The sequence below is a fragment of the Variovorax sp. SRS16 genome, assembly GCF_901827165.1.
GTDB lineage: Bacteria > Pseudomonadota > Gammaproteobacteria > Burkholderiales > Burkholderiaceae_C > Variovorax.
Map to the genome: position 1 here is coordinate 56,523 of NZ_LR594669.1, position 113,529 is coordinate 170,051.

At 66.3% G+C, this 113,529-nt stretch carries 103 protein-coding genes and 4 pseudogenes (2 of these 107 running past the window's edge); 81 read left to right on the forward strand and 26 right to left on the reverse strand.

Translation table 11 applies throughout. The annotated features are described in order from the left end of the window. The 6 genes in view from E5P2_RS35210 to E5P2_RS35235 are tightly spaced (at most 40 nt apart) and all read left to right on the forward strand, a layout consistent with a single transcriptional unit that may run on beyond the window. Positions 1–161 carry the 3' end of a serine hydrolase domain-containing protein gene (locus tag E5P2_RS35210; protein WP_162571709.1) on the forward strand. Its footprint begins 1,000 nt before the window's first position, so only the last 161 of its 1,161 coding nucleotides appear in the window; its start codon lies off the left edge, out of view; its stop codon occupies positions 159–161. Between the two features lie 33 nt (positions 162–194). Then, positions 195–1,163 carry a tripartite tricarboxylate transporter substrate-binding protein gene (locus E5P2_RS35215; protein ID WP_162571710.1) on the forward strand — a complete coding sequence of 323 codons (969 nt, stop codon included), beginning with the start codon at positions 195–197 and terminating at the stop codon, positions 1,161–1,163. Positions 1,164–1,203: 40 nt separating this feature from the next. Next, positions 1,204–2,142: an SDR family NAD(P)-dependent oxidoreductase gene (locus E5P2_RS35220; RefSeq protein ID WP_162571711.1), complete on the forward strand. Its 939-nt coding sequence runs from the start codon at positions 1,204–1,206 to the stop codon at positions 2,140–2,142. 11 nt (positions 2,143–2,153) lie between these two features. Beyond that, entirely contained in the window at positions 2,154–3,053 is a 900-nt protein-coding gene (locus E5P2_RS35225) for an NAD(P)-dependent oxidoreductase (protein WP_162571712.1), read from the forward strand. A gap of 4 nt (positions 3,054–3,057) precedes the next feature. Further along, on the forward strand, positions 3,058–3,447 hold the full coding sequence (locus tag E5P2_RS35230; RefSeq protein ID WP_162571713.1) for a carboxymuconolactone decarboxylase family protein: 390 nt from the start codon (positions 3,058–3,060) through the stop codon (positions 3,445–3,447). A gap of 5 nt (positions 3,448–3,452) precedes the next feature. Then, complete coding sequence (locus E5P2_RS35235; RefSeq protein WP_232081028.1) at positions 3,453–4,274, forward strand: N-acyl homoserine lactonase family protein; 822 nt, start codon at positions 3,453–3,455, stop codon at positions 4,272–4,274. 148 nt (positions 4,275–4,422) lie between these two features. Here the strand turns inward: E5P2_RS35235 and E5P2_RS35240 are convergent, their stop codons facing one another. Further along, on the reverse strand, positions 4,423–4,830 hold the full coding sequence (locus tag E5P2_RS35240; RefSeq protein WP_332107582.1) for an ATP-binding protein: 408 nt from the start codon (positions 4,828–4,830) through the stop codon (positions 4,423–4,425). Here E5P2_RS35240 and E5P2_RS35245 point away from each other — a divergent pair. From E5P2_RS35245 to E5P2_RS35260, 5 genes and pseudogenes are all read left to right on the forward strand, one after another. Continuing rightward, positions 4,787–5,398 (forward strand): annotated as a pseudogene (locus E5P2_RS35245) (thiolase C-terminal domain-containing protein); the annotation flags it as partial. The gene E5P2_RS35240 and the pseudogene E5P2_RS35245 sit on opposite strands and share 44 nt — an antisense overlap. Positions 5,399–5,444: 46 nt before the next feature. After that, complete coding sequence (locus E5P2_RS35250) at positions 5,445–5,720, forward strand: Zn-ribbon domain-containing OB-fold protein (protein ID WP_162571714.1); 276 nt, start codon at positions 5,445–5,447, stop codon at positions 5,718–5,720. A 65-nt stretch (positions 5,721–5,785) separates the two neighbouring features. Next, on the forward strand, positions 5,786–5,932 hold the full coding sequence (locus E5P2_RS35255; protein ID WP_162571715.1) for a hypothetical protein: 147 nt from the start codon (positions 5,786–5,788) through the stop codon (positions 5,930–5,932). Between the two features lie 34 nt (positions 5,933–5,966). Further along, positions 5,967–6,068 (forward strand): annotated as a pseudogene (locus tag E5P2_RS38070) (IS6 family transposase); the annotation flags it as partial. A gap of 124 nt (positions 6,069–6,192) precedes the next feature. Next, a complete protein-coding gene (locus E5P2_RS35260; protein ID WP_162571716.1) occupies positions 6,193–6,909 on the forward strand; it encodes a TetR/AcrR family transcriptional regulator in 717 nt (238 codons plus the stop codon). Positions 6,910–7,088: 179 nt separating this feature from the next. Here the strand turns inward: E5P2_RS35260 and E5P2_RS35265 are convergent, their stop codons facing one another. Continuing rightward, a complete protein-coding gene (locus E5P2_RS35265) occupies positions 7,089–7,652 on the reverse strand; it encodes a nuclear transport factor 2 family protein (RefSeq protein ID WP_162571717.1) in 564 nt (187 codons plus the stop codon). 79 nt (positions 7,653–7,731) lie between these two features. On the opposite strand from E5P2_RS35265, the gene E5P2_RS35270 reads away from it, so the two are divergent. From E5P2_RS35270 to E5P2_RS35340, 15 genes are read left to right on the forward strand one after another with little or no spacing between them, the layout of a single operon-like run. Beyond that, the gene (locus E5P2_RS35270) at positions 7,732–8,490 is read left to right on the forward strand and encodes an SDR family NAD(P)-dependent oxidoreductase (RefSeq protein WP_162571718.1); all 759 of its coding nucleotides are present in this window, start codon (positions 7,732–7,734) and stop codon (positions 8,488–8,490) included. 10 nt (positions 8,491–8,500) lie between these two features. Continuing rightward, on the forward strand, positions 8,501–10,606 hold the full coding sequence (locus tag E5P2_RS35275) for an acetate--CoA ligase family protein (RefSeq protein WP_162571719.1): 2,106 nt from the start codon (positions 8,501–8,503) through the stop codon (positions 10,604–10,606). A gap of 15 nt (positions 10,607–10,621) precedes the next feature. Continuing rightward, complete coding sequence (locus E5P2_RS35280) at positions 10,622–11,398, forward strand: enoyl-CoA hydratase/isomerase family protein (RefSeq protein WP_162571720.1); 777 nt, start codon at positions 10,622–10,624, stop codon at positions 11,396–11,398. 48 nt (positions 11,399–11,446) lie between these two features. Beyond that, complete coding sequence (locus E5P2_RS35285; protein ID WP_232081029.1) at positions 11,447–12,154, forward strand: TetR/AcrR family transcriptional regulator; 708 nt, start codon at positions 11,447–11,449, stop codon at positions 12,152–12,154. Positions 12,155–12,157: 3 nt separating this feature from the next. Then, entirely contained in the window at positions 12,158–13,216 is a 1,059-nt protein-coding gene (locus E5P2_RS35290; RefSeq protein ID WP_162571722.1) for a tripartite tricarboxylate transporter substrate-binding protein, read from the forward strand. An 11-nt stretch (positions 13,217–13,227) separates the two neighbouring features. After that, entirely contained in the window at positions 13,228–13,986 is a 759-nt protein-coding gene (locus tag E5P2_RS35295) for an SDR family NAD(P)-dependent oxidoreductase (protein WP_162571723.1), read from the forward strand. A 24-nt stretch (positions 13,987–14,010) separates the two neighbouring features. Further along, positions 14,011–15,672 (forward strand): 3-(methylthio)propionyl-CoA ligase, encoded by a 1,662-nt coding sequence (locus tag E5P2_RS35300; protein ID WP_162571724.1) that lies wholly within the window; start codon positions 14,011–14,013, stop codon positions 15,670–15,672. Between the two features lie 19 nt (positions 15,673–15,691). Next, positions 15,692–18,022, forward strand: a complete 2,331-nt coding sequence (locus E5P2_RS35305) for an acyl-CoA dehydrogenase (protein WP_162571725.1) — start codon at positions 15,692–15,694, stop codon at positions 18,020–18,022. 36 nt (positions 18,023–18,058) lie between these two features. Beyond that, complete coding sequence (locus E5P2_RS35310) at positions 18,059–19,288, forward strand: ABC transporter substrate-binding protein (RefSeq protein ID WP_162571726.1); 1,230 nt, start codon at positions 18,059–18,061, stop codon at positions 19,286–19,288. Between the two features lie 16 nt (positions 19,289–19,304). Continuing rightward, positions 19,305–20,186 (forward strand): SMP-30/gluconolactonase/LRE family protein, encoded by an 882-nt coding sequence (locus tag E5P2_RS35315; protein ID WP_232081030.1) that lies wholly within the window; start codon positions 19,305–19,307, stop codon positions 20,184–20,186. Further along, the gene (locus E5P2_RS35320; RefSeq protein ID WP_162571727.1) at positions 20,183–20,944 is read left to right on the forward strand and encodes an ABC transporter ATP-binding protein; all 762 of its coding nucleotides are present in this window, start codon (positions 20,183–20,185) and stop codon (positions 20,942–20,944) included. The genes E5P2_RS35315 and E5P2_RS35320 overlap by 4 nt, the downstream gene beginning before the upstream one ends. Continuing rightward, complete coding sequence (locus E5P2_RS35325; RefSeq protein ID WP_162571728.1) at positions 20,937–21,641, forward strand: ABC transporter ATP-binding protein; 705 nt, start codon at positions 20,937–20,939, stop codon at positions 21,639–21,641. Before E5P2_RS35320 ends, E5P2_RS35325 begins: the two co-directional genes overlap by 8 nt. A 15-nt stretch (positions 21,642–21,656) precedes the next feature. Continuing rightward, positions 21,657–22,541 carry a branched-chain amino acid ABC transporter permease gene (locus tag E5P2_RS35330; protein ID WP_162571729.1) on the forward strand — a complete coding sequence of 295 codons (885 nt, stop codon included), beginning with the start codon at positions 21,657–21,659 and terminating at the stop codon, positions 22,539–22,541. A gap of 24 nt (positions 22,542–22,565) precedes the next feature. Next, positions 22,566–23,582: a branched-chain amino acid ABC transporter permease gene (locus tag E5P2_RS35335; RefSeq protein ID WP_162571730.1), complete on the forward strand. Its 1,017-nt coding sequence runs from the start codon at positions 22,566–22,568 to the stop codon at positions 23,580–23,582. Between the two features lie 22 nt (positions 23,583–23,604). After that, positions 23,605–25,311 (forward strand): flavin-containing monooxygenase, encoded by a 1,707-nt coding sequence (locus E5P2_RS35340; protein ID WP_162571731.1) that lies wholly within the window; start codon positions 23,605–23,607, stop codon positions 25,309–25,311. Positions 25,312–25,421: 110 nt separating this feature from the next. Here E5P2_RS35340 and E5P2_RS35345 read toward each other — a convergent pair whose 3' ends face one another. Next, positions 25,422–26,057, reverse strand: coding sequence for a TetR/AcrR family transcriptional regulator (locus tag E5P2_RS35345; protein ID WP_162571732.1), 636 nt, complete (start codon positions 26,055–26,057; stop codon positions 25,422–25,424). Positions 26,058–26,256: 199 nt separating this feature from the next. Between E5P2_RS35345 and E5P2_RS35350 the strand changes: the two genes are divergently transcribed. The 8 genes and pseudogenes from E5P2_RS35350 to E5P2_RS35385 all read left to right on the forward strand — a co-directional run bounded on the left by E5P2_RS35350 (position 26,257) and on the right by E5P2_RS35385 (position 34,052). After that, the gene (locus E5P2_RS35350; RefSeq protein ID WP_162571733.1) at positions 26,257–28,167 is read left to right on the forward strand and encodes an ABC transporter permease; all 1,911 of its coding nucleotides are present in this window, start codon (positions 26,257–26,259) and stop codon (positions 28,165–28,167) included. Then, the gene (locus tag E5P2_RS35355; protein ID WP_162571734.1) at positions 28,164–28,973 is read left to right on the forward strand and encodes an ABC transporter ATP-binding protein; all 810 of its coding nucleotides are present in this window, start codon (positions 28,164–28,166) and stop codon (positions 28,971–28,973) included. The genes E5P2_RS35350 and E5P2_RS35355 overlap by 4 nt, the downstream gene beginning before the upstream one ends. Beyond that, positions 28,960–29,661: pseudogene (locus tag E5P2_RS35360) on the forward strand (ABC transporter ATP-binding protein). The gene E5P2_RS35355 and the pseudogene E5P2_RS35360 overlap by 14 nt, the downstream one beginning before the upstream one ends. Before the next feature lie 41 nt (positions 29,662–29,702). After that, on the forward strand, positions 29,703–30,884 hold the full coding sequence (locus E5P2_RS35365; RefSeq protein ID WP_162571735.1) for an ABC transporter substrate-binding protein: 1,182 nt from the start codon (positions 29,703–29,705) through the stop codon (positions 30,882–30,884). 52 nt (positions 30,885–30,936) lie between these two features. Beyond that, positions 30,937–31,746 (forward strand): acetoacetate decarboxylase family protein, encoded by an 810-nt coding sequence (locus E5P2_RS35370; RefSeq protein WP_162571736.1) that lies wholly within the window; start codon positions 30,937–30,939, stop codon positions 31,744–31,746. Next, positions 31,739–32,533 carry an SDR family NAD(P)-dependent oxidoreductase gene (locus E5P2_RS35375; protein WP_232081031.1) on the forward strand — a complete coding sequence of 265 codons (795 nt, stop codon included), beginning with the start codon at positions 31,739–31,741 and terminating at the stop codon, positions 32,531–32,533. Before E5P2_RS35370 ends, E5P2_RS35375 begins: the two co-directional genes overlap by 8 nt. Positions 32,534–32,553: 20 nt before the next feature. After that, positions 32,554–33,240 (forward strand): EthD domain-containing protein, encoded by a 687-nt coding sequence (locus E5P2_RS35380; RefSeq protein WP_232081032.1) that lies wholly within the window; start codon positions 32,554–32,556, stop codon positions 33,238–33,240. Further along, on the forward strand, positions 33,237–34,052 hold the full coding sequence (locus E5P2_RS35385; protein ID WP_162571738.1) for an SDR family oxidoreductase: 816 nt from the start codon (positions 33,237–33,239) through the stop codon (positions 34,050–34,052). The genes E5P2_RS35380 and E5P2_RS35385 overlap by 4 nt, the downstream gene beginning before the upstream one ends. Before the next feature lie 72 nt (positions 34,053–34,124). On the opposite strand, the gene E5P2_RS35390 is transcribed toward E5P2_RS35385, so the two are convergent. The 5 genes from E5P2_RS35390 to E5P2_RS38330 all read right to left on the reverse strand — a co-directional run bounded on the left by E5P2_RS35390 (position 34,125) and on the right by E5P2_RS38330 (position 38,133). Then, positions 34,125–34,814 (reverse strand): ankyrin repeat domain-containing protein, encoded by a 690-nt coding sequence (locus tag E5P2_RS35390; protein WP_162571739.1) that lies wholly within the window; start codon positions 34,812–34,814, stop codon positions 34,125–34,127. A 2-nt stretch (positions 34,815–34,816) separates the two neighbouring features. Continuing rightward, positions 34,817–35,311 carry a GlcG/HbpS family heme-binding protein gene (locus E5P2_RS35395; protein WP_162571740.1) on the reverse strand — a complete coding sequence of 165 codons (495 nt, stop codon included), beginning with the start codon at positions 35,309–35,311 and terminating at the stop codon, positions 34,817–34,819. Between the two features lie 113 nt (positions 35,312–35,424). Further along, positions 35,425–36,051, reverse strand: a complete 627-nt coding sequence (locus E5P2_RS35400) for a response regulator transcription factor (RefSeq protein ID WP_162571741.1) — start codon at positions 36,049–36,051, stop codon at positions 35,425–35,427. Then, positions 36,048–37,508 (reverse strand): sensor histidine kinase, encoded by a 1,461-nt coding sequence (locus tag E5P2_RS35405; protein WP_162571742.1) that lies wholly within the window; start codon positions 37,506–37,508, stop codon positions 36,048–36,050. The genes E5P2_RS35400 and E5P2_RS35405 overlap by 4 nt, the downstream gene beginning before the upstream one ends. Before the next feature lie 235 nt (positions 37,509–37,743). After that, a complete protein-coding gene (locus E5P2_RS38330) occupies positions 37,744–38,133 on the reverse strand; it encodes a BrnA antitoxin family protein (RefSeq protein ID WP_332107583.1) in 390 nt (129 codons plus the stop codon). A 55-nt stretch (positions 38,134–38,188) separates the two neighbouring features. On the opposite strand from E5P2_RS38330, the gene E5P2_RS35415 reads away from it, so the two are divergent. The 4 genes from E5P2_RS35415 to E5P2_RS35430 are packed head-to-tail and all read left to right on the forward strand — an operon-like array spanning position 38,189 to position 43,356. Further along, entirely contained in the window at positions 38,189–39,841 is a 1,653-nt protein-coding gene (locus E5P2_RS35415) for a ShlB/FhaC/HecB family hemolysin secretion/activation protein (protein ID WP_232081033.1), read from the forward strand. Between the two features lie 23 nt (positions 39,842–39,864). Continuing rightward, positions 39,865–42,525, forward strand: a complete 2,661-nt coding sequence (locus tag E5P2_RS35420; RefSeq protein ID WP_162571744.1) for a two-partner secretion domain-containing protein — start codon at positions 39,865–39,867, stop codon at positions 42,523–42,525. A gap of 10 nt (positions 42,526–42,535) precedes the next feature. Next, positions 42,536–43,006 carry a FecR domain-containing protein gene (locus E5P2_RS35425; protein ID WP_162571745.1) on the forward strand — a complete coding sequence of 157 codons (471 nt, stop codon included), beginning with the start codon at positions 42,536–42,538 and terminating at the stop codon, positions 43,004–43,006. Between the two features lie 23 nt (positions 43,007–43,029). After that, positions 43,030–43,356, forward strand: coding sequence for a hypothetical protein (locus tag E5P2_RS35430; protein ID WP_162571746.1), 327 nt, complete (start codon positions 43,030–43,032; stop codon positions 43,354–43,356). 10 nt (positions 43,357–43,366) lie between these two features. Here the strand turns inward: E5P2_RS35430 and E5P2_RS35435 are convergent, their stop codons facing one another. Next, complete coding sequence (locus E5P2_RS35435) at positions 43,367–44,302, reverse strand: LysR family transcriptional regulator (RefSeq protein WP_162571747.1); 936 nt, start codon at positions 44,300–44,302, stop codon at positions 43,367–43,369. Between the two features lie 112 nt (positions 44,303–44,414). Here E5P2_RS35435 and E5P2_RS35440 point away from each other — a divergent pair, with 112 nt between their 5' ends. The 13 genes and pseudogenes from E5P2_RS35440 to E5P2_RS35500 all read left to right on the forward strand — a co-directional run bounded on the left by E5P2_RS35440 (position 44,415) and on the right by E5P2_RS35500 (position 57,495). After that, positions 44,415–45,380, forward strand: a complete 966-nt coding sequence (locus E5P2_RS35440) for a Bug family tripartite tricarboxylate transporter substrate binding protein (protein WP_162571748.1) — start codon at positions 44,415–44,417, stop codon at positions 45,378–45,380. A 4-nt stretch (positions 45,381–45,384) separates the two neighbouring features. Further along, positions 45,385–46,431: a 4-hydroxythreonine-4-phosphate dehydrogenase PdxA gene (locus E5P2_RS35445; RefSeq protein WP_162571749.1), complete on the forward strand. Its 1,047-nt coding sequence runs from the start codon at positions 45,385–45,387 to the stop codon at positions 46,429–46,431. 26 nt (positions 46,432–46,457) lie between these two features. Beyond that, positions 46,458–47,630 (forward strand): L-rhamnonate dehydratase, encoded by a 1,173-nt coding sequence (locus E5P2_RS35450; protein ID WP_162571750.1) that lies wholly within the window; start codon positions 46,458–46,460, stop codon positions 47,628–47,630. A 13-nt stretch (positions 47,631–47,643) separates the two neighbouring features. After that, on the forward strand, positions 47,644–48,564 hold the full coding sequence (locus E5P2_RS35455; protein ID WP_162571751.1) for a dihydrodipicolinate synthase family protein: 921 nt from the start codon (positions 47,644–47,646) through the stop codon (positions 48,562–48,564). Between the two features lie 278 nt (positions 48,565–48,842). Beyond that, positions 48,843–49,211: pseudogene (locus E5P2_RS35460) on the forward strand (aldehyde dehydrogenase family protein); the annotation flags it as partial. Positions 49,212–49,216: 5 nt separating this feature from the next. Then, the gene (locus E5P2_RS35465) at positions 49,217–49,990 is read left to right on the forward strand and encodes a cytochrome b561 domain-containing protein (protein WP_232081034.1); all 774 of its coding nucleotides are present in this window, start codon (positions 49,217–49,219) and stop codon (positions 49,988–49,990) included. Positions 49,991–50,000: 10 nt separating this feature from the next. Then, positions 50,001–51,092: an ABC transporter ATP-binding protein gene (locus E5P2_RS35470; protein ID WP_162571752.1), complete on the forward strand. Its 1,092-nt coding sequence runs from the start codon at positions 50,001–50,003 to the stop codon at positions 51,090–51,092. 31 nt (positions 51,093–51,123) lie between these two features. Further along, on the forward strand, positions 51,124–52,455 hold the full coding sequence (locus E5P2_RS35475) for an extracellular solute-binding protein (RefSeq protein WP_162571753.1): 1,332 nt from the start codon (positions 51,124–51,126) through the stop codon (positions 52,453–52,455). Positions 52,456–52,504: 49 nt separating this feature from the next. Next, positions 52,505–53,377, forward strand: coding sequence for a carbohydrate ABC transporter permease (locus E5P2_RS35480; protein ID WP_162571754.1), 873 nt, complete (start codon positions 52,505–52,507; stop codon positions 53,375–53,377). 12 nt (positions 53,378–53,389) lie between these two features. Next, positions 53,390–54,214, forward strand: a complete 825-nt coding sequence (locus E5P2_RS35485) for a carbohydrate ABC transporter permease (protein WP_162571755.1) — start codon at positions 53,390–53,392, stop codon at positions 54,212–54,214. A gap of 4 nt (positions 54,215–54,218) precedes the next feature. Continuing rightward, on the forward strand, positions 54,219–55,622 hold the full coding sequence (locus tag E5P2_RS35490) for an ABC transporter substrate-binding protein (protein ID WP_232081035.1): 1,404 nt from the start codon (positions 54,219–54,221) through the stop codon (positions 55,620–55,622). Beyond that, on the forward strand, positions 55,619–56,569 hold the full coding sequence (locus E5P2_RS35495) for an SMP-30/gluconolactonase/LRE family protein (protein WP_232081036.1): 951 nt from the start codon (positions 55,619–55,621) through the stop codon (positions 56,567–56,569). Before E5P2_RS35490 ends, E5P2_RS35495 begins: the two co-directional genes overlap by 4 nt. Beyond that, a complete protein-coding gene (locus E5P2_RS35500) occupies positions 56,566–57,495 on the forward strand; it encodes a YncE family protein (RefSeq protein ID WP_162571756.1) in 930 nt (309 codons plus the stop codon). The genes E5P2_RS35495 and E5P2_RS35500 overlap by 4 nt, the downstream gene beginning before the upstream one ends. Before the next feature lie 67 nt (positions 57,496–57,562). Here the strand turns inward: E5P2_RS35500 and E5P2_RS35505 are convergent, their stop codons facing one another. Further along, positions 57,563–57,865: an ATP-binding protein gene (locus tag E5P2_RS35505; RefSeq protein ID WP_162571757.1), complete on the reverse strand. Its 303-nt coding sequence runs from the start codon at positions 57,863–57,865 to the stop codon at positions 57,563–57,565. A gap of 47 nt (positions 57,866–57,912) precedes the next feature. Further along, positions 57,913–58,131, reverse strand: coding sequence for a hypothetical protein (locus tag E5P2_RS35510; RefSeq protein ID WP_162571758.1), 219 nt, complete (start codon positions 58,129–58,131; stop codon positions 57,913–57,915). Positions 58,132–58,256: 125 nt separating this feature from the next. On the opposite strand from E5P2_RS35510, the gene E5P2_RS35515 reads away from it, so the two are divergent. Next, a complete protein-coding gene (locus E5P2_RS35515) occupies positions 58,257–59,390 on the forward strand; it encodes a 3-deoxy-7-phosphoheptulonate synthase (protein WP_162571759.1) in 1,134 nt (377 codons plus the stop codon). A gap of 31 nt (positions 59,391–59,421) precedes the next feature. On the opposite strand, the gene E5P2_RS35520 is transcribed toward E5P2_RS35515, so the two are convergent. Next, entirely contained in the window at positions 59,422–61,344 is a 1,923-nt protein-coding gene (locus E5P2_RS35520; protein WP_162571760.1) for a hypothetical protein, read from the reverse strand. A gap of 190 nt (positions 61,345–61,534) precedes the next feature. Here E5P2_RS35520 and E5P2_RS35525 point away from each other — a divergent pair, with 190 nt between their 5' ends. The 3 genes from E5P2_RS35525 (at position 61,535) to E5P2_RS35535 (ending at position 66,635) form a co-directional block, all read left to right on the forward strand. After that, complete coding sequence (locus tag E5P2_RS35525) at positions 61,535–62,203, forward strand: response regulator transcription factor (RefSeq protein WP_162571761.1); 669 nt, start codon at positions 61,535–61,537, stop codon at positions 62,201–62,203. A gap of 35 nt (positions 62,204–62,238) precedes the next feature. Further along, positions 62,239–64,110: a sensor histidine kinase gene (locus E5P2_RS35530; protein WP_232081037.1), complete on the forward strand. Its 1,872-nt coding sequence runs from the start codon at positions 62,239–62,241 to the stop codon at positions 64,108–64,110. Between the two features lie 95 nt (positions 64,111–64,205). Then, positions 64,206–66,635 (forward strand): ATP-binding protein, encoded by a 2,430-nt coding sequence (locus tag E5P2_RS35535; RefSeq protein WP_162571763.1) that lies wholly within the window; start codon positions 64,206–64,208, stop codon positions 66,633–66,635. A gap of 13 nt (positions 66,636–66,648) precedes the next feature. Here the strand turns inward: E5P2_RS35535 and E5P2_RS35540 are convergent, their stop codons facing one another. Then, a complete protein-coding gene (locus tag E5P2_RS35540; RefSeq protein WP_162571764.1) occupies positions 66,649–67,518 on the reverse strand; it encodes an aldo/keto reductase in 870 nt (289 codons plus the stop codon). Between the two features lie 389 nt (positions 67,519–67,907). Here E5P2_RS35540 and E5P2_RS35545 point away from each other — a divergent pair, with 389 nt between their 5' ends. The 7 genes from E5P2_RS35545 (at position 67,908) to E5P2_RS35575 (ending at position 73,562) form a co-directional block, all read left to right on the forward strand. After that, positions 67,908–68,843 (forward strand): substrate-binding periplasmic protein, encoded by a 936-nt coding sequence (locus tag E5P2_RS35545; protein WP_162571765.1) that lies wholly within the window; start codon positions 67,908–67,910, stop codon positions 68,841–68,843. Positions 68,844–68,882: 39 nt separating this feature from the next. Further along, a complete protein-coding gene (locus tag E5P2_RS35550; RefSeq protein WP_162571766.1) occupies positions 68,883–69,548 on the forward strand; it encodes an amino acid ABC transporter permease in 666 nt (221 codons plus the stop codon). After that, positions 69,545–70,222: an amino acid ABC transporter permease gene (locus E5P2_RS35555; RefSeq protein WP_162571767.1), complete on the forward strand. Its 678-nt coding sequence runs from the start codon at positions 69,545–69,547 to the stop codon at positions 70,220–70,222. The genes E5P2_RS35550 and E5P2_RS35555 overlap by 4 nt, the downstream gene beginning before the upstream one ends. Next, positions 70,219–71,079: an amino acid ABC transporter ATP-binding protein gene (locus E5P2_RS35560; protein ID WP_232081038.1), complete on the forward strand. Its 861-nt coding sequence runs from the start codon at positions 70,219–70,221 to the stop codon at positions 71,077–71,079. The genes E5P2_RS35555 and E5P2_RS35560 overlap by 4 nt, the downstream gene beginning before the upstream one ends. 38 nt (positions 71,080–71,117) lie before the next feature. Continuing rightward, the gene (locus E5P2_RS35565) at positions 71,118–72,218 is read left to right on the forward strand and encodes a mandelate racemase/muconate lactonizing enzyme family protein (RefSeq protein ID WP_162571768.1); all 1,101 of its coding nucleotides are present in this window, start codon (positions 71,118–71,120) and stop codon (positions 72,216–72,218) included. A 60-nt stretch (positions 72,219–72,278) separates the two neighbouring features. Continuing rightward, positions 72,279–72,761, forward strand: a complete 483-nt coding sequence (locus E5P2_RS35570; protein WP_162571769.1) for an Lrp/AsnC family transcriptional regulator — start codon at positions 72,279–72,281, stop codon at positions 72,759–72,761. Positions 72,762–73,118: 357 nt separating this feature from the next. Further along, positions 73,119–73,562 (forward strand): hypothetical protein, encoded by a 444-nt coding sequence (locus E5P2_RS35575; RefSeq protein ID WP_162571770.1) that lies wholly within the window; start codon positions 73,119–73,121, stop codon positions 73,560–73,562. A gap of 31 nt (positions 73,563–73,593) precedes the next feature. Here the strand turns inward: E5P2_RS35575 and E5P2_RS35580 are convergent, their stop codons facing one another. Continuing rightward, complete coding sequence (locus tag E5P2_RS35580; protein WP_162571771.1) at positions 73,594–74,244, reverse strand: TetR/AcrR family transcriptional regulator; 651 nt, start codon at positions 74,242–74,244, stop codon at positions 73,594–73,596. A 161-nt stretch (positions 74,245–74,405) separates the two neighbouring features. Here E5P2_RS35580 and E5P2_RS35585 point away from each other — a divergent pair, with 161 nt between their 5' ends. From E5P2_RS35585 to E5P2_RS35600, 4 genes are read left to right on the forward strand one after another with little or no spacing between them, the layout of a single operon-like run. Next, positions 74,406–75,209 (forward strand): SDR family NAD(P)-dependent oxidoreductase, encoded by an 804-nt coding sequence (locus tag E5P2_RS35585; protein ID WP_162571772.1) that lies wholly within the window; start codon positions 74,406–74,408, stop codon positions 75,207–75,209. Between the two features lie 40 nt (positions 75,210–75,249). Beyond that, positions 75,250–76,383, forward strand: a complete 1,134-nt coding sequence (locus E5P2_RS35590; protein WP_162571773.1) for a DUF5938 domain-containing protein — start codon at positions 75,250–75,252, stop codon at positions 76,381–76,383. A 13-nt stretch (positions 76,384–76,396) separates the two neighbouring features. Further along, positions 76,397–77,947, forward strand: coding sequence for an AMP-binding protein (locus E5P2_RS35595; protein ID WP_162571774.1), 1,551 nt, complete (start codon positions 76,397–76,399; stop codon positions 77,945–77,947). Positions 77,948–77,954: 7 nt separating this feature from the next. Then, positions 77,955–79,145 carry a lipid-transfer protein gene (locus E5P2_RS35600; RefSeq protein WP_162571775.1) on the forward strand — a complete coding sequence of 397 codons (1,191 nt, stop codon included), beginning with the start codon at positions 77,955–77,957 and terminating at the stop codon, positions 79,143–79,145. Positions 79,146–79,195: 50 nt separating this feature from the next. On the opposite strand, the gene E5P2_RS35605 is transcribed toward E5P2_RS35600, so the two are convergent. Next, positions 79,196–80,071, reverse strand: coding sequence for a LysR family transcriptional regulator (locus E5P2_RS35605; RefSeq protein WP_162571776.1), 876 nt, complete (start codon positions 80,069–80,071; stop codon positions 79,196–79,198). 95 nt (positions 80,072–80,166) lie between these two features. Here E5P2_RS35605 and E5P2_RS35610 point away from each other — a divergent pair, with 95 nt between their 5' ends. Genes E5P2_RS35610 through E5P2_RS35635 form a run of 6 tightly spaced genes read left to right on the forward strand, consistent with a single transcriptional unit; the run spans position 80,167 to position 85,570 of the window. After that, positions 80,167–81,144 (forward strand): Bug family tripartite tricarboxylate transporter substrate binding protein, encoded by a 978-nt coding sequence (locus tag E5P2_RS35610; protein WP_162571777.1) that lies wholly within the window; start codon positions 80,167–80,169, stop codon positions 81,142–81,144. Beyond that, the gene (locus tag E5P2_RS35615; protein ID WP_174262745.1) at positions 81,141–82,325 is read left to right on the forward strand and encodes a CaiB/BaiF CoA transferase family protein; all 1,185 of its coding nucleotides are present in this window, start codon (positions 81,141–81,143) and stop codon (positions 82,323–82,325) included. The genes E5P2_RS35610 and E5P2_RS35615 overlap by 4 nt, the downstream gene beginning before the upstream one ends. Beyond that, complete coding sequence (locus E5P2_RS35620) at positions 82,322–82,588, forward strand: hypothetical protein (protein ID WP_162571779.1); 267 nt, start codon at positions 82,322–82,324, stop codon at positions 82,586–82,588. The genes E5P2_RS35615 and E5P2_RS35620 overlap by 4 nt, the downstream gene beginning before the upstream one ends. After that, positions 82,585–84,030 carry an amidase gene (locus E5P2_RS35625; RefSeq protein WP_162571780.1) on the forward strand — a complete coding sequence of 482 codons (1,446 nt, stop codon included), beginning with the start codon at positions 82,585–82,587 and terminating at the stop codon, positions 84,028–84,030. The genes E5P2_RS35620 and E5P2_RS35625 overlap by 4 nt, the downstream gene beginning before the upstream one ends. Continuing rightward, positions 84,027–84,707 carry a cysteine hydrolase family protein gene (locus E5P2_RS35630; protein ID WP_162571781.1) on the forward strand — a complete coding sequence of 227 codons (681 nt, stop codon included), beginning with the start codon at positions 84,027–84,029 and terminating at the stop codon, positions 84,705–84,707. The genes E5P2_RS35625 and E5P2_RS35630 overlap by 4 nt, the downstream gene beginning before the upstream one ends. Then, positions 84,704–85,570, forward strand: coding sequence for an HpcH/HpaI aldolase/citrate lyase family protein (locus tag E5P2_RS35635; RefSeq protein WP_162571782.1), 867 nt, complete (start codon positions 84,704–84,706; stop codon positions 85,568–85,570). Before E5P2_RS35630 ends, E5P2_RS35635 begins: the two co-directional genes overlap by 4 nt. A gap of 16 nt (positions 85,571–85,586) precedes the next feature. Here E5P2_RS35635 and E5P2_RS35640 read toward each other — a convergent pair whose 3' ends face one another. From E5P2_RS35640 to E5P2_RS35655, 4 genes are read right to left on the reverse strand one after another with little or no spacing between them, the layout of a single operon-like run. After that, positions 85,587–86,771, reverse strand: coding sequence for an acetyl-CoA C-acyltransferase family protein (locus E5P2_RS35640; protein WP_162571783.1), 1,185 nt, complete (start codon positions 86,769–86,771; stop codon positions 85,587–85,589). Between the two features lie 50 nt (positions 86,772–86,821). Then, positions 86,822–87,808, reverse strand: coding sequence for an oxidoreductase (locus E5P2_RS35645; RefSeq protein WP_162571784.1), 987 nt, complete (start codon positions 87,806–87,808; stop codon positions 86,822–86,824). Between the two features lie 4 nt (positions 87,809–87,812). After that, complete coding sequence (locus tag E5P2_RS35650; protein ID WP_162571785.1) at positions 87,813–88,781, reverse strand: tripartite tricarboxylate transporter substrate binding protein; 969 nt, start codon at positions 88,779–88,781, stop codon at positions 87,813–87,815. Between the two features lie 24 nt (positions 88,782–88,805). Continuing rightward, complete coding sequence (locus E5P2_RS35655) at positions 88,806–89,972, reverse strand: acyl-CoA dehydrogenase family protein (protein ID WP_162571786.1); 1,167 nt, start codon at positions 89,970–89,972, stop codon at positions 88,806–88,808. 168 nt (positions 89,973–90,140) lie between these two features. Between E5P2_RS35655 and E5P2_RS35660 the strand changes: the two genes are divergently transcribed. Further along, positions 90,141–90,944, forward strand: a complete 804-nt coding sequence (locus E5P2_RS35660) for an IclR family transcriptional regulator (protein WP_162571787.1) — start codon at positions 90,141–90,143, stop codon at positions 90,942–90,944. Between the two features lie 12 nt (positions 90,945–90,956). Next, complete coding sequence (locus E5P2_RS35665; protein WP_162571788.1) at positions 90,957–91,745, forward strand: IclR family transcriptional regulator; 789 nt, start codon at positions 90,957–90,959, stop codon at positions 91,743–91,745. On the opposite strand, the gene E5P2_RS35670 is transcribed toward E5P2_RS35665, so the two are convergent. Together E5P2_RS35670 and E5P2_RS35675 are read right to left on the reverse strand one after the other, a co-directional pair. After that, a complete protein-coding gene (locus E5P2_RS35670; protein ID WP_162571789.1) occupies positions 91,742–92,611 on the reverse strand; it encodes an enoyl-CoA hydratase/isomerase family protein in 870 nt (289 codons plus the stop codon). The genes E5P2_RS35665 and E5P2_RS35670 overlap by 4 nt on opposite strands. Positions 92,612–92,654: 43 nt before the next feature. Next, positions 92,655–93,887: a CaiB/BaiF CoA transferase family protein gene (locus tag E5P2_RS35675; protein ID WP_162571790.1), complete on the reverse strand. Its 1,233-nt coding sequence runs from the start codon at positions 93,885–93,887 to the stop codon at positions 92,655–92,657. A 413-nt stretch (positions 93,888–94,300) separates the two neighbouring features. Here E5P2_RS35675 and E5P2_RS35680 point away from each other — a divergent pair, with 413 nt between their 5' ends. After that, entirely contained in the window at positions 94,301–95,845 is a 1,545-nt protein-coding gene (locus E5P2_RS35680; protein ID WP_232077660.1) for an MFS transporter, read from the forward strand. Positions 95,846–95,889: 44 nt separating this feature from the next. Here the strand turns inward: E5P2_RS35680 and E5P2_RS35685 are convergent, their stop codons facing one another. The 3 genes from E5P2_RS35685 to E5P2_RS35695 form a co-directional block, all read right to left on the reverse strand. Continuing rightward, entirely contained in the window at positions 95,890–96,915 is a 1,026-nt protein-coding gene (locus tag E5P2_RS35685; protein ID WP_162571792.1) for a tyrosine-type recombinase/integrase, read from the reverse strand. Between the two features lie 132 nt (positions 96,916–97,047). Then, positions 97,048–98,061, reverse strand: a complete 1,014-nt coding sequence (locus tag E5P2_RS35690) for an electron transfer flavoprotein subunit alpha/FixB family protein (RefSeq protein ID WP_162571793.1) — start codon at positions 98,059–98,061, stop codon at positions 97,048–97,050. Next, positions 98,058–99,032, reverse strand: coding sequence for an electron transfer flavoprotein subunit beta/FixA family protein (locus E5P2_RS35695; RefSeq protein ID WP_232081040.1), 975 nt, complete (start codon positions 99,030–99,032; stop codon positions 98,058–98,060). The genes E5P2_RS35690 and E5P2_RS35695 overlap by 4 nt, the downstream gene beginning before the upstream one ends. On the opposite strand from E5P2_RS35695, the gene E5P2_RS35700 reads away from it, so the two are divergent. From E5P2_RS35700 to E5P2_RS35715, 4 genes are all read left to right on the forward strand, one after another. Beyond that, a complete protein-coding gene (locus E5P2_RS35700; RefSeq protein ID WP_232077664.1) occupies positions 99,031–99,951 on the forward strand; it encodes a LysR family transcriptional regulator in 921 nt (306 codons plus the stop codon). The genes E5P2_RS35695 and E5P2_RS35700 overlap by 2 nt on opposite strands. 330 nt (positions 99,952–100,281) lie before the next feature. Continuing rightward, positions 100,282–109,260, forward strand: a complete 8,979-nt coding sequence (locus E5P2_RS35705; RefSeq protein ID WP_162571795.1) for a two-partner secretion domain-containing protein — start codon at positions 100,282–100,284, stop codon at positions 109,258–109,260. Continuing rightward, on the forward strand, positions 109,261–109,644 hold the full coding sequence (locus E5P2_RS35710) for a hypothetical protein (RefSeq protein WP_162571796.1): 384 nt from the start codon (positions 109,261–109,263) through the stop codon (positions 109,642–109,644). It begins immediately after the preceding gene. A 71-nt stretch (positions 109,645–109,715) separates the two neighbouring features. Beyond that, positions 109,716–109,973 carry a hypothetical protein gene (locus E5P2_RS35715; RefSeq protein WP_162571797.1) on the forward strand — a complete coding sequence of 86 codons (258 nt, stop codon included), beginning with the start codon at positions 109,716–109,718 and terminating at the stop codon, positions 109,971–109,973. A 169-nt stretch (positions 109,974–110,142) separates the two neighbouring features. Here the strand turns inward: E5P2_RS35715 and E5P2_RS35720 are convergent, their stop codons facing one another. After that, positions 110,143–110,358: a hypothetical protein gene (locus E5P2_RS35720; RefSeq protein WP_162571798.1), complete on the reverse strand. Its 216-nt coding sequence runs from the start codon at positions 110,356–110,358 to the stop codon at positions 110,143–110,145. Between the two features lie 645 nt (positions 110,359–111,003). Between E5P2_RS35720 and E5P2_RS35725 the strand changes: the two genes are divergently transcribed. Next, positions 111,004–112,623, forward strand: coding sequence for a ShlB/FhaC/HecB family hemolysin secretion/activation protein (locus tag E5P2_RS35725; protein WP_332107584.1), 1,620 nt, complete (start codon positions 111,004–111,006; stop codon positions 112,621–112,623). Between the two features lie 93 nt (positions 112,624–112,716). Further along, positions 112,717–112,848: a hypothetical protein gene (locus E5P2_RS38255; protein WP_269475724.1), complete on the forward strand. Its 132-nt coding sequence runs from the start codon at positions 112,717–112,719 to the stop codon at positions 112,846–112,848. Here E5P2_RS38255 and E5P2_RS35730 read toward each other — a convergent pair. Further along, positions 112,845–113,529: the 3' end of an FAD-dependent oxidoreductase gene (locus tag E5P2_RS35730; RefSeq protein WP_162571799.1), read on the reverse strand. It continues 707 nt past the right edge of the window; 685 of the gene's 1,392 nt are visible here — the last part of the coding sequence; the start codon falls outside the window, past its right edge; the stop codon is at positions 112,845–112,847. The two genes, E5P2_RS38255 and E5P2_RS35730, sit on opposite strands and share 4 nt — an antisense overlap.

Below are 113,529 nucleotides of genomic sequence, written 5' to 3' on the forward strand. Positions count from 1 at the left end.
CGGAGACCTTCGGCAACTACGGCGCCGGGTCTTCCATGTTCTGGGTCGACCCCGCGCTGGACCTGAGCTTCGTGTGCTGTACCACGGGCCTCTTGCCGCAGGCACCGAATATCGAGCGCTTCCAGCGCCTGTCCGACATGGTGGTCGGCGCCGCGCGATGAACCCATGACAACCCGGAGACGACAACCATGAGCATGAACCGAAGATCCTTTGCCCTGAGCAGCGCCGCGATGACGGCCGCGCTGGCCTTGCCCGCCGCCGCGCAGTTGCAGCGCACCACGCGGCTGATCGTGGGGTTTCCGCCCGGGGGTGCGGCGGACGTGCTCGCGCGCGCGTTGCTCGAACCCATGAAGACATCGCTCGGCGTGCCGTTGATCGTGGAGAACCGGCCGGGTGCCGGCGGGCGCATCGCGGTCGACGTGGTGGGTCATGCGCCTGCCGATGGCAGCGTGTTGCTGGTCTCGCCAGGTTCGGTCCTCACGCTGGCACCGCATCTGTACAAGAGCGTGCGCTATGACCTCGCGCGCGATTTCATGCCGATTGCGCCGATCGCACGACTGGATCTCGGCGTGTATGCCGGACCTGGGACGCCCGAGAACCTGCGTACGCTGCCGGAAGTCGTCAAGTGGCTCAAGAGCGAACCCAGCAAGCGCAGCTGCGGAATCACGGGCCTCGGGTCCACGCCGCATCTCGCGGCATTGCTGCTGGGCCGCGCGAGCGGGGCGGAATGGCAGACCGTGCCCTATCAAGGAGATGCGCCGGCTTTCATCGCGCTGCTCGGCGGCGAGATTCCGGTGTGCGTCGCGTCGCTGGCAGGTGGCATGGAGCACGTGCGCGCCGGCAAGCTGCGGCTGCTGGCGCTCACCGGCAACGAGCGCTCCACGTTCATGCCGGACGTTCCGACCTTGACGCAGATCGGCTACGACGTGGTCGTGGCAGACCGCCACAGCCTGTTCGCTCCGCGGCAGACGTCGGCTGCGGCAGTCGCATCCATCCGGGCGGCCCTCGAGCAGGCGCTGGGCAGTCCGGGCGTTGGCGCTGTACTGGAGCGCATGTCGCTGCAACGTGCCAGCGCCGTCGCGGATTTCCCCGCGCAGCTCAGGACTGAATCCGAGTCTTGGGAGAAAGCCGTCAAGGCTTTCAACATCACGCTCGAGGGCTGATGGATCAGGCGACGATCACGCTATCTGTCTCGAACAAACGATGAAAGACTTGAACGGCCGGACGGCCTTCGTGACAGGCGGTGCCAGCGGCATCGGCCTGGCGATGGTGGAATGCTTCCTGCGCGAGGGCATGAACGTGATGTTGGCGGATCTCTCGGAGGAGCACCTCGAGCAGGCACGCGCCAGGTTGCATGCGCACAGCGGCTCGCTGCGCTTTTGCAAGGTGGATGTCGCCGATCGCGGAGATATGGCGAGGGCGGCGGACGAGACCGAGCAAGCCTTCGGGAAGATTCACGTCCTGTGCAACAACGCGGGCGTGAGCAGTCCCATTCCGATGGACGAAGCAAGCTTCGAGGATTGGGACTGGATTCTCGGCGTGAACCTGCAGGGAGTGATCAACGGCATCGTGACCTTCCTTCCCAGAATCAGGCGCCATGGCGAGGGCGGGCATATCGTCAACACGTCTTCCATCGCCGGCTTGGTGCCGGCACCGGCCTGGGGCGGCATCTACACGACGAGCAAGTTCGCCGTGCACGGCCTCTCCGGCTCGCTGCGCCTGTCGGTCGGCAAGCACAACATCGGGGTCACGGTGCTGTGTCCCGGCGCGACCCGGTCCGACGTGCGCCGATCCGAACTCTTGCGGCCGGAGCGCTACCGGACGCACGCGCCCGCATCCGCGTCCTACGCCATGCCGTCGCTGCAGGAAATCGGCATCGAGCCCGAGGTGCTGGGGCGGCGCGTGGTTCGCGCCATCCGGCACAACGAGTTCTACGTGATTGCCCACGCGGAGAACAAGGCGCATGTGCGCGCCTTCGCCGAAGCGATGCTGAACGCCTTTCCCGATGAAGTGGTGACCGACGAGGGACGTCTGAGCTACATCCATTGGTTCGACGAGGCCACCGCACAGGCCCTGGCGCTGCAGCCCGCTTCCGACGCCTTTGACATCGACCCAGCGCGGCTCGACGGCGCACACAACTGAAGGAGACGACATTGTCTGAACTCGCAATTGGATTCATCGGTCTGGGCCGCATGGGCAGACCGATGGCAGGGCGGCTGGCAGCCGCCGGCTTTCGCCTGCTGATCAGCGACCCTTCCCTGTCTGCCGACGACGACCTGGAGAAGCGCGGCGCCGTCGTTTGCACCACGCCTCGGCAAGTCGCCGACGCGGCGGACGTGGTCTTTGCGAGCCTGCCCACGCCCGACGTGGTCAGGCAGGTCGCCTTGGCAGAGGACGGCGCGGTGCACGGCCGTCGCATGAAAGTGTTCGTGGACCTGTCGACCACGGGTCCGAGGGTGGCGGCCGAGGTTGCGCGGGCCATCGCCGCGGGCGGCCTGGCGGAAGTGCTGGATTGTCCGGTAAGCGGCGGCGTGGCGGGCGCGGAGAAAGGCACGCTGACGCTGATGGCGGCCGGATCCGCAGCCGCGATCGAGCTGTGCAGTCCCGTCCTGCAGCATCTGGGAACACTTCGCCACTGCGGCCCGGTGCCGGGACATGGGCAGATGGTCAAGGTCATCAACAATCTCCTCTCGGTCGTGGCCATTGCGGCCAGCAGCGAGGCGGTCGTGCTGGCGGAACGAGCGGGGCTGGATCCCAAGCTCATGTTCGACGTGATCAATGCGAGCAGCGGTGCCAGCAACGCCTCGCAGACGAAGATCCCGAAGCACATCCTGCCGCGAACCTACGACTTCGGCTTCGCCCTCGCGCTGTCGCAGAAGGACGTTCGACTGTGCCTGGAGGAAGCCGATGCGCTGGGCGTTCCGATGCTGGTGGGCAGTGTCGCCCGGCAGATCCTCACCATGACGGCGGCCCGCTTCGGCGATGGGGCCGACTTCACCACCATGCACCGGATGCTCGAGCAACTGTCCGGCGCGGCAATTCCAAAGGAGTAGTTGTATGTCGGCATACGAAGACAATCCCGCGTTCCAACGTGGTTTCGAGAACCGCAAGGCCGTGCTGGGCGGCGTGCACGTGGAGCGGTCGTGGGCTGCGGCGGACGATTTCAATCGTCCGATGCAGGACCTGGTCACCCGCTATTGCTGGGGCGAGGTCTGGGGTGACGACGCACTGCCGTTCAAGACGCGCAGCCTTCTCAACATCGTCATGCTGACGGCACTCAACCGTCCGCACGAACTGAAGCTTCACCTTCAGGGCGCGCTGCGCAACGGCTGCTCGCAGGAAGAGATCCGAGCGGCCTTGATGCAGACGGCCATCTATGTGGGCGTGCCGGCAGCACTGGAATCGTTCCGGGTGGCGAGCGAGGCGATCAAGACTTTCGAGGGCTGACGGCGGTGGCAGATGCGGTCCCCGTTTACGAGGTCTATGCCGTCAAGTACGCCGAGCACGCACGCACGGCCTCGGCCAACTTCATCGGCGGCGACGGCCATGACGGGCCCATGCCGATGGACTACTTCGTCTGGGTGCTGAAGGGACCGGACGCGCAGTGGGTCGTCGACACCGGATTCAACCAATCGGCGGCCGATGCGCGTGGCCGACGGCTGTTGCACAACCCGGCCGAGGCGATCGGGCTCGTCGGCCTGCGGGCGGAGCAAGTCCGCAACGTGATCATCACGCACCTGCACTACGACCACGCGGGCAACTGCGACCTCTTCGGCGCTGCCACCTTCCACTTGCAGGACCGCGAAATGCAGTATGCGACCGGGCGCTACATGGCGCATCGCTGCATGCACGAGGCCTACAGTGTGTTCGACGTCATCGGAATGGTCCAGAACGTCTATGGCGGCAGGGTGCGCTTCCACGACGGCGACGCGGAGCTCGCCCCGGGTATCAGCGTGCACCTGATCGGTGGCCACACGCTCGGCCTGCAGGTGGTGCGGGTGCACACCGCACGCGGATGGATCGTGCTCGCCTCGGACGCCAGCCACTACTACCGCAACATGCACGAGGAGCGGCCCTTTCCGATCGTGGCGAACGTGGGCGAGATGGTGGAAGGATGGCATCGGCTGCGACAGCTCGCGGATTCCCCGGAACACATCATCCCGGGCCACGACCCGCAGGTCCTCGTGCGATTTCCTCCGGCCACGGCGAGCTTGCGGGGTCGGGTCGCACGCGTGGACCTCGATCCCATCAACTTCGAGTCGAGCAGCGACTGATACCAGCTCGCGTTCAATAGATGGGCCTCCGATTGCCGCGAGTGTGACCCAACAAGGGTTCAGGGTCTCCTGCCCGGCCGCCACGACAGCGATGGCCGGCGTCACTCAGGAAGACTTCCGCACTTCCTCTTGCGAATCCGGCCGCGTGTCAACCGATGAGCCGCACGTGAGCTTCGGGCAGATAGCCGGTGTCCAGGCGAATGCCTTCCATCTCCGGCAGCTCGAACTCGACCAGCAGGCCCGGGCTGGGCATGAAGTTCCTGCTCGGATTTTCGGCATAGACGCGCACTTCGACCGCATGGCCTTTGGCTGCGATGCGTGACTGCGCGAACTCGTCCTGCAGGCGCTCGCCCATCGCAAGGCGCAGTTGCGCGCCCACGAGGTCGATGCCCGTGATCATCTCGGTGACCGGGTGCTCGACCTGGATGCGCGTGTTCATCTCGAGAAAGTAGAAGGCCTCGCGCTCGGTGTCGTAGAGAAACTCGACCGTATCCGCGCCCTGGTAGCGACACGCGCAGGCGATCGCGGCGGGCAAGTGCCGGGTGGCCCTGATCACCCTGGCCGGGCGCCCGCGCAGCGACGGTGCAGCGGGCTTGCCCGGGCGCAGTCCGGACCTGACCGCGCCGGACCTGCCGTGGGAGCAGCCTTTCAAGGCCTCGATCCTCAATCTGTATGGCCTTGTTGCTGCGCGCCATATGCATGAATTCGGAACGACCGGCGAGCAGCTGGCCTGGATCAAGGTCGCTGCGTCGACCCATGCGGCCCTGAATCCGAGCGCGATGCTGCGCAAGGTGGTGACCACCGAGGAAGTGCTGGCGTCGCCGCTGATCTCCGGGCCCCTGCACAAGCTCGATTGCTGCGTGGTGAGCGACGGTGGCGGTGCGCTGGTGGTCGTCCATCCCGACGTCGCGCGGTCCCTGCGGCGCCCGGTGGTCAATGTCCTGGGCGCGGGAGAGGCGGTCAAGGGATTGCAGAACGGTCAGGTGGACCTCACCTGGTCGGCCGCCGCCATTTCCGGTCCGCGGGCCTTCGAGGAGGCAGGCGTCAAGCCGGCGGACATCCAGTACGCATCGATCTATGACAGCTTCACCATCACGGTCCTGATGCAGCTCGAGGACCTGGGATCCCGCCACGGCAGCGGCACCCTCATCCTCGAAAGGCAATGACACGATGACTGCAACCCAAGCCACGCCGGGTACACGTGTCCCGTACAACGACCTGGCAAACCAGGCATTCTGGGCCGGCATCCGGCGAGCAGAGCTCCTGGTGCGGCGCTGCCGGCATTGCGGCTCGCTGCATTGGTACCCGCGGCCGCTGTGTCCCTACTGCATGGGCGAAACCGTGTGGGAAAGGGCGCGCGGCGATGGCGAGATCTATTCGCTCGCCATTGACAGGACCGCGGCGCCCGCACGCGCCGTTGCCCATGTTCACGCCGAGCTGACGTGACCCGAGCCGTGCTTCGTCACCTTGCATGAAGCCGGCGAATTTCAATAGATCAGAGGAGACAGCATATGTTTGAGAAAGTCTTGAACCCGTGGGTGCTTCGCCAAACCGGAATCGGCGCATTGACAGCTTTGGCTGTCCTTGCATCCGTCGCCGCAAGCGCCGAGGACGGCAACACGGCCACCGAAGTCCAGCTCGGGTTGATCGGACTCTAGACCCACGCGCTACGAATCCCCGGGGGCAGCGCACCATCTGCTGCGCGCATCGCCCTACCGCAAGCAACTGGCCGCGCGCTTCGACGCCTGGCGCCTTTTCACCGACGTCGCCCAAACTCCGTGCGCCGCCTTCTGAAAAATCCATCTCCAGCCATTTTTCAACCTGCCATCGCGAACGTGACAAAGCCGTACCAGGGCTTGCCGTCGCCGTCCGCCTCGGCCACGCATGACGTATATTCATGCGCAACACGAGGGCACGGATGGCAAGCGGCAAAGCAGCACGAGGCACGAAAGCAATCAAGGTCGACGCGGTGGAAGATCGCCCCACGCAATTGATCGAGATTGCGTCGCGCCTGTTTGCAGCTCGCGGATACGCCGGAACCTCGCTGCGCGACATCGCGGAGGAAGCGCGCGTCACCAAGGCCGCGCTCTACTACCACTTTCCCAACAAGGAAGCGCTCTACGAGCAGATCGTGGTCGACAGCCTGCAGGCCCTGATCGACCGGGTCAGCGAGGCTGTCGTGCAGGCCGGGAGCGCAACCGAAAAGGTATGCGCCTTCATGCTCAGTGCGGCGGACGTGTTCGCCGGCGCGCCCGATGCATGGATCGCCGGATCGAACGTGTTCTGGTCCAGCATGGGGCCGCAGATCCGCGCCGCCGCGGTCGGGCGCCGCGACAAGTTCGAGAAGCTCTTGCGCTCATGCATCGCGGAGGGTGTGGCGTCCGGCGAATTCCGCAAGGTCGATCCGGCCATCGCGGGCCGCCTGCTGCTTTCCACCCTCAACCAGATGACGCGCTGGATCAAGCGCGACGGGCCGCTCACGCCACGCCAGGTGATCGAGCAATACCTCGAGATCATCCTGATCGGCATGAGGACACACGAGGCGCAGACGACTTCGCGGCGGCGCGACTCGGCTGTGACGACGATCCGGTCGGTCGGCCCATCGAGGAAGACGCCGAAGGCTGGCAAAGCCTGACCTCGGGCTTGTGAACGGCCGCGTGCGCGGACTCCCGTGCGAGGCCGCTGGCGAGCCAGCGGATGGCGCACGGCCTGTTTGGCAGAGAGCGATCGGCCGAACTGCGCACGCGTCGACATGTACTCGGCCGCCCCCGTCACCGGCGCGTCGTTCGTTCTGGCGGACATCAGTTGCCGGCATCAATCCGAGCGGGTGGCTGGCGCCATTCGCATCTCTGCCAGCAACGCGTAGAGCGGATCGTCCGGCTTCGTGCCACCGATCGGCGTGCGCGGGCCGAAGCGCTCGGCCTCGCTGCCCTCGGCCACGTCGAGGGGGCGCATCCAGTCATAGACCACGGTGCGCGCCGCGATGCGCCATTCGTCCGCGCGCTTCTCGAACCGGTCCACGTAACGCCCGGCCAGGAAGACGGCGCGCGGTCGGCCCTCGTCATCACGGTCGCGCTGGAGTGCCAGGAAGTAGGTCTCGACCGCGGCCTGCCTGCCGTGCAGTTCGATCGACAAATTGGTGATGTTGTGAATCGAGCGTTCGCCCCGCGTGGCGAGCGTTTCCAGCGCACGGTCGATGAAGCCGGCGGCGCTGCCCTGGTAGGCGCCGTGACGGTCGGTGGCGTCCGGCCAGTAGGCACTGCGCAAGGCTTCCTCGTCCTGGCGGTCGATGCCGCGGCAATAGCGGTTCATGCACTCGCGGATCGCCTCTCGGTCCATGAGTTCGCCGACGCGGCGCTCCAGAACGTTTGCATTCATAGGGTATCTCCTAGGTGATTGTGGATCGCCGACTTACTAACCGGCCGGTAGAATTTTGCACAGAAAGCGGGAAACAAGCATGACCTCTCGAATGGCTGGCAAGGTTGCACTGGTCACTGGCGGCGCGCAAGGCATCGGCCGCGCGATCTGCGATGCGTTCGCGGCAGAAGGCGCGGCAGTGGGCGTGCTGGACATCAAGGCGGACAATGCCGAACGCGCTGCGCAGGCGATCCGCGAGCAGGGCGGCAAGGCCGTCGCGTGCAGCGGCAATGTGGCCGAGCGCGGCACCTTCGAAGCCGCGGTAGACACGATGGAGCGCGAGTTCGGCCGGCTCGACGTGCTGGTCAACAACGCGATCTGGGTCCGCTACGGGCCGATCGACGCGGTCACGCCACAGATGCTGGAACGCATGGTCGGCACCGGCTTCAACTCGGTCGTTTGGGGCACCCAGGTCGCGGCACCGCTGATGGAAAAGAATGGTGGCGGCTGCATCATCAACATCGCCTCGGCCGCGGGCTATCTCGGCATGCCCAACGGCGTGATCTATTGCGGCGTCAAGGCGGGCGTGCTCGGCCTGACGCGTGCGCTCGGCGTGGAGCTGGGTCCGCGCAAGATCCGCGTCAACGCGATCTCGCCCGGCACCATCATGACCGAGGGCGTGAGCATCAACGTGGACGAGGCCGGCATCGCCAAGCGAATCGCGCGCACGCCGGTCGGCCGGCTCGGGCAGGTTGAAGATATCGCGCGCGCTGCACTCTTCCTGGCCAGCAGCGACAGCGGCTTCATCACCGGCGAATCCTTGCTCGTCGACGGCGGCGTGACGCACGCCTTTCTCTGATCCATCCGGCATGCATCCCCTTCATCCGCTTTTCTTTCCGTCGTCGGTGGCGATCATCGGCGCGTCTTCTGACCCCGAGCGCATCGGCGGCCGTCCGCTTCGCTTCCTGGTCGAAGCCGGCTTTGCCGGTGCCATGTATCCGGTCAACCGCAGCGGTGCCGCCGAGATCCAGGGCCTGCCTGCCTATGCAAGCCTGGCCGACGTGCCGGGTCCGGTGGACCATGCGATCGTCGCGGTGCCGGTGTCCGGGGTGGAGGCCGCATTGCAGGACTGTGCTCTCAAGGGTGTGAGGGTGGTGCAGGTCTTCACCGCCGGCTTCGCCGAGGCGAACGCAGCCGGTGCCGAACTGCAGGCGCGGCTGGTGGGCATCTGCCGCGAATCCGGCATGCGCATGGTCGGACCCAATGCGCTCGGCCTGCTCAATCCCTCCGCCAACTTCTACGCCACCTTCTCCACCGCGCTCAACGGCTTGCGGCCCAAGCCGGGCGTGATCGGCATGGCGACGCAGAGCGGCGCATTCGGCTCGGCCGCCTATGGCATGGCGACACTGCGCGGCATCGGGCTGAGCCGGGTGATCGCCACCGGCAACGAGGCCGACGTCGACGTGGCCGAATGCATCGACTACCTGGTGGACGACGCCGACACGCGGGTGATCTGCGCCGCGCTCGAAGCCTGCAAGGACGGCGCGCGCCTGCGCGCCGCGCTGTGCAAGGCGGCGCAGGCGGGCAAGCCGGTGGTGATCATGAAGATCGGACGCACCGAGGTCGGTGCCGCCGCGGCGGCCACGCACACCGGTTCGCTCGCCGGCAACGATGCGATCTACGACGCAGTATTCGCCGAATGTGGTGCCCATCGCGCGAGTTCGATCGAGGAAATGCTCGACATCGCGCATCTCTGCGCCGTCTGCGGACATCTGCCTGCGAACGAGCAGATCGGCATCATGACCGGCTCGGGCGGCATCGGCATCCTGATGGCGGATGACGCTACCGACTTGGGTTTGACACTGCCGCCGCTGACCGCCCAGTCGGAGCAAGCGCTGCGCGAGCTGTTGCCCTTTGCTGTTCCGGCCAATCCCTACGACACGACCGCACAAGTAACGTCCGTGCCCGACGGCGTGCCGCGCACCCTCGAAGCCATGCTGCTGCCGGGTTCGCCATTCGGCAGCCTGTTCGCGTACCTCGCGCACGTGGGCCTCTCGCCCACTCGCTTCGCAGCGACCGAGCAACACCTGATCGAACTGCGCGCGAAACATCCGCAGCAACCGCTGGTACTCGTGATGTTGTCCGACCCGTCGGTGACCCAGCGGCTGGAGGCCGCCGGCGTCGCGGTTTTCGCCGACCCGTCGCGCGCGGTGCGTGCCGTCGGCGGCGCGGCGCGCATGGCGCGCCTGCGGCGCCAGCTGCGCCGCCTTGTCGCTCCCACCGCCATCGCCGAAGCGTTGCCGCCGGCCGCCACCGAAGCCGAGGCGAAGGCCATCCTCGGCGCTGCCGGAATCCCCGTGCTCCCGGAGCAGATCTGCAACAGTGCCGAGGCCGCGGCGCGCGCGGCCGATGGCATGGGCTACCCCGTGGTGGCGAAGATCGTGTCGGCCGACATTCCGCACAAGACCGAAGTCGGTGGTGTCCTGGTGGACCTGCCGGACCGGCCGTCGGTCCTGGCCGCTTACGACACGCTCATGTCCCGCGCCGCCGAACGCGCGCCGCAGGCCCGGATCGACGGCGTGCTGATCGCGCCGATGGTCAAGGGCGGCGTCGAGACCATCATCGGCATTCACATGGACCCGGTGTTCGGCCCGATGGTGATGTTCGGCCTCGGCGGTACCGCGGTCGAGTTGTTCAAGGACGTGGCCTTCGCCTCCGCGCCGCTGTCGCCCGCGCAAGCGAACTCGCTCGTGAATGCGGTGCGCTCGTCGGCCCTGTTGAAGGGCTGGCGCGGGGGGCCGGCCTTCGACACGGCGGCCCTGGCGGATGCGCTCGGCCGACTGTCGGAATTCGCGGTGCGTCATGCAGACCAACTGGCCGGTATCGACATCAATCCCTTCGTCGTCAAACCCCAAGGCGCGGTGTGCCTGGATGCACTGATCTCCACTCGCCAGGCCGCCGTCTTTTCCCACTAGTAACAAGGAACGCTCATGGACAGCTTCAAGACCCTTCTCTTGACCGTCGAAGACCGCATCGCGGTGGTCACGCTCAATCGCCCGCCGGTCAATGCGCAGAATGCCGACCTGCGCAACGAGCTCATCCAGGTGTTCGACGAGCTGAGCGACCGTGATGACGTCAGCGTGATCGTGTTGACCGGCGCCGGCAAATGCTTCTCGGCGGGCGCCGACATCCGCGAGCGGCCGAATCTCGCCGCCACGCCGGGCGCCTATGGGCGGCACAACCGCATCGTGCGCGAGTCGTACTACGCGGTGGTCGAATGCTCGAAGCCCGTGATCGCCGCAATCAACGGCGCCGCGCTCGGGGCAGGCTTCGGCCTGGTCATGGGTTCGGACATCTGGGTCGCCTCGGAAGACGCGTATGTCTCGATGCCTGAAATCAACGTCGGCCTGGCCGGCGGCGTGACCTTTCTGCAGAAGCATTTCAGCCAGTCGCGCGCACGGCGCATGTTCTACACCGGCATGCAGGTGACCGCGCAAGAACTCTATCGGCTCGGACTGGTCGAGGCTTGCTTGCCGGCCGCCGAACTGATGCCCTACGCGATGGACATCGCGCGCGAGATCGCATCCAAGAGCCCGATCGCGGTGCGCCTGGCGAAGGAGGCAGCCCGCTTGACGCTGACGATGCCGCCGCGCGATGCCTACCGCTACGAGCAGGGCAACACCGTGGCCCTTTCGAAGACCGAGGACACCAAGGAAGCTCAGAAGGCGTTCTTCGAGAAGCGCAAACCGGTCTTCACCGGCCGTTGAGCTTCGATCCCTCGCTTCGCTCGTCACGCTGCCATGCAACTGCACCGAATGCCCGCCACGTCGATCGGCCCCGCGGCGCTCGAATCGCGCGAGAGCCAGTTGCTGGCCATCGCCAGGCAGCTGTTCGCGCGCGACGGATTCGAGCGCACCTCGCTGCGCGACATCGCGGAAGCGGCGGACATCACCAAGGCCGCGCTGTACTACTACTTCCCCAACAAGGAAGCGCTGTACGAGCGCGTGGTGGTCGATTCGATGCAGGCGCTGTTCGACGACGTGTGCGGCGCGGTGGCGCTGGTGGATTCGCCCACGGCGCGCATCCGCGCGTTCATGCTGGCCTCGGCCCACGTGCTCGACCACGCGCGCGACCGCTGGATCGCAGGCTCCCGTGCCTTTCACGAAGGCGGCAGGGGAGGGCAGCATCTCGCGGCGATCGCGCTGCGTGACCGCTACGAGAGCCTGCTTCGATGCTGCATCGCCGAAGGTGTCGAGAGCGGCGAGCTGCGCGCGGTCGATCCGGCGCTGGCCGGCCGCTTCCTTCTTTCGGGACTCAACCAGATGAGCCACTGGCATCGGCCGGACGGTCGGCTCTCGGCTGCGCAAGTGATGGCGCAGTTTCTGGACATGGCGCTGCAGGGCTTGTGCGTCGAGGCACGCGGCAATGCGGAAGCGTCGGTCTCCGACGCACCGGTTACGTCGTCCATCACCACGCCGCGCGCGCAGAAGCGGCGCCGCACGGTCGGAACGACATCTGCCTGAATCATGAAGAAGTCTCTCGAGCCGAAGCGCAATATCGGTACTTACCGGTCGGCCGGACGAACGAGTTTCGCCGCGCGGCTGCTGCATCGCGCGGCCGCTTTGCTCGCGGCGGTCGCGCTGCTGTCGCCGCCGGCTTCGTTCGCGCAGAGCGCGGCGGATGCACCCTTCCTGCACGGCCCGACGACGCTCATCGTTCCCTACGCGGCTGGCGGGCTCACCGACAACCTGGCGCGCGCGTTGAGCCAGCGCCTGTCCGTGCGCTGGGGCCAACCGGTGATGGTAGAGAACCGCGCCGGCGGCGGCACCGTGATCGGCACCGCTGCGGCGGCCCGCGCTCCGGCCGACGGCCGGACGCTTCTGGTGACCAGCTTCGGCTACACGACCAACCCTTTTCTGATGCCGGACCTGCCCTACAAGGAAGGCGCGTTGGAGCCGCTGGCCATGGTCGCGGTGGCGCCGGCCATCCTCTTCGTACATCCCTCGGTGCCGGCGGATGACGTGCCTTCGCTGGTCAAGTACATGCGAAGCTCGGGCAAGCCGTTCACCTTTGCCTCATCGGGCAACGGCTCCAGCCCGCACATCGGCGCCGAGCTGTTCGCTTCGCAGATCGGCGTTCAGATCGTGCACGTGCCCTATCGCGGCAACGGGCCCGCGCTGACCGATCTGGTCGGTGGGCAGGTGCAGGGCATGTTCGACTCGAAGGCCTCCTTGTCGTTCGTGAAGGCGGGCAAGCTGAAAGCCATCGGCGTCAGCTCGCTCAAGCCTTCGCCCCTCGCGCCGGACCTCAAGCCGATCGCGCAATCCGGTGTGCCGGAACTCGCCAACTTCGCGACCGCCAGCTGGTTCGGCGTGCTGTTGCCCGCAGCCACGCCGAAGCCGCTGCAGGCGCGGCTGTATGCCGAGATCCGCGCGGTGCTCGAGACCACCGAAATGCGCGAAGCCATCGACCGCGCCGGGGTCGAGCCCCTGCTCCTGACGCAGGCCGGATTCGCCGCCTACCTGAAGGCGGAGTCCGAGCGCTGGGGTCCGGTGATCCGCAGCAAGAACATCAAGGCGAATTGAGGGCCATGCCCATGCACACACCCGTCGACATCTCGGCCGTGCAGGTTGCCGGCCGGCTGGCCGGCAGACGCATCCTGGTCACCGGCGCCGCCTCGGGCATCGGACAAGCCGTGGCGACGCTGTTCGGCGCGGCCGGCGCGCGTGTCGCTGCGCTGGACCGTCAGCGCCCGACGGCGCTGCCCGCCGACGCGATCGGCCTCGAAGCCGATGTCACCGACGAAGCCGCGGTCGAGTGTGCCGTGGCCGAGGCCTGCGCGGCCTTGGGCGGCATCGACGGCGTGGTGAACGCGGCAGGCATCGCCAATACCGACTGGGCCGATCAGGTGAGCCTGGCCGACTGGCGGCGCGTGCTGGACGTGAACCTCACCGGCAGCTTCATCGTCTGCCGCGCCTGTCTGCCGCATCTGCGCGACGCCGGCGGAGGAACGATCGTCAACTTTGCCTCCGGGCAGGGCCTGTCGCCCTTCAAGCAGCGCAGCGCCTACGCGGCATCGAAGGCCGGCGTGATCTCGATGAGCCGTTCGCTCGCGATGGAATGGGCGCCGTTGGTGCGGGTCAACACGGTCTGCCCGGGAGCGGTCGATACGCCGATGGTGCGCGGCGGCTATTCGCCCGAGGCGCTGCGCGAGCAGGTCGGCCCGCGCTACGCCCTGGGCCGCATCGGCGAGCCGCACGAGATCGCGCTGGCCGCGCTCTACCTGAGCAGCGCCGAGTCGTCCTTCGTCACCGGCATCGTGCTGGCGGTCGACGGCGGGCGCAGCTACCACTGACAGGCGTCGGAAAAGGAACAAGCCATGCACGGCCTGATGCAACAACGACCACTGCTGCTCTCCGGGCTGATCGACCACGCTGCCGCCTACCACGGCGACCGCGAGATCGTCAGCCACATGGTGGACGGCAGCATCCATCGCAGCGACTGGCGCTCGGTGCAGCAGCGCGCCAAGCGACTGGCGAACGCCCTGGCCCGGCTGGGCGTGGAGCCGGGAGACCGGGTCGCGACGCTGGCCTGGAACACGCATCGGCATCTGGAGCTCTACTTCGGCGTCTCGGGCATGCAGGCCGTCCTGCATACCGTGAATCCACGGCTCTTTCCCGAGCAGATCGCCTATATCGTCAACCATGCCGAGGACGGCTACGTCTTCTTCGACATCAGCTTCGCGGCCACGCTGGCCGAGCTGGCCCCGCAGCTTGGGCGCGTGAAGGGCTTCGTCGCGATGTGCGAACGCGCGCAGATGCCCGATGTGCCGCTGCCCCACCTGCTGTGCTACGAGGACCTGCTGGCCCAGGCATCCGCCGACTGCGAGTGGCCGGTCTTCGACGAGAACACCGCCTCGTCGCTTTGCTACACCTCCGGCACCACGGGCAATCCCAAGGGCGTGCTCTACAGCCATCGCTCGACGGTGCTGCATTCCTTTCTCGCCTGCGCAGCCGACGGACTGGCCGTCTCGGCACGCGACAGCGTGCTGCTGGTCGTGCCGCTCTTCCATGTGAATGCGTGGGGCGTGCCCTATGCCGGCGCGATGTGCGGCGCGAAGCTGGTGCTGCCCGGCCCGCATCTCTCGGGAGAGAACATCTACCGCCTGCTGCGAGACGAGCGTTGCAACTTCTCGCTGGGCGTGCCCACGGTGTGGCTCGGCCTCTTCGACTACATCGAGCGCCATCGCGATTCGCTCGACCTCTCGCAGATCGTGCTCAAGCGCCTGGTCGTCGGCGGTTCGGCCGCGCCGCGCGCCATGATCCAGAAATTCGAAGAGCTCTTCGGTGCCTATGTGATCCATGCCTGGGGCATGTCCGAGACCAGCCCGCTGGCCACCATCGGCACGCCGCTGGACAAGCACCGCGATTTCAGCCTCCAGCAGCGCTACGACATGCAGGCCAGGCAGGGCCGTGCGATCTACGGCGTCGAGATCGAGATCTTCGGCGAGGACGGCCAGCCGCTGCCGCACGATGGCAAGGCCTTCGGCGACCTGAAGGCGCGCGGCCCGTGGGTGGCATCCGGCTACTACCGCGCCGATGCGGATGCGGTGGACGACCAGGGCTGGTTCCCGACGGGTGACGTGGCCACGCTCGATGCCGACGGCTTCGTCCAGATCACCGACCGCTCCAAGGACGTGATCAAGTCCGGCGGCGAATGGATCTCGTCCATCGATCTCGAGAACGCGGCGATGGGCCATCCCGAGGTGCAGGAGGCGGCCGTGATCGGCGTCGCCCACAGCCGCTGGCAGGAACGGCCGCTGCTGCTCATCGTCGCGAAAATCGGCGCCCGGCCGACGCGCGAGTCGATCCTGAACTTCATGAGCGGCAAGGTGGCGAAGTGGTGGATGCCAGACGATGTGGTCTTCGTCGACACCTTGCCTCACACCGCCACCGGCAAGCTCCAGAAGCTCATCTTGCGCGAGCAGTTCCGCGCCCACCCGCTGCCAACGGACGAAGTCGCCATCGGTCGTGGCGCCTAGCTTCACGCCACTTCATTTCATGACTCATCTCGACGAAACCCAGACGATGCTGCGCGATAGCGTGCAGGACTTCCACGAGCGACAGCCGGGGCCCGAGCGGGTGCGCCGGTTGCGCGAGCAGCCGCTTCCCGTCGACCGCGCCGTCTGGCACAACATGGCCGAGGCCGGATGGAGCGGCGTGCTCGTGCCCGAATCGCTCGGCGGTCACGGACTCGGCGCGGCCGAAGCCATGTTGATCGCCAGCGAACTCGGCCGAGGCCTCGCACCGGAACCCTTCGTGGCCTGCGGCCTCATGGTGGTGCAGGCGCTGGTGCCGCTGGCCGCGCAGTCGCAGGCTGTGCGGTCCTTGCTCGACGGCGTGCTGGCGGGCAGCAAGCTGGTGGGGCTGGCCTGGCAGGAGACGGCGGGCGCGCTGTCCGTCGACGATGTGCGACTGCGCGCCGTGCGCAGCGATTCGGGCTGGCGTTTCGAGTCGGACGACGCGCAGGGCGCGGTCAAGCGCTTCGTGCCGCTGGCCGATGCCGCCGACGGCTTTCTGGTCTATGCGCAGCAGGATGGCGGCCCTGCGCTGTTCTGGGTGGAGGACGCCCCGGTCCGCAGCATGCGCACGATCGACGGACTGAATTTCGGCGACCTGGATCTTTCGGGCGTGAGGCTGGAGACGCACGCCTGCCTCGCGCGCGGCCCGGCGGTGCGCGACGCGGTCGCCGACGCGATCGAACTGGCGCGCCTCGCCAGCGCCTTCGAACTGGTGGGCCTGGCCGAGCGTGCCCTGGAAATCACCGTCGCCTACACGTCGCAGCGCGTCCAGTTCGGCAAGCCGATCGCCTCGTTCCAGGCGCTGCAGCACCGCATGGTCGACATGTGGATGCAGTGCCAACTGGCGCGTGCCTCGGCCGAGAACGCGCTGCTCGACTGGACCCGGCCCGCGGACGACGCGACGCGCGTTCAGTCGCTGCGCGCAGCGCGTGCCCGCGCCGGCAGCGCTGCGCTCTTCGTCGGCAAGAACGCCATCCATCTGCATGGCGGCATGGGCATCGCCGACGAAACCGACATCGGGCTCTACCTGAAGCGCGCGCTGGCGCTCTCTGCCTGGCTTGGCAATTCGCTGTGGCAGCGTACGAGCTTTCTCGGCGAGTTGCTGAAGACCGGGCGCGTGCGCAGCGCCGACAGCGAGCCGCTCACGGTGGCGGACGGCGTCGACGTGGCCGATCTGTCCGACGAGCAGTTCCGCCGCGTGCTCGCCACCTGGATCGCGTCCCACTACCCGCCCGAGAAGCGCTTCATGAAGAAGCGTGCCTATTACGCCGACATCTCCGACTGGTACCAGTCGCTCTCGAAGAAGGGCTGGCTCGCGCCGGCCTGGCCCAAGTCGGCCGGGGGCATGGGCCTGTCCGCCATCAAGCAGGTGATCTATGCCGAGGAGATCGCCCGGCATGGCTGCGCGCGCATTCCCGACCACGGCCTCGCGATCGGCAAGCTGCTGCTGATGCATGGCACGCCCGAGCAGATCGGCTATCACCTGCCGCGCGTCCTGAGCGGCGAGATCATGTGGTGCCAGGGCTACTCCGAACCGAACGCCGGCTCCGACCTCGCGAGCCTGCGCACGCGCGCCGATCGCGATGGCGACGACCTGGTGGTCAATGGCCAGAAGACCTGGACCACGCTCGGCCCGGGTGCCGACTGGATGTTCGCGCTGGTGCGCACCAGCAAGGTCGAAGGCGCCAAGCAGCGCGGCATCACTTTCCTGCTGATCGACCTCAAGACGCCCGGCGTGAAGGTCCGGCCGATCGTCAATCTGAAAGGCGAGGGCGAGTTCAGCGAAGTCTTCTTCGACCACGTCCGCGTCCCGGTCTCGAACGTGGTCGGTCGCATCGACGATGGCTGGAGCGTGGCCAATTCCTTCCTGCGCGAGGAGCGCATCTTCTTCGGCACGCCGCGTCAGTGCGAGTACGCGCTGGCCCAGCTCGACCGGCTGGCCCAGGCGACGCGCGCGCTGCAGCTCGCGGACTTCCGCGACCGCTACGCGCAGCTCGTGCTGGACGTGCGCGACCTCAAGTCGGCCTTCGAACTCTTCATGGGACGCCTGCGCAGCGGCGAGGAGCTCGGGCCCGAAGTCTCGTACCTCAAGGTCTGGGGCACCGAGACCTACCAGCGCATCACCGACGAACTGGTGCAGCTCGCGGGCGATCACGGAGGTCAGATCGACGACGTGCAAATCGACGGCATCGCAGTGGACGTGATGAACCAGTACCTGGATTCGCGCATGCCGGCGATCTTCGGCGGCTCCAATGAAATCCAGCGAAACATCCTCGCCAAGCAGATCCTGGCGCTGCCTTCGGGCCGCTGACCCTTTCAACCAACGACGACAGCAGGAGACATCAAGATGAAGAGACTTTGGCACTCCCTCACGGCATTGCGTGCCGTCTTCGCGACAGCCGCGCTGGCCGCGGCCGGCTTCGCCCATGCGCAGATCTCGGACGACGTGGTGCGCATCGGCCTCATGGCGGACCTGAGCGGTCCCTACTCGGGCAATGGCGGTCCCGGCTCGGTGGTGGCGGCACGCATGGCCATCGAAGATTTCGGCGGCAAGGTCAATGGCAAGCCGATCGAGCTGGTGACGGTCGACGACCAGAACAAGCCCGACGTCGGGCTCAACGCGGCGCGCAAATGGCTCGACACCGACAAGGTCGACGCGATCGTCGGGGGTTCGGCCTCGTCGATTGCGCTCGGCGTGCAGACGCTGATGAAAGAGAAGCAGAAGCCCTATCTCATCGCCGGCACCGTGACCTCCGATCTCACCGGCAAGGCCTGCTCGCCCATGGGCTTCCAGTTCCTGGTCGACACCTACTCGTTGCCGAAGGCCGGCGTGAAGACGCTGCTCGACAAGGGCGTCAAGACCTTCTTCTTCGTCACGGTGGACTACGCCTTCGGCGCCGCACTGCAGGCCGAGGCCACGCGCTTCATCGAGCAGGGTGGCGGCAAGGTGGTCGGCTCGGTCAAGCATCCGTTGGGCACCACCGATTTTTCCTCCTACCTGTTGCAGGCGCAGTCGAGCGGCGCGAAGGCCATCGTGATCCTGAATGCCGGGCTGGATCTTTCCAACTCGCTCAAGCAGGCGGCCGAGTTCCACATCACCAAGGGCGGCCAGATCGTGAGCGTGTTCGGCATGACCATCAACAGCGTGTCGGCGATGGGTCTGGACACGGCGCAGGGGCTGAACATCACGGTGCCTTTCTACTGGGATCGTGACGAGGCTTCGCGCGCCTGGAGCAAGCGCTTCATGGAACGCAACAACGGCGTGGTGCCCACCTACATCATGGCGGGTGTCTACAGCGCGGTGACGCACTACCTGAAGAGCGTGCAGGCCACGGGCACCGATGCCGGCCCCGCGGTCGTCGCCAACATGAAAGCCACGCCGGTGAACGACTTCATGTCGAAGGACGTGAAGATCCGCGAGGACGGCCAGGTGATGCGCCCGGTCTATCCGGTGGAAGTGAAGACGCCCGCCCGGTCCAAGGGCAAGAACGACTTCTACACGGTCGGTGCCGCGATCCCGCCGGAGCATGTCTTCCGTCCACTGTCCGAAGGCGGCTGCGACTTCGTGAAGAAGTGAGCGACACCCGAGCGGCATGACCATCCGACACGAGATCATCGGCGAGCAGCGCGACCGGCTGGGCGAATGCCCGCTCTGGGACGTGCGCGACCAGTCGCTGTACTGGATCGACTCCAAGGCGCGCCGGGTGCAGCGCCTGGCCAAGGGTGCGTACCGCGAGTGGGCCACGCCGAGCGATGTGGGCTCGATCGCGCTGACGCGCCGCGGCCGCCTGGTGCTGTCGCTCGAAGACGGTTTCCATCTGATGGACCTCGGAAGCGGCGCCACGCTGCGGCTGGCCGAGATCCATCACAAGGGGCCGACCATGCGCATGAACGACGGCCGCACCGATCGGCAGGGCCGATTCGTCGTCGGATCGATGGTCATGCATCGGCGCGATCCCGACGGCGGCTTCTATCGATTGGAAAAGAACGGCGATGCGACCGCGCTCTTCGACGGCATCGCGCTGGCCAATGCCACCTGCTTCAGCCTGGACGGCCGCAGTCTGTACCATGCCGACAGCCTGAGCGGCGCGGTGAGCGTGGCCGATTACGACCCGGTGAGCGGCGCGGTCGGCCCCCGGCACACGCTGTTCAGCACCGAGGCTCAGGGCTCGCCGCCGGACGGTGCCACGGTCGATGCCGAGGGCTGCCTGTGGATCGCGCTGCCGCTTTCCGGCAAGCTCGGCCGCTATCAGCCCGACGGCAAGCTCCTGCTGCTGCTGGATTCGCCGGTGCCGTACCCGACCTGCCCCTGCTTCGGCGGGCCGGAGCTCGACGTGATCTATCTGACGAGCATCAGCAACTCCGGCAATCTGCTGCGCAGCGACCATCCGGATGCGGGTGCTCTGGTGGCCTTCCACGGCGTCGGCGTGCGCGGGCTGCCGGAAGTGCTCTTCGACGACGAGGCGCTGGGATGAGCGCGGAGGGCGACTTCATTCTGCGCACGGAGGGCCTCAGCAAGTCCTTCCTGGGTTTCTATGCCGTGAAGAACGTGTCGCTGTGCGTGCGGCGTCATGACATTCACGCGTTGATCGGCCCGAACGGCGCCGGAAAGACCACCTGCTTCAATCTGCTGACTGCCTTCATCCCGGCCAGCGCCGGCCGCATCCACTACAACGGTCGTGACATCACGCGCAGCGATCCGGCCGGCGTGGCGATCGGGGGCATGGTGCGATCGTTCCAGATCTCGGCGGTGTTCGGCCAGATGAGCGTGCTCGACAACGTGAGGGTGGCGCTGCAGCGCAAAGCCGGCGGCACCTACGCCTTCTGGCGCAGCCATCGGGTGCTGGATCGCCACACTGCGCGCGCGCGCGAGCGGCTGGCGGCGGTCAACCTCGAGCCTTATGCACAGCATGTCGCCGCGGACCTGTCCTATGGCCGCAAGCGCGCGCTCGAACTCGCGACCACGCTCGCGCTGGAACCCGAAATGATCCTGCTCGACGAGCCGATGGCCGGTCTGGGCCACGAGGACATCGGCCCGGTCACGCGCCTGATCGCGCAAGTGGCGAAGGGCCGCACCGTGCTGATGGTCGAGCACAACATGAAGGTCGTGGCTGAACTGTGCGACCGCATCACCGTGCTGCAGGCCGGCGAGGTGCTTGCCGAAGGCAGCTACGACGAAGTCTCGAACGACCCGTTGGTGCGCGAAGCTTACGTGGGAGGTGTCCATGCCTGAAATCTGTCTGGACGTGCGCGGCCTGACCGGCTTCTACGGCGAAACGCAGGCGCTGCATGGCGTCGACTTCACGGTTCGATCCGGCGAGGCGGTCTGCCTGCTTGGCCGCAATGGCGCCGGCAAGACCACCACGCTGCGCGCGGTGGTGGGTCTGTTGACGAAGCGCCACGGCCACATCGCGATCAACGGCCGTCCGACGCAAGGGATGGCGCCGGAAGACATCGCGCGCCTGGGCGTGGCCTATTGCCCCGAGGAACGCGGCATCTTCGCAAGCCTGGATGTCGAAGAGAACCTGCTTCTGCCTCCGGTGCTGATGCCGGGTGGCATGAGCCTGGACGAGATCTACACGCTCTTTCCCAATCTCAAGCTGCGGCGCAAGAGCCCCGGCACGCGGCTGTCGGGCGGCGAGCAGCAGATGCTGGCGATCGCGCGCATCCTGCGTACGGGCGCCAAGTTGCTTTTGCTGGACGAGCCGACCGAAGGCCTTGCGCCGGTGATCATCGAGAAGATCGGGCAGGCCATCGGCATCCTGCGCCAGCGCGGCTTCACCATCCTGATGGTGGAGCAGAACTTCCGCTTCGCCTCCCGCGTGGGCGATCGCTTCTACGTGATCGAGGAAGGCCGCGTCGCGGAGGAGTTCGACCGACGGACATTGACCACCGACCAGGCGCGCATCGAAGCGCTGCTGGGCGTCTGAAGACCGGAGAGCTTCATGCCGGACACCTTCTTCGGATTCCCGCTCGCCGCCATCGCCGGGCAAGTGCTGGTGGGCATGATCAACGGCTCGCTCTACTCGCTCATGAGCCTCGGGCTGGCGATCATCTTCGGCCTGTTGCGCGTGGTGAACTTCGCTCACGGCGCGCAGTACATGCTCGGTGCCTTCGTGGCCTGGGGGCTGCTGGAGTATCTGGGCCTGAACTACTGGTGGGCCCTCCTGCTGGCGCCCTTGCTGGTGGGCCTCTCCGGCATCGCGCTGGAGCGCACGCTGCTGCGGCGGCTCTATCACGTCGACCACGTCTACGCGCTGCTGCTGACATTCGGGTTCGCGCTGATCCTCGAAGGCGCATTCCGCTACAAGTTCGGCGCCACCGGCGAGCCCTATCCGAACCCGATCGGCGGCGGGCTCGACACGCCGCTGGCCTTCTTCCCCTGGTATCGGCTGTGGGTGATCGCCGCATCGATGGGCATGTGCATCCTGACCTGGTTCGTCATCGAGCGCACCAAGCTCGGTTCGTACCTGCGCGCCGCCACCGAGAATCCGAACCTCGTGCGGACCTTTGGCGTGCGCGTGCCGCGCATGCTGATGTTGACCTACGGCCTGGGCGTGGCGCTTGCGGGTTTCAGCGGCGTGATGGCGGCACCGATCTACCAGGTGAATCCGCTGATGGGCTCGCAGTTGATCATCGTCGTCTTCGCCGTGGTGGTGATCGGCGGCATGGGTTCGATCATGGGTGCCATCGTGGCGGGCTTCGGCCTCGGCGTGATCGAGGGCATCACCAAGCTGGTCTATCCAGATGGCGCCGGCATGGTGGTTTTCGTGGTCATGCTGATCGTGCTCGCGGTCCGGCCGCAGGGCCTGTTCGGCAGCCTGCGCTGAAGACGCCGGAAGGAGAAACGACATATGTCCCCAGCCCCTACCTTTTTCGAGCGCCACCGGCTGCTCCTGCTCGGCGGTGGCGCGATCGTGCTGCTGGCGGCGCCGTGGGTGGCCTATCCGATCTTCCTGATGAAGCTGATGTGCTTCGCGCTGCTGGCCGCTTCGCTGAACCTGATGGTCGGCTATGTCGGGCTGCTGTCGTTCGGCCATGCCATGTTCTTCGGAGCGGCCGGCTATGCGACCGCGCATGCAGTCAAGGTCTGGGGCTTCGATCCGGCGCTCGGCGTGCTGTTCGGGGCTGCCGTGGCAGCGGCGATCGGCGCGCTCACCGGTGTGCTCGCCATCCGGCGCGCCGGCATCGCGTTCTCGATGATCACGCTGGCCTGCGCGCAACTCGTCTATTTCATCGCCTTGCGTTCGCCCTTCACGGGCGGCGAGGACGGCATCCAGAACGTGCCGCGCGGCAGCTTGTTTGGCCTTTTGAAGCTCGACGACAACCTCACGCTCTACTACGTGGTGATGGTCGCGGTGGTGGCCGCCTTCTGGCTGATCTGGCGCGTGGTGTATTCGCCCTTCGGCCAGGTGCTGACGGCGATCCGCGACAACGAGCCGCGTGCGATCTCGCTGGGCTACCGCGTCAATCGCTACAAGCTGCTCGCCTTCACGCTCTCGGCCGCCCTTGCGGGGCTGGCCGGCGGCATCAAGAGCATCGTGTTCCAGATCGCCACGCTCACCGACGTGAGCTGGGTCACCTCCGGCGAGGCGCTGTTGATGGGCATCGTCGGCGGCCTGCAGACCCTGCTCGGCCCGGTGGTCGGCGCGCTGGTCGTGGTGAGCATGGAGAACGCGCTCTCGGGTTTCGCCGAGGTGGTGCTGATCGTGCAGGGCGTGGTGTTCGTGCTGGTGGTGATGCTGTTTCGCCGCGGCATCGTCGGTGAGATCAATGCAAAGTTCAAACGCCCCCCTCTGTCGCCTTCGGCGCCTGCGCCCGAGGTGGGCGGCAGGGGCCCCGCGGACGCCGCTGCACACCCATTTTCCTGATTCGAAACCGATGGAGATTCGCATGAACGCCGAGACATCCCGAGCCATTTCCGATCCCCTTCCCGCGAAGGCCGGCGCGCAGCGCGTCGATGTGCTCATCATCGGGGGCGGCTTCGGCGGCATGTATGCCGTCTATCGCTTCCGCGAGATGGGCCTGCGGCTGCAGGCCTTCGAGGCCGGCGGCGACGTCGGCGGCGTCTGGTACTGGAACCGCTATCCGGGCGCCCGCGTCGATCTGCCCAGCATTGACTACAGCTATGCCTTTTCGCCGGAGATCGAGCAGGAGTGGACCTGGTCGGAACAGTTCGCGGCCCAGCCCGAACTGCTGCGCTACATCGACTTCGTCGCCAACAAGCTCAGCTTGCGGCCCCACTTCCAATTCAACACACGCGTCGATCAGGCCACGTGGGACGCGGCCCGCGAAGTGTGGGTGGTGACGACCGATCGCGGCGAAACCTGGGAGGCGCCTTTCTGCATCATGGCCACCGGCCCGCTCTCGATTCCGAAAGCGCCGGACATTCCGGGCGTCGAGCGCTTCAAGGGCCGTTTGATTCATGCGGCCAGATGGCCGCACGAGCCGGTCAGCTTCGCGGGCCAGCGCGTGGGTGTGATCGGCACCGGCTCCACCGGCATCCAGATCGTGCAGGACGTCGGACCGCAGGCGGGCGAGCTCTATGTCTACCAACGCACGCCGAGTTTCACCATGCCGATGCGCAACGTGCCGCTGGAAGCGGACTACGTGGCCGAGGTCAAGCGCAACTATCCCGGCATCCGCGAGGCCGCCCGCAACAGCGCGGTCGGCGGTGTACGACCGCAGTCGACCCGCGCATTCTTCAGCGTCACGCCGGCACAGCGGCGGTCATTGCTTGAAGACGCCTGGAAGCAGGGCGGGCTTGCGATGCTCGGCACCTTCTCGGATCTGATGCTCAACGAGACGGCGAACGAAGAAGTGGCCGAATTCGTCCGCAGCAAGATCCCGGAGATCGTGAAGAACCCCGACACCGCCGAGCGACTGAAGCCGAAGGGCTACCCGATCTTCGCGCGCCGGCCCTGCCTCGATTCGAGCTACTACGAGACCTACAACCTGCCGAACGTGCACCTCGTCGATTGCCTCAGCGATCCGATCGTCGAAATCAGCGAGAAGGGCGTGCGCACCGAATCCGGCGAGATCGAACTCGACATGCTGATCCTCGCCACCGGCTATGACGGCCTGACCGGCGCGATGCTGGCCGTCGACGTCGTCGGGCGCGATGGGCGCCGGGTGACGCAGAAGTGGAAGGATGGCGCACGTTCCTGCCTCGGGCTGATGATGGAGGGCTTTCCGAATCTGTTCATGACCACCGGCCCCAACGGTCCGGCGGCATTGGCGAACATCATCCGGATCAGCGAGCACGACGTGGACTGGATCGCCGCTGCGATGACGCACATGAAGGCGCACGGACGTTCGACCATCGAACCCACCGCCGAGGCCGAGGAGAACTGGATGGGCATCGTGCGCACCCTGGCCAAACGCTCGCTGATCACCAAGGCCAAGACCTGGTGGGTGGGCACGAACGTCAAGGACAAGCCGTCCGGCCTGACCATGTTCGTTGGCGGTTTTCAAGCCTACCGTCAATACGCGGCGGCGGCGGCGGATGACGGTTATCGCAACTTCAGGTTCGGCCCGACATCGGCGCCGCCGACGTGCGAGCCGCGCATCGCGGCGGCGGATCCGGTGACCGGCGTCTAGCAAGCTCCGAATTTTCATTCGTGGTGCGGGAATCCCGAAGCCCGCTCTTCGCCGCATACCTGCCGTCGAACCTTAGAAGGCTACGGACAAGATCGACGACGCGTCAAGGCTCAACGACGCAGCATCCGAAGTACCAGCTCGGCGTAGCACTCTCCTAACTCCTCGGGTGACGGCGATTTTCCGATGCTGTACCAACGGGCAGTATCGATGCCGAGCGAAAGGACCGCGATAGTGCACATGGCGATTCGCGACTCGTCCGGTACCAACTGGCGCAACTCATCCGCAGCGAACTGCTCGGTCTTTCTCCGAATGGCGGCAATGACCTTGTAATGCGCGGGCTCGAGTGCCCTCAGTTCATATTGAAGGACTCTTGCCAGAACATGGTGCATGGCGTGCCAACGCGTGAATGCGCGCACCATCGAACGAACGCGTTCCTTGGGCGCCGAAATGCCTTCGATCGAGAGATGCATCGCATCGAAGGCCGACTGGTGGCCGACGCGCGCGATCGTGAACAGCAGATCGGCCTTGGATGCGTAGTGCACATACATGCCGGCCGGGCTCATGCCGACGCACTCGGCTATGTCGCGCGTCGTTGTCGCGTGATAGCCCCGCTTGCCGAATTCCGAAGCAGCTGCCTGGGCCAGCTGCCTGCGCGGGCCGACCGGCAACAGACTCCAGGGGTCGTCGTTGCTGACGGTGCCGAGGTCGCCAGTCGTTCCGGATCGAGAAGGGTTGGTATTTCCCATTGACTGAGGATTGAAAGTTGATCAGTATAAGCGGGCGCTTAGTTAGCACAATGCGAAGATTGTCGAGATCGATCGAGACAACGATTTACTTGAGCGGAACACCTCACCCCATGCAAGGATCCATAGATTCAATTTCGCCAAATGCAGGACCATCCGACGCCTCGTCCGATGTCCGCGCTGACCATGATCGCGCGCACGCGTGCCATGGCTGGTCCCGGAGGCGCTCGACATGAGCATGCTCGGGCAATTGGTCTTCAGCGGTCTGGCGATGGGCAGCCTCTACGCGCTGGTCGCGCTGGGCCTGATCATGGTGTTCAAGTCCACCAACCTCATCAACTTCGCGTATGGCCAGATGGCCATGCTCTCCACCTTCTTCGGCTACACGCTGCTCGCCCAACTGGGCGTCGGCTATGCCTTCGCATTCCTCGGCGCGCTGGTCTTCTCGGCGCTGCTGGCCGTCCTCGTGCAACAGATGTTGCGACCTGCGAAGAGCGGTTCTTCCGTCATCGTGGCCACGCTGGCGCTGTACATGATCTTCTCGGCGGTGGCGGGGCTGATCTGGGGCTGGGATCCGCAACCGTTTCCGACCGTGTTCGAAGGCAAGCCCTTCGGGCTGCTCGGCATCGTCGTCAGCCGGGAAGACCTGTTCAACCTTGCTGTCACCGTCCTGTTGATGCTGCTCCTGTTCGGATTCTTCAAGTTCACGATGACCGGCATCGCCATGCGAGCACTGTCGCAGAACGTGACCGCGTCGAGCCTGATGGGCATCAGCGTCGATCGCATGTTCGCGATGACCTGGGGGCTGAGCGGCATCCTGGGCGGCGTCGCGGGCTTCCTTGTCGCGCCCACCACCTTCCTCGACACCAACATGATGGCGGTGCTGTTGCTCAAGGCATTCACCGCGGCCGTGCTGGGTGGCTTCACCAGCTATCCGGGTGTCGTGATCGGCGGTCTCGTGCTGGGCATCCTCGAGAACCTGGTGGCAGGCTATGTGTCGACCGATCTCAAGGACACTTTCTCGTTCGTGCTGCTGCTGGCCGTGCTCTGCGTTCGGCCGGAGGGCATCCTCGGCAAACGGGTCAGGATGCTGGGAAAGAAGTCTTCCGACGATCATTCGCCTTTCGACTCCAGCAGCACGGGTCTTTCCACGGCGCGCAAGGCGGCCCTCGTGACTTTGGCGGTCGCGTTTCCGCTGGTATTCCAGGACAACAGCTACGTTCTGTATTTCGCCTGCCTCGTCGGGATCTACATGGTCGTCGCGATCGGGCTCGACTTCCTGATCGGCTACACCGGACAGATCTCGCTCGGCCATGCCGCTCTCTTTGCGATCGGCGCGTATTCGTCGGCATTGCTGACGATCCGTCTCGGCCTGCCTTTCTGGCTCGCGCTGCCTGCTGCCGGCGTCGTCGCCGGACTGGCCGGGCTGTTGCTCGGGCTCTCGGCACTTCGGCTGTCGGGGCTGTACCTCGCCATTGCCACGCTGGGACTGGGCGAAGCGTTGCCTCAGATTCTCCTGAAATGGGATGAGGTCACCAATGGCTACAACGGGCTGAAGCCCGCGAAACCAGCCTTCGGCTCGTTCGTGCTCGACAGCGAATTCAAGCTCTACTTCTTGATCCTCGCGGTTGTGGTCCTGGCGGTGTGGGTCACGAGCAATATCCTGCGCTCCAAGATCGGTCGCGCTTTCATCGCGTCGCGGGACAGCGAAGCGGGCGCCGAAGCGATGGGCATCCCGATCGCAAAGTACCGCATCCTGGCCTTCGTACTCAGCGCGTTCTTGGCCGGCGTGGCGGGCAGCCTCTATGCGCATGTGGTCGGTTTCATCAGTCCGTCGGACTTCAACAGCTGGGTCTCGTTGACCTTCCTCTGCATGGTCTTCGTCGGCGGTATCGGAAGCATTGCGGGCGCCATGCTCGGCGCGGCCTTCATGACCGCCGTTCCCCAGATCTTCGCCGGCAGCAAGAGCCTTTCGGGCATCCTCTTCGGCGGCGCCCTGCTGATCATCATCCTGTTCTTTCCCAAGGGCCTGGCCGGCATCTATCAGCTCGGGGCCAGATTCGTCGAACGCTTCGTTCCCGCGAAGGTCGCTGCAAAGCGGGTCGAGTCATGACCCGCGGTACTGGGCAACCACTCCTCGAGATCGCCGGTCTGTCAATAAGCTTCGGCGGATTGAAGGCCATCGATTCGCTCGACCTCGTCGTCGACGAAGGCGCCATCGTGGGGCTCATTGGCCCGAACGGCGCCGGCAAGACGACCGTGTTCAATTGCATCGCGCGCTATTACAAGCCCGACAGCGGTCGCATCACGATGGGCGGCTTCGATCTGCTTTCCGCGCGTCCGCACGAAGTCCTGCCGCGGGGCATCGCGAGAACCTTTCAGAACATGGAACTCTTCAAGAGCATGACGGTTCAGGACAACCTCCTGGTCGGCCAGCACGGTGCCATCAAGACCGGCTTCTGCAGTGCAGCCTTGTCCCTCGGCAAGTCGCGTGCGAGCGAGGCGGCGGTCAGGCGCAGGGCGGCCGAGGTCATGAACCGGTTCGGCCTTTCGCCCTATGCTCATTCGACGGTGACTTCCCTGCCCTACGGCGTGCAGAAGATGGTGGAGTTCGGTCGCGCATTGGTGTCTTCCCCGCGGCTCATTCTCCTGGACGAACCGGCGGCCGGTCTCAACCCGAGCGAGACAAAAGAACTCACGAAACTGATTCGTCAACTGCGAGACGAAGACGGCATCTCCGTCCTGCTCGTGGAGCATGACATGGGTCTGGTGCGCAGTATCTGCGACGAGATCTGCGTCGTCGACTTCGGCAAGCGCATCGCGTACGGCACACCCGAAGAGATCAGCCGCGACGCCCGCGTCATCGAGGCCTATCTCGGCAAACAGAACGAGGAGGAGGTCGCGCATGCTGGTGCTTGACGACATCCACGCGAGCTACGGCAGCGTCAATGCGCTCAAGGGCATTTCGCTGCGGGTCGAAAAGAGTGCGGTCGTCGCGCTGCTGGGCGCCAACGGCGCGGGCAAGTCCACCATCCTGAAGAGCATCAGCAACCTGCTGCGCCCGCGCAGTGGTGCGATCAGCTTCGAGGGCGAACGCATCGAGCGTTCGAACCTGAACGCATCGTCGAACGCGGAATCGTGATGGTGCCGGAGGGCCGCCAGGTCTTTCCGGAGCTGACGTGGCAGAGAACCTCAGGCTCGGCAGCTATACGCGCCGGGATCGCGCCGAAGTCGCGCGCGATCTCGACGACGTGCTGCAACTCTTCCCGATCCTGAAGAGCAAGCTCGCGAGCATGGCCGGAACATTGAGCGGCGGCCAGCAGCAGATGCTCGCCATCGGCCGCGGCCTCATGGCCAAACCCAAGTTGCTGCTGCTGGACGAACCTTCGCTGGGCCTGGCCCCGATCCTGGTCCAGAAATCTTCTCGATCATCCGTGCGATCAACAAGCGTGGAACGACCATCCTGCTGGTCGAGCAGAACGCCAACATGGCGCTCGATGTCTCCGACTACGCGTATGTCCTCGAGACGGGCGAGATCTCCTGCGAAGGCCCGGCAGCCGAACTCAAGCGCAACGACGAGGTGCGTCGTTCCTATCTCGGCGGGTGATCCGTGGCGCGACCGATCTTTCAATGACAAAGGAGACAGGTATGAACTTCCAGAAATCGTCGGTACGACGGGCCGTCCGCTGCTGGGCGGCGGCATCCGCATGGGCGCTGTCGGGCCTTTGCGCCGCGCAGGCGCCTTCGACCGTGCCAGGCGTCACGGCCGACAGCATTCTCATCGGCGCGAACGCGACGATCACGGGTCCCCTGGCCGCTGCCGGCGGCGTGATCTACCCGACGATCGATGCTTACTTCAAGAAGACGAACGACGAGGGCGGAATCAACGGGCGCAAGCTCAAGTTCGTCTACTACGACGATGCCTACGATCCGTCGAAGACCGTCGGTGTCGCGAAGAAGCTGGTGGAAGTCGACAAGGTCTTCATGATGAACACACTCGGCGCCGGCACGACCGCGGCCATTGCCGACTATCTCGCCGAGCGCAACGTTCCCGTCGTGCCCGCGATCACCGGCAGCAAGAAGCTGCTCGCCTACAAGAACATCTTCCAGATGTACCCCGACTACGGTACCGACGGCAAGACGCTCGCGCGCTACGCGATCGACAAGCTGCACGCGAAGTCGGTCGCCATCTGGTATCAGAACGACGACTTCGGCAAGGACGAAGTGGCCGCCGTGACCGAGGAGTTGAAGAAGGACAAGATGCAGCCCGTGGTTGCGTTGCCCTACAACCCCACCGACATGGACTTCAGCTCGGCGGTCCTGAAACTGAAGGCCGCGAATCCCGACGTGGTCATCCTTGCGCCGGCGCAGAAGCCCGCGGCGCAATTCCTCAAGGATGCCGCCAAGCTCGGCCTGAAGACGCAGTTCCTCGTGAGCTATGCGGCCGCCGACATCTCGGTCAGCAACCTGGCCGGACCGGCGGCCGAGGGCGTCATCTTCTCCTCCTATCAAAAGACGCTGGTGGCCGAACCGAACGATCCCAAGATGAAGGAACTCAAGGAATTCGCGGCCAAGTACCTGCCGGGCAAGGAAGTCAGCCACTACATGTTCCTCGGGACCTACGTTGCCCAATTGACGGTGGAGGCGCTCAAGCGTGCCGGCCCGGACCTCACGCGCGAGAAGGTCATCAAGGCGATGGAGGAGATGAAGGACTGGAACGGCGCCTGGATCGTCGACAACGTCAGCTACGGGCCCGACCAGCATGGCCTGGGCGCGACGGCCATGTACTTCATGAAGATCCAGAACGGCAAGTTCGTCAAGATCCAGTGATCGACAGGGTCGACGCATCTTCAACGTGAACACTTCAGGAAAGATCCAACAGATGGCAAATCAGGTGAGCGGGCGCTTCAGTCCCGAGAATTTCGGCTTCACGATGCCGGTGAGCAATCCGCCGATCGACCGGCCGCCCTACTATTTTCGCAATGTCGAGTCGATGAGCTTCGTCTACGAGACCTCGACCGAAGCCGCCGCGTCGATCCTTCCTCAAGGCCTGATGCTGCCGGAGAAGAACGCGACCGCGCTGGTCACGTTCAATCGCTTCCACTTCAGCACGGTCGGTTGCTACAACGAAGCGATCTTCGGCATCAATTGCTTCTGGGAGGGCGAGGCCGTCATCTATTACGACACCATCCTGGTCGACAACGAGGTAGGCCTGATCACCGGACGCGAACCCTACGGCTTCGGCAAGCTCTTCGCCAATATCAAGTTCGAACGCGAGAACAACCTGATCGTGGCCTACGCCGAGCGGCCGACGGGGAAGCGACTGGTCACGGGTGTGGTCCGGCCGCGGGATCTGCTTCAGCCCGGGCCGAGTGCGCCGGCCGTCACGCTCAAGGTCATCCCGAGCCCGGAGGAGGGCGCGCCGCCCGAGGTCTGCGAACTGGTGATGGTCAGAACCGAGAAAAGTATCGTGACCGGCTCCGATGGCAAGGTCGAAGCGTTCACCGGTCCGGGCAATGTGAGCTTCGATTCGGACTCGGTGCTCAATCCCTGCTTCAAGCTGCCCGTGGAGAAGATGGTCCGGGCTTCGTGGGGCTACTACAACTTCACCCTGCCTTACGGCAAGGTGTTGAAGCGCTACCCGCCCTGCGTGGCCGCGACCTGCGACGTCAACGGGGTCCCTCGTGCCTGACAGGCAACCCGGCGCGCTGGACTTCACCGCGAAGACCGTGCTCGTCACGGGTGGGGGCGGCGGTATCGGCCGCGCCGCGGCACTGGCGTTCGCGAATGCCGGCGCCAATGTCGTGGTGGTCGACGTGAACGCCGAGCTCGGCGAAGCGGCGGTCGCCTCGATCACGGGCCTGGGCGGCATGGCCGTCTTCGTGCAGGCCGATGTCTCGAGGGCGCAGGATGTGGTCCAGTACGTGCGCGCGGCGATCGGGGCCTACGACCGCATCGACGTCTTCGTCAACAACGCTGCCTGGGAGGGCGAGGTGCGCAGCCTCGTCGACTACCCGGACGATGTGTTCGACAAGGTCATCGCCATCAACCTGCGCGGCGTCTTTCTGGGGCTCAAGCACGTGCTGCCCGTGATGTACGCGCAAAGGTGCGGCGCGGTCATCAATACCGCGTCGATCGCGGGCCATGTGGGCTCACCCGGACTGGTCGCCTACACCGCCAGCAAGCATGCCGTGCTGGGCATGACGAAGACCGCCGCGCTCGAGGGCGCGAGGTTTGGCGTCCGCGTGAACGCGGTGTGTCCGGGCGCGGTCGACACGCCGATGCTGCGTTCGCTCGCCAAGGGCAAGGAACCGACGCAGGTGGAGATCGCGATGCAGAAGTACGCCGACGATTCGCCGAATGGCCGTCTCGCGGAACCCCTGGACATCGCGAATGCGATGCTCTTCCTGGCCTCCGATCTGTCAAGCCACATGTCCGGACAGAGCCTTCGCATCGACGGCGGCCGGGTCATGCTCTAGGAGGCCGCATGGTCGTCAGGATGAGCATCTTCCGGAAGAAGACCGCGCTCGGGACCGAAGCGTTCCGAACCCATTGGAAGAAGATCCATGCGCCGATCGCGATGCGCATCCCGGGTCTGCAGCGCTACGAGCAGAACGTCGTGGTTGGGCGATTCGCTTCGAACGCGTCGTCGGGGCAGGAAAAGGCGATGGTCATCGACGGCATATGCAAGCTGTTGTTCCCGGACCCTTCGGCGATGCAGGGCGTGTTCTCCCCCGAGATGAAGCAGCAGCTGATGGACGACGAGGCGAAGTTCATCGAAGCGCTGCGGACCTTCGTCGTCGATCAGGAGGTTGTTGTCTCGGCCGCGGAAAAGCCACTGACGAAGATCGTCGCCTTCGTCACTCGCGGGCCCGGCGTGGGCGCTTGCGACTTCACGATGCGCTGGAAGCGCGATCGTGCCACCTGGGCCGCCACCGTCCCCGGCCTCGAAGGCTACACGCAGAATTTCGTGACCAGCCGCACGATCGAGCGCGGTGAGGCCACCTACGAGCAAGTCCCGATCGACTGCATCGACGAGATCTGGGTCGGCGACCGTTCGCCGCACACGATGCGCGATGCGATCGACCGTCTTCACGCGCGGGCCGGGGCACTGGAAGCGTCGGTGTACAGCTTCATCGTCGACGTCCATGTGCCGACGCGAGTGGAAGTCGGAGTGCAGCCATGACCGACGCGCAAGCATTGCACGCAGCGCACGGAACGCAGGACAGCGCGAGCAGCTCTTTGGCCGGCAAGACCGTGCTTGTCACCGGTGCTTCCAGCGGTATTGGCCAGGGCATCGCAATCGAGTTGGCGCGCCTGGGCGCGGATGTCGCGGTCAACTACGTTCGCAACGCAGCCGGTGCGCAAGAGACGGTCGGCGCCGTGCGTGCGCTGGGCGTCCGAGCCGAGGCGTTTCGATGCGACGTCTCCTCCCGCGCCGATCTCTTCGGGATGATCGAGAGCATCGACGCGGTCCTGGGCGGACCGGACATCGTGGTGTCCAACTCGGTGGAGGTGCTGACCAAGCCGCTGATGGACGTGACGGAGGCCGAGTGGCAACGCGCGATGGAGATCACATGCTCCGCATTCCTGTACCTCGCCCAGGCGAGCGCGCCGATCATGCGCCGTCGTGGCGCGGGCTGGCTCATCGGCATCACGTCACTCGGCGCGCATCGGGTCCTCGACGACTATGCACTGCTCGGCGTGCCCAAGGCCGCGCTGGAGCACCTGATGCGCTACCTGGCCGCAGAGTTGCGGCCGCAAGGCATCCGTGTCAACGCCGTGTCGCCGGGTGCAGTCAAGACGGCAGCCATGCGTGCCGTGCGCGGCGATGAGCTTGCGGAAGAACGCATGGCAATGTTTCGCGCGACTGCACCCGCGCGCCAGACGGCGATGCCGGCGGACATCGGCCGTCTCGTCGCCTTTCTGTGTTCGCCGCAGGCCGACCTGGTGGTCGGTCAGACGCTCGTCATCGACGGCGGCATGAGCTTGTATTGATCTCGGCATGTTGCGTGTGACGTCGATGGTCTTCATGCCGGCGTCCGCGCAGAGTGCGCTTCTCGTCCTTGCCTAACTCGCGCCAGCCGCCTTGAGCCTGTCCGCCATTGCCGCATAGCCGCGCGTACGCGCCAGCTGCAGCGGCGTATTTCCCTGCCGGTCGGCCAGTTGCAGGTCGGCCCCGGCATCGACCAGCAAGCCCAGGGTGCGCTGATGCCGCGCGCCGCCGTCGCCGAGCACGATCGATTCGATCACTGCTGTCCAGTGCAGGTTGTTCACATGGTCCAGCGGCGCGCCGGCCGCGATGAGCTGGCGCACGACCTCGTCGTGGCCGAGGTGCGCGGCCGCGATCAGCGCGGTGCCGTCGTAGCGGCTGGTGGTCTGCTTCGCACTCGCGCCGAGCGACAGCAGCAGCGCCAGCGTCATGGGGTCGTCGGCGACGGCCGCGATGGTCACTGCGTCGTAGCGATCGTCGTCGAGCGTATCGAGCCTGGCGCCCGCCTGGACCAGCACGCGGATGGCCCCGCGCTGGTGCGCATGCGTGGCCACGTGCAACGCGGTGCGGCCGCGGCCATCGCGCGCCTGCAGATCGGCGCCGTGCCGGATCAGCGCGCCGAGTCGCGGCAGGTCGCCGGACCATGCGGCCCGGTGCAATCCGCCGTAGGCCTGCACCTCGCCCGGCGATGGGGCCACCTGTGCGTTCGCCTGCGTCGCCGCCGCGGCCATCGCGAGCAGCCACAGGCCCAGATCGCGCCGCCGCATGATCAGCCCAGCAGGCCCTTGACCTTTTCGAGCGCTGCGTTGGCGCATTGCTCGTCGAGGTTGCCGCCCGGCGCGCCGCCGACGCCGATGGCGCCGATGACTTCGTTGCCGGCCTTCACCGGCACGCCGCCGCCGAGCAGCAGGACGCCCGGCAGGTAGACCAGGTTGGCCCCGCCCGGATTCTTCTGCGCGCCTTCCATCATGGCTTGCGTCGGCGACTTGGCCGAGGCCGAGGTCCAGGCCTTGCGTTCGCTCGACGCCAGCGTATGCGGGCCGGCGTTGTCGGCGCGCTGCACGGCGCGCACGGTGCCGGCGCGGTCGACCACGGTCGCGGCCACGTTGTAGCCGTTGGCGGCGCAGGCCGCGACGGCGGCGGACGCGAGCTGGTTGGCCAGATCGAGCGACATGTTCTTCTCTGTGCGGACGGCTTGTTGGGCCTGGGCGCCGAAGGCCGCGAATGCCAGCGCGAGCGCGCCGAAACGAAGGGTGGAATGCATGGGGGAATCTCCGATGTGAAGGATCGTGCCGGCGCTGCGCCGACCGCTTCACGACTATAGAAATCGCCGCGTCCGCTCGCCATCCGTACGGCTACACGCTCCGCTGCGTAGTTCTACGGAGCGTCTTGTTCCGCCAGCGCGGCGTAGCGCCGGATCAGCTGTGCCAGCGAATCGCAGCCGAGCTTGGCGAACAGGTTGGCGCGATGGGTTTCGACCGTGCGCGGCGACAGGCCCAGCGCACGGGCGATTTCCTTGTTGGTGAGGCCCGCCACGATCATGCCGAGCACTTCACGCTCGCGGTCGGACAGCTGGCCGAAGCGCTCGCGCGCGGATTGATCGGCCTGGCCGCGCTCGCGCGAGCGCACGTGCTGGTGCACGGCCTGCTGCAGCGCTTCGAGCAGCTGTTCGTCGTTGACGGGCTTCTCCAGGAACTCCGCCGCGCCGGCCTTGAAGGCACGGCGGCACATCTCGACAGTCCCGTGCCCGGTCAGCATGATGATCGGCTGGTCGACACCGTCGGCGATCAAGCGGTCGAGCACCGCGAGGCCGCTGATGCCCGGCATGCGCACGTCGAGCACGATCGCGCCGATGCTGTTGCGGTCGAAGCCCTCGATGAAGGCCAGCGGTGCAGCCCATGTCTGCACGCGCAGCCCGACCGTGCCGATCAGCAGCGCCAGGCTGTCGCGCACGGCCTGGTCATCGTCGATGAGGTGGATCAGCGGAGACAGGGGCGGGTTCATGGCGTGGCGCCTGCCAGTGGCAGGCTCAGCGTGAAGCGTGCGCCGTGCGGTGGGGCGAGGCCGGCCGCGAGCGCGCCGCCCATGCCGCCGGCCAGCGTCTCGCTCAGGCTCAGGCCGAGGCCGAGCCCGCCTTCGCGCGTGCTGAAGAAAGGCTCGAACAGGCGAGGCAGCGCGTCGGCCGGGATGCCGGGCCCGTTGTCGCTCACCACGAGGCGGCCCGTCGATCCTTGCGCCGTCACGTCGATGGCGATCCGCCGCGCCCCCGCCGGCATCTGTTCGAGGGCCTGCAGCGCATTGATCAGCAGGTTGTGAACGATCTGCTCCAGCGCCACCGGATCGGCCAGCACGCGCACCGGCGACGCTGCGTCGAGCGCGACGTCCACGCCGCGCCGCGCGCACTCGGGCTCCAGCAGGTAGAGCGCGCTGCGCACGGCGTCCTGCAGTGTGACCGGCTCGCCGCGGCCCTCGGTGTCGGGCCGTTCGATCGCGCGCCGCAGCCGGCCCACCACGTCGGCGGCGCGGCGCGCCTGCTCCACGGCCTGACCCATCGCGCCGCGCGCGGTCTGCAGTTCCGGCGGCTCGTCGTCGAGCAGGCGGTGCGCTGCCTGGGTGTTGGCCAGCACCGCGGTCAGCGGCTGGTTCAGTTCGTGCGCCATGCCGGCCGCCAGTTCGCCCAGCGCATTGAGCCGCGCCACCTGGCCCAGGCGCAGCAGCTCTTCTGCGCGCCGGCGTGCGCTGCGCTGGCGCAGCAGCATGCGTGTTCCGCCGAGCAGCAGGCCCATGACGAGCGACCAGCCGATCATCCCGAGCCACGGCAGCTCGTCCCAGCCGACACGGCGCTCGGCCACGACGTCGAAGGGCTGGCTGTCGGAGGCCAGCACCTTGCGGAATCCGAAATGCCAACCGCCCGGCGCGAGCTGCCCCGGCTGCACGACGAACTGCTGCGTGCCCTGTTCGATCGCGACGCGGGCCGGGCTCGTCAGCGGGTCCGATGGCCAGTCCCGCGAGGGCACGGTCGCAGCCAGGTCGATGTCCAGTTCATAGCTCACCGGATCCGCCGCCATCACGAGGCGGTAGCGCCCATGCGGAAGATCGACCTGCGCGAGCGCGGCCCGGCGCAAGCTGCGTGAAAGTGTTTCGGCTTCCGTCGCGGCCGGGTCCGGCCAACTGGCACCGCGCACGCGTCGCTGCACCGACAGGATGGATGGATAGACCGAGCTCAGACGTTGCTCGGGCTGGTCCACTGCATCGGCCTGGCCGAGCAGTGCGAGCGTGGCCAGCACGGCGTCGTACTGCACCACCTGCTGGCTCAGCAGGCGATGGGCAATGCGGGCGTCGGTGTCGAAGGCCTCGTGCAGCTGCTGCAGTTCGGCGCGCGCGATCCACACCGCGCCGGCTGCGCTCAGCAGCAGCCACGCGATGCACCAGCCGGCGAGTGCGTGCAAGGGATGCTTCATGGCGCGGATTCTGCGCCAGCGCGCGAGATGCGGCGGAACTTCTCGGAGGCCGGCATGGCCGAGAATCTCGCCGTGCCGATCCTTGATCGCGCCCCGACCCTCCATCGCTGCCTGCGCCATTGCCGCGACGAACTCGCGGGCCCATGCGAACTGTTCGCGTGTCGGCGAGAAGACCGTCGCTTCGCGCCCTCCCACGCCATGGGTGGCTTATTGCGAAAGAGCCGGATTCGTCGGGTCAGTGAGTGCGCAGTTTTTCCTGCAGCCAGACCTTGATCGAGTCCAGCAGGTGTTGAGGCAAGCGCAGCGAGATTGTCTTGGTCGTGGGTTTCAAGTTGGGCTGCGTGACCTTCCTGGCCTTCGACCCGTCAAGGTGGTCCGTGGAGTCATGTTTTTCCCAGTACGCACGCTCTTGTGCTTCGGTGGTGAACTTCGGGATCGCTTGAATCTGCTCTGCAATGCGCGCCATCGCGCGGCTCTGATTCGCGTGCGCCCGCAGGGTTCGTGAAATAAGCCGCTGTTGCGGGGCCGCTGGTGTGGCCGAATCGTCACCAGGGCCGGCAATGGCCTCGCAGGACGCTACCATCGCGCCGCCCTGGACATTGTTGGTGCCCGCCCCGCGCGTCATTTGTTCAGTCCATCAGCCATTGGCTCAAGGCAGAAAAGAACAAATGAGTGGAAGCTTGACGACGCAATTCCTGGCCCGGTGCCTCGCCCCTCTCCTGGCGCTTGCAACCGCAGCAGCCATGGCGGCGACGCCGGACGTGCGCTTCGACATTGCGCGCTTCCAGGTCGAAGGCAACACCTTGCTGACGCCCGCGCAGATCGACCAGCGCGTCGCCACGCTCGCCGGGCCGGGGCGCGCCTACGGCGACATCCAGCTGGCGGTCGAGGCGCTGCAGGACGCTTACCGCGAGGCCGGCTACACGACCGTCACGGTCTCGCTGCCCGAGCAGGAACTGACGGGCGGCGTGGTCCGCATCCAGGTCACCGAGCGCGTGATCGCCTCGGTCACCGTCACCGGCAACCAGCACTTCGACGCCGACAACATCCGCGCCAGCGTGGCGCCGCTGCAGGTGGGCCGTGCGCCCGTCCTGCGCGCGATCTCGGAATCGATCCAGCTGGCCAACGACAACCCGGCCAAGCAGATCGGCGTGACGCTCGCGGAGGGCGCCGCGCCCGGCACCATCGACGCCAAGGTGGCGGTGACCGACTACCAGCCGCTTCGGCTCACCGCGACGCTCGACAACAGCGGCACGCCGGCGACCGGCCGCTGGCGCGCCGGCGTCGCGCTGCAGGATGCCAATCTGTTCGACCGCGACCAGGTCGGCACGCTGGCCTACACGACCTCGCCCGACAAACCGAACGGCGTGCAGATGGACCTGTACTCGTTCGGCTATCGCATTCCTTTCTACGGCATCGGCGACAGCCTGGACTTCGTCTACGGCAAGTCCAACACCAACGCACCGGCCGCATCGCCCACGCTCGGCGGCGTGCTCGGCTTCACCGGCAAGGGCGATGTGTTCGGCGTGCGCTGGAACCATTTCCTGGGCCGCGACGGCGAGAGCTTCGCCAAGCTGGTGCTCGGCATCGACCACAAGAACATCGATTCGCGCTGCAGCGTCGGCGGCCAGCAGGTGAGCATCGACGGGCCGACGCCGCCGATCGCTTCGTGCGTGCCCTACCAGACGACGCCGCTGAGCCTCACATACATCGGCCAACGTGACGGCATCGGCCAGAGCCTGAGCTACAGCGCCGGCGTGTCGCGCAACATCCCGAGCGGCAAGAGCTTCACCAACATCGACGGGCGCACGGACCGGTATTCGTACCTCACTTCCGGCAACCGCGACACGCGGGACGGCTTCATGGCCGTGAACGGCGCGGCTTCGTTCTCGAAGGCCTTCGCCGGCGGCTGGCAGGCGCGCCTGGCGGGCGTCGCGCAGTACAGCCACTCGCCGCTGGTGAGCAGCGAACAGTTCTCGCTGACGGGTGCGGCACTGGTGCGCGGCTTCGAGGAGCGCGCGGTGGCCGCCGACAGCGGGCTGGTCGTCAATGCCGAGCTCTATACGCCGGAGCTGGCGGGCCTGGCCGGCATTCCCGGCCAATTGCGGCTGCTGGCTTTCGTCGACGCCGGCCATGGCAACAACAACCGGACCGAAGGCACGGTGGTGCCGCGCAGCGTCAACGTGTCCAGCGTCGGCGTCGGCATGCGCTACGTCTGGACGCGCGACTTCGGCCTGCGCCTCGATGTGGCCCGCGTGCTCGATGCCGGCAACTCGGCGACCGAGAAACGCGGCGACTGGCGTGCGCAGTTCAGCGCCGTGCTGTCGTACTGAAGACAAGAAGAAGGAAACATCCCATGCGCTTCAGGCTCCGCCACCTCTCGCTCGCCCTCGCGGCGCTGTGCACGGCCATCGGCCTGCCGCTGCACGCCCAGGTCCTCCCGGGCGCCTTGCCGACGGGCTGGAACGTCACGTCCGGCGCCGCTGCCATCAGCCGCAACGGCGCGACGCTCAACATCCTGCAGACCACGCCGCAGGCGCTGGTCAACTTCCAGACCTTCAATGTGGGCTCGGGCGCGCTGGTCGACATCCAGCAGCCCGGCGCCAGCGCGGCACTGCTGGCGCGCACCACGGGTGGCGACCCGTCGCAGATCTACGGGCAGATCAAGGCCAACGGCGCGCTGTGGCTCATCAACCCGGCCGGCATCATGGTGGGCGCGGGTGCGCGCATCGACGTCGCGCGCTTCGTGGCCAGTACGCTCAATGTCAGCGACGGCGATTTCCTCGCGGGGCGACTCACATTCACGAGCGGCGCCACGGCAGGCGAAGTGCGCAACGCCGGCACCATCCGCGCGGCGAGCGGCGGCAGCATCTACCTGGTGGCGCCGAGCGTCACCAACACCGGCACCCTGAATGCGCCCAACGGCGAAGTGCTGCTGGCCGCCGGACAGAACGTGCAGCTGATGGACACCGGCACGCCGGGCGTGTCCGTCGCGATCACCGGTGCGCAGGGCGAAGCGAAGAACCTCGGGCGCATCGTCGCCGAGGCCGGACGCATCGGCCTGGCGGCGGGCCTGGTCAGCAACAGCGGCCGCATCGATGCCGACAGCGCGGTGAGCGAAGGCGGCCGCATCTTCCTGCGCGCATCGGGCGACCTCAGGACATCGGCGGCTTCGGACATCAGCGCCAGCGGCACCACCGGCGGCCGCGTCGAACTCATCGCCGACGGCGCGGCCTCGATCGACGGCCGCGTCGCTGCCACGGGCAGCGCAGGCAAGGGCGGCTACGTCGACACCTCGGGCCACGGCTCGCTGGACGTGGTCAACGTGCCATCGGTCGGACGCGGCGGCGAGTGGCACATCGACCCCTTCGACATCGAGATCGTGGCATCGGGCAGCGGCGGCGTCTCCGACAGCGGCAATGCCATCGTGTCCAACGAATCGGGCGCGCACATCGGTGCCGACACCCTCACCGCGCAGCTCGACCTCGGCACGAACGTGAGCATCACCACCGGCCCCTGGAGCGGCCCGTCGCTGGGCAACATCACGGTGTCGGCGCCCATCGCCAAGACCGGCAGCATCGATTCGACGCTGACGCTGAACGCCAGCAACAACATCGTCATCAACGCGCCCATCACCAGCAGCAACAGCGCGCTCGGGCTCAACCTCAACAGCAACTACGCGGGCGGCTACCCCGGCGCCGACCACGCGGTGCAGTTGAATGCGAACCTGAACCTGCATGGCGGCGTGCTCAACGTGTCGGAGGGAGATGGCGGCAGCGGCAACGGCACGATCGACATCATGAGCGGCACGACCTCCCTCGGCGCGGCCACGTCGGCGATCCATGCCGCCGCCGTGAACGTGGCGTCGGGCGCCACCTTGTCGGTGAGCAGCGCGGGCGCCGCGATCTCGGGCAGCCTGAGCAATCAGGGCATGGTGCAGATCGGGCAGGGCGCGACACTCGATGCGCGCTTCGGCGAGGCGAATCCGAACAACGGCGCCATCGTGCTTCAAGGCGGCGGGCAACTTGGCACCGGCGGCACCAGCATCTACAACAACGGCAGCATCAGCGGCACCGGCACCCTCGCGATGGGCGGCTCGGACGGCGCCACGCTGTTCAACAACGGCACGGTGGCGCCGGGCACGGCCGGCACGACGGGGACGCTCGCCGTGCAGGGCAGCTACACGCAGGGCAGCAGCGGCGTGCTCGACGTCAAGCTGGGTGGCCTGGGAACCGGCCAGTTCGATCTTCTCGACGTGGACGGGTCTGCGCGCCTCGGCGGCACGCTCAACATCAACGCGTTGAACGGCTTCGCGCCGGCGAATGCAGCGTATGCCGACTTCATCGTCGCGCGCGGCAGCAACAACGGCGGGACTTTCGACCAGGTGGTGGCGCCGGCCGCCTCATGGTCCGGCGGCGTGGCCTCGCTGTCGGTGAGCTATCCCGCGCAAGGCACGGCCGCGGCGCGCGTGAGCGCGGCGGTGGTCCCTTCGCTGGGCGCCTGCACGACCACGCCGTCGATCGCCGGCTGCATGCTGGTGCTGCCGACCCTGGCCTCCTGCACCACGACGCCATCGCTCGCGGGTTGCTCGGCGGTGTTGCCGACGCTGGCTTCGTGCCAGGTGAGCCCGTCACTGCCGGGTTGCGCGGCGGTGCTGCCGCCCCCGTCCACGGCCACGTTCACGCCGCCGCCCTCCGCGGACATCTGCACCATCGCGCCCAATTCGGCGCTGTGCCAGGTGCTGTCGCCGCCGACCGCGTCCGAGCCGGTGAAGCCCATCCAGCAAGCCAGCAACGAAGTCATCAAGACGGTGACGACGATGCAGTCGACGCCGGTGAGCAACCAGCCGCCGGCTTTCCTGGACGCTTCCTCCGGTTCGTCCTCCGGTGCTTCGTCCAGCAGCGGCAGCGACAGCAAGACCGACGCCAAGAGCGACGCCAAGACGGACACCAAGGAAGTCGCGGCGACCAATGTCGCCAGCAAATCCGAGCCTGCCAAGAAGATGTACTGCAACTGAGGTGCACGCGATGCCATTCGACCAACGACAACGACTTCCGATTCTTCTGCTGCCGCTCGTGGCCCTGCTGCTCGCGGCCCCGGCCGCCCATGCACAGGCCGTCGGCTCGGTGCAGGACCTGAGAGGCACCCTGGTGTCCCGCGGCGCCGATGGCGTGAGCCGTGTGCTGGCGCTGAACTCGCCGGTGCGCGAGGGCGATACGCTGAGCACCGAACGCAACAGCTACGCCCGCGTGGTCTTCAAGGACGATGCCGACATCACGCTGCAGCCCGGATCGGTATTGGTCGTCACGCGCTACGCCTACGACGCCGACAAGCCGCAGCAGGACAAGGTCGAGCTCGGCCTGGCGCAGGGCGCCATGCGCAGCAACATCGGCAAGCTGGCACGGCGCAGCACCGAGGCCACCGTGATCCAGACGCCCATGGGCGTGCTCAAGGGGAGTGCCAGCATGGTCGTCTCCCTCGATCCGAACGCGCATTGATCCGCGAGAAACAAGAGAACGCCATGAACAAATTGCTCATCGTCCTGCTGTTCGGATGGCACGGCGCCGCCGCCCTGGCCCAGTCGCCGAAGCCGCCGAGCCCCGCGCTGCCGCCGGGCCTGTACGTGCAGGTCCTCGACGGACTGATCCACGTCACCAATCCGACCGGTACCTCGAACTTCGCCGCCGGGCAGTTCGGCTACACGGCTTCCATCCAGCAACCCCCGGTCGTGGTGCCGAAGAACCCGGGCATCCAGTTCACGCCGCCGCCTGCATTCAGCACCAGCACCGGTCCGGCAACGACATCGGCCAGCGCCAAATCCAACGCGGTGGATTGCGAAGTGCGCTGAGCGGCCGTACTCATCGCTTCCTGTGCAGCAGCGCCAGGAACTGCTGCGCCGGCAGGCTGAGCGGCCGGTCGTTGCGCACGATGCTGCCGTAGGTCGAGAGCTTGTGCCGGATCGGATAGCGCACGATGCTGAGCACGCCATGCTCGGCGTCGCGCCGCGCGACCGTGGCCGGAATCACGCCGATCATGTGCGACTTGCGGATCAGGTTGATGGTCGTGAGGATCGAGCCGGTCTCGATCAGGCCGCGCGGCATCGGCGCGTGATGCACCTGGAACTCGCGCGCGATGACGTCGCGCATCGGGCTGTTCGCCGGCTGCAGGATCCACGGATAGCCCAGCAGATCGGTGAACGCCACACGTGACTGTGCGGCCAGCGGATGCGCGTTGCCGACCACCACGGCCAGCGATTCGTCGGCGATGGCCTTGAAGCTGCACAGCGCCGCCTCGGTGCCGACGGGCCGGCCCACCACCACCTCGAGCACGCCCTCGTGCAATTGGGCGAGCAGCTTGTCGCTGGTGTCGACCGCGATCTCCATGGCCAGCAGCGGATGCGCCGCCTTGAGCTCGGCGAGCGCATCGGTCAGCCGGCCGGGCGAGGCCGCCATGATGCTGCCGAGCGAGAACTTGCCGATGCTGCCGAGTTCGAACTCGCGCAGTTCGCGATTGAGCGCTTCCATGCTGCCGCGGATGCCCCTGAAGTAGCCCATCACGCGCTCGCCCGCGGGATTGAGTTGCAGGCCGCGCCCCACGCGATCGAACAGCGGCTGGCCCAGCGCGCTCTCGAGCTCATGCAGCATCTTGGTGGCGGCCGGTTGCGTGAGGCCCAGTTGATTGGCGGCCGCGCGCAGCGTGCGCCGCTCCTCCACCGCCAGCATCAGCGCCACCTGCCGCATGCGAATCCGGTTGAGCAGCCGGGGGGTCGAATCCTGCCTGTCGATGGAACCCATGATTGATTACCTCAGGATATTGATCGATAGATAGCTTTCAGTTTACCGGGATCAATCGCGTCCCTACGATGGCACCACTCGACAGATATCGACCACACCCCGGAGACACGGCATGAGAAAACGAATGGCCATCGCGGCCGCGGCGATGATTTCTGCGCTCTGCGCGGGCCCTGCGCTCGCCCAGGACTGGCCCACGCGCAACATCCGGATCCTGGTCGGTTCCGCGCCCGGCGGCGGCACCGACGCCATGGCCCGTGCAGTGGCCGATCGCCTCGGTCCGCTGCTCAAGCAATCGGTGGTGGTCGAGAACCGGCCCGGTGCCTCCAACACCCTGGCGGCCGACGCGACGGCCAAGGCCACCGACGGGCACACGATGGTCATGGGCGTCGTCACGGCCCACGCGATCGCGCCGCACCTGCTCAAGCTCAACTACGACAACAACCGCGACCTGGTGCCGGTGGCCTTCGTCGGCGCCGTCCCGAATGTGCTGGTGGTCAACAACGACGTGCCGGCCACTTCGGTGAAGGCGCTGGTGCAGCTGGCCAGGAAGGAACCGGGCCAGCTCAACTACGCGAGCAGCGGTTCGGGCAGCACCCAGCACATCGCCGCGGAGATGTTCAAGGATGCAGCCGGCGTGGACATCGCGCAGGTGCCGTACAAGGGCAGCGGCCCGGCGCTGGTCGACCTGATCGGCGGCCAGGTGCAGATGAGCTTCGACACGTTGCCGGCGGTGATCGGGCAGATCAGGAACCACAAGATCCGCGCGCTCGCGGTGACCACGGCGAAACGCAATGCGCAGCTGCCCGACGTGCCGACGCTGGCCGAGGCGGGCGTGCCCGGTGTCGAGATGAGCGCCTGGTACGGCATCTACATGCCGGCCTCGACGCCGAAGGCGGTGCAGGCCAAGGTGCACGACGCGGTGAACCAGGTGCTCGCGATGCCCGAGACCCACACCCGCCTCGCGGCCGTCGGCGCCGAGATCACGCCGATGACGCAGGCGCAGTTCGTGGAATTCCAGGCCGCCGAATACAAGCGCTACGGCGAGCTGATCCAGAAGAAGAACATCCACATCGATTGACGCCATGAACCCCACGTCCCTGCCCGTTGTCGCACTCACGCTCGGCGATCCCGCGGGCATCGGCGCCGAGCTGATCGCCCGCCTGCTGGCCCGGCCCGAGACCACCGCGCTGGCCAATGTCGTGCTGGTCGGCGACCGCTGGCTGTGGGAAGACGGACAGCGCATCGCGGGCGTCCGCGTCGCCACCGATGAGGTGCGAACGCTCGCCGAGGTGCGGGCGCGCACGGACATCACGCGCCCCGCGTTGCTCGAAGTGCGCAGCATCGATCCCGCAGCGGTCCATCGCGGCCAGGCCGGGGCGCCGGGCGGCCGGTCGGTGCTGCAGGTGCTCGACCAGTGCATGGACGCCACGCTCGCCGGCGACATCGACGCGATCTGCTTCGCACCGCTCAACAAGCAGGCGATGAAGATCGGCGGCCTGCAGCACGAGGACGAACTGCATCATTTCGCCGAGCACCTGGGCGTGACCGGCTACTTCTGCGAGTTCAACACGCTCGGCGATCTGTGGACCTCGCGCATCTCCTCGCACGTGCCGCTGAAGGATGTCGCGAACTACCTGAGCATCGAGCGCATCGAGCAGGCGGCCGCGTTGATCTACCGCTCGCTGCGCGACAACGGCGTCGCCGAGCCCCGCATCGCGATCGCCGCCTTCAACCCGCATGCCGGCGACGGCGGCGTGTGCGGGCGCGAGGAGATCGACATCATCATCCCGGCGGTGGCGCGCCTGCAGGCCCGCCGCTGGCCGAGCGCGTCGCCTTTCCACGGCCCCTTTCCCGCCGACACCATCTTCCTCAAGGCGCAGGCGGGCGAGTACCAGGCGATCGTGACCATGTACCACGACCAGGGCCAGATCGCGATCAAGCTGATGGGCTTTCGCCGCGGCGTCACGGTGCAGGGCGGCCTGCCGATCCCGATCACCACGCCGGCGCACGGCACCGCCTACGACATCGCCGGCCAGGGCAAGGCCGACGTCGAAGCGACGTGGCAGGCCTTCCGCATCGCGAGCCGCATGGGCGCCGCGCATCGCCTCGACTTCGTCGAGCCCTTCTGAACTTCCGCAGAACCCGAGACCGCACCATGAAGATCCAATCCGTCCGCGCCCGCGTCTTCCAGTGGAAGGGCAAGACCGTTCCGCCGCAGGGCAACTTCTGCTCCAACGCGATGGACCTGCTCTACTCGCCGGCCGAGACCATGAGCACCTTCCGCTTCCACGCCTGGACCGTGGTCGAGATCGAGACCGACGACGGCATCATCGGCCTCGGCAACGTGGCGCTGGCGCCCGGCATCGCCAAGGCCATCATCGACCAGTACCTGGCGCCGCTGGTGATCGGCCACGATCCGTGGGACTACGAATACCTGTGGCAGCGCATGTACCGCGCCACGCACGCGTGGGGCCGCAAGGGCGTGACCATGGCCGCGATCTCGGCGGTCGACCTCGCGATCTGGGACATCCTGGGCAAGTCGGTCGGCAAGCCGGTGTTCAAGCTGCTCGGCGGCCGCACCAAGGAGAAGATTCCCTGCTACTACTCCAAGCTGTACCGCACCGACCTCGATGCGATGCAGGCCGAGGCGCAGAAGTACCTCGACGAAGGCTTCACGATGTTCAAGTCGCGCTTCGGCTACGGCCCGGCGCACGGCACGAGGGGCGTCTCGGAAAATCTGAAGGCGGTCGAAGCCCTGCGCGAGGTGATCGGCTACGACAACGACCTGATGCTCGAGTGCTACATGGGCTGGAACGTCGAATACGCCAAGCGCATGCTGCCCAAGCTCGAGAAGTTCCAGCCGCGCTGGGTGGAGGAGCCGGTGATCGCCGACGACATCGACGGCTACGCCGAGCTGAACCGGCTCACCCCCATTCCGATCTCCGGCGGCGAGCACGAGTTCTCGCTCTACGGCTTCAAGCAGCTGCTCGAACGCAAGGCGGTGAGCGTGGTGCAGTACGACACCAACCGCGTCGGCGGCATCACTGCGGCGCACAAGATCAATGCGCTGTGCGAGGCCTGGTCGGTGCCCGTCGTTCCGCATGCCGGCCAGATGCACAACTACCACCTGACGATGAGCACGCTGGCCTCGCCGATGAGCGAGTACTTCCCGATGTTCGACGTCGAAGTGGGCAACGAACTCTTCTATTACATCTTCGACGGCGAGCCGGTGGCCGAGAACGGCTTCGTGCAGCTCGACGACGACAAGCCCGGCCTCGGCCTCACGCTGAAGACCGAGTACCTCGAGCACTTCGACATCATCGAATAGCCGAGAGACCGTGATGACCCGTCCTTCGGCCGCCCGCCATCAGGGCCTGTTTCCCGTCGTGCCGACGCCCTTCACCGAGCGCGGCGAGCTCGACCTCGCCAGCCAGAAGCGCTGCGTCGACTTCATGATCGACGCGGGTTCGGACGGCCTGTGCATCCTGGCCAACTTCTCCGAGCAGTTCCTCCTGGCCGACGACGAGCGCGAGCTGCTCACGCGCACGATCCTGGAACACGTGGCCGGCCGCGTGCCGGTGATCGTCACCACCACGCACTTCAGCACACGGGTCTGCGCCGAACGCAGCCGCCGCGCGCAGGCCATGGGCGCGGCCATGGTGATGGTGATGCCGCCTTACCACGGCGCGACCTTCCGCGTGCCCGAGCCGCAGATCCACGCGTTCTACGCGCGGCTGTCCGATGCGATCGGCATTCCGATCATGGTCCAGGACGCACCGGCCGCCGGCACGCCGTTGTCGCCTGCGTTCCTCGCACGGATGGCGAAGGAGATCGAGCATGTGGCGTACTTCAAGATCGAGACGGCCGGTGCGGCCTCGAAGATCCGCGAGCTGATCCGCCTGGGCGGCGATGCGATCGAAGGGCCGTGGGATGGCGAGGAAGCGATCACGCTGCTGCCCGATCTCGAAGCCGGTGCCACCGGCGCGATGACCGGCGGCGGATTTCCGGACGGCATCCGGCCGATCCTCGATGCCTACCGTGCGGGTCGGCGCGACGAAGCCATCGCAGCCTACGAGCGCTGGCTGCCCTTGATCAACCTCGAGAACCGCCAGTGCGGGCCGCTCGCCGCCAAGGCGCTGATGAAGGAGGGCGGCGTGATCGCCTGCGAGGCGCCGCGGCATCCGTTTCCCGAATTGCATCCGGCCAGCCGCGCGCTGCTGATCGAGACCGCGCGCCGTCTCGGCGCGAAGGTATTGAAATAGCTCGCCCCCAGGCTGCGCGCACTTCGTGTCGCTTCGCCTACCCCCTGCCGGGGGCAACACCGGCGGCCCGGCGGAGCCGGTTCCGCGGTGTTTCTTGAATGGACCCTGAGCCGATCTGGCTTTTTTTCCTGCGTTGCGAAAGGCGCATTGCGCCAGGGAGGACCATGGATATGCGACGACACGACAACCTCATCAACGGCGAATGGCACGCCGGCGCCAGCTACAGCGCCAACACCAACCCGAGCAACCTGGGCGACGTGCTGGGCCACTACACCCAGGGCGATGCCTTGGCGCAGGGCACCGACATCGGCCCGGTCTCCAGCGGCAGCCAGCTCCAGCAGGATCTTGAATACATCGAGATCGGCGGAAAGGAAGGCGCCACGCTGGCCGCGGGCGGCGAGCGCCTGAAGCTAGACACCGAGTTCGGCCTCTCGGCGGGCATCGCGACGACGAGCCTGAAGTACGCGACGCACTTCAAGCACCACAGCCAGGCGGGGATGGTGATGGTGAACCTGCCCACGGCAGGGGTGGACTACCACGTGCCCTTCGGCGGGCGCAAGGGCTCGAGCTACGGGCCGCGCGAGCAGGGGCGCTATGCGCAGGAGTTCTTCACGGTGGTCAAGACGGCCTATGTGCAAGCCGGCTGAAAGACATGACTGCGCGTCCCGCATGCTTCATCGCGCTCACGGGCCTGCTGGCCGTGCCGGCGGTCGCGCATGCGGCGCTGGCGCAGCCGTGGGACTGGCTGCTGACCCCGCTCTCGGGTGCCGGCGAACACCACATCGCGAGCCGCACGGCATGGCATGCGCGGCTGATGGTGCTCGGCTGGGGCGTCCTGCTGCCGCTCGGGGCATTGGGCGCGCGCTTCTTCAAGATCCTGCCCGGACAGGACTGGCCGCGGCAGCTCGACAACAAGACATGGTGGCACGCGCACCGTGCATTGCAGTACGCCGGTGTGTGGGCCATGACCGTCGGACTGGGCCTCGCATGGGGACTCGGCAGCGGCCACGGCAGCGCCGCGCGCGTGCACGCGTGGCTCGGCTGGAGCCTGTGCGCCGCAGGCTGGCTGCAGATCGCGAGCGGCCTGCTGCGCGGCAGCAAGGGCGGGCCGACCGATGTCCGGCTGCGCGGCGACCACTACGACATGACCCGCCGGCGCATCGGCTTCGAGCGGCTGCACAAGTCGCTGGGCTGGCTGGCGATCGTGCTGGCGGTGGTCAACATCGTTCTGGGACTGGTCATCGCCGATGCGCCGCGCTGGATGGCGGTCGTGCTCGCGGGCTGGTGGTCGGGTTTCGGCATCGCATTCATCGGCCTGCAACGGCAGGGACGCTGCATCGACACCTACCAGGCGATCTGGGGACCGGGCCGTTCGCACCCGGGTCATCGACAAGCCCCCATCGGTTGGGGCGTGCGGCGCTACTGAGGGAGACATGATGTCCGGGCTGGAACTCAACAACGTGGTCAAGCGCTTCGGCGACGTGACGGTGGTGCAGCAGATGGATCTCGTCATCGAGGACGGCGAGTTCGTCGTGCTGCTCGGTGAATCGGGCTGCGGCAAGAGCACCACGCTGCGCATGATCGCCGGGCTCGAAGAGGTGAGCGAAGGCCGCATCGCGATCGGCGGGCGCGACGTCACGCGCGCGGCGCCGATGGCGCGCGACATCGCGATGGTGTTCCAGAACTATGCGCTCTATCCGCACATGGACGTCGGCGCGAACATGTCCTTCGCGTTGCGCCTGGCGGGGCGTCCACGGGCCGAGATCGACGAGAAGGTGGCCGCCGCCGCCAAGGTGCTGAACATCGGTCATCTGCTCGCGCGCAAGCCCAAGGAGCTGTCGGGCGGCCAGCGCCAGCGCGTGGCGATCGGCCGCGCGATCGTGCGCGAGCCCCGCGTGTTCCTGTTCGACGAGCCTTTGTCGAATCTCGATGCCAAGCTGCGCGGGCACATGCGCGCCGAGCTCGCGCTGCTGCACGAGCGGCTCGGCAAAACCACGGTCTACGTCACGCACGACCAGGTCGAGGCGATGACGCTGGCCTCGCGCATCGTGATCTTCGACCAGGGCCGCGTGCAGCAGGTGGGCACGCCGTCGGAGGTGTTCACGCGGCCGGCCAGCCTGTTCGTGGCCGGCTTCATCGGCACGCCGACCATGAACTTCTTCAAGGCCCGCTGCGTCGAGGAGGCCGGCCGGCGCCTGCTGCGCGGCGAGGGCTTTGCCTGGGAACCGCCTGCATGGCTGGCGGCGAGCCCGCCCGGACCCGAGCAGGGCCTGACGCTCGGCCTGCGCCCGCAGGCGCTGCATGCCAGCCCCGGCGCCGCGCGCCTGCGCGTGAAGGTCGATGTCGTCGAGTACCTGGGCACCGAAAGCCAGATCGTCGGCCACATGGTCACGCCCTCGGGCCAGCGCGTGGCCACGATGCTGCCGGGCAAGGCCCACGCGCTGCTGCACCACGACCTCGATCTCGGCTTCGACAGCGAAGACCTGCATGTTTTCGACAGCGACAGCGGGCGCTCCCTGCGCCGCTGATCGCTTTCCAACCACAGAGAGGAAAAGAACCATGAAAAGAAGAGACTTCGTCAAGGGCGCCAGCGCCGCGCTGATCGGTGCCGGCCTGCCGCCCGGCCGCGCGCTCGCGGAAAGCCGCCATGCCAGGTACGCCGGCCAGACCGTGACCTTCAACATCCCCGCGCATCCGCACTACGACGCGATGCTCAGGATCCTGCCCGCGTTCACGAGGGAAACCGGCATCCAGGTCGAGATCGACAAGCTCTCGATGGCCCGCATGAAGGACAAGCAGCTGCTCGAGATGGCCAAGCCGCAGGGCGACTACGACCTGGTGTCCTATGTGGTGATGTGGAAGGGCGAGTACGTCGCGAAGAACCTCATTCATCCGCTCGAGCCCTTCTTCAAGAATGCCGCGCTGGCCGATCCGGCCTACGACATCCAGGACATCATCCCGATCTACTTGGAGAACATCGGCCTGGTCGGCGGCCCGAAGGGCTACCTGGCCGGGCCTGGCGCCGGGCTCTACGGCCTGCCCTATGGCGCCGAGACTTCGGTGCTCGCCTACCGGCGCGACATCTTCGCCAGGCACAACCTGCAGCTGCCCACCAACTACGACGAGTTCGCCAGACTGCTGCCGGTGCTCAAGGACAAGGAAGGCATCGGCGCGCTGACCTCGCGCGGGCAGGCCGGGCACCAGTGCGTGCATGCGTGGCTGCTGCACCTGAACCCGCTCGGCGGCAGCATCTTCGACGATCAGTGGAAGCCGCGTTTCAACGACGAGGTGGGCATCAAGGCGCTGAAGTTCCTGCAAGAGGTGGTGGCCACCGGGCCGGCGGGGATTCCGGCGTACGGGCAGGGCGAAAGCAACACCGCGTTCCTGCAAGGGCAGGCCGCGATGTACCTGGACTCGACCTTGATGTCGGGCCTGGTCAACGATCCCGCGCAATCGAAGATCGTCGGCAAGGTGGGCTGGGCATTGCACCCGATGGGCGTGCGCCGCGCATCGCAATCCGGCGGCCTGGGCCTGGCGATTCCGAAGAACGCGAAGAACGCCGACGCCGCCTTCCTGCTGATGCAGTGGCTCACCGCCCGAGCGCAGGACAAGGCCTGCAGCCGGGTCGGCGGCACGCCGGTGCGCAGCTCCACCATGCTCGATGCCGAACTCGTGAAGAAGTATCCCGAGTTCGTCACCTTCAGGGAGGCGCTGAAGTACGCCAACCCCGACTGGCGGCCCATCGTTCCGATGTGGGACAAGATCAACGTCCAGGCATTGGGCGTGGGCATCTCGGAAGCGCTGACGGGCCGCAAGACGGCCGAGCGCGCGCTCGACGACCTGGTCGCGCCGGTCACGCAGATCATGCGCGAAGGCGGCTACAAGGTCTGACGATCATGTGCCGCCGCGCCCACGCCCGTTCGCCGTCGCCGGAGGCCTGATGCGCAGGCCTGCCTGGGTTCCGGCCCTCTTTCTCGGCCCGGCCGTGCTCATCATGGCGGCGGCCTGCCTCTATCCGGTGCTGTCGGCCTTCCGGCTCGGCTTCTTCGACTGGAACATGGGCACGCCGTGGCACGATGCGCGCTGGGTCGGCTTCGACAGCTTCGTCTCGGCCTTCTCCAATCCGCGCGTCTGGTCGTCGATGGGGACCACGCTGCTGTTCGCGGCGGTGTGCGTGAGCGCCGAGATGGTGCTGGGCATCGCGCTCGCACTGGCGCTGGAGCGGCCGGTGCGAGGCACGGCCTTCTTCCGCACCCTGTTCATCCTGCCGATGATGATCGCGCCGATCGCGGTCGGCCTGGCGTGGCGCTATCTGTTCGATGCGCAGTTCGGTCTGATCAATGCGGTGCTGGGCCTGTTCGGCATCGCGGCGCGCGGCTGGCTGGCCGACCCGACCCTGGCCTTCGCGGCGATCGTCGTCGCCGACATCTGGCAGTGGACGCCCTTCGTCTTCATCATGATGGTGGCCGCGCTGGCCAACGTCGACGGCGCGGTGATCGAAGCCTCGCGCATCGACGGCGCGGGCTGGTGGCAGATGACCTTCCGCGTCAAGCTGCCGATGGTGATGCACGTGATCGCCATCACCCTGATGATGCGGCTGATCGACGCCTTCCGCGTGCTCGAAGTGATCTACGTGCTGACCTTCGGCGGACCCGGCGATTCCACCGAGATCCTCGCGCTGCACATCTACAAGACGGCCTTCGTCGGGCAGCAGCTCGGCGCCGCGGCGGCCATCTCGGTGCTGCTGCTGGTGGTGGTGGCGCTGCTGTCGTGGGGCGCGCTGCGGCTGTCGAACCCGCTCGAGAACGATTGAGGCACGGGCATCATGAAACGTCCTCCCCTGATCGTCGCGCTGCACTACGGCATGCTGATCGCGCTGGCCGTGCTGTGCGTCGCGCCGATTGCAATCATCTTCGCCACCAGCCTTCGCCAGCAGGTGCAGATCTTCGCCGCGCCGCTCGACTTCATCTTCACGCCGACGCTGGAAAACTACCGCGCCGTGCTGCAGGAAGACAGGTTCAGCAGCTATCTGATGAACAGCCTGTTCGTCGGCATCGTCTCGACGGCGGTGACGCTGGTGCTCGGCTGCATGGCGGCCTATGGCCTGGCGCGCTTTCGCTTTCCGGGCCGGCGCGCGGTGGCCTGCACCACGCTGCTGTTGCGCACCGTGCCGCTGGCGGTGCTGGCGATTCCGGTCTTCATGATCTGGAGCCAGTGGCACCTCGTCAACAGCCTGTGGGGGCTGGTGCTGCTGTACGTGGCGGTGAACCTGCCCTTCACCATCTGGCTGCTCTACGGCTTCGTGCTGCAGGTGCCGATCGAGCTGGAAGAGGCCGCGGCCATCGACGGTTGCGGCCCGGTCAAGGTGTTCGTCAAGGTGCTGCTGCCGCTGATGGCGCCGGGGCTGGCGGCGGCCTCGATCTTCACCTTCCGCATCGCGTGGAACGAATTCATCCTGGCGCTGGTGCTGACCGACCGCCACACCCGCACGCTGCCGGTGGCGGCCTCGCTCTTCATCACCGATCTCGGTGTGGACTGGGGCAAGGTCATGGCCATGGGCAGCCTGATCGCGATTCCGCCGCTGATCTTCACCTTCGTCGCTGCGCGGCAAATCATCACCGGGCTCACGGCCGGTGCAGTCAAGGGATGACGACATGCCGAACCCGCCCGCCACCTTGCGCCGCAGGGCGCTGATCCAGGCCGCTGCCGCCTACGGCGCGATCGGCTCGATGCCCGCGGCGCGCGCACAGGGCGTGTGGGACAAGCTGCGCGGGCAGACGCTGCGCGTGAGCTATCCCGGCCCGCATCCGCACTACGACGCGGCCGAGCAGCTGTTCGGCGACTTCACGCGCGCCACCGGTATCAAGATCGAGCGCGACCGCGCGCCCTACCTCGACATGAAGGCGCGCCAGCTGGCGTCGATGCGCAAGCCCGAGGGCGACTACGACGTCGTCACCTACCTGATCGCGTGGAAGACCGAGTACGTCAAGCAGGGTCTGCTGCGACCGCTCGACGACATGCTGGCCGATCCGCGGCTGGCGATGGCCGACTACGATTTCAAGGACCTGATCCCCGCGTACGTGCAGGCCATCGGCCTGGTCGGCGGCCCGAAGATGTACCTGCCCGGTCCGGGCGCCCGGCTGTACGGACTGCCCTACGGCGCGGAGACCAGCGTGCTGGGTTTCCGGCGCGACATCCTCGAGCGGCAGAAGCTGCAGGTGCCTTCCACCTACGACGAACTGCTGCGCGCCTGCGAGCTCATCCGCGACAAGGAAAAGATCGCCGGCGTCGCCTCGCGCTCGCAGGCCGGCCACCAGATCACGCATGCCTGGCTGCTGCACCTGTCGCCCTTCGGCGGCCAGGTCTTCGACGCCGGCTTCAGGCCGGCGCTGCACGAGGACGCCGGCGTCCGGGCCGCCGAGACGCTGGCCCGCCTGGTCGAGACCGGCCCGGTCGCAGCCGGCAAGGCCGGCTTCGACGAGATGCAGGCCGCGTTCCTGAACGGCGAGTGCGCGTTCTATCTCGACACGCTGGCCGTCATGGGTCCGGCCAAGGATCCCAAACGCTCGAAGGTGGCGGACAAGGTGGCCTACGCGATGCATCCGAGCGGCACGCGCCTGTCGGGCCAGACCGGCGGCTTCGGCCTTGCGATTCCGAAGAACGCGCGCCATCCCGAGGCCGCCTGGGTGTTCCTTCAGTGGCTCACGAGCAAGGCCAACGACCTGCGGGTCGCGACGCTCGGCGGCAACACGGGCCGCTGGTCGACGCTGGCCAATGTGGACTTCAAGATCAGGAATCCCGAGCAGGGCATCCTGCCCTTTGCGCTGCGCGCGGCCAATCCCGACTGGCGGCCGCTGATTCCCGAATGGGACGAGATGAGCAAGGACATCATCGGCCAGGCCTTGCCCGATGTGTTGACGGGCCGGCGCACGGCGCGCGACGCGCTGGTTTCCACCGTGCCCCGGCTCGAATCGCTGCTGCGAAGCGGCGGCTGGATCGGGCCGCCCGAGGCGGCGGCGCGACGAACGCCCGCGCGCGAGCTGGAGAAGCGGACATGACGCATCCCATGCTGGAAGCGGTTGCCGGCATCGAGGTGTTCGATCCTCGCCTGGCGCCCATCGTCGCGGGCGCACGCCTGGAGCAACTGTGCACCGGCGCGCGATGGAGCGAGGGTCCGGTGTGGATGCACGAGGACGGCGCGGTGCTGTGGAGCGACATTCCGAACGACCGGATGCTGCGCTGGTCCGAAGCCGACGGCATGAGCGTGTGGCGCACCGGTGTCGAGTTCACCAACGGCCACACGCGCGATCTCGGCGGCGACCTGCTGCACTGCTCGCATGGCCAGCGCGCCATCGTGCGCACGCGCGTGTCGGCTGGCGGCGTGCGGGCCGGCGCGCCCGACGAGATCGTGGTCGACCGCTACCTCGGCAGGCGTCTCAACTCGCCCAATGACATCGTCGTGAAGCGCGACGGAACGATCTGGTTCACCGATCCGCCCTACGGCATCGCGAGCGACCACGAAGGCCACAAGGCAGAGCGCGAACAGCCGGCCAACTTCGTGTTCCGCTTCGACCCGTCGAGCGGTGTTCTCGACGCCATGACCGGCGCCGTGCAGGAACCCAACGGACTGGCCTTCTCGCCCGACGAATCGCTGCTCTATGTCAGCGACACCTCGGCCGCGATGCGCAGCGACGGCCGTGGCCAGCATCACCTGATGGTGTTCGACGTGCGCGGCGGCGCGCTCGCCAACGCGCGCGTGTTCGCCGAGGTCGCGCCCGGCCTGCCCGATGGCTTCCGCCTCGACGCGCAGGGTTGGATCTACACCAGCAGCCTCGACAGCGTGCAGGTCTACCACCCCGACGGCGCGCTGCTGGGCAAGATCCGCGTGCCCGAGAAGGTGGGCAATCTCACTTTCGGCGGCGCGCGGCGCGACCAGCTCTACATCGCGGCGAGCAGCTCGCTCTATCGCATCACGCTTCGTACCGAAGGAATCCAACGCCCATGACACGCGAGATCCTGTTGCTGGTGGAGAAATGCAGCCACTGCTTCAGCTACTACGACATCGGCAGCGGCGAGCGGCTGCACAGCATCCTGCTCGACGAGTTTCCGCACGAGTTCGTGGTCGATGCGGCGACGCGCTACGCCTATGTCGGGCACTACGGCGTCGAGACCTCGGGCCACCTGGGCGCGGGCGGCACGCGCATCTTCCAGATCGACCTGGCCGCGCGCCGGCTCGCGCGCAGCATCGACATCGCGCCTTTCAACCGCCTGCACGGCATGCAGATGGACGCGCAGGGCCGCCTCTACGCCCTGAGCGAGGAGCGCGCGCAGCTGGTGGTGCTCGACCATCCGGAGCGCGACAGCGCGCCATCCCGCGCGGTGCCGACCGGCGGCATCAAGAGCCACCTGTTCGCGCTGACGCGCGACGGGCAGACGGCTTACGTGATGAACCTGCTCTCGCACACCGTGACCCGGGTGCGGCCGCACGACGCCACCGTCACGCCGCTCGCCTGTTCGCCGGGCCAGAAGCCCGAGGGCTATGCGCTGTCGGCCGACGAGAAGACGCTCTACGTCACCAACCGTTGGAGCCACACGCTCGCCGCGATCGACACCGCGACGATGAAGGTGCTGCGCGAAGCGCCCTCGCGCGAGGATGCGACGCGGCTCTATCTGCATCGCGACGGCCGGCTGCTGGTCACCAACTACGGCGAGCGCAGCCTCTCGGTGGTCGATCCGGCGAGCCTGAAGGAGATGGCCTGCATCCCGATGGCGGCACGCGCGATCGCGCTCAGTTTCCATCCGAGCCGGCCGCTCGCCTTCGTGAGCCAGGACGATGATCGGATCGGCTGTTTCAACATGCAGACGCTGGCCTTCGAGCGCTTCATCGCCACCCAGCGCGAGCCGGATGTCTCGCGCGTGGTGATGCTATGAACGCCGCGGCTGCAGGCACGCGGGTCGCGCGCGCTTCGATGCCATCGAAGGTCGCATCGAATGCTGCCTATCGGCTGGGCCCGTGCGCCGCGATGGATTCTTTGGCGCCGCTCTTTCTCATCGTGATCGCATGGAACGGGCAGACCACGGCGCAATCGCTGCAGCCCGTGCACCGATCGGCCTCGTGCAGCACCGACGACTTGCGCCATTGCACGACCTCCAGGCTGAGCAGGTGGATGTCGCAGGCGGCGACGCACCAGCCGCAGCCCGTGCAACGCGCCGTGTCGACATCGGGCAGCCAGCCGGGCCGGTGCGGCCGGGCCGGCGGGCGAAGCGATCCGGCCGAGTCATCGACGGGGGCGCTGCGCATGGGTTCGTCCATCGTTCAGGTCCGGTTGCGATGGCCCGCGTGATGCTTCACCAGAAGCGCCACCACGGGCGCCGCCGCAGGCGCAGCGCCAGCGGCCGTGTGTCGAGGCGATCGAGGAGGTCGGCCGCGGCGCCGAAGCGGCTCTGCGCCGCATCCTCGGGCGCGCGGGCGAACTCGGAGGGCCGGCCGTCGGATCGAACGTTGCCACGGGGCCGATCGGCAGGCGCGAGCGCATCGTGGGCGGAGAGGGTGCCGAAGTCGGTCATGGCCCTATTCTGGCGCCTGTTCCGGCAGGACGCAGCGTCATGGCCGGATGGGCGGCGCGTCATAGGGAAAATACTTTCCGCATGGATGGCCGATACTCTCGTTCGACCGACCCACTGCCCACCTCATGACCCGACTTGACGACCCCCTGCACGATGCCGAGATCGGCTCGCGCGACAGCACCCTCGACACCACCCGCATCGACGACGTGCGCATCGGCGCGGTGCGCCCGCTGATCACGCCCGCGCTGCTGCAGGAGCGCGTGCCGGTGCGCGACGACACGCTCGCGCTGGTGGAAGCCAGCCGCGCCGCGATCGCCGACGTGCTGCACGGCCGCGACGACCGGCTGATCGTGATCGTCGGACCCTGCTCGATCCACGACCACGACCAGGCGCTCGAATACGGCCAGCGCCTGAAGGAGGTCGCCGATGCGCTGCAGGACGACCTGCTGATCGTCATGCGCGCCTACTTCGAGAAGCCGCGCACCACGGTCGGCTGGAAGGGCTACATCAACGACCCGCACCTCGACGGCAGCTTCGCGATCAACGAAGGACTCGAGCGCGCGCGCCGCCTGCTGCTGGCGCTGACCACGATGGGCCTGCCCACCGGCACGGAGTTCCTCGATCTGCTCAGCCCCCAGTTCATCGCCGACCTGATTGCCTGGGGCGCGATCGGCGCCCGCACCACGGAAAGCCAGAGCCACCGCCAGCTCGCCTCGGGACTGAGCTGCCCGGTCGGCTTCAAGAACGGCACCGACGGCAGCATCAAGGTCGCGGCCGATGCGGTCCTCGCGGCACGCGCCGCGCACGCCTTCATGGGCATGACGAAGATGGGCATGGCCGCGATCTTCGAAACGCGCGGCAACCAGGACTGCCACGTGATCCTGCGCGGCGGCAGGGCGCCCAACTACGCGGCCGCCGACGTGGCGGCGAGCTGCGAGACGCTGCAGGCCGCCGGCCTGCGCCCGCAGGTCATGATCGACGTCTCGCACGGCAACAGCAGCAAGCAGCACGCGCGCCAGATCGTCGTCGCGCACGAGGTGGCGGCGCAGATCGCGGCGGGCGAGCATCGCATCACCGGCGTGATGATCGAGAGCCACCTCGAAGAAGGGCGGCAGGACCTCGTGCCGGGCACGCCGCTCAGGCACGGCGTGTCGATCACCGATGCATGCATCGGCTTTTCGCAGACCGTGCCGGTGCTGCAGGCGCTGGCTTCGGCGGTTCGGGCGCGGCGAAGTTCATCGCCTGCGCCCGGACGCTGAGTCCGGGCCCGGCGCTTTCCCGCGGCGACGGCTACTTGAAATAGTAGCTCTGGAGATTGCGCCGATAGCGGTCCGGCGATTCCACCCACATCGTGCTCGATGCGACCTGCGGGTCGGCGAGGAAGTTCAAGGTGGTGCTGACCGTGCCGGCCGCGGCCGGCAGCACCGAGGTCTCGACCTGATCGACGGGCGCGAACGCGGCATCCTGGCGCCGCATCTGCACGGTGGCCTGGCTCAGCGGATAGACGTTGCTGGCCGAGAAGGCCAGCGTTCCCGACGTGAAGCTGTTGAAGGCGGTGACCGTGTCCGGTGCGATGACCGGGAACACCCCGGGGGCCGCGGCCTCGGCCAGGGTCAGCGGGCGGCGCTGGACCTTCATGCGGTAGGCGCCGTCGGGGGTGCCGGTCGGCATCACGACCTGGGTGCCGGCACTGTCGTAGGCCTTCAGCGTGTAGACCGAATCGTCCGGGATCGCGGCAATGGCCGCATCGTCGAGAACGGTGGTCGCGCCCGGACAGTCCGAGGCCATCACATAGGTCTCGATACCACGGCCGACGATTTTCCATCGTTCGCCCGGCACGGGCTCCTCGTAGCGCAGCCCGCCGGCGGGCAGGCCGGCGCCGGTCACGAGGATGTACTTGATCGTGCCGCCGTTGTTGGCGTTGTTGCGGTCCACGATGTTGAACTCGATGCCGGTGTCCGTGCAGGTGACCGCGCTCGCGCCCGGCATGCCATGGTGGAGCGACGTGGTGGCGAACCAGTCGAGGTCGAGGTCGCGCTGGTCGCCGTGCAGCCGCCAGATGCCGTCGGTGCCCTTGCGAATCTTCCAGTCCTCGATGCGGCCGAGTTCGATGCCCTGGCCGGTCTTGGGTGTCAGCGAAACGTGCGCGGTGATCTTGGCCGGGTCGCTGTAGTCGATCTGGTGAATCTCGATGTCGGTGAACGAGATGCCGATGAAATCCGAAGCCTGGATGAATTGATTGAGCCAGGTTGCGCGGTTCTGGTCGTTCCACATGAAGGTGCTGGTCATCAGCGGCGAGAGATCCGACGAGTTCGGCAGGCCGGTCGCGAACTTGGCGGAGAAGTCTTCCAGCACCTTCTTCACGAGCGCCTGGTCGGACAGGCCGGTGACGACGTTGTCGCTGCTCAAGGTGGCCGGCGAGGGCTCGGCGGCCGCCTGCTTCGACAGGTCGTCGAGCACCGTGATCGCGTTGAGGATGTTGGAGATGGTCGCCGTGTTGGCCGCCGTGTCGTACTGCACGCGGATCACGTCGAGCGCCTTGTCGATCGGGTCGGCGAGCGGCGTGAAGGTGCCGTGCAGCAGATCGATGGCCGCGTCGACGCCGAGGGCGGTCAGCACGGGCAGCAGCTTCTCCTTCAGCTTGCTGACCTCGGCATCGACCAGCGCCTTGCTGGCCAGGCCGGCATTGCCGCTCTGCTCGAACTTGTCGAAGTAGTTCGCCGCGATCTGCCCCGCGATGTTGGAGACGACCAGGTTGGTCAGCTGCGTGATGTTGATCTTGCCGTCGATGTCGGCCTCGGTCGCGACCGAGTGGACGGTCACGGTCATGCCGTTGACCGTGCCCTCGGCGCGGAAGACGAAGGGCGCCGTCATCCCGCCGACATCGACCGTGTAGGCGCCATTGGTGCCGATCGGGGACATCCGGGTGGCACCGAGGGAGTCCTTCACCGTGACGGAGCCCACCAGCGGTGCGCCCATCGCGGCGACGCCGGAGATCTGCGCGCCCGTGGCGGCAACGCCGCCTGCGTTGTCGCTGTTGCCGCCAGTGCCCGTCCCGGTTCCATTGCCGCCGCCGGTCTCTGCGAGACTACCGAACCCGGCGAGGCTGCCGCTGCCGCCATTGCCGCCGCCTCCGCCGCCGCAGGCGGCCAACGATGCCGCCAGCGCCAGGCTTGCGTATTTGAACTTCCAACGTGCTGCTGATTTCTTCAATTCCTGCTCCAGTTTCCAAAAGATGCTTGTGTGCGATCGATGCGCCTTCTGAAGGGCACGGTCGGCGCCCCCTGGAAACTACCGGCAGCCGAATGCAGGGACATCCGCAGTTCATGGGGTACCCCATGTGCATATGTCACGATCGGGCGTGCGAACATTCGATGCCTGCCCCAGGAGCTGTTGTCTGCCGATGCCGATCCCCCGAGCCCCCGTCAGCGTTGCCCTCGTCGAGGACGACCCGGGCATGCGCGCGCGTTTCGAACGCGTCATCCGTGCCGAGCCCAGCCTGCGCTTCGCCTTCGGGGCATCGACGGCCGGCGAACTGCTCGAGTGGTTCGCGAACAATGCGGTCGACGTGCTGCTCGTCGATCTGGGGTTGCCGGACTGCTCGGGCCGGGAGGTCATTCGGCGCTGCCGCGATCTGCAGCCGGCCTGCGCGATGATGGTTCTCACCATCTTCGGCGACGAGATGAACATGCTGAACGCGTTCGAGGCCGGCGCCGGCGGCTACCTGCTGAAGGACGGGACGGAAGCCGACCTGGCCGCGCACGTGCTGAGCCTGCATGCGGGCGGCTCGCCGATGTCGCCGATCATCGCGCGCCAATTGCTGGTGCGGTGGCAGGGCCGCACCGAGACGCCGAAGGCCGATGTGCTGCCTGCGAGCGACGCCCTGTCGCCGCGCGAGAGCGAGGTGCTGGCGCTGGTCGCGCGCGGCTTCACCTACGCCGAGACGGCCGAACGCATGGGCATCCTGCTCTCCACGGTGCAGAGCCACGTGCGCAACATCTACGGCAAGCTGGACGTGCACAACAAGGCCGAGGCCGTTTTCGAGGCCAGGCAACTCGGCCTGCTGCGCTAGTGCTGCCGCAGGCCGGTTGCCAGGTGATGCGGCGCATGGCGCGCGCCTGTTCGATCCTGATGCTCTGCGCCCTGATGGCGCTGCCCGGGTTCACGCCGGCGTTCGCCGCGACCGATGACGGGATCATCACGCTCGAAGCGGCCCACGCGCGGCTGGAGCCCCGGGGTGCCGCGCCGCGCGAGGGCGAGGTCGACCTCGCGCGCCGCTGGGACCGCGACTTCCCCGGCCTGGGCGGCCGCGCGACCTACGACGTCGCACTGCCGCCGCGCGTCGGGTCGGAGCCCATGGCCTTGCTGTTCTCGCGTGTCGGCAACCAGGTGCACGTGCTGGTGAACGGAACCACGGTCCAGCGCTGGGGCGACCTGGGCGATCCGCTCTACGACGCCAGCAAGACCATGCGCATGGTGACACTGCCGGCGGCCCTGCTGCATGCCGACCGTCCCAACGCGTTGCGCGTCGAGGTCACGATCCAGCCCCAGCGCCTGGGCGGCCTCTCGGTGCTGCGCTACGGTCCGCGCGAGGCGATCGAAGATCTGTACGACGCGCAGATCCTGTGGCGGGATCTCGCGATGCTGCTCTTCGCGGCCGGCCTGGTCGGGATGGGCGCGCTCACCGCACTGCTCTGGTGGCGGCAGCGCGACCCTTTCTATGGCTGGTTCAGCCTGTCCGCGTTCCTGGGCGTGACGCGCGTGATCGATCGCTCGTGGGCCGACCTGCCGCTGCCCTGGCCGCTGCTGGGCGCCGTGGCTGCGATTTGCTATTCGGCCCATATCGCGTTGATGTGCCGGTTCGTGCTGATGGCGCTGGGTCCGGTCCCGCGCGGCATGCAGCGCGCCATCGATGGGGTCATGGCGGCGGCGGCGATCCTCGACATCCTCGCCTTCGCGCTGCACCTGCCGCTGCTCATGACCCTGGGACTCGTCCTGCTGCCGATCCTCGGACTTGCCACGCTGGTAGCGATCACGCGCGTGGCATGGGTTCGTCACAGCACGAAGGCCTGGGTTCTCTCGGCGGCCATCGCCGGCGCAATGGCGACGGGCGTGTATGACATCGTCATGATCCGGATCGCCGGCGCGAGCGGCTTGCGCAATACCTATTCGCAGCATGCGCTGTTCGCCTTCGTCCTGCTCATGGCCTGGTTCATCGCCGAGCGGTACAGCCGTTCGGTGGCGAACTACCACGCACTCAATGCCGACCTGGCCCGCCGCGTCGAGGAGCGCGAGCGCCAGCTGCACGAAGCCTTCGATTCGCTCAGGGAGCAGCAGCACCATCAATCGGTGTCGAACGAGCGGCAGCGCATCATGCGGGAGATCCACGACGGCGTGGGTTCGCAACTCGTCGGCCTGCTGAACATGGTGACGCAGAAAGGCGCGGATGCCGCCGCGCTGAAGGACCAGGTGCAGCTGGCGCTCGATGAAATGCGCATGGCGGTCGATTCGCTGCAGCCGGCGCACGACGACCTCTCCACCTTGCTGGCGACGCTGCGCTATCGCCTGCAATCGCGCCTGCAGGCCGCAGGCGTCGCCGTGGTCTGGGACGTGGCCGAGCTGCCGGAGCTCCAGCAGCTGCCGCCGCATGTCGTGCTGCATGTCCAGCGGATCCTGCTGGAGGCATTCACCAACGTGCTGAAGCACGCGCGGGCGTCGCAGGTGACGGTGCAGGCTCGCTGGCGCGACGAGGACGCGCCGTGCGTGCTGCTGCGCATCGCCGACAACGGCATCGGACTTCGCACGGACGAGGGTGCCAGCGAGGCGCAGATTCACGGCCGCGGCCTGGACAACATGCGCGCCCGGGCGGCCGCCATCGGCGCCGTGTTTCGTCTCGAGCCGTCGGCAGGCGGCGGGACCTGCGTTGCGCTGGAATGGCGGGTCGAGCGGCGAAGAACCCGGGCCGACACCGCCGGATAGCCGGCACCGCATGCGGGCGCTGCGCCGAAGTCTTCGCCGCCCGGTCCGCGTTCGCTCGGTTAAGCTCATCGGACAAAGGAGCCGACGGCGCGGACATGAATCAGAAGCCCTCCGACCCTGAGCGCAGCCCCGCCCAAGCCAAGGCCGTGCCCGACTTCCTGGCCGCCGGCGGGGAGATGGGCGCGCTGATGCGCGCGCACGACTGGCGCGGCTCCTCGCTCGGGCCGCCCGCGCTGTGGCCGCAGGCGCTGCGCACCGTCGTTCGCCTCATGCTCAACAGCGGGCATCCGATGTACATCTGGTGGGGTGCCGATCGGGCCTGCCTCTACAACGATGCCTACCGCGAATCGATCGGGCCGGAACGCCATCCCGGATCGCTGGGCCGGCCCGCGCGCGAAGTCTGGGACGAGATCTGGCACGTCATCGGGCCGCAGATCGAGCAGGTGATGTCCGGCGGCGGCGCGACCTGGCACGTCAACCAGCTGCTGCCGATCACGCGCCACGGCCGGCGCGAGGACGTGTACTGGACCTACAGCTACAGCCCCATCGACGACGAGCACGCGCCCGGCGGCATCGGCGGCGTGCTGGTGGTCTGCACCGAGACCACGCAGCAGATGGTCGCGGCCCGCCGGCTGGCGACCGAACGCGATCGGCTGGCCCAGCTCTTCGAACAGGCGCCGACCTTCATGGCCCTGCTGCGCGGTCCGGATCACCGGTTCGAGATCGCCAATCCCGGCTACCTGCGCTTGATCGGCCACCGGCCGGTGCTGGGCCGAACCCTCGCCGAGGCGCTGCCCGAGGCCGTCGAGCAAGGCTACCTCGCGCGGCTCGACCAGGTCTTCGCCAGCGGCGAGGCCTTCGCGGCCAGCGGCGCGAAGTTCAGCGTCGAGGCCGTGCCGGGCGGGCCTGTGGTCGAGCGCTTTCTGGACTTCGTCTGCCAGCCCATCAAGGATGCCGACGGCACGGTGACCGGCATCTTCGTGGAGGGCGCCGATGTCACCGAGCGCGAGCAGGCGCAGGAGCAGCTGCGGATCGAGCGCGAGCGCCTCGACCTGGCGCTCGGCGCCGGCCGCATGGGGGCCTACGACATGAACCTCAGGGACGGCACCCTGTGGTGGTCGCCGCAGATGTACCCCCTCTTCGGCGTCAGCGCCGAGGACTTCGTGCCGACGCCGGAGGGCGTTCTCGCGCTGATCCATCCCGACGAGCGGGACACCTTCCTGCGCCTGCGCACGCAGGCCATCGCCGAGCGCCGGCCTTTCTTCCACGAGTTCCGCATCCAGCGGCCGGACGGCACGCCAGTGTGGGTCGGCCATCGGGGGCAGGCCGAATACGATGCCGAGGGCCGCCCCCTGCGCAGCTTCGGCGTCACCATGGACATCAGCGAACGCAAGCAGGTCGAGGACATGCTGCGCGACGCGGACCGCAAGAAGGACCGCTTCATCGCCGTGCTCGCGCACGAGTTGCGCAATCCGCTGGCGCCGATCCGCAATGCGATCTATCTGCTGCGCCGCATCGACGCGGCCGATCCCAAGGTCGGCTGGTGCCACGACGTGATCGATCGGCAGGTGATGCAGATGGCACGCCTGCTCGACGACCTGCTGGATGTGTCGCGGTTGACGCGCGGCCAGCTGCGGCTGCGTCTGCAGCCGCTCGGCCTGGCCAGCGTCATCGAACAGGCGGTGGAGATCGCGCAGCCGCTGATCGATGCCGGCGGCCACGCGCTCACCATCACGCTGCCCGCGCAGAGCCTGGACCTGGAGGGCGATCTCACGCGGCTGGCCCAGGTCTTTTCCAACGTGCTGATCAACGCCGCCAAGTACACGCCGGCGCGGGGCGCGATCGCGCTCGATGTCCAGCGCCAGGGCGACGAGGCGGTGGTGACGGTGACGGACAGCGGCATCGGCATCGCGCCGCAGCACCTGGCGCGGATCTTCGAGATGTTCGGACAGGTGGAGTCGGCGCTGGACCGCTCGCAGGGCGGGCAGGGCATCGGCCTTTCGCTGGCCAAGGGACTGCTGCAGATGCACGGCGGGACGATCAGCGCCTTCAGTGAAGGCGTGGGCAAGGGCAGCCGCTTCGAGATCCGTCTGCCGCTGACGCCGCAGACCGCGCCGGCGGATTCGGCCGAAGCGCGCACCGAGCCCGGCGCCTTGGCCGAGCCCGGCTATCGCATCCTGATTGCCGACGACCTGCGGGACACGGCGGACAGCCTGGCGCTGCTGCTCGAGGCCATGGGCCACGTCGTCGAGGTGGCCTACGACGGCGAACAGGCCCTTCGCGTGGCCGAGGCCATGCAGCCCGAGGTCGTGCTGCTGGACCTGGGCATGCCGCGGCTCAACGGCTACGAGGCATGCCGGCAGATCCGCGCGACGCCATGGGGCGCCGCGGCGATCCTGGTCGCGCAGACCGGCTGGGGCCAGGCGCATGACCGCGAGCGCACGCGCGAGGCGGGCTTCGACCACCACCTCATCAAGCCGGTGCAGCCGGAGGCGCTGGTGGCACTGTTTCGGCGCCGGGCCTGAGGCGAGAGAACCTTCAGGCCGAAGCCGCGCGACCCAGCGAGTCCAGTGTCCTGAAGTCCACGTCGGACAACTGGATGCCTGCGCCGGCGACGTTGTCGTCCAGATGCGCCACCTTGCCGGTTCCCGGAATCGGCAGCATGACCGGGCTGCGCCGGAGCACCCATGCGAGCGCAACCTGGCTCGTCGTGGCGCCGGCCTTGCGCGCGATCTCGTCGAGCTTCGAACCTGGCTTGGCCAGATCGCCGGCAGCGAGGGGGAACCACGGGATGAAGCCGATGCCGTTCTCGCTGCAGTAATCGAGCACGGCCTCGCTGCCGCGGTCGATCAGGTTGTAGCGGTTCTGCACCGTGACCACCCGGAAGATCTTGCGCGCAGCTTCGATCTCCTCGATGCCGACTTCGCTGAGCCCCACGTGGCGGATCAGTCCTTCCTTTTGCATTTCGCGAATGACTTCGAACTGCTCCTCGCGCGGCACCTTGGCGTCGATGCGATGGAGTTGCCACAGATCGATGCGCTCGACGCCCAGCCGTCGCAGGCTCATGTGCACGCACTGGCGCAGGTATTCGGGACGGCCGACCGGCGCCCACTGATCGGGCCCGGAGCGGGTGAGTCCGCCCTTGGTGGCGATCAGCAGTCCGTCGTAGGGGTGCAGTGCCTCGCGGATAAGGTCTTCGCTGACATAGGGCCCGTAACTGTCGGCGGTGTCGATGAAGTTCACCCCGAGCTCGGGCAGGCGTCGCAAGGTGCGCAGTGCCTCGGCCCGATCGTCGGGCTCGCCCCAGATGCCGCGACCGGTGATGCGCATCGCGCCGAATCCGAGGCGGTGGATCTGGAGATCGCCGAGGGTGAACTGGCCGGCTGAAGAGGCGTTGGTATGAGACATGGGTCAAAGCCTGGTGTTTGGGGGATTGCTTGGGGCTCGGAGCAACCTTAGTCGATGCGTCCAAGGCCTGGTGCCGACGGGGCCTTTGGGGCGCTGGGTGTGCGTGACGCCGGTTGCTCGGGGCCAGAAGATCCGCACGCGTGACCGCGGTAGTGCCGCGCAGCCCAGCGAAGCTAGGCCGCCGTCTGCCGCTCAAAAGGCCAGCGGGTAGAACTTCGCTGCTGCGGGCGGATTCGAGTGCTTTGGCGAAGAATTCTTCCAGTTTGGATCGCGAAGAGCCGCCATTTAGAAATCCTTTCGCGGAGCATCCCACCTACACTTTTTTCGTCGGGCCTTCGCATCCCGCGACAAGCCGACAACGTGTCGATGTTCAATCCCAAGGAATCTCCATGAGTACCTCACCGAGTGCCGTTCAGGAAGCGCCTTCCAGCGAGGCGGCGAAGAGTCTTCGAATCCGGCGCAGCTTTCTGGCGGCAGGCGGCACCGCGCTCGCCGGTGCGGGCGCATTCGCGATGGCAGGGCAGGCCGCGGCGCAGGGCGGAAACGGCACGCAGGAGTCCCTGCTGGACGTCTGGGTCAAGACCGGCAAGGCCCGCATCGGCGTCGACCTCAACAACAAGCCGCTGCGCTTTCGCGACACGGCCGGCAAGCCGACGGGGCTCGGCATCGAGTTTCTCGAACTCCTCATGAAGGACATCGGCGCCACGCCGGAATACATCGAGATGCCCTTCGGTCAAACCTTCGCGGCACTGGCCGCCGGCAAGTTCGACATGATCGGCACCTTCGTCACCATCCTGCCGAGCCGCGGCCTGCGGGGAACGTTCGCCGGATTTCCCGCCTACTACCAGCAGAACGTCGCGTACCTGAAGCCCGGCTCCAGGGTCAAGACGCTGGCCGAGCTGAACCGCAAGGACGTCAAGATCGCCTGCCAGCAGGGCTCGTCCGAAGAGACGACGCTTCGCTCGGTGTTCCCGCTCGCCGCGATCCAGACTTTCCCGCAGGTCGCCGATGCCGCGAGTTCAGTCGGTGGCGGCCTGGTCGATGCGCTGATCACCGACGCCTTCTTCGTCACGACGATGTCCAAGACCTTTCCCGAGGTCAAGGTGCTGGGCGAGTCGGTCAACGCGATTCCCAACACCTTCTTCATGCCGCACAACGATTTCAAGCTGTGGGCCTATGTCACCAACTGGCTGCGCTACCAGGGCAGCCTGCGAACCATCGTGGGCCTGCAGAACAAATGGTTCGGCACCGAGGCGCGCGACAAGTACGGCATCCCCGGCATCGGCGTCGGGTCCGGCGGCGAGCCGCTGGTCATCAAGGGCTGAGCATCGCCGGCCGCTGCGCGCGATCCACGGAGACAAGGGATGCAGAACTACGACTTCCAGTGGCAGGTCGTCGTCAACCATTTGCCCGTCCTGCTGTTGGGGGCCTGGGTTGACGTCTGGGTCAGCCTGTTCGGCTTTGCGCTCGCCTGTGTGGCCGGCCTGCTGATCGCGATGGGGCGGCTGAGCGGTCTCAAGCTGCTGACCGTGCCGACCTTCGCCTTCGTCCAGGCCGCGCGTGCGATCCCGCCGTACGTGCTGCTGCTGTGGGTCCACTTCGGCGTTTCGCGCCTGGCGGGCGTGGCGTTCACGCCGTTGCAGAGCATCGTCGCCGTGCTGACCATCACGGGTGCCGGCTATGCGGCGGAGATCTTCCGCTCGGGGATCCTGGCGGTCGACAGGGGCCAGTTCGAGTCGGCCACGTCGATGGGGCTGAGCCGCTTTCACACGTACTGGGACGTGATCTTTCCCCAGATGGCGGTCGTCGTGGTGGCGCCGCTGGGCAATGTCCTGATCGGCCTGCTCAAGAGCGCGACCCTGATGGGCGTGATCGCGGTGCCCGATCTGCTGCATGCCGCGCAAAGCCTCAACATGAACAGCTTCGTGCCTTTCGAGGCCTTCACCGCGGTCCTGCTGATCTTCGTGTCGATCGTCTTCGTGCTGTCGCTGGCGATCGCGGCGACGGAAAGACTGGTGGCGCATCCGTGAGCTATCAGATGGATTGGGAGGCCGTCCTCCCGCACCTGCCGTCGATGATGAAAGGCGTGGTCTTCACGCTGCAGATCTCGTTCACGGGCTTCGCGCTCTCGCTGCTGTTCGGACTGGCCATCGCGCTGATGCGGATGTCGAGCCTCAAGGCGGTCTCGGCCTTCGCCTTCGGCTACACCCAGTTCTTCCGGGCGATCTCGATCTACATCTACATCATCTGGATCTACTTCGGCCTGGCCGTCTCCACCGGCATCAACCTCTCGCCGTACGTGGCGAGCGTGATCGCCATCACGCTGCTGCACAGCGCCTACCTGTCGGAGATATTCCGCGCCACGATCAACAGCGTCGGCGGCGGCCAGCTCGAAGCCGCGCGCAGTCTGGGAATGAAGCGCGGCGCCGTCTTCTACGACGTCGTCATGCCGCAGGCGCTTGCCACGGCGGTGCCGTTGCTGATCAGCCAGTTCGCGATGATCGTCAAGGATTCGGCCGTGGTCGCGGTGATCGGCGCGAGCGATCTGATGTACGAGACCATCCGCGCCGCGAACCTGGAACTGCGGTCCTTCGAGTTCTATTCGGTTGCCGCCGTGATCTACCTCGCCATCGTTCTGGTTGTCTCCTGGATCGGGAACGTCCTGGAGTACCAGCTCAACAAGCACATGAGGCAAAGCGCATGAGCATCGATCTCGCAATGCAGCCAGAGGACGCCGTCGTGACGGGCAAGTCCGCATCCGACGCGCCCGTGCTGACGCTGACGAACATCAACAAGACCTTTCCCGGGCGCAGGACCGGACTCTTCGGCAAGGCGGGCAAGCCCCACCACGTGCTTCGCGACATCAATCTGTCCGTCGACAAGGGCGAGGTCGTCGTCATCATCGGCCCGAGCGGGTCCGGCAAGAGCACGCTGCTGCGCTGCATCAACATGCTGACAGTTCCGGAGACCGGCACGGTCGAGTTCGGCGGCCAGACCATCACGGCCGGCCACCGCAAGGGCCTGAGAGAGCGGCTGCAGTTCGAAAGAGAACTGCGCCAGCTGCGTCGGCGCATCGGCATGGTGTTCCAGCATTTCAACCTCTTTCCGCACAAGACGGCGCTGAAGAACGTCATGCTGGCGCAGATCCGCGTGCTGGGCCGTTCCGAGGGCGAAGCCAGGAAGATCGCGCAGAGGGAACTGTCGCGCGTGGGCCTGGGGACCAAGACGGACGCCTATCCCGCACAGCTCTCCGGCGGCCAGAAGCAGCGCGTGGCCATCGCGCGATCGCTGGCGATGAATCCCGAAATCATGCTGTTCGACGAGGCCACCTCGGCCCTCGATCCCGAGATCATCGAAGAGATCCTGATTCAGATGAAAGCCCTGGCCTCGGAGGGAATGACGATGGTGATCGTCACCCACGAGATCGCCTTCGCTCGCGAAGTGGGCGATCGGATCATCTTCATGGACGACGGCGAGATCGTCGAGCAGGGTCCCGCCATGCAGATGGTGTCGGCCCCACGGCATCCGCGCACGCAGGAGTTCCTGCGGTCGATTCTCTAACCCTGCGTCGACGGCGTCGCACACCTGGAGCCTCTGTCTTGAACATCGAAAGAATCGAAGCCATCCCGCTTTCCGTGCCCTTCAGCAGCCGCTCGGACATGCCGGCGTGGCGCGGCCGCGACTACGGCGCGCTGGAGGCGCTGCTGATCAGGGTCGAGACCCGCGACGGCATCACGGGTTGGGGCGAGGCTTTCTCGTACAACTGCCAGGCGCCGGTCAAGTCGGCGGTCGACACCATGCTCGCGCCCCTGTTCGTCGGGCGCGACTCGCGCAACATCAACGGGCTGTCCCACGAGGTTCAGAAGTTGATGCATCTGTACGGGCGCTCCGGCATCCTCAACTTCGCGCTGTCGGGCATCGACATCGCGCTCTGGGACATCGCGGCCAAGCGCGCCAACATGCCGATGGTCGATCTGCTCGGCGGCATGGTGCGCCCCGCGGTGGATGGCTATGCGAGCCTGTTTCGCTTCGGCGATCCGCAGCGCGTGGCGCGAGCCGCGGCCGATGCCACCGCCGAGGGCTTCCGGCGCGTCAAGGTCCATACGCGCGACCTGGAAGACGTGCGCAGCACCCGGGCCGCGCTTGGAAGCGAGGCGACATTCATGGTCGACACCAACTGCGCGTGGAGCGTGTCGGAGGCGTTCGACATGGCGCGGAAAATGCGCGAGTTCGATGTCAAGTGGCTCGAGGAGCCGCTGTACCCGCCCGAGGACTTCGAGACGCTCGCCAGGATCGGCCGCCAGACCGGCATGCCCCTGGCTCTGGGCGAAAACGCATGCACCTCGCACGAATTCCAGAAGATCCTCGCGTCGGGTGCCGCCGCCTATGTGCAGCCGAGCGTGACCAAGGTCGGCGGCATCAGCGAGTTCCGCAAGGTCATCGCGCTGGCGGAGGCGAAGGGTGCGACGCTGGCGCCGCATTCGCCGTACTACGGCCCCGGCTTCCTGGCGACGCTGCATCTGATCGCCTCGCAGCCGGAGCCCTGCTTCATCGAATACTTCAACATCGGCCTGGAGGGCCGGCCCTACGGCGATAGGATGGAACCGCACGAGGGCGCCTTCGCCGTGCCGCGAACGCCGGGACTTGGCTTCGATCCCGACCCGGTCTATCTTGCGCAGTTCGCCGTCAAGGCGGCTTGACGCTTCGCCATTTGGTCCGAGATGGCGCTGCATCCACGGGATCCTGCCTGAGGAAGAAACTTGCTATTCAACAAACCTGAAGAACTGGACCGCGGCGAGCTGGCGATTCTGGCCGCGCTTCAGGTCAACGCCCGGCTCAGCACCCAGGACCTGGCCGATGAGGTCGGGCTTTCCAGCTCCGCGACATGGCGCCGTGTCAAGGCGCTCGAAGACCGCGGGATGATCCAGGGCTACGTCGCCATGCTCGACGCCGAGAAGCTGGGCTTCAAGGAGTGCATCTTTGCGCACGTCACGCTCGCCAAGCACGACGTCAAGAGCATCGAGGAGTTCGAGAGAAGCGTGGCACGGCGCCCTGAAGTGCTGGAGTGCTTTTCCGTGGCGGGCCAGTCGGACTACGTGCTGCGCGTCGTGGTGCGAAGCAATGGCGAATACGAAAAATTCCTGAAGGATGCGGTCTTCTCCTGCGCAGCGGTGGGGCACATCCGTTCGAGCTTCACGTTGCGCAAGGTCAAGTTCTCGATGTCGCTGCCGGTGGCGACCTGATTCGAGGGCCGGCACTTCGAGCGCAAGATCATCGTTCCGTGCGTTCGCTGATATCTGCGCTTCAAGTCCTGTTGGGCGATGGATCAGGCCATCGTCACGGGAGGGCGCAACACCTGCAAACCCGCGTGGGCGTCCAGTCAGGAGCGCACGCGTAGGATGTGAGCCCACCCCAGAAAGCGCTTCCATGTCCGGTACCCAGATACTCGTTTCCTTGGCCCTCTGTGCCTTGGTCGTCATGATCGTCATGGCGGTCCGCGAGGGCCGCCGCGCCCCGACCGCCAAGCCCGACCGCAAGCCTTGAGGCCCAGCGCGATCGAGGCCGGCAACGCCGGGGCCCGGCTGAACGACAATTCGTCGATGCGATTCCTGATTTTCATCCTGGTAGGCATGGCGCTGCTCGCCTCCATACTCTGGCTCGGTGACAAGATCACGCTGCAAGGCGAGCGCACCGTCTACACCGTCGACTGCCAGCAGGGCAGCTGGCAGGGGCAGCGCTGCAATGGGCGCATGGTCGCCGCGCACCGGGTGCGCTTTCGCATCCTCAAGGCGCACCGCGAAGTGCTGGTCTGGAACGCCGGCGGTTCGGAGACCTCGGGCAAGTTCACGGACTGCGAGATCAAGGACGGCCGCAACTGGAAGTGCCAGCTCCATCCCGATGCACCCTCGACGGTCACGCACCAGATGGTCCACGGCCAGCCGATCCCCGATCCGGTCAGCGGGAAACCCCTCCACACCGTCGCCAAGTGGCACTGGTGGCTGTTGCGTTGGGGGCTGTCGCTCGGCCACGAAGCCGGCCCTTGAATCGTGCCGGGGCTCGGATTCAGCCCTTCACTCAGGCCGTGGCCACCTTGCGCTTGCGCGCCGGCGCAGCCCCCGGCGGCGTGATGAGCTGCGCGACGATCAACCGGACGCTGGCCTTCATCGAGGCGATCGCCTTCCTGTCGCCCGACAGGTGCCGCAGCAGGGCCTGCTGGAACACGCCGTCGAACATCGCGTAGGTCAGGTCGCTGGGCGCACCCACCGGCGCGCCGGCGAGTTCGGCCAAGCGCTGCATCACGCGCCAGATCATCTTCTCCAAGCTCTTGTCGATCGCCGCCACGTCGGCGCGGAAGGCTTCCTCGAACAGGGACTGCGAGCGCAGGTCGTACCAGAGGCGATGCATCGAGGATTCGGTGCGCAGCGTGTCGCCGAGCGCATCGGCGAAGCCTTCGAGCAGTTCGTCGAAGCGGGTCGCGGTGGCCGTCACCTCGTCGTAGCGCGTCACACAGCGCGCCTTGTACTGCCGCACGCTGCACAGAATCAGGTCGATCTTGTCGGTGAAGTAGTAGTGCAGCACGCCATGCGAGAACGCCGAGTTCTGCGCGATCTCGCGCAGGCTGGTGCGCGCGTAGCCCAGTTCGCCCAGGGTCTGCAGCGCGGCTTCGCCGAGCTCGGTGCGGCGCTCGGCGAACTTGTCATCCGGCTTGCGTAGGGTCTTGTCCATGCCGGGATTGTAGAGAGCCGGAGCACGGCTTGCCTAGGGCGCCGAGCGCGCCGGATTCGTGTGCTTGACGGTTGCCCAGTATTTTCTTGACAGTCGTCAAGACGACTCCTACGATCCATTCGCGCTCCTTGACGGGCGTCCAAAAATCACAGGAGACAGACATGACGAAGTTCGATCTGACGGGCCGCAGGGCCCTGGTCACGGGGGGCGCACGCGGCCTCGGCGAAGGCATGGCCCAGGCGCTGGCGGCGGCCGGTGCGTCGGTGATGATCGGCGACGTGCTCACGTCGGTCGGCCGCGACACGGCCGGCAAGCTCTCGGCCGGCGGCGCGAAAGCCGGCTTCGTGAAGCTCGACGTGACGCTGGAAGACGACTGGCTCGCCGCCGTCAAGGCCACCGTCGAGACGCTCGGCGGATTCGACATCCTGATCAACAACGCCGGCATCGAGGTCACCGCGCTGGTGGCCGACATCGACCCCGCCACGCTGCGCAGCATGCTCGACGTGAACATCGTCGGCACGGCGCTCGGCCTGAAGCATGCATTCCGCGCCATGCGCCCGGGCGGCAGCGCGGGCAAGGGCGGTGCGGTGGTCAACATCTCGTCGGTCGCGGCCACCATCGCCTTCCCCGCGATCGCCGGCTACTCGGCCACCAAGTCGGCCGTCGACCGCCTCACGCGCGTGGCCGCGATGGAGGCCGGCAAGCTCGGCTACGGCGTGCGCGTGAACTGCATCTACCCGGGGCTGGTGCCCACCGAGATGGGCATGAAGCTGGCTGCCGACGTGGTCGCCGCCGGACTGTTCCCGTCGCCCGAAGCGGCGGTCGGCGCGATCGTCGAGCAGACGCCCGCGGGCCGGCTCGGCGAGGTCGCGGACATGGCCGACGCGGTGGTGTTCCTGTGCTCGGATGCGGCGCGCTTCATCACCGGCGCGGGCCTGCCGGTGGACGGCGGCATGGGCATGTGATCCGCGACAGCACGCACAACTTCACAAGGACCGAACCATCATGAGCAACACGAAGAAACCCGTCGTGGTCTACGGCGCTTCCGGCTACACCGGCCGGCTGGTGTGCGAGTACCTGCGCGAGTACAACATCCCCTTCATTGCCGCGGGCCGCAGCGCGGACAAGCTCAATGCCGCGATGAAATCGAACGTCGCCGGCATCGAGACCGCGAGCTACGAAGTGGTCGAGGTGCCGCACACCGTCGAAGCGCTGACCGAGCTGTTCCGCGGCGCGTCGGTGGTGCTGAACACCGTCGGCCCGTTCGCCCGATTCGGGCCCGAAGTCGTTGCCGCCTGCCTGGCGTCCAAGTGCCACTACACCGACACCACCGGCGAGCAGGACTGGCTCATCACGCTCGACGAGCAGTTCGGCGCCAAGTTCGCCGAAGCCGGCCTCTTGCTGTCGCCGGGCCTCGCGCAGATGTACACCATCGGCGAGATCGCCGCGCAGCTGTGCCTGGAGACGCCGGGCCTGGACACGCTGGACATCGCCGTGTTCTGGGGCGGCAGCCCGACCATCGCCTCGACGCAGACCATCCTCGTCAATGCGGCGACCTCGAAGGCCTTCTACCTCGAACAGAATCGCTACGTCGAATGGCAGCCCGATGCCGGCCTCTACAGCCTGTCGATCCCGGGCCAGCATGAAGCCGCATTGGCGCTGCCGTGGGGTGGCACCTCGCACCCCGTGTGGTTCAAGAAGGATCCGCGCGTGGCCAACGTCAAGGTGCTGGGCGGTGTGTTCAACAAGCCGCTGATGCTGGGTGTGCCGCAGATCGTCGCCGCCGCGCTGAAGGCCACCGAAGGCATGAACCCCGACGACCGCTACGCCGCGCTGGCGCAGACCGCGGCCGGCGTGATGAACACCATGCCGCCGCGCGAGAACCCGCGCATCAACAAGTCGGTGGATTCGGTCCATGCGTCGGGCCCGCTGGGGCGCGCGCACTGCGTGATCTTCGGCAACTGCAATTACAAGCAGACCGGACTGCTGCAGGCCTTCGCCGCCGCGGCGCTGCTGCAGCAGGCGCCAAGACGCGTCGGCTTCGCCTCGGGTTGCCAGGCCTTCGGCCATCACGAGTTGCTGGGCGCGCTGCGCGGCTTCGGCCTGGTGCAGGCGCCGGTGCTGAGCGTGCACCACTGACCGGAGCCCGCGCATGCGCCTGATCGACTACCTCGACAAGGGAGCCATGCTCGGCGAGGACGCGCCCTGCCTGACGATGGGCGCCACGGACCATTCGTACGGCGCGGTGCAGCGCATCAGCCACCGCGTCGCGCGGGCGCTGCAGCGCGCCGGCATCGCGCCGGGCGACAAGGTGGCCGTGCTCTCGAGCAACGATGCGCTGGCCTTCGCCTGCGTGTTCGGCATCTCGCGCGCGGGCGCGGTGTGGTGCCCGGTGAATCCGCGCAACGAAGCCTCCGAGAACCGCTTCGTGCTCGATGCCTTCGACTGCAGCTGCCTGATCTTCCACAGCGCCTATGCGCCGATGGTCGAGCAGATGCGCGCGAACCTGCCGAAGGTGCGGGTGTTCGTCTGCCTCGATGCGGTGCAGCCCTTCGCGCCGTCCTGGGCGCAATGGGTCGAGGGCGTGGGCGACGCGCCGCTGGAGATCGCCACGGTCGACGATCTGGCGATGATCGCCGGCACCGGCGGCACCACCGGCCAGCCCAAGGGCGTGATGCTGTCGGGCCGCAACCTGGAGACGATGTCGGCGCTGACCCTGATGGGCTACCCCTTCGACGGCCGCCCGGTCTATCTCGCGCTCGCGCCGCTGACGCATGCGGCCGGCGTGCTGTGCCTCCCGGTGATGGCGCTCGGCGGCCGCGTGGTGATCATGCCGAAGGCCGATCTCGGCGAGTTCCTTGCGCTCGTCGAACGGCACCGCGTCACCCACACCTTCCTGCCGCCGACGCTGATCTACATGCTGCTGCAGCACGAGAAGCTGGCGGCGACCCGGCTCGATTCGCTGCAATGCTTCTGGTATGGCGCGGCGCCGATCTCGGCCGCGCGGCTGGAGGAGGCGCTTTCGAAGATCGGCCCGGTGATGGCGCAGCTCTTCGGTCAGACCGAGGCGCCGATGATGATCTCGATGATGGCGCCGAAGGACCACTTCCACGCCGACGGCTCGGTGGCGCGCGAGCGCCTCTCGTCGGCCGGCCGCCCGGGTCCGCTGGTGCAGGTCGCCGCGATGGATGGCGATGGCCGGCTGCTGCCCGTCGGCGAGACCGGCGAGATCGTGATCCGCAGTTCGCTCGTGATGAGCGGCTACTACAGGGACGCCAAGGCAACCGCCGAGGTCGGCCGCTTCGGCTGGCACCACACCGGCGACATCGGCCGGCTCGATGCCGACGGCTTTCTCTACATCGTCGATCGCGCCAAGGACATGATCATCACGGGCGGCTTCAACGTCTATTCGGTGGAGGTCGAGCAGGCGCTGATGCAGCACCCCGACGTGCAGGACAGCGCGGTCATCGGCCTGCCCGACGACAAGTGGGGCGAGAAGGTGGTCGCGGTGCTGCAACTGCATGCGGGCCGCAGCGTGCAGCCCGACGAGATCGTTGCCTTCGTGAAGGCGCGCATCGGCAGCGTCAAGGCGCCGAAGCTGGTGGAGATCTGGCCCGACCTGCCGCGCTCCAAGGTCGGCAAGGTGATGAAGAAGGACATTCGCGCCGAGATGCTGGCCCGGCAGGCCGGCCAGGCGCATTGAGGAACCCATGGCAAACAAGGACAAGGCATTCATCGCAGGCGTCGGGATGATTCCCTTCGTCAAGCCCGGCGCCAACGAACCATACCCCGCCATGGCCGCGAAGGCCGGCCAACTCGCGCTGGCCGACGCGGGCATCGGCTTCGACGCGATCGAGCAAGCCTATGTCGGCTATGTCTACGGCGATTCGACCAGCGGCCAGAAGGCGGTCTACGCATTGGGCATGACCGGCATTCCGATCTTCAACGTCAACAACAACTGCTCGACCGGCTCCACTGCGCTGTTCCTCGCGCGCCAGGCCATCGAGAGCGGCGCCGCGGACTGCGTGCTCGCGCTCGGCTTCGAGCAGATGAACCCCGGTGCACTCGGCACGGTGTTCAACGACCGGCCGAGCCCGTTCGAGGATTTCGACCGCGAGGCCGCTGAACTGGTCGACATGCCCGAGCTGCCGCTCGCGCTGCGCTACTTCGGCGGCGCGGGCCAGAGCCACATGCGCAAGTACGGCACGCCGCTCGAAGCCTTTGCCAAGGTGCGCGCCAAGGCCAGCCGCCATGCGGCGCGCAACCCGCTCGCGCTGCTGCGAAAGGAACTCACCGTCGACGACGTGATGAACGCGCCGATGCTCTGGCCCGGCGTGCTCACGCGGCTGATGGCCTGCCCGCCGACCTGCGGCGCCGCGGCTGCGGTGCTGGTGTCGAAAGCGTTCGCCGCGCGCCATGGACTGCGCGCCGATGTCTTCATCGCCGCGCAATCGATGACCACCGACAAGCCCGATTCCTTCGACAGCCGCGACATGATGCAGCTCGTCGGCTACGGCATGAGCCAGGCCGCGGCACGCAGCGTCTACGCGCAGGCCGGCATCGGCCCGCAGGACCTCGACGTGGTCGAGCTGCACGACTGCTTCGCGCAGAACGAGCTGATCACCTACGAGGCCCTCGGCCTGTGCGCGGAGGGCGAGGCCGCCGCATTCATCGACGCGGGCGACAACAGCTATGGGGGCAAGGTCGTCACCAACCCGTCGGGTGGTCTGCTGTCGAAGGGCCATCCGCTCGGTGCCACCGGCCTTGCGCAGTGCTACGAGCTGACGCACCAGCTGCGCGGCACGGCCGAAGAGCGCCAGGTGCCGAACGCCCGCAACGCGCTGCAGCACAACCTCGGGCTGGGCGGCGCCTGCGTCGTGACGCTGTACCAGGGCGGTTGAAGGAACCGCGGGTTCCGAAAAGGCACCTGCTCACCCACACGTGCGCCACGTCACTTGACCACTTCGTAGGCCGCGCGAAACGCATCCTCCACAGCGAGGATCCTCCGGTCCTCCTCGTCCGCCCGCCGTGCCAGCAACGAGATCTGGCGGGTCGGCGCCTTCGGCCCCAGATCGATCTCCCGCAGCGCGTAGGACTCGCGCAGCCGTTCGCGCAGGCGCGGGACGACCGAGACGCCGAGGCCTGCCGCCACCATCGCCGCAATGGCGTCGGTTGACGCGATCTCGAAGCGGCAGACCGTTCCCGGACAGGTCCTGCGTACATAGTCGGCCGCGGCCCGGCCGCCGGTGAGCGCGACGTCGTAGCGAATCCATGGGTACTGGCGCAACAGCTGCCGCGGCGTCGCGCCGGTGGAATTGCCGGGCGCCAGCAGAACGAAGTTCTCCCGTGTCAGGTCGCACCAGTGGAGCCGTCCCGAGCCGCCGGTCTTCGGGCGGACCAGGATTGCCGCGTCGATGCGTCCGGCCTTGACCGCTGTCTGCAGCGTGGCCGACACGTCCAGCATCAGCTGGATGACCAGGTCGGGATGGTCGTTCTGCAGCACGCGCAGCGCGTGCGGCATCGCCATCTTCTGGACGCTGGGAATGACGCCGAGCCGGAGGACGCCGCTCGCCGATGGCGCCCTGCGCGCGCGGAAGCCTTCGATCGTCGCCAGCGACTGCCGCACGGCCGCGGCCATCTCCAACGCGAAAGGCGTCGGCTGCACGACCCGGCCCGAGCGATCGAAGAGCGGCTTGCCGAAGAATTGCTCCAGCTGCTTCATCTGCAGGCTGACGGCGCTGGGGGTCAGGCCCAGATCGCCTGCCGCCCGCACGAAGCTTCCGGTGGCCAGCACCGTCTGAAGGCTTTGGAGTGCCTCGATCTTCATAAGAAAAACTCACTTCCGATTTATCGATTCCTCGCTTTTCCTGATGCTAAGCGGCTTCTACGATGCGCTGCAAGCACGCTTTGAAAGGCTCTTCCATGTTTCGCAGACAGTTCCATGTCCTGGTCGCCGCCCTTGTCGCCGGCGGCGGGCTTCTTGCCACAGGCGCCGTCGTCCATGCCGAGGCGCACTGGCCATCGAAGCCGATCCGGATGATCGTGCCCTTCGCGCCCGGGGGCAGCAACGACGTCATCGCGCGCAAGCTGGCGCAGCGCCTCAGCACGACGCTCGGAGAGTCGGTGGTGGTCGACAACCGCGGCGGCGGCGGCAGCACGGTGGGTTCGAACCTGGTGGCGAACGCGTCGGCCGACGGCTATACCTTCCTGTTCGTGTCCGGCTCGATCGCGACCACGGCGGCGGTGCAGAAGACCCCCTACGACCCCTTAAAGGCCTTCACCGCGATATCGCGCGTGGCCAGCGCGCCCTTCGTCGTGCTCACGCGCGAAGGCTTTCCCGCCAAGACCATGAAGGAGTTCATCGACTATGCCAAGGCCAATCCGGGCAAGGTCAACTACGGCAGCGCAGGCCTGGGCGACAGCACACAGCTCGCGAGCGAACTCCTGAGTAACGTGGCCGGCATCAAGATGGTGGGCGTCGGCTACAAGGGCATCTCGCCCGCGCAGATGGACCTCATCGCGGGCCGGCTCGACATGATCATCACGACCGTCGCATCCATCCGCGGCACGCCGACCGAGAAGCTGCCGATGCTCGCGTTCACCACGGCCAAGCGCGAGCCGGAGTACCCGAACGTGCCGACGGTGCGTGAGTCCACCGGACTCGACTATGTGGTCGACGTGTGGTGGGGCGTGTTCGCGCCGCAAGGCCTTCCGGCCGCGATCCGGGACCGCATGAACCGGGAGATCGGTGCCATCGTGGCCGAGCCGGAGTTCGCCACCTTCCTGAAATCCGCCGGCGCGGCGCCTGCGCCCTCGACGCCGCAGGCGCTGCAGGACCAGTTGGCGACCGACGTGGTGCGATGGACCGACACCGCGAAGCGCGCAGGCATCCAGCAATGAGCGTGTTGACATCCGGCCCGCTCGACGGCATCCGAGTCCTCGATCTCAGCGCGTACATCGCGGCGCCCTATGGCTGCACCTTGCTCGCCGACCATGGCGCCGAGGTCATCAAGATCGAGCCGCCGCAAGGCGACAACCTGCGCCACTATCCCTCGACGCTCGCCACCGAGGGCCGGGCCTTCCTCGGCGTGAATCGCGGAAAGCTGGGGCTGTCTCTGGACCTCAAGCAGCCGCAGGGGCTCGAGGCGCTGCGCCGGTTGCTGCGCGATGCTGACGTGCTGGTGCACAACTTCCGGCCCGGTGTGCCGGAACGGCTGGGCATCGGCTTCGACCAGTTGCGCGCGGAATACCCGCGGCTCGTCTACTGTGCGGTGACTGGCTACGGCGAGACCGGGCCCGCGCGCGACAAGGCCGGCTATGACCAGGTGCTGCAGGCAATGAGTGGCATCTGCGCATTGCAGGGCACGGCGGCCGAACCGGAGATCGTCTATGGCTCCGCGGTCGACTACTACGCTGCCGCGCTGGTGGCGGGCGGCGTCTCGTCCGCCCTGTTGGCGCGCGAGCGGACCGGGCAGGGGCAGTACGTGGGCGTATCGCTGTTGCGCAGCGCGCTGGCGATGCAGTCGGCGCGCTTCGTCTGGGCCGACGGCGAGGCGCGCGAGGTGAACCGCGACATGCGCTCCGGCGGCGTGACCGGGCTGCACCCGACCGCCGACGGCGTGCTGTACCTCTCGGCCAACACAGCGCATTTCTGGGCCGCCTTGTGCGAGCTGACCGGCCTGCAGGCGCTGGCGTCGGATCCCCGCTATGCCACCGTGCGGCAGCGCGCGCAGCATGCGGCGCAGATCGTGCCGCAACTGAGGCAAGCGCTGCTGCAACGAAGCGCGAAGCAATGGGAATCGCTCTTCGGCGAGCGCGTACCCTGCGCGGCAGTGCGCGAGATCGAAGACATGTTCGACGATCCTCAGGTGCAGGCCGAGAACATGGTCCAGACCTTCGAGCATCCCCGAGCCGGCCGCTACCGTGGATTGGCGAGCGCGGTGAAGTTCGGCACTTCGTCGAAGCCGCCTGCGGCGCGCGCCGCTCCGGCCTTCGGCGAACACTCCGATGCGATCCTCGCGCGGCTGGGCTACGACGCCGCAGAGATCGTCGGATTGCGCGAAGCCGGAGCCGTCGCATGAGTGCCGCCGGCCCGACGGCATCGCCGTCCCCTGCCGAGGACGACGTGCAGCGGATGACAGCCGCACTGACCGACGTCGCGCCGCGGCTGCATGGCATCGAGTCGCGCACGCAGACCGGACAGATCGCGCGCGAAGTGCTCCGTCTCAACGACGCGGTTCGCGAAGCCACCACGCCCGGGCGCCTGCACTACGGCGCGCAGCCCGCCGACTTCATGGCGGCGCTGCTCGTCTTTGCCGATACATCGAACCAGGCCGGCGAATGAATGCGCGCGAATGGCTGGACCGACCCCTGTCCGAGGTCGCTGCGGGAATGCGTCGGCGCGATCTCGGCGCGGAGGAACTCGCCGCCGCCGCCATCGAGCGCGCGACTGCATTGCAACCGACGCTCAACGCCTTCATCCGTCTTCGCACGGACGCGGCGCTGGCTGAGGCGCGCGCCTGCGACGACGATGCCGCCAGCGGCCGATGGCGCGGTCCCCTGCATGGCATTCCGTTGGCGCACAAGGACTGCTTCGACCGCGTCGGCGAGACCATGACCGTGGGTTCGCGCGTCCCGGCGCTCGGACCCGGGCGCGAGCGGGCCGCTGCATTGGACCGTCTTGCGGCCGCCGGCGCCGTGGACCTGGGCGCGTTGAACCTCAGCGAGATGGTGGCGGGGCCGACCGGGCAGAACCCGCACTTCGGCGACTGTTGCAACGCGTGGGATCCGTCGCGCATCTCGGGAGGCTCGTCAAGCGGTTCCGGCGCTTGCGTCGCGGCCGGCGTGGTGTTCGGCTCGCTCGGCACGGACGCCGGCGGCTCGATACGATTGCCGGCGTCCATGAACGGGCTGTTCGGACTCAAGACCACCTACGGCCGCGTTTCGCGCCGCGGCTGCTTTCCGCGCGCCTTTTCGCTCGAATGCATCGGGCCGCTGGCGCGCAGCGCCGAGGACTGTGCATTGCTGTTGCATGCCATCGCCGGCCACGACCCGGCCGACCCCACGAGCCTGGATGCGCGCGTGCCCGACTACACCGGCCTGCTTGCGTGGTCGGCCGAGGGCAGCCGCATCGGCGTGCTCGCGCACGATGCCGCCATCGATCCGGGCATTGCCGAAGTTTTCGAGCGCTTCGTGCAGGCGGCCGAGGCGCGTTATGGCATCGCGCCGCGCACGCGCTTCGACGCGCTGCCGGCCTGCTACGCGATGGCCGACGTGTTCTCGAAGGTCGAAGCCGCGGCGCTGCATGGCCCCTGGATGCGCGACCATGCGGCCGACTATTCGCAGGCCGTGTACTCGCGCACCGAACCCGGCCTGCATGTGCCGGCCGTGCGTTACCTCGAGGCGCTGACCGTGCGGGCGCAGCTTCTGGCCGAGTTCGTGCGCGGGCCGCTGTCGCGCGCGGACGTGCTGCTGCTGCCTACGGTGCCGGTTCCGGTGCCGACCCGCGCCGAGGCGGACATGGAATCGGGTCATCGCGTCTTCGGCGTGGTGGCTTCGCTCACCGCGCTGACGAGGCCCTTCAACTACCTCGGCCTGCCGGTTCTGAGCATGCCCATCGGCCACGATGCCGCCGGCATGCCGGTCGGCGTGCAGCTGGTCGGCCGCCCGCTCGCGGAAGCCCGGCTGCTCGCCATGGCGCACGCGCTGTCGGCGGACATCGGTTGGCAGCCGCGCACGGCGGCCGCCTTGCATCACACGCATCTCCACAGAGAAAGCCTTCAATGACTCCCTGGGACTCCTATCTCTCCGAAGAAGATCGCGCCGTGCTGGCGCGCGGACGCTTCGGCCGGCGCATGGGCTTCGGCCAACGGCCGGCCGTGGTCGTGATCGACGCACAGAACTACATGGTCGGCGAGGCCGGCCACGATGCCGACTGGCCATCGAGCTGCGGCGACGCCGGGCGCCTGGCGGTCGCCGCCATCGCCCGCATCGTGGACGCGGCGCAGGGAGCGCACATTCCCTGCTTCTTCAGCCGCTTCGAGCTCGCGCGGGACGGCTCGGACATCGGTGTCTACCAGCGAAAACGCGACCTGCTGCAAAGCGAGCACTGGTGCCTGGCCGATACCGTCGGCGCGGCGCTGGTACCGCAGCTGCGGCCGGCTGCCGGCGACGTGGTCTTCGTCAAGAAGAAGCCCAGCGGCTTTCACGGCACGCCGCTGCTCGGCTACCTGGTCGAGCGCGGCATCGACACGGTCGTGGTCGTCGGCGGCGCCACCAGCAACTGCATCCGCGCCACCGTGTTCGACGCGGCGTCGTTCAACTTCCGCGCCATCGTGCCGCATGAAGCCGTGTTCGACCGCATCCCGGTGTCGCACGCGATCTCGCTGTTCGACATGGACCGGCAGTTCGCGGACGTCGTCGCGCTCGACGACGTGCTCGCGCAGTTCGGCGCGATCGCATGAGAAGCAAGCTCTTCGTTCCGGCGTCGCGCCCGGAGCTCTTCGCCAAGGCGCTGGCGAGCGAGGCAGATGCGCTGTCCTTCGATCTCGAAGACGCGGTCGAGGAAAGCCGGAAGCAAGAAGCCCGCGAGCAGCTGGCGGCGTTCCTCGACGGTGCCGCATCGAAACGGGGCGCCAAGCGCATCGTGGTTCGCGTGAACGGCTTCGGCACGCGCCACTTCGCACAGGATCTGGAAGCGGTCGTGCGGCCGGGGCTGGACATCCTGAACCTCCCGATGACCGAGGACGCCGAACAGATCGTGCGGGCCGCAGCGGTGCTCGAGCGGCTGGAGCGGGCGCGCGGCATCTCGCGGCCGATCGGCATCCTCGCCAACATCGAATCGCCCCGCGCCCTGCGAATGGCGCGCGAGATCGCGATGGCACATTCCAGGGTGATCGGATTGCAGATCGGCTACGGCGACCTGCTGGCCCCGTTGGGCATCTCGTCGTCGGAGCCGTTCGCGACGCAGGCGGTGCGCTTCGCGGTCCGCATGGCGGCCGGCGAAGCCGGCGTGGACGCTTACGACGGTGCATATGTCGCCATCGACGACCCGAACGGCTACCGTCGCGACGCCCTGGCGGCCAGGCAGCTCGGCTTTGCCGGCAAGAGCTGCATCCACCCGAGCCAGGTCGCGCTGGCCAACGACGTCTTTCGGCCGAGCGAAGCGGATGTGGCGCATGCCGCCCGGGTCGTGGAAGCCGCGCGGGCCTCGCTGGCGCGCGGCGTCGGTGCCTTCGTGGTCGACGGGCGTCTCGTGGACGGGCCGTTCATCACGCGCGCGGAGAAGCTGGTCGAGCTGGCGCGTCGTCTCGGCATGCCGGCCTGAGACGCGCCGGCCCGCGTTAGACGCGCTCGAAGATCGCGGCGATGCCCTGGCCGCCGCCGATGCACATCGTGACCAGCGCGTAGCGCCCATTGGTGCGGTGCAGCTCGGCGATCGCCTTGGTCGTGATGATCGCGCCGGTCGCGCCCACCGGGTGACCGAGCGAGATGCCCGAGCCGTTGGGGTTCACCTTGGCCGGATCGAAGCCCAGTTCCTGGATGACCGCGCAGGCCTGCGCGGCAAAGGCCTCGTTCGACTCGATGACATCCAGATCGCCGACCTTCAGGCCGGTGCGCTCCAGCACCTTGCGCGTGGCCGGCACCGGGCCGATGCCCATGTACGCCGGCTCGACGCCCGCATGCGCGTAGCCCACGAGACGCGCCAGCGGCTTGAGCCCGAGCGCTTTCACGCGCGCGCCCTCGGCCAGCACCACGGCGGCCGCGCCGTCGTTGATGCCCGAGGCATTGCCGGCGGTGACCAGGCCGTCCTTCTTGAACGCGGGCTTCATCTTCGCGAGCGTCTCGACCGTGGTGTCGGCGCGCACGTGCTCGTCGGTGTCGAACACGACGACGCCCTTGCGCGTCTTCACCTCGACCGGGACGATCTGTGCCTTGAAGCGGCCGGCGGCGATGGCGGCCGCGGCGCGCTGGTGGCTCGTGGCCGCGAGCGCGTCCTGCTGGTCGCGCGTGATGCCGTAGCGTGCCGCGACGTTCTCGGCCGTGATGCCCATGTGCATCTTCTCCCACGGGTCGTGCAGGATGCCGAGCATGTAGTCGACCAGCACCGCGTCGCCCATGCGCGCGCCATAGCGTGCCGAGGTATCGAAGTAGGGGCCGCGGCTCATCGATTCGGAGCCGCCGCCGATGGCGATGTCGCAGTCGCCGAGCGCAATCGCCTGCGCGGCCGACACGATCGCCTGCAGGCCCGAGCCGCACAGGCGGTTGACGTTGAAGGCCGGCGTCTCGATCGGGCAGCCGGCATCGATCGCGGCGACGCGGCTGAGGTAGGCGTCCCGGACGTCGGTCGGGATCACGTTGCCCATCACCACGTGGCCGATCGCATCCGGCGCGACGCCGCTGCGTTCGATGGCGGCCTTGACGGCGGTGGTGGCCAGCTGGGTGTTGGGCACGTCCTTGAGCGCGCCGCCGAAGGTGCCGATGGCGGTGCGGGCGGTGCCGACCACGAAGATGTCGCGTGAGGTCATGGGAGGTCCTTTCAACGCGGGAATTTTAACGGGCCCCGCCCGGTGCCAGCTCAGCGGCGCATGTCGATGACGGTGCGTCCGCGAAGCCGGCCCTCCAGCATGCGGTCCAGGTGTTCGGGCAACTGGTGCATGCCGATGACGCCGGCAATCTCGGCCAGACGGGCAGGGCGGTATTCGTTGGCGATCTTGTTCCAGACTTCCTCGCGCAGCGGCATCGGCGAGTTGGCATTGACACCCAGCAGCCGGATGCCGCGAAGGATGAAAGGAAGCACCGTCGTGGCCAGTTCGGCGCCGCCGGCGTTGCCGAAGGCGGCGATCACGCCACCCGGCTGCATCGTGCGGGTCAGCCAGGCCAGCGTGGCGCCGCCCACGGAATCCACGGCGCCGGCCCACCGGGCCTTTTCCAGCGGCTTGGGCTTGTCCTCCGGCGCCATGCGGCCGATGACTTCGCTGGCGCCCAGGCTCTCGAGATACGGCGTCTCGGCGATCTTGCCGCTCATCGCGGTCACCTGATAGCCGCGCCGCGCCAGCATGTCGATTGCCACGCTGGCCACGCCGCCCGTCGCGCCGTCGACCAGCACCGGACCTTGCCCGGGCGCGAGCCCGTTGAGCTCCATCAGGTGCAGCGACAGACCCGCGGTGTAGCCGGCTGCGCCCAGCGCGGCGGCATCGAAGAGACTCAGTCCGTCGGGGATGCGCATCACCCAGTCGCCCGGTACCCGGGCGACCTGCGAATGGCCGCCGTCATGGTCGACGCCGATGCCGAAGCCATGGACGACGACTTCGTCGCCGGCCCTGAAGCGCGGATCGGCCGATTCGCGCACGGTGCCCGCCAGATCGATGCCGCCGATCCGGGGCCACGCGCGGATGATGGCGTTCAGGCCTTTGGAGGCGAGGGCATCCTTGTAGTTGATGCTGGAGAAGGCGACGTCGATGACGACATTGCCGGGGCTGAGATCGTCGGCGGACAGCTCGGCAAACTGGCGAATCGGTGCGTTGTCACCCGCCAGCAGGCGAAAGGCTTTGAACGTGTGCATGGACTCATTCCGGCTTGATGCCCGCGCTCGTGACGACCTGGGTCCACTTCGCGGTCTCTTGCTGGATGTGTGCAGCGAATTCCGCCGGTGTGCTGCCGACCGGCTCGATGCCTTGCTGCAGGAGGACCTCGCGGATCTTCGGGGTCTGCAACACCTTCTGGATCTCCTTGTTGAGCCGTTCGACGACGGGTGCGGGCGTGCCGTGCGGCGCGAGGATGCCCCACCACGAATAGGCTTCCATGGGGTAGCCCAGTTCCTTGAGGGTCGGCGTGTTGGGCAACAGGCTGGAGCGTGCCGGCATCGCAATGGCCAGCGGGACCACTGCGCCCGACTTGACGTGTGCCAGCATCGGAGCCAGGTTGTCGAAGCTCACCGGCACCTGCCCGCCGATCACCGCGGTCGCGGCCTCGGCACTGCCCTTGTACGGGATGTGTTCCAGATGGCTTTTCGACTCCACCTTGAACAGCTCGCCGGCCAGATGGGGAATGCTGCCGTTGCCTGCCGTCGCATAGGACAGGCCGCCCGCCGTGCTCTTCGACTGCGCGATCAGATCGGCGATGCTCTTGACGGAAGACTTCGCGTTGGCAAAGACATAGACGGGCACCTTGGTCACCAGCGACACCGGCGCCAGATCCTGCTGCGCGTTGTAGGGCAGCTTGGCGAACAGCGGGACGTTGGTCGCCAGATTGGCGGTTCCCATCAGCAGGGTGTAGCCGTCGGGCGCTGCCTTCGCGACGTAGGCGGTGCCTGCCTGCGTCGATGCGCCCGGTCTGTTCTCGACGATCACCGGCTGGCCGAGCAGTTCGCCGAGCTTTTGACTCATGGCGCGCGCCGCCGTATCGGTACCGCCGCCGGCGGCGTAGGGCACGATCACCTTGATCGGCCTCGACGGATAGGCCTGCTGCGCCACCACGGGCTGGGTGGCCAGCAGCGTCAACGTCCCGAGGATGGTCAGCAGATTTCTTGGTTGCATGGCGATGTCTCCGTTTTTTTCGAGTCAGCTCTTGATGTCGTATCCCGCCTGGCCGAAGGTGCGCCTGGCGATGTTGATCTGATGGATCTGGCTGGTGCCTTCGTAGAGCCTGAACAGCCGCACGTCGCGGTAGAAGCGCTCGATGCTGTTGTCCGCGATGAAGCCGTAGCCGCCGAGCATTTGCACGCATCGGTCCGCCACGCGGCCGCACATCTCGGACGCGAAGTACTTGCAGATGGACGCTTCCATCGTGACGTCGATGCCTTCGTCGCGCTTGCGCGCGGTCTCGAGCACCAGCGCGCGCGCGGCGTGAATCTCGGTCTGGCAGTCCGCGATCATGGCCTGCACCAGCTGGAAGGCGCCCACGGGCTGACCGAACTGCGTGCGGTTCGCGGTGTGCTGCACGATGTCGTCCAGCATGCGGATGGCCGGGCCGATGCACAGCGCCGCGAGATGAATGCGCTGCTTGTTGAGCACCTTCATGGCGATCTTGAATCCCCGGCCTTCTTCGCCGCCGATGAGGTTCGCCGAGGGTACGCGGCAGTTGTCGAAGTGCACCTCCGACACCGGCGAGCCGGCCTGTCCCATCTTCGCGTAAGGCGTGCCCGTGCTCAGGCCCGGCGTATCGCGCTCAACCAGGAATGCGGAGACGCCGGCCGCGCCCGGATTGGCCGGGTCGGTGCGGGCCATCACGGTGAACAGGCCGGCGATCGGTGCGTTCGTGATGAAGCATTTGCTGCCATTGAGCAAATAGCTGTCGCCGCTGCGAACGGCCGTCGTTTTGAGTGCTGCCGCGTCCGAGCCCGCTTCGGGTTCGGTGAGCGCAAAGCAACCGGTGAGGCGGCCGCTCGCCATGTCGGGCAGGTAGCGTTGCTTCTGCGCTTCGGAGCCTTCGATCACCAAGGCTTCCGAACCGATGCCGGTGTTGGTGCCGACACGGGCGCGAAAGGCCACCGAGCATTGGGACAATTCGATCGCCGCGAGCACCAGCTCCTCGGTGGTCATGCCGGCGCCGCCGTAGGCTTCCGGGATCGAGTAGCCGAACAGGCCGCCTGCAGCCATCTCGGCCACCACGTCGGCCGGCACTTCGTCGAGGCGGGCCACCTCGGCCTCGCGGGGCACCAGACGGTTGCGAACGAAGTCGCGCAGCTTGCCGAGAAATATCTCGAAGCCCTGAGGATCTCGAATCACTTTGTCTCCTGCTTGCTCTTCCGCGCCGAGCGCACGGGTTGGAAGAACTATAAGGAGGAACCGTCGATATCGAGGCTTGTGTTTCGCTATATTAAACTCCGAGCGAACCCGTTGATCCGATAATCCAGGCGGCAACTTGCTGCTGTTCCGTGTCCCGATCAACTGCGCATGAACACATCGCCACCCCAACCCCCTCGCCACCAGATGTTCGCCACCAGTCTGGCCAACGGGCTGTTGATTCTCAAGAGCTTCAAGGTGGGGGAACCTGCGCTGGCCAATCGCGAATTCGTCGAGCGCACCGGGCTGTCCAAGGCCACGGTCTCGCGTCTGACCTATACGCTGGGCGAGCTGGGGTTTCTGAGGTACGACGCCGAGCAGCGGCGCTACCGCCTCGGCTCGGCGACGCTGGCGGCGGGCTATCCGCTGCTGGCGAGCCTGACCATCCGGCAGGTGGCGCGCCCCTTCATGAAGGCGCTGGCCGACCACGCGCGCGGCTCGGTGTCGCTGGGCATGCGTGACCGCTCCCATATGGTGTACATCGAGACATGCCGCGGCCATGAGGCGATTGCCTTTCGCCCCGACATCGGCGGCTCGCTGCCGCTGCTGACCACGGCCATGGGGCGGGCCTGGCTGGGCGGCACCAGCGATGAACTGCGCCGTCAGGCAGTCCAGCAGATTCAGGCCGAAGACCCGGGCGCATGGAAGAAGCACCGCGGTGCCGTCCAGGCGTCGCTGCGCAGTCTCGAGGCGACCGGCGCCTGCGTCGCGCGCGGCGACTGGCAGCAGGATGTTCACGCGGTCGCGGTGCCGATGCAACGCGTCGTCGACGGCGAGACACTGGTCTTCAATTGCGGCGTGCCCGCGGTGCTGCTGGGCCGCCGCACGCTCGAGACCGATGTCGGCCCGAGGCTCGTGCGCATGGTTCGCGACGTGGAGCGCGCCTACCTGGCACAGCAGCGCACCGCGCACTGACACCGACATTCCATGGCCATGCATCCCCGCGGGATTCCGCAAGACAAGCAGTTCGCCGGCACCCTTGCCAGGGGCCTCGAACTTCTGCTGTGCTTCAAGCCCGACGAGCCGTTGCTGGGCAACAAGGAATTCGTCGCCCGAACGGGGCTCGACAAAGCCACCGTTTCACGTCTGACCTACACGCTGGTCCAGTTGGGCTATCTGCGCCACGACACGCGACTGGGCAAATACCGCCTCGGTGCGCCGGTCCTGTCGATGGCCTATCCGTTGCTGGCCAGCATGAACCTGCGCCAGATCGCGCGGCCGTTGATGAACGAGCTGGCCGACGAAGTGCGAGGCACCGTGAGCGTCGGCATTCGCGATCGCGCCGAGATGGTCTTGATGGACACCTGCCGGTCGGAGGACGGCGATGCGCCGCTGATCGATATCGGGGCGTCGATGCCTTTGCTCGCGACCGCCATCGGCCACGCGTGGCTGGCCCGCGCCGAACCGAAGGAACGGGCGGTAGCGCTCAACCAGATCAAGGTGCGCTATCCGCAGCAGTTCGCCGAACATGCGCAGCGCCTGCCGCAGGCGCTGCGTGATTTCGCATCGCGTGGCTACAGCACGAACCCGGGCTACTACCGCCGCGATCGGCTCGCGGTCGCGGTGCCGGTGGCCACGGCGGTGAACTCCGAGATCGTGGTGTTCAATTGCACGGTGCCTGCTTCTCAGGCGCCGGCGCGGGAAGTCAGGCAGCGTGTGGGCCTGCGGCTCGTCACGCTGGTGCGCAGCGTGGAAGTGGCACTGGGTCTGCGCTAGGCGCCCGGCTTGGCAGCTTCGCGCGCGGCGAAGAACCGGCGGCGCAATTCCCTGGATTCCGGGCTGTCCACCAACACCTGGATCTTGGCCCTCTCCAGCATCAGCGCATCCTCGAAGGGCATCGTCAGCGAGGCCTCGAGACATTCGAGGCATGCCAGAGGCGCAGGGAGGCTGGGACAGGTTTGCGTGATGCGCGCCCGCTGCGCCTCGAAGTACGCCGGGGCATCGCCGTCGAAGCGCACTTGGCGCGCCGAAGTCACGGGGAGCGACCCGGAGCCTTCATCGGCCGCGGCGCGCGCCAGCGACAGCGCGGCGTCCAGCAGATCGCCGGACGCCACCGAGTCGAGCAAGCCGCATGCGCGCGCCTTGTCGGCGTCGATCGCCTCGCCCGACACGATCAGGTCCAAGGCCGTCTCGACGCCGACGAGGCGCGGCAGACGCTGCGTTCCGCCGCCGCCGGGAAGGATGCCCAGCTTGACTTCCGGCAGCGCCAGTCGCGTGCCTGTCGCCGCGATGCGGTAGTGGCAGCTCATCGCCAATTCCAGGCCGCCGCCGAGCGCGTTGCCGTGGATGGCCGCGATCACCGGCTTGCCGGCGGCTTCGATCAGGCGGTTGATGTCTCGCAGCATCGGCTGCGTGGTCGCTTTCGGTGTGCCGAACTGGCGGATGTCCGCGCCGCCGCAGAACATCCTGCCGGCGCCGGTCAGCACGATGGCGCGCACTTGCGGGTCCGCCAGGGCTTCTCGCAGATGGGTGTGCAGCGATTGCCGCACTTCGTGCCCCAGGCCGTTGACGGGCGGATTCAGCAGCTGGATCTCGGCGACATCGGCGTGGCGCCGGTAGGTGGTGATGGGTGGGTTCGTCATTCCTGGGGCAGGGCAGGTTCAATATCGACAGGGAAGTGAAGAATCAGATGACGCGCGCGTCCTTGAGCCGCTGCAATTCGGCGCCGTCCAGCCCCAGGGCCGCGAAGACTTCGCCGTTGTGCTCCCCGACACCCGGACCCGAACGCGGCACGGGACTGGGGCTGCCGGAAAAGCGCGGCACGACGCAGGGTGCCGGCACGCTGCCGAGGTCCGGATCGGGCAGGCGGATGATCGCTTCCCGCGCCTGGAAATGCGGGTCGGCAAGAACGTCGTCGATGCCATAGACCTTGCTGAAGGGAACCTCGTGGCGGCTCAGCGCCGCGGCAAGCGATTCGAAGGATTGCGCCGCGCACCAGGATGCGATGATGCCGTCCAGCGCGTCGAGGTGGCGCAGCCGATCGGGGTTGGTGGTGAAGCGCGGATCGTCGAGCAGTTCGGGCCGCCCCATGGCCTCGCAGATCCGGCGAAAGATGGACTCGGAAGAGCCCACGACCGTGACCCAGACCTTGTCCGATGTCTTGTACATGTTCGAGGGCGCCGTGTAGGTGGCGCGCGTGCCTGCACGCTGCCGCACCTCGCCCAGCTGCTCGAACTCCACCGCCAGCGGCTCCAGCAGACGCAGCATGGCTTCCGTGGCCGACAGGTCGATCTCGCGACCGGGCAGGTCCGGGCGCCGGCCGCGCTCGGCCATCGCGGCGGCAATGGAAAAGGCGCCGAACAGTCCGGCGACCACGTCGCCGAGCGGATAGTTCATATGCTGCGGGCTGCCGTCTGCCTCGCCCGTCAGATGAGCGAATCCGCTCATCGCCTCGAAGATGCGTGCGAAGCCCGGGCGCTGGGCGTAGGGACCGGTCTGGCCGAATCCGGTCAGGCGCAGCACGGTCAGGCGCGGGTTGACCGCGTGCAGCGTGGCGAGATCGAGTCCCCACCGGTCCATGGTGCCGGTGCGGAAGTTCTCGACCAGCACATCGAACTGCGGCAGCAGCCGCAGGAACAGTTCCCGCCCTTCGGGCTTGCGCACATCCAGGGTGATGCCGCGCTTGCCGCGATTGGTCACCTTCCAGTAGAGCGCGTTCCCATCCTTGACCGGGGCGAGCATTCGCAGGGAGTCGCTGCCATCGGGCAGCTCGAGCTTGACGACTTCAGCGCCCAGGTCGGCGCACAGGGTGGCCGAGAAGGGCGCGGCGATCACGGTTGCCATGTCGAGAATGCGGATACCGGCGAGCGGCCCGGCGTTCGCGGCAGGAGCGCCAGGGGGCGGCGTGGAGTGGGTCATGGCACATCGATCCGTTGGAAGCTGAGTGCCCCGAGTTTCATGGCGCGTCGCATATGCCGCAATCCGCGTTTTGACATGTTAAACATCGACCGATTGCAGGTGCATCACGAGTGCCTCGGATGGCGCTTGCGAAAGGCGGCCGGCCGCTTCGCACATGGTTCACATGGTTGACTGCGCCCGTGGTTCTTTCCAAACGCGGCACAATTCCGGCTGGCAATCAGCATGCGATCGCCAGCCGGCGTGCCCGGCTGTCGCGCCGTTCGCGTGCTCTCTCCCGATGACGATGGATGGTCGCGCGTCCCCATCATGAACGGGCGGCTTCCGGCCGCCACAACGGCCCGCATGTGACTTCGATATCCAAGCTTGAATCCGCGTACTCGGCGCGGCAGAGACTCTCGAACCGGGATTCGCTGATGGCGATGCTGGGCCTGTGCTTCGTGGCCACCCTGGTGGCGCTGGACCAGACCGTGGTGAGCACCGCGCTGCCGGCCGTCGTCGCCGAACTGCACGGCTTCGATCTCTACGCCTGGGTCGCGACCTCGTACCTGCTGACTTCGGTGATCACGGTGCCGGTGGTCGGCCGCCTGGGCGATCAGTTCGGCCGCAAGCCCTTCGTGCTGACCTCGATCGTGATCTTCAGCGTGGCGTCCGCGCTGTGCGGCCTGGCCAACAGCATGGACGCGCTGGTGCTGGCGCGCGCGCTGCAGGGCCTGGGCGGCGGCATGCTGGTGGGCAGCGCCTTCGCCTGCATCGTCGATCTGTTTCCCGATGCCGTCGTTCGCCTGCGCTGGCAGGTCATGATGGCGTCGGCGTTCGGCATCTCCAACACGCTGGGGCCGTCGCTGGGCGGCCTTCTCACCCAGTACCTGGGCTGGCGCTGGGTGTTCTACATCAACCTGCCGGTGGGCCTCGTCTCGCTGTATTCGGTCTGGCGCTTCCTGCCGCACTTCCGCCATGGCATCGCCGGCGCCAAGGCCCGCATCGACTGGCCCGGCGCGCTGCTGATCGCGACCGGCCTGGGGAGTATGCAGCTGCTGGTCGAACTGGTGCCGCAGCGCGGCTTCACCGTCTCGATGATCTGTCTTCTGGCCGCGTGCGGCTTCGCCTTCGTCGCGCTCTACTGGTGGGAACGCCGCGCCGCGCATCCGCTCATTCCGCTGGAGCTGATGCGCAACCGGGCGCTCGCGAGCATGTTCCTGCTGGCGGCCGCCAGCGGCTTCATGATGTTCTCGCTGCTGGTCTACGTGCCCCTGATGTTCCAGGGCGGCTTCGACCTGTCGGCGCGCACGGCCGGGCTGCTGGTGACGCCGCTGGTGGCCTTCATCGCGGTCGCCAACATCGCCAACAGCCGCATTCTTCTGCGGTTGCCGCATTCGGCCATGATGGTCTACCTGGGCTTTGCCATGACGACCCTGTGCGGCCTGTGCATGCTGCTGGCGCGTCCGGTGTCCTCGCATGGCTACCTGCTGGCCGTCATGATGTGCGGCGGGCTCGGAATGGGGCTGATGATGCCGAACCTGACCATCTCCATGCAGCAGTCGGCGCCGAGAGAGCATGTGGGCATCGCGATCGCGCTGCTCCAGTCGCAACGCATGGTGGGCGGCATGCTGGGGACGGCGCTGACCGGCGCGGTGGTCAACTGGGCCTATCGCAGCGGGATCGGGCGCGCGCTGGAAGACAGCGCGGATGGCGCGTGGCGGCAGCAGCTGGCGGACCCCGAGGTGCTGCTCAACCACGACATGCAGATGGCCCTGCTGAGCCACTTGGCCGCGGCTGGCAGGGACGGGACAGTCCTGATCGGCATGGCGCGCGAAGCGCTGGTCAGCGCCATCCACACCGGCTTCTGGCTGACCATCGCGGTCGGTCTGTTCGGCTTGCTGGGCGTGCGCCATATGCCGAAGATCAGCTTCCGCTCGAAGTCCAGGATCCAGCCCCAGGAGGGCTTTCACGAGCTTTGACGCGTGGTCGCCGCCGACCGTCGCCGATCCCGAGGGGCCGCAGGCTAGACGACCTGCTCGGGTCCGGCGACCACCCGCCGGTACTTGCCCATCGCTTCGACTTCGATGCCCAGCCAGCGCGCCACCTGGTCCGCGTCGGTGCCGCGGCGCAGCTGGCGCAACGCGAAGGTATGACGCAGGCGGAACGATCCGCCATCGGCGACGTCCAGTCCGGCGTCCGCGAGCACCTGCCTGGCTGCCAGGTACTGTGCTTCCTTGCTCCACGGCTTGCCCGTGCGTGTCGACGGAAACAGGAAATCGCCGGCGATCTTCGACTCGGCACGCACCTGCAGCCAATGCTGCAGCAGCTCGCCCGCCCACGGTGCGATCGGCGTCTCGCGCGCCGGTGAATTGCCGTTGCCCGGCACGGCGATCTTCCAGGGCCGATGCCGCGCGCGACCACCTTGCGAGGTCGGCGCCTGCAGGGTCAGGACCCGGACATCGCCCGGCGTCAGCCCGGCGCCGAGCTGCAAGGCCACCGCGACGCGGTTTCTGAGTTGCTGCCAGCTCAGGGCGGTCTGGCCGTCACGGCGCGTGCCCGTTGCGGCCGGGCGAGGGCGCGCGTCCGAAAGGAAGGTGATCAGGTGCCTGGCCTCGGAGACCGACAGAAACTCGGGCAATGGGTCGGCATGCGCGGCCTCCGCATAGCGAACGTGCGGCTGCGCCGCGATCCAGTCGGCCGCGGCCGTGTTGGCGCGCGCGCCGGTCGCTGCCGCATGGTGGCGCAACACCCGGTCGATCAGCCGCAGCAGCCGCAGCGCATGGCGCGGGGAGAGCGACAGGTCTGCGCTCTTCATGCCGAAGCGCGCCTGCTGGAATGCGCGCAGATCGCCAGTATCCAGCGACGCGAGCGTCACGGTAGGCGACTGCCGCAGGCACCATGCGGTGAAGCTGCTCCACATGTCGCGATAGACCTGGATGGAGGAGGGCTGGCGCAGGGCACCGGTGTCGCGCTGGTCCGTGAGCCAGCGCTCGAACGCGGACTGGTGGGTGGCGCTCGAGGCCTCATCGAACAGGGGCAAGGACTGCATCTAAAAATAAGCTAACGGCAAGCCATTGTGAGGCAGGGCCTGACAGAGTGAGAAGCTTGGATTGAAAGCCTGGGTGGCAAGCGTTGTGAAATTGGAATCGGTATGCCGTTAGTGTATTTGCATCCATCTCCATCAGCCACGCTCTCGCATCGCGAGCCGCGTGAGCACCCGCGGCAGGATCTCCTGCCAGTCGCCCACCAGCCCCACGTCGGCCATCTCGAAGATCGGCGCATCGGGGTCGCTGTTCAGCGCAATGATCGACGACTCGCTGGAGACGCCCGCCAGATGCTGCGGCGTGCCCGAGATACCGACCGCCACGTAGGTGCGCGGCGCCACGAACTTGCCCGACTGGCCGACCTGGCGCGCGACCGGCAACCACCCGGCATCGACGGCCGGCAAGCTGCCGCCCACGGCGGCATCGAGCTCCGCTGCCAGCCGGCCAAGCAGATCGAAGCCTTCGGGGCCGCGCATGCCGCGTCCTCCGCTGACCACCACCCGGGCGCCGACGAGCGCGCGCTGCGCATCGCCGCTGTCGACGGGCTGCGTCGCGAAGTCCGCGGGCAGCGCGCCGTCCAGCGTGATCGAACGGAGCTCGCCCGAGACTTGCATCGTCGGCAAGGCTTTCGTGCGTTCGGGCCGAAGTGCAGCAAAGCAGGGCCATGTCGCCGATCGCAGCGCCGCGACCACGCGTCTGCCGAATACCGCCTTGCGTGCGAGCACGACGTTGGCCTCGACGCTCAGATCCTGGCAGCGGCCCAGCGACACGCCGCGGCAGCGCACCGCGAGGCATGCGGCCAGCTCCACGCCCAACGGACCGGACGGCAGCAACACCAGCGTGCGGCTCGGCGCCGCAATGCCGATCCGATCCAGCGCCTGCATCGCAGCCTCGGCCCACACCGCAGCGGATGGATCGGCGCCGAGTCCCGGATGCGTGACATCCCAGCAAATCGACAGGCCCGCGAGCGCGGGCGTCGACGCAGGGCCGACGCCACGCAATCGCATCAACTCCACGCGCCCCCGCAATGGCTCGCCCAGCATCGACCGCGCCGCTGCGATCAGGGCTTCGCGTTGCCCATCTCCGTCGCCCGCGTCCCCACCCGCGAGCAGCACGACGATGCGCAGCGACCCTGCTTCCATGTCACTCATGCGGCCTCTCCCAGGCGCGACAGGATGCCGGCCAGTTCGTCCGCCTGCTGGTCGACCGTGCCGCCGAGAAAACGGCACGCCTTCTCGCGCGCGCCAGCGGTGGCGGCCTCGATCGACGCCAGCGCGACGACCCCCGGTGGCGCGTCGGACAGCGCGGCCTCGAAGCGCATCTTCCGCGTCGCCATCACGTTCTTGAGCAGCGGCTGCCGCAGACGGTTGTGCGAATCGTTCGTCACGCTGGCCAGCAAGGGCAGGGTGGCGTCCACGCGCTGCAAGGTCTCGCCACCCTGGCGCACGATGCGAAGGCCGGCGTCAACGCGCTGCATCGACAGCGCCAGGCTCACATGGGGCAACGCGAGCCACTGCGCGAGATGCGCCGGCACGCTGCCGTCGTCGTGATCGCCGAACTCGCGCCCGATGAGCAGCAGATCGGGCAACGCATCGATCGATGCGCGCAGCGCCGCCGCCAGCTCGGCCGGGCTCCACGGCGCAAGGGCCGCCGGATCGAGCCGCACCAGCGTGTCGATGCGAAAGCCGGCGACCTGGCGCGCCAGCGCCTCGTCGCCCACCACGATCGCGCGCAACTGCATGTCTGGCGCGGCATCGCGCAGCTTGAGCGCCACTTCCAGCGCGGCCTCGTCGAAAGGCCCGAGCACCTGATGCTGCGCCTGATGTGCGCGCAGCGCATCCGCCGTCAGCGGACGCGGCAGCGGCCATTTGGGATCGGCGATTCCCGCCAGCAGCACGAGCGTATTCATTGCATGGATTCCTTCGGCGGCCGATTCTCCGGAGCGGCCCGGCCCGGGCAAGCAGCGCCGTCCGAAAACACAATTTGGCATCCGGCCGCGCCTTCGATGCCGCGACGGGCGCGAAGGTGCGGCGAGCCCGTCGCTACAATCGCGCCCCGGGATCGGCACCGCCGATTCCTTCAACAGCGTGCAGGGGTTCGACATCGACAGGCTCTGGGCCATGGAAGTTTTCGTCCGCGTCGCCGAATGCGGCAGCTTCTCGCGCGCGGCGGACTCGCTCAACCTGGCGAATGCCACGGTCACGACCTGCGTGCGCAATCTCGAACGCCATCTCGGCGTCACGCTGATTCATCGCGACACGCGGCGCCTGCGGCTCACCGAAGAAGGCCAGCTCTATCTGCCGCGTGCGCGCGAGCTGCTGCACTCCGTGGCGCAGACCGAGGAAGAAGTCCGCACCTCGATGGGCGAGCTGCGCGGTGCCCTGCACATCGAGATGCCGATCTCGATCGGCCACGCGCTGGTGTGTCCGGCACTGCCGACCTTCGCGCAGCGCCATCCCGCCATCTCGACCGCGATCACGCTGACGAACCAGCCGCACCACATGATCGAGCGCGCGATCGACATCGCGATCCGCATGGACTCGGTGGAAGACGCCGACCTGATCGCGCGTCCGATCTATGAAGCGCGCTACGTCGTCTGCTGCGCGCCGCGGCTGGCGGCTTCGCTGCCTGCCGACCCGGCGGCACTGGATCCGCACCGCTGTCTCGGCATCCTCGCCGAGGAACGCAGCCACGCCAATGGCTGGAAGCTCGAACGCGGCGAAGAGAAGGTCGAGATCAAGCCACAGGGCCCCTTGCACTTCAACAGCAGCGACGCGCTGCTGATGGCCGCGCGCGCAGGTGTGGGCGCGGTGCACGTGCTCGACATCTTCGCCCACCGGTTGCTCGACGGCGGCGAGCTGGTGCGGCTCTATCCCGAATGGACCACGGCGGTGAAGACCTTCTACGCGGTGACGGCCAAAGCCCGCAGCAGTTCGGCGAAGGTGCGCGCCTTCACCGAATTCCTGGTCGAGGTGCTCGATTCGGAACGCCGGCCCAGCGCCACGCGCGCGGTCGCGGTGCGGGCGCTGGGCAAGCGTTAGCTGTTGAGTTGCAATGGGTTGTTCCCGCTCAAGCGGGAAGCTGGAGGCCTCTAGCCCCAGGCCGAGCACGGCCTCCTGGCGTTAGTAGCTCAGGAAGGACGGCAGCCAGGCGAAGCTCGGTCAAGTCGGCCGTCATGCTCTGCAAAGCAGAGAACAATTGTTCAGATTCGATCTGATCAGGGTGAACAAAAATCACCGGCCGCGTCTCCGCCACGCAATTGCAGCCGCGCTGCTCATCAGAACGTTGCGTGCAGGGCTGCGCTCTTTGTTCCCATCTGCTCGCTCGATGAATAAGAACTGCTTTCGTATAGTCTTCAACGCAGCGCGCTGATGGTGGTGCAGGAAACCGCCACCTGCATGGGCAAGGCCAAGGGCATCACTTCGGCAGCGGTGGGTATCGCGCTTGCACTGATCATCGGTTCGGCCTCGGCACATGCCCAAATCGTCGGTGCATCCAACGTTCCAGGCACATTGCGCCCGACCGTGCTGGTGGCACCCAACGGAGTGGCCGTGGCCAATATCCAGACTCCCAACTCCCAGAGGGTGTCCACCAACATCTATAGTCAGTTCGATGTCCCGAGCAGTGGCGTGGTGCTCAATAACTCACGCAAGACAGTCCAAACTCAACTCGGGGGCTACATTCAGGGCAACCCGTGGCTCGCGACAGGACCGGCCAGGATCATTCTCAACGAGATCAACAGCGGCAACCCCACCCAGATACGCGGCTACATCGAGGTCGGCGGATCGAAGGCGGAAGTCATCGTTGCCAACCCGGCCGGTATCGCCGTGGACGGCGGCGGCTTCATCAACGCCAGCAAGGCCACGCTGACTACCGGCGCGCCACAGCTTAGTGCCACCGGGACCTTGGACAGCTACGCAGTGCGTAGCGGCACCGTCACCGTCAATGGCGCGGGCCTCGATCTGAGTCACACCGACTACGCGGCCATCCTCGCTCGCGCAGTCCAGATCAACGGCGCCATCCATGCGACCGACCTTCAGGTCGTCACAGGTGCAAATCAAATCTCGGCTGATGCCACCCAGATATCACCCACAACGAGTACCGGCGTAGCGCCCACGTTCGCCTTCGATGTGGCCGCGATTGGCGGCATGTTCGCCAACCACATCTTCCTGGTCGGAATGGAAGCCGGCTTGGGCATGCGCAATGCGGGAGCCATCCAGGCCACTGCAACCGGGGCGCCGTCTGGGCTCATGAGTGCCGGGCAGTTCGTAGTCAACTCGGCCGGCCTGTTGCAGAACAGCGGAACCATTCAAGCAGCGTCTGATGCAAGCCTCACCGCATCATCGGTCGTGAACACCGGTAGCGTACTCAGCGGTGGAAGCCTCAAGGTCGCATCCACCGGCGACCTGTCGAACATCGGCGGCACGCTCGAAGGACAGCGGGTCGACCTTTCGAGCACGGCCGGGAACATTGTCAATTCGAACGGGACGATACGTCAGAGCAGCTATGCAGCTTTGACCCTGGCCGCACCTAGCCTGATGAACACGCAAGGCGGCACGATCGGTGCTGAGCCGGTGCCCGCTACTTCCGGCGACAGCGGTAGCGGATCGTCTGGCGCGGGTGCTAACGGCACTGCCGGCGGAGGTTCGAGCGGCAATGCGGGAACCGGCAGTGGTAGCGGTACAAGCAGCGGCACATCGACCGAGCCCTCTACCACGCCAGCCAGTGCACCGATTGCCCCGGGGACCGTTTCCGCGGCCGGCGCCATTCAGAATGACGGAGGCCATATCTATGCCTCCGGTCCCATTTCGCTTCAAACGCCCAATGCGTCGAACGTTGGCGGCACGCTGAGTGTCGACAGCATGGCGGTCTCGGGGCCGGCGTTCAGCAACGCGGGCGGCCATCTCAACGTCAACAACGCCTTCAGCGCCAATGTCGGCAGTTTCGACAACTCTGCCGGAACCGTGCATGCGGGCAGCATCGGCGTCACCACAACGGGCGACTTCAACAACACGGCGGGCATCCTGACCAGCGACGGCGATGCGAACATATCGGCCGGGGGTACAGCGAACAACGCCCAGGGCACGATTTCCGCTGCTGGAGCCCTCTCGGCCAAGGTCAGTGGCGGGCTCTCGAATGCTTCAGGGACTTTGCTTGCAAACCAAGCAGTGACGATCAAGAGTCAGTCCCTGGAAAACACGCTCGGCAGCATCCAGTCGGCAGCGGCTGGCACGTCTTTGACAGTCATCCATGCGCTGATTAATACCGGCAGCATCGGCGCGGCGACCGATTTGAGCGTACAGGCCGGCTCGCTCGTCAACGGCTCAAGTGGTTCGCTTCGCGCTGCCAATGACACGAGCATGTCCGTCGCAGGCGCTGCATTCAATGACGGCGGCATCACATCGGGCCGTCACACCACGATCGCTGCAGACAGCTTGGCAGGCGCTGGCACTCTCGGAGCCGGTATCCATGCGGACGGCAGCCTGGGCACGGCAGGCGACCTGTCTGTTACCACCACGAATGCTCTGGCAGCGACAGGCACCAACCTGGCGGCCGGCAATGCCAATCTGCAAGGCGCGAGCGTCGATCTCACGAACAGCAAAACGAGCGCATCCAACATCGCCATCACCGCCACGCAGGGCAATGTGACGACGAGCAGTGCCAATGTTGTCACACCCGGCACGCTGGCGATCGCGGCCAATACACAGTCCGCTCAGACCCTGATCAACGATGCCGGTGTCCTGAACGTCAACGTGCTTGACCTGCGTGCGTCGAATATCGCGAGTACGAATGGCGGCCAGATCGTTCAGACCGGAACACAAGCCAGCACGATCGCCGCTTCGGGCACTATCGTCAACACGGACAGTCTGATCGCCAGCAACGGTCAGGACTTGACGCTGCAAGCTGGGTCGATCACCAACACGAATGGCCGGATCGAGCACGCGGGCGCCGGCGCGCTTGGCATCACGGGCGGCAGCTTGAGCGGCGCGAACGGTCAGATCACGACCAACGGCGCACTGGCTGCCAACTTCAGCGGCGTCTTCGACCAAGACGGCGGCACCACGACCGCCAAACAAATCAACCTGAATGCTGGCTCACTGAGCAACCGAGGCGGCCAGATTGTGCAGACTGGCGCCGGCGCGACGAACATCAACGTGGCTGGCGCCATGGACAACAGCGTAGGCGGCACGATCGCGAGCAATGGTGCCACGACGATCGCTGCGGGCACCTTGAACAACCAAGGCTCGACCGTTCGAGCGGCCGGCACTTCGGACTTGTCCGTCACCACTTCGGGGCTGCTCGACAACAGCGCGGCCGGCACGATCGCCGCAGGCGGCAACGCCACCGTCAACGCCGGCGGCCTCAAGAGCGAAACGGGCGGCCTAACCGCAGTTGGTAACTTGGCGGCAACGATCATGGGCGCAGCAACCAATGTCGACGGCACGTTGGCCTCGAACGGCAGCACGACGATTTCGGCAGCCAGCCTGGATAGCACCAACGGCCATGTGGTCGCCGTCACCGGCAATCTGGGCGTCACGACCAGTGACGCCACAACCAACACAGGCGGCTCGTTGGAAGCCGCTGGCACCACGACGCTTAATAACGGCGGGCTGATCAATGATCACGGTACGGTTTCCGGCAACGCCGTCTCGATCGACGCCCACGGCGGCACGCTCAACAACGCCCAGGGGACCATTGCTGCCACGACGACCGTGGGTATCAACTCCGGTGCCTTGATCAACGACGCAGGGTTGATCCAGTCGGGCGCGGCGATGACCGTCAACACCCATGGTCAAGCACTCGACAATAGCAACGCTGCGGGGTATGCGAGCACCGGACCGGCCGAAGGTCAGGGCGGCATCGCCAGTGCCGATACCTTGATACTTAATTCGGGCGCGCTCAACAACTCGGCTGGCTTCATCGGTTCAAAGAATGCACTGGCAGCAACGACCGGTGCCGTTTCGAATATCCATGATGGTGTGATCGTTGGACAGGCAGGCGTCACGATCAACACCCAAGGTGCAGCGTTCAACAATACTGGCGGTCAAATTCAAGCCGTTGGTGACTTGAGTGTCAACGCCGGCAATGTCATCAACAATGCTGGCTTGCTTCGGGCCAACGGCAATACTTCCGTCGTCGCAACATCGATCGACAACAGTTCGACCTCTGGCACGAATCAAGGCATCGAAGGCCAGAACGTCACAATCACGACAGGAAACCTCAACAACACGGCCGGCGCCATTCGCAGCGACCGTGCGACCGGCAATACGACGATCACGGCAAGCGGCATAGTCGACAACTCATCCGGTCTGATCTCGGCTGGCGACACGCTGGCCATTGTCGACCCAAACGCTGCGAACCCCGCAGCCAAGACTCTTGCCATCACAAACGCAGCGGGCACGCTGACGGCAAACAAGAGCCTCAAGCTCGATGCAGCCAGGTTCAGCGCCGATGGCACCTTCACTTCGGGCCAGAACCTCAGCGTTGCCCTCACCCAGGACGTCATCAACAACGCTGATATCGAGGCCGACGGCAACCTCATGTACACCACCACTGGCAACCTGACCAACAACGGGAAGCTCATTGCCGGTGGAACCCTCACGGCTGGCGGGAACGTTGTCGAGAACACCGCCGCCGCTGAGATGAGCGGCACGGACACCCAGATATCTGCCACGACTCTGAGCAACAGAGGGTTGATCGATAACCAGGGCCAAACCCGAATCGACGCAGGAACGGTCAACAACATCGGCACAGGCCGTGTCTACGGTGATGCAGTTGCGATTGGTGCAGGCACGTTGAACAACAGTGCCGAGAACGTCTCCGGCACTATTACAGCCGCGACCATCGCCGGCCGATCCAGCGTCGATATCGGCGCCGGCACGATCAACAACAGCGACGATGCGCTGATCTTCAGCGCCGGTGACATGTACATCGGGGGCGCCTTGAATGCCAACGGATATGCCACTGGACAGGGCAGCACCCTCAACAACCACAGCGCCATGATCCAGTCGCTGGGGGACATGTCCATCTCGATGGCGGCCGTCAACAATGTGGACATGCATCTGACGGTGACTCAGGGCACGACATCGAAGACCGATGACTATCTTGCTACGACGGCGGACAACAAGATCTGGAGCATCACCGACACCACCGGCAATCCGATCACAGGCCAGGTCTGGCACACCAACCCGAATGGCACCCAGACCTTGGTCGGCATCGGCTACGGCGACTGGCACGTCACGACCACGACGACCGGAGACATCGCGACGAACCAAGACCCCGCGCAGATCATCGCGGGCGGCAATCTGTCGATCAACGGCCATCTGTCCAACAAGGACAGCAAGGTCATTGCCGGCGGAACGTTGACCGCGCCAAGTCCCGACAACGAGACGACCCAGGGTACCGCCGTCAAGACCTATTTCGGCTACACCTGGGCCTTCGATGGGAGCGGCAATGGCGCGTACATTCCGCTCGTCAAGCCAGCGGACCCGCCCGCCACCATCTCGCTGGGCACCTTCGTCTACGAAGGCAACACGAATGCGACGGGCGGCTTCAATGCTGGCGCAGCGCCGGACGCGAATGGAGCCCGCGGCAGCGCGGCAGGCACCGGCGCGGTCAGCGCAAAGAACGGTCCTGCAACCATCATGGTTGTCGCGAACGTCGGTACAGTGATCAATGCGAGCGGCAGCTCGGCCGGGTCTGCGAACGCTGCGGACGGCGCATCGGGCACAAGCGCCAGCCAGACCGTCTCGACCGTGGTTCGCACCAGCACGCCGAACGCGGCGCTGCCGCGAGCAAGCCTGTTCTCGCTGGAACCGGGTAGCACCAGCCACTACCTGATCGAGACCGATCCCCGATTCGCCGACTACCGGACGTGGCTGTCCAGCGACTATTTGATGAACAACCTCGGGCTCGATCCGGACAACACCGAGAAGCGCCTAGGCGATGGCTTCTACGAGCAGCTGTTGATCGACCAACAGGTCATGCAGCTGACCGGCTACCGGTACGTCAGCGGCTACTCGGATGACGAAAGCGAGTACACGGCGCTGATGAGTGCCGGTGCGACGTTCGCGAAACAGTATGGTCTGACAGTCGGCGTGGCACTCACGGTCGCGCAGATGGCGCAACTTACCAGCGACATCGTTTGGCTGGTGTCGCAGACGGTGACACTGCCCGATGGCACCACCCAACAAGTGCTCGTGCCTCAGGTCTATGTGCGCGTGCAGCCGGGGGACATCGATGGCTCGGGGGCATTGCTGTCGGCGGACAAGACTGTCATCAATGCCGCACCGGGCACCGGCGATGTGACCAATACCGGAACGATCGCCGGACGCACGCTCGTATCCATCACCGCCGACAACGTCAACAACTTGGGCGGCCGCATCTCCGGGGGCAGCGTCGCCGTGACTGCGGTCAACGATATCAATGACATCGGCGGAACGATCGATGCGAAGAACTCGATGACGCTTCAGGCAGGGCATGACATCAATGTCCAGACCACGACCAGCAGCACGTCGAGTGCGATGGGGGCTAAAACCGTCGTCGATCGCGTCGCAGGCCTGTACGTGACCAATCCGGGCGGAACCCTCGTCGCGAGTGCCGGCAACGATGTGAACTTGGCCGCCGCTATTGTGAAGAACCAGAGCGGAGATTCGGCGAGCGGCCTGACGTCGATCACCGCCAAGCACAACATCCATCTGGATACCGTCCAAACGGGTGAGCGGCAGTTGATGGCCTCCAGTCCGGGCAACTACATCGGCTATTCGAACAGCCAGGAAGTCGGCTCGACCCTCTCCACCAATGGGACCACGGCCCTGTCCGCGAACAACGATATCAACGCGAGGTGGGCCACGGTCAGCAGCGGCGATGGCTTCCTGAGCGTTCACGCGGATCACGACACCAACATCAGCGATGGCGAAAGCTCGCAGATGACGGTCCAGGGTCGCCAGTCCAGCAAGAAGAACATTCTCAGCAGCTCCACCACCAGCAGCACGATCTATTCATCCAGCACGACCAGCGTCGGCAGCAGTTTCTCGGGCGGTCTGACCGCGCTGACAGCGAACCACAACATCAATATCGAAGGCTCGCAGATCAGCGGGACCGAGGGTGTTCTCGTTCAAGCTGGCAACAACTTGAATGTCTGGGAGGGACGCAACACCACAGACACGTCGATCTCATCGGCGACTTCCAGCAGAACGTTGGGCCTGGGGAGCGCGCTTGTTGGGCTGCCATCGGTGGGGCCTTCGTCCAAGTCGAATTCAACTGAGCTCGAAATTCGAACCGATACGGCAGCACCGAGCAGTATCCAAAGCAACCAAGGCGGAGTCCTCCTTCAAGCGGGAGGAACCGTCTTCCTCGAAGGCGCGCAAGTCAGCGCTGCCAAGGACATCTCGATCATTGGCACGGAGGTTGGGATGAAGGCGGCCGTCAACAGCACCAGCATTGAAGGAACGAGCAACTCCAGCAGCAAAGGGTTCACCAGTGTTGGACAAGCCATCTATGCCGACCCGAGCACAGGCTTCAACGCCAAAAAGACGACTGATACCACCATCGACGATTCGTCGCTCACGCGCACGACGCTGAGCGGTGCGAATGTGAGCATCACGGCCACGGACACACTGGCGATGGCTGGCACCACGGTCAATACGCCCGGTAAGCTCAGCTTGAATGCGGACAACCTGGTTCTTGGGACGCAGACGACGGAACGCGATACGCAGGAGACCAGCCAGGGGCGAGACCTTGCGTATCAGAAGATCAAGGACAAGGGCCAGTCCGACCAGACTACGAACTACAACCAATTCAATGTCGGAACACTTGCCGTTACGGCCAACCACATTGACGCGAGCTTGGGTGCGAAGGACAGCTTGGCGGCCTTGGCCCAGCAGCCGGGCATGAGCTGGGCGCAGCAGCTCAACAGCGATCCGGCGTTGCAAGGCAAGGTCAACTGGTCTGCGGTTGAGGAAGCCCACAAGAACTGGAACTCCGAGCAGCAGGGCCTGACGCCTGAGGGTGCGGCGATCGTGACGCTGGTCGTGGCCTACTTTACGGCCGGGGCGGCCAGTGAGCTTGGCGCAGCAGCGGGAACATCCGCAGGGACGACGGTCGCCGGCGGAACGGTTGCCACTCTTGGTGAGGGCGGATTCATTGCTGCTGGCGGCGCTACAGCATCATCTATTGTTGGCGGTGCCGTGACGGCGGGGCTCTCGGCGTTGGCAGGGGAGGCGGCCGTTGCGTTGATCAACAACCAAGGCAACATTGCGGCAACGCTGCACGATCTCGGATCGAGCGCAAATGTAAAGAGCTTGGCAACTGCGATCATCACCGGCGGTGCGCTAGAAAATTTGGGCTTAAGTCCCATAGGTCTACCTGGTGGTGGCGACCAGGCCTTCTTCACCCAGCTCCAACAGAATGTCGCTGCAGCGGCAGCCAAGGCCGCTACAAATACTGCAATCAACGGCGGAAGCTTTGAGAAAAATCTTGCGCAGGCGCTTGAGACGGGGTTGATCGACACCGTTGCGGCGCAGACCGCATTTGCGATCGGTGACAGTCGCGTCGGGGCGAATCCGGCATTGACAGGCTTTACGACAGAGATTGCGCACGCGATTGCTGGATGCGCAATTGGAGCCGGACGCACTGCAGTAGCAAACTCAAGCGGCGGCAGCAGCTGCGGCGCGGGCGCAATTGGTGCTGTAGTTGGAAATTTGGCCGCTAGCTTTGCCCTAGCGAATGAGGCTCAAAACACGACCGCGATAGTTGCATTTTCTCAAATGTTTGCTGGTCTCGCCGGTGCAATGATAGGTGGAAACGCTTCGGACATAAATATTACTGCTCAAGCTGGGGCAAATGCTGCTGCAAACAATGAGCTGCTGCATCTTGGCAACAGTGTCGAGGCATTGACCCGCAGTGGATATACTTTGGTTCCAATTTCCCTGCCTGGATACGGCGATGCGTATGTTGACCCTCGCATGGCGACGGCATTGGAAGACTGGATGGGATTGGCGGCCGACCAGGGCGTAACTATCACCTTTAATAGTTCGTTTCGTGTGTCTGGGCAACCGGTTAGCGGCGCTGTCTATACACCAGCCGGCGATAGTAGTTTGCATAATGCAGGTCTCGCAGTTGATGTCCGCTACGGAAAATTGGAAGACATTTCCGGTGGGTTGACAGCAGATCAACAGCGGGCAATTCTAAGAGATACTGCAGCTCAAGCGGGACTCTCATGGGGTGGAAATTTCTCGAAACCAGACGATGTTCATTTTTATATCGACCCTTACGGCGTTGCAGGAATTGGTCGAATTGGGCTGATTCAAACACAGCAATCAGCCTTTAATTTTCTTATTGGAAAATAAATGTATAAATTTACCTTGGCGATTTTTTTGACCATCGGCGTGCCGCTTGCGATGGCAAATCCTCGTCAGGATTGGGCCAACGCGACATACGCAAGCATTCGGGTGTCAAAAACGGAGGGTGATTTGGTAGGGCTACGGGTTCAAATAATTCACTCAAATATTCAAAACTTCATCTTAATTCAATCATTTGAAGGCGAACCGTTGGCGCCGTGTTTGGCAAAGGCAGAAATAAGTAAAAATACGATCTACGCAAAATTTCCCGAAGGATGTTTGTTCAAGGGAGAGATGCTTGGCGAAATAAAAAAAAGCACTCTCTCAATTATATTTGCGCCCGAACAAGGAAAAGACAATGGAAAGGTGATGGTGTTGAATTTAATTAAATGATCTTTGATCGTTGCGACCGAGTCGTGCAACTAACGTCTTGCAGCTCTCAGAATGCACAAAGACCGGGTAGCATGTTGGACAATGCGGCAAACAACTGGCTGGCTATGCAGCAGATTGCTCAAATGAAGAAGGAGCTTGCCGCCGCGAGTACGCCATTAGAGAAAGCTCAGATGATAGATAAATGGGCACTCGTAAATGAGAAGCAGGATTATCTCACCGCGATTGGTATCGGCCTTGGTCTCACTCAAGCGAGGATTAGCGATCTAGCTGGGCTTGTCAATTTTTTGACCAATCAATTCATTTCAGGCGGCGGAAAGGCTCTTCAATAAAAGAGATTGAGCATTTCACTCGTCACAGTGAATCTGGCGTCAACGCGCTTGATGCCAAATATATTAATTGACTGAAAACACATGATCTAAAGGAACTCAGGTCAAAGATCATTGCATACAGTTGGATTGTTGAAGGTCGGTCGCATAATTTTTCCATTGACATAGCTCATCAGGCTTGGCGTAAACTTCCTGATTCAAGCGATTTCATTTGCTTTGAAAACTCTTGGATGCCGAATAATTGCGTGCTGTTGGATGCTTTTGGACAGGAGCGCATACGACTAACTGTGCCTTGACAGTTAATCAAGGCCAAAAATCCAGATTCAAATCGACCGCCAACTTCCTTTTCCCGCATTTGCGTGCCATTGGTGAATCCCGTGAATGGCATTCAGGGGAATTTCGGCGTTGAAGCCTGGGTTGAATTTGCGGGGTAGTGCTATTTTGAGCTTGACTATTGGGTTGGTCGATTTCTTTGGGGCGTGGAAATTCGAGACTGATCCGTGTCTGTAGAGAACGGTCTGGAGCTGAACCTTGCGAATGTGAGCATCACGGCCGCAGACACGTTGGCGATGGCTGGTACCACGATCAATGCGGCCGGCAAGCTGAGCCTGAACGCGGACAACATTGTTCGCGGGACGCAGACCACGAAACGCGATACGCAGGAGACCAGCCAGGGGCGAGACCTTCATCAAAAGGCCAAAGACAAGGGAAATCCGACCAGACCACGAACCACAACCAATTCAATGCCGGAACACTTCCCGTTGCGGCCAATCACATTGACGCGAGCTTGGGTGCGAAGGACGGTTTGGCGGCTTTGGCTCACTATTAGATTCTTAAAACGCAGATCTTGGCTTCGCATCAACTGCGCGGCAAACCTCTTCCAACCTTTCAAATGTTTTGCTTGTATTCGCACTCATCGCCAGCCGCATTGGCTTGCGCGATCCTTGCTCTTCCAATCGCCGCTTCGGCTCAAATCGCCAGCGCCCCGCAACCATTTGGGGAATAGCAGCTCCAGCAAGAACGCGAGCGAGCATTGCGCGAACAGAACGCGCGCAATGCTGATGTGCGCGGGCCGGCCGCGCCGAAGACACCGAATGCTTTGCTCCCCGCGTCCGAGTCGTCATGCTTCCGCATTGATGCTGTTCTTTTGATTGGCGACGAGTCCAAGTCTTTCCAGTGGCTGCTTTCCCGGCTGACCGCGCCGGGCGGTTCTGACTCCCCGGTTGGTCGCTGCATTGGTACGAACGGCGTCAACGTTGTTCTCGCACGTGCCCAGGCGGCGCTTGTGGCGAAGGGGTGGGTCACTTCTCGCGTGCTCGCTGGCGAGCAAGACCTTTCGACCGGTGTTCTGACGCTGACGCTCGTGCCGGGTCACATTGCAGCGATACGCCTCACCGCCGATTCGACGGTGCCGTTGCTTGGCGCTGCTGCTTTACTCACCACGGCCATTCCTGCGAAGCCCGGCGATCTGCTCAACTTGCGCGATATCGAGCAGGGTCTGGAAAATCTCAAGAGCGTGCCCACCGCCGAGACAGACATCAAGATCGAGCCTTCCACTGCGGCGAATGCCAAACCAGGCGATAGCGATCTGGTCGTGAAGTACGTTCAGGCCCGAAAGGTCCGATGGGGCCTTACCCTGGATGACAGCGGCACCAAGGCAACCGGCGTCTATCAAGCCGGCGCCACAGTGTCACTCGACAATCCCCTGGGCTTGAACGACCTGTTCTACTTCAATGCCATGCACAGCGTGGATGGCGACGGTTTCAGTGACCGTGGCCGCGGTACCGAGGCACAGACCGCTCACTACTCCGTGCCCTACGGTGATTGGCTGGCTGGCTTTACTGCCTCGAACAACCGCTACCACCAGAGCATCGCGGGCCTGACCCAGAACTACATCTACTCGGGCGAGACATCGAACGCAGAAGCCAAGCTCTCGCGGCTGCTCTACCGTGACCAGAGCCGCAAGGTCATAGCGTCCGTCTCGGGCTTTCGCCAGGAGAACCACAACTATGTGGACGACGCCGAGATCGATGTGCAGCGCCGCATCGTTGGCGGCTGGACTGCTGGCCTGAGCGACAAGGAGTTCATTGGCGATTCGACGCTGGAAGGCAACCTGGGCTACACACGCGGCACCGGAGCATTCGGTGCCATCGAGGCTCCAGAAGACCCGTTTGGGGAGGGCACGGAGCGCATGAAGCTCTGGACCTACTCGTTCAACTTGAACGCCCCATTCAAGCTTGATCTAGGCGGCAACTCGCAAAGCTTCAGGTACACGGGGCTGATTCGCGGTCAGTGGAACGAGACGCCACTGACGCCCCAATACCGCTTCTCGATCGGCAGCCGGTACACGGTGCGCGGTTTCGACGGCGAGAGCATGCTGATGGGTGATCACGGCGTTCTCATCCGCAACGACTTGGGTTGGGCGATTCAGCAGACCGGAGCCGAACTCTACCTGGGCGCAGACTACGGCCAAGTCGGTGGCCAAAGCACAGCCCAGCTCATCGGCAAGCATTTGGCCGGCGCTGTGGTGGGTGTTCGAGGGAATTGGTCGAAGGTCGGCTACGACTTTTTCGTTGGCACTCCGCTATCCAAGCCCGCAGGCTTCCAGACCGCCAATCTCAGCGGAGGCTTCAGCTTGAACGTGAGCTTCTAGGCGACCGGCCGCCCGTATCGCATGAAGGAGGCCGCCCGACCAGATAGTCACGTCACCTCTTTTACCTTTCATCAGAACTAATTCAACAAAACCATGAAGTTCAACGTTGCGCCGGGTACGCACAAGATCTACGCCAAGGCGGAGAACTGGGCCGACACGGAAACTCCAAAGGAAGCCCGAATCCTGCGCCGATATACGGCACTCGCCATCTCGATCGTGGGCTAGCTCTGCGCCGCGGCCTTCACCGCACCGCGGGCGGCAAGACGTCCGAACACCGCCGCCTTGCCGAGAGCCGAGCCGGTCATGTAGGCGCCGCCATGAAAGCCGCCGACGACTTCGCCTGCCGCGAACAGGCCGTCGATGGCCTCGCCGAACACGTCGATCACCCGCATGCGTGCATCGATGCGCAATCCGCAGTAGGTGCCGAACACGGCCGCCGTCGACGGATAGGCATAGAAGGGCGCAGTCTCGATGCGCAGCAGGCGGCCATGGTTGTGCACCAGCGCCTTGCGCCCGAACGCCGTGTCTTCGCCCGCGTCGACTGCGCTGTTGTACGCATCGACGGTCGCGCGCAGCGTTTCGTACGGCACCTCGATCTGCTGCGCCAGCGCCTGCAGGCTGTCGGCCTTCATCATCAGGCCCTCTTCCATGCGCCGGCCGAAGTCGAGGATGCGCACACGGTCGTCGCCGCTGTCGAAGATCGGCTGGTCGAAGATCTGGAACGCGCTGTGGTACGACTGGCCCATCACCGCATCGCCCAGCAGCTTGTACGAGAGCGACTCGTCGACGAAGCGCCGGCCTTCCTGGTTGACCGCGATCGCGCCCTTGTAGACCGCCAGGCAGCTGTGGTTGTTGAGCGTGTCGACCGGATGCTTGCCGAAGGTGCCCTTGATGCAGGCCATGTCG

What these genes read in the sequence shown, in the direction of transcription:
- E5P2_RS35595 (WP_162571774.1), top strand. Translation starts at nt 76,397, where the DNA reads ATGCGCCTGATCGACTACCTCGACAAGGGAGCCATGCTCGGCGAGGAC.
- E5P2_RS35700 (WP_232077664.1), top strand. Translation starts at nt 99,031, where the DNA reads ATGGAAGTTTTCGTCCGCGTCGCCGAATGCGGCAGCTTCTCGCGCGCG.
- E5P2_RS35370 (WP_162571736.1), top strand. Translation starts at nt 30,937, where the DNA reads ATGGCAAATCAGGTGAGCGGGCGCTTCAGTCCCGAGAATTTCGGCTTC.
- E5P2_RS35325 (WP_162571728.1), top strand. Translation starts at nt 20,937, where the DNA reads ATGCCTGAAATCTGTCTGGACGTGCGCGGCCTGACCGGCTTCTACGGC.
- E5P2_RS35380 (WP_232081032.1), top strand. Translation starts at nt 32,554, where the DNA reads ATGAGCATCTTCCGGAAGAAGACCGCGCTCGGGACCGAAGCGTTCCGA.
- E5P2_RS35690 (WP_162571793.1), bottom strand. Translation starts at nt 98,061, where the DNA reads ATGAGTGACATGGAAGCAGGGTCGCTGCGCATCGTCGTGCTGCTCGCG.
- E5P2_RS35315 (WP_232081030.1), top strand. Translation starts at nt 19,305, where the DNA reads ATGACCATCCGACACGAGATCATCGGCGAGCAGCGCGACCGGCTGGGC.
- E5P2_RS35335 (WP_162571730.1), top strand. Translation starts at nt 22,566, where the DNA reads ATGTCCCCAGCCCCTACCTTTTTCGAGCGCCACCGGCTGCTCCTGCTC.
- E5P2_RS35330 (WP_162571729.1), top strand. Translation starts at nt 21,657, where the DNA reads ATGCCGGACACCTTCTTCGGATTCCCGCTCGCCGCCATCGCCGGGCAA.
- E5P2_RS35270 (WP_162571718.1), top strand. Translation starts at nt 7,732, where the DNA reads ATGACCTCTCGAATGGCTGGCAAGGTTGCACTGGTCACTGGCGGCGCG.
- E5P2_RS35670 (WP_162571789.1), bottom strand. Translation starts at nt 92,611, where the DNA reads ATGACGAACCCACCCATCACCACCTACCGGCGCCACGCCGATGTCGCC.
- E5P2_RS35215 (WP_162571710.1), top strand. Translation starts at nt 195, where the DNA reads ATGAACCGAAGATCCTTTGCCCTGAGCAGCGCCGCGATGACGGCCGCG.
- E5P2_RS35695 (WP_232081040.1), bottom strand. Translation starts at nt 99,032, where the DNA reads ATGGCCCAGAGCCTGTCGATGTCGAACCCCTGCACGCTGTTGAAGGAA.
- E5P2_RS35345 (WP_162571732.1), bottom strand. Translation starts at nt 26,057, where the DNA reads ATGGGAAATACCAACCCTTCTCGATCCGGAACGACTGGCGACCTCGGC.
- E5P2_RS35705 (WP_162571795.1), top strand. Translation starts at nt 100,282, where the DNA reads ATGGTGGTGCAGGAAACCGCCACCTGCATGGGCAAGGCCAAGGGCATC.
- E5P2_RS35620 (WP_162571779.1), top strand. Translation starts at nt 82,322, where the DNA reads ATGAGTGCCGCCGGCCCGACGGCATCGCCGTCCCCTGCCGAGGACGAC.
- E5P2_RS35610 (WP_162571777.1), top strand. Translation starts at nt 80,167, where the DNA reads ATGTTTCGCAGACAGTTCCATGTCCTGGTCGCCGCCCTTGTCGCCGGC.
- E5P2_RS35250 (WP_162571714.1), top strand. Translation starts at nt 5,445, where the DNA reads ATGACTGCAACCCAAGCCACGCCGGGTACACGTGTCCCGTACAACGAC.
- E5P2_RS35355 (WP_162571734.1), top strand. Translation starts at nt 28,164, where the DNA reads ATGACCCGCGGTACTGGGCAACCACTCCTCGAGATCGCCGGTCTGTCA.
- E5P2_RS35300 (WP_162571724.1), top strand. Translation starts at nt 14,011, where the DNA reads ATGCACGGCCTGATGCAACAACGACCACTGCTGCTCTCCGGGCTGATC.
- E5P2_RS35525 (WP_162571761.1), top strand. Translation starts at nt 61,535, where the DNA reads ATGCCGATCCCCCGAGCCCCCGTCAGCGTTGCCCTCGTCGAGGACGAC.
- E5P2_RS35450 (WP_162571750.1), top strand. Translation starts at nt 46,458, where the DNA reads ATGAAGATCCAATCCGTCCGCGCCCGCGTCTTCCAGTGGAAGGGCAAG.
- E5P2_RS35615 (WP_174262745.1), top strand. Translation starts at nt 81,141, where the DNA reads ATGAGCGTGTTGACATCCGGCCCGCTCGACGGCATCCGAGTCCTCGAT.
- E5P2_RS35545 (WP_162571765.1), top strand. Translation starts at nt 67,908, where the DNA reads ATGAGTACCTCACCGAGTGCCGTTCAGGAAGCGCCTTCCAGCGAGGCG.
- E5P2_RS35395 (WP_162571740.1), bottom strand. Translation starts at nt 35,311, where the DNA reads ATGCATTCCACCCTTCGTTTCGGCGCGCTCGCGCTGGCATTCGCGGCC.
- E5P2_RS35585 (WP_162571772.1), top strand. Translation starts at nt 74,406, where the DNA reads ATGACGAAGTTCGATCTGACGGGCCGCAGGGCCCTGGTCACGGGGGGC.
- E5P2_RS35305 (WP_162571725.1), top strand. Translation starts at nt 15,692, where the DNA reads ATGACTCATCTCGACGAAACCCAGACGATGCTGCGCGATAGCGTGCAG.
- E5P2_RS35340 (WP_162571731.1), top strand. Translation starts at nt 23,605, where the DNA reads ATGAACGCCGAGACATCCCGAGCCATTTCCGATCCCCTTCCCGCGAAG.
- E5P2_RS35475 (WP_162571753.1), top strand. Translation starts at nt 51,124, where the DNA reads ATGAAAAGAAGAGACTTCGTCAAGGGCGCCAGCGCCGCGCTGATCGGT.
- E5P2_RS35665 (WP_162571788.1), top strand. Translation starts at nt 90,957, where the DNA reads ATGGCCATGCATCCCCGCGGGATTCCGCAAGACAAGCAGTTCGCCGGC.
- E5P2_RS35630 (WP_162571781.1), top strand. Translation starts at nt 84,027, where the DNA reads ATGACTCCCTGGGACTCCTATCTCTCCGAAGAAGATCGCGCCGTGCTG.
- E5P2_RS35645 (WP_162571784.1), bottom strand. Translation starts at nt 87,808, where the DNA reads ATGCACACGTTCAAAGCCTTTCGCCTGCTGGCGGGTGACAACGCACCG.
- E5P2_RS35600 (WP_162571775.1), top strand. Translation starts at nt 77,955, where the DNA reads ATGGCAAACAAGGACAAGGCATTCATCGCAGGCGTCGGGATGATTCCC.
- E5P2_RS35430 (WP_162571746.1), top strand. Translation starts at nt 43,030, where the DNA reads ATGAACAAATTGCTCATCGTCCTGCTGTTCGGATGGCACGGCGCCGCC.
- E5P2_RS38255 (WP_269475724.1), top strand. Translation starts at nt 112,717, where the DNA reads ATGAAGTTCAACGTTGCGCCGGGTACGCACAAGATCTACGCCAAGGCG.
- E5P2_RS35425 (WP_162571745.1), top strand. Translation starts at nt 42,536, where the DNA reads ATGCCATTCGACCAACGACAACGACTTCCGATTCTTCTGCTGCCGCTC.
- E5P2_RS35435 (WP_162571747.1), bottom strand. Translation starts at nt 44,302, where the DNA reads ATGGGTTCCATCGACAGGCAGGATTCGACCCCCCGGCTGCTCAACCGG.
- E5P2_RS35660 (WP_162571787.1), top strand. Translation starts at nt 90,141, where the DNA reads ATGAACACATCGCCACCCCAACCCCCTCGCCACCAGATGTTCGCCACC.
- E5P2_RS35710 (WP_162571796.1), top strand. Translation starts at nt 109,261, where the DNA reads ATGTATAAATTTACCTTGGCGATTTTTTTGACCATCGGCGTGCCGCTT.
- E5P2_RS35495 (WP_232081036.1), top strand. Translation starts at nt 55,619, where the DNA reads ATGACGCATCCCATGCTGGAAGCGGTTGCCGGCATCGAGGTGTTCGAT.
- E5P2_RS35640 (WP_162571783.1), bottom strand. Translation starts at nt 86,771, where the DNA reads ATGACCTCACGCGACATCTTCGTGGTCGGCACCGCCCGCACCGCCATC.
- E5P2_RS35400 (WP_162571741.1), bottom strand. Translation starts at nt 36,051, where the DNA reads ATGAACCCGCCCCTGTCTCCGCTGATCCACCTCATCGACGATGACCAG.
- E5P2_RS35260 (WP_162571716.1), top strand. Translation starts at nt 6,193, where the DNA reads ATGGCAAGCGGCAAAGCAGCACGAGGCACGAAAGCAATCAAGGTCGAC.
- E5P2_RS38330 (WP_332107583.1), bottom strand. Translation starts at nt 38,133, where the DNA reads ATGACGCGCGGGGCGGGCACCAACAATGTCCAGGGCGGCGCGATGGTA.
- E5P2_RS35265 (WP_162571717.1), bottom strand. Translation starts at nt 7,652, where the DNA reads ATGAATGCAAACGTTCTGGAGCGCCGCGTCGGCGAACTCATGGACCGA.
- E5P2_RS35575 (WP_162571770.1), top strand. Translation starts at nt 73,119, where the DNA reads ATGCGATTCCTGATTTTCATCCTGGTAGGCATGGCGCTGCTCGCCTCC.
- E5P2_RS35530 (WP_232081037.1), top strand. Translation starts at nt 62,239, where the DNA reads ATGGCGCGCGCCTGTTCGATCCTGATGCTCTGCGCCCTGATGGCGCTG.
- E5P2_RS35485 (WP_162571755.1), top strand. Translation starts at nt 53,390, where the DNA reads ATGAAACGTCCTCCCCTGATCGTCGCGCTGCACTACGGCATGCTGATC.
- E5P2_RS35490 (WP_232081035.1), top strand. Translation starts at nt 54,219, where the DNA reads ATGCCGAACCCGCCCGCCACCTTGCGCCGCAGGGCGCTGATCCAGGCC.
- E5P2_RS35285 (WP_232081029.1), top strand. Translation starts at nt 11,447, where the DNA reads ATGCCCGCCACGTCGATCGGCCCCGCGGCGCTCGAATCGCGCGAGAGC.
- E5P2_RS35515 (WP_162571759.1), top strand. Translation starts at nt 58,257, where the DNA reads ATGACCCGACTTGACGACCCCCTGCACGATGCCGAGATCGGCTCGCGC.
- E5P2_RS35580 (WP_162571771.1), bottom strand. Translation starts at nt 74,244, where the DNA reads ATGGACAAGACCCTACGCAAGCCGGATGACAAGTTCGCCGAGCGCCGC.
- E5P2_RS35590 (WP_162571773.1), top strand. Translation starts at nt 75,250, where the DNA reads ATGAGCAACACGAAGAAACCCGTCGTGGTCTACGGCGCTTCCGGCTAC.
- E5P2_RS35290 (WP_162571722.1), top strand. Translation starts at nt 12,158, where the DNA reads ATGAAGAAGTCTCTCGAGCCGAAGCGCAATATCGGTACTTACCGGTCG.
- E5P2_RS35465 (WP_232081034.1), top strand. Translation starts at nt 49,217, where the DNA reads ATGACTGCGCGTCCCGCATGCTTCATCGCGCTCACGGGCCTGCTGGCC.
- E5P2_RS35255 (WP_162571715.1), top strand. Translation starts at nt 5,786, where the DNA reads ATGTTTGAGAAAGTCTTGAACCCGTGGGTGCTTCGCCAAACCGGAATC.
- E5P2_RS35230 (WP_162571713.1), top strand. Translation starts at nt 3,058, where the DNA reads ATGTCGGCATACGAAGACAATCCCGCGTTCCAACGTGGTTTCGAGAAC.
- E5P2_RS35715 (WP_162571797.1), top strand. Translation starts at nt 109,716, where the DNA reads ATGTTGGACAATGCGGCAAACAACTGGCTGGCTATGCAGCAGATTGCT.
- E5P2_RS35445 (WP_162571749.1), top strand. Translation starts at nt 45,385, where the DNA reads ATGAACCCCACGTCCCTGCCCGTTGTCGCACTCACGCTCGGCGATCCC.
- E5P2_RS35635 (WP_162571782.1), top strand. Translation starts at nt 84,704, where the DNA reads ATGAGAAGCAAGCTCTTCGTTCCGGCGTCGCGCCCGGAGCTCTTCGCC.
- E5P2_RS35310 (WP_162571726.1), top strand. Translation starts at nt 18,059, where the DNA reads ATGAAGAGACTTTGGCACTCCCTCACGGCATTGCGTGCCGTCTTCGCG.
- E5P2_RS35220 (WP_162571711.1), top strand. Translation starts at nt 1,204, where the DNA reads ATGAAAGACTTGAACGGCCGGACGGCCTTCGTGACAGGCGGTGCCAGC.
- E5P2_RS35455 (WP_162571751.1), top strand. Translation starts at nt 47,644, where the DNA reads ATGACCCGTCCTTCGGCCGCCCGCCATCAGGGCCTGTTTCCCGTCGTG.
- E5P2_RS35320 (WP_162571727.1), top strand. Translation starts at nt 20,183, where the DNA reads ATGAGCGCGGAGGGCGACTTCATTCTGCGCACGGAGGGCCTCAGCAAG.
- E5P2_RS35275 (WP_162571719.1), top strand. Translation starts at nt 8,501, where the DNA reads ATGCATCCCCTTCATCCGCTTTTCTTTCCGTCGTCGGTGGCGATCATC.
- E5P2_RS35550 (WP_162571766.1), top strand. Translation starts at nt 68,883, where the DNA reads ATGCAGAACTACGACTTCCAGTGGCAGGTCGTCGTCAACCATTTGCCC.
- E5P2_RS35440 (WP_162571748.1), top strand. Translation starts at nt 44,415, where the DNA reads ATGAGAAAACGAATGGCCATCGCGGCCGCGGCGATGATTTCTGCGCTC.
- E5P2_RS35480 (WP_162571754.1), top strand. Translation starts at nt 52,505, where the DNA reads ATGCGCAGGCCTGCCTGGGTTCCGGCCCTCTTTCTCGGCCCGGCCGTG.
- E5P2_RS35560 (WP_232081038.1), top strand. Translation starts at nt 70,219, where the DNA reads ATGAGCATCGATCTCGCAATGCAGCCAGAGGACGCCGTCGTGACGGGC.
- E5P2_RS35500 (WP_162571756.1), top strand. Translation starts at nt 56,566, where the DNA reads ATGACACGCGAGATCCTGTTGCTGGTGGAGAAATGCAGCCACTGCTTC.
- E5P2_RS35390 (WP_162571739.1), bottom strand. Translation starts at nt 34,814, where the DNA reads ATGCGGCGGCGCGATCTGGGCCTGTGGCTGCTCGCGATGGCCGCGGCG.
- E5P2_RS35535 (WP_162571763.1), top strand. Translation starts at nt 64,206, where the DNA reads ATGAATCAGAAGCCCTCCGACCCTGAGCGCAGCCCCGCCCAAGCCAAG.
- E5P2_RS35295 (WP_162571723.1), top strand. Translation starts at nt 13,228, where the DNA reads ATGCACACACCCGTCGACATCTCGGCCGTGCAGGTTGCCGGCCGGCTG.
- E5P2_RS35680 (WP_232077660.1), top strand. Translation starts at nt 94,301, where the DNA reads ATGGCGATGCTGGGCCTGTGCTTCGTGGCCACCCTGGTGGCGCTGGAC.
- E5P2_RS35675 (WP_162571790.1), bottom strand. Translation starts at nt 93,887, where the DNA reads ATGACCCACTCCACGCCGCCCCCTGGCGCTCCTGCCGCGAACGCCGGG.
- E5P2_RS35510 (WP_162571758.1), bottom strand. Translation starts at nt 58,131, where the DNA reads ATGACCGACTTCGGCACCCTCTCCGCCCACGATGCGCTCGCGCCTGCC.
- E5P2_RS35470 (WP_162571752.1), top strand. Translation starts at nt 50,001, where the DNA reads ATGTCCGGGCTGGAACTCAACAACGTGGTCAAGCGCTTCGGCGACGTG.
- E5P2_RS35540 (WP_162571764.1), bottom strand. Translation starts at nt 67,518, where the DNA reads ATGTCTCATACCAACGCCTCTTCAGCCGGCCAGTTCACCCTCGGCGAT.
- E5P2_RS35605 (WP_162571776.1), bottom strand. Translation starts at nt 80,071, where the DNA reads ATGAAGATCGAGGCACTCCAAAGCCTTCAGACGGTGCTGGCCACCGGA.
- E5P2_RS35505 (WP_162571757.1), bottom strand. Translation starts at nt 57,865, where the DNA reads ATGCGCAGCGCCCCCGTCGATGACTCGGCCGGATCGCTTCGCCCGCCG.
- E5P2_RS35685 (WP_162571792.1), bottom strand. Translation starts at nt 96,915, where the DNA reads ATGCAGTCCTTGCCCCTGTTCGATGAGGCCTCGAGCGCCACCCACCAG.
- E5P2_RS35385 (WP_162571738.1), top strand. Translation starts at nt 33,237, where the DNA reads ATGACCGACGCGCAAGCATTGCACGCAGCGCACGGAACGCAGGACAGC.
- E5P2_RS35720 (WP_162571798.1), bottom strand. Translation starts at nt 110,358, where the DNA reads ATGCCATTCACGGGATTCACCAATGGCACGCAAATGCGGGAAAAGGAA.
- E5P2_RS35420 (WP_162571744.1), top strand. Translation starts at nt 39,865, where the DNA reads ATGCGCTTCAGGCTCCGCCACCTCTCGCTCGCCCTCGCGGCGCTGTGC.
- E5P2_RS35365 (WP_162571735.1), top strand. Translation starts at nt 29,703, where the DNA reads ATGAACTTCCAGAAATCGTCGGTACGACGGGCCGTCCGCTGCTGGGCG.
- E5P2_RS35280 (WP_162571720.1), top strand. Translation starts at nt 10,622, where the DNA reads ATGGACAGCTTCAAGACCCTTCTCTTGACCGTCGAAGACCGCATCGCG.
- E5P2_RS35650 (WP_162571785.1), bottom strand. Translation starts at nt 88,781, where the DNA reads ATGCAACCAAGAAATCTGCTGACCATCCTCGGGACGTTGACGCTGCTG.
- E5P2_RS35625 (WP_162571780.1), top strand. Translation starts at nt 82,585, where the DNA reads ATGAATGCGCGCGAATGGCTGGACCGACCCCTGTCCGAGGTCGCTGCG.
- E5P2_RS35405 (WP_162571742.1), bottom strand. Translation starts at nt 37,508, where the DNA reads ATGAAGCATCCCTTGCACGCACTCGCCGGCTGGTGCATCGCGTGGCTG.